Below are 111,588 nucleotides of genomic sequence, written 5' to 3'. Positions count from 1 at the left end.
CCCCAACCCATACCCGCCGCATCGTCTCGCTGGCGTGGCCGCTGCTGGTCGGCCAGTTGGCGGTCATCGCCAACGGCGTGATCGACACGGCGATGACTTCCCGCTACTCCTCGCTCGACCTGGCCGCGCTGGCCATCGGCGCCTCGGTCTATGTCAGCATCTTCGTCGGACTCAACGGCGTGCTGGCCGCGATTTCTCCGGTGATCGGCCAATTGTTCGGCGCCGGCCGCCACGATCGGATCGGCTTTGAAATGAAGCAGGGGGTGTGGCTGGCACTGTTCCTTGCCGCCGCCGGCTGCCTTGCCCTGCTCTTTCCGCAACCGCTGATGTCGGTGGCCCATGCCTCGCCAGAGCTGAACGACAAGGCGACGCTCTACCTCCAGGTCCTGGCATTCGCCCTGCCCGCCACCATGGGCTTCCGTCTCTATACATCACTCAATACCGCGATCGGGAGGCCGAAGATGGTCATGGCCCTGCAGGTGGCCGGTCTTGCGCTGAAGGTGCCGGCCAATGCGCTGTTCATCTTCGGCGGCTTCGGCATACCGGAAATGGGCGGCCCCGGCTGCGCCGTCGCCACCGCGACGGTGTCGTGGATGATATTCCTGTGCGGAGCCGTGATTGTCCGCACCGACAAATCCTACCGCAGCTACGGTCTGTTCGGCACCGGCTTCGTCCTGCCCCGCTGGACGGCGCAGCGCGAGCTGCTCAGGCTGGGCATTCCGATGGGCCTGAGCTACCTGATCGAAGTCACGGCCTTCACCTTCATGGCGCTGTTCATTGCGCGCCTCGGTGCGAATGCGGTGGCGGGGCATCAGATCACCGCCAATTTTGCCACCGTGCTCTACATGATTCCGCTGTCGATCGCCAATGCGACGGGCACGCTGGTGGCGCAGGCCATCGGCGCGCGCAACCTGGAACAGGCGCGCCGCATCGGCTACGCCGGCATCCGGCTGTCGGCTGTCCTGTCGGTGACGATCGGCGCCGTAGTCTGGATATTGCGCGACCTGATCGTGCGCGCCTATACGCCGGACGCGACGGTGATCGCCGCCGCGCTGCCGCTGTTTTTCTTCATCGCCTTCTATCAGCTTTTCGATTCGGTGCAAGTCACCACCGCCTTCGTGCTGCGCGCCTACAAGGTGGCCGTGGTGCCGACGCTGATTTATGCGGTGGCCTTGTGGGGCATCGGGCTAGGCGGCGGCTACCTGCTCGGCCTTGATCCCTTCGGCATCAGCCCGCCCTTCCTGCATGGCGCCGCCGGGTTTTGGCTCGGCAACAGCGCCAGCCTCGGGCTGGTTGCCGCCGGATTGCTTTGGTACTTGCGCGTCGTGCAACGGCAGGCCAGCCGATGATGCGCGCAGGCTTGCAACCATGACATCACATCCATAGCCGCAGGCCGGCATTACCGCTAACATGGCGATGTTTTGCGCCGGATTCTGCCGTCTTGCCAAGTAGTGCCTGCCCAAGTTGCGCCGCTCCGGCACCCAATTCCATGGAATGGATTCAATGAAGATTCACAGAATCATCGTCCTCGCCTTCCTTCCAGCCGTGCTTGCCGGCTGTGCCGTGCATGCGCCGCCGGCTCGGGTGGATGCCATGGGTCCGGCAGCCTGGAACGCTGCCCTGCCGGGGACTGCAAACCAGCCGGCCTCGGCCTCTGCCGCACCCGGATTGCCGCATGGCGGCACGCTGGCGGGTCTTGCCGACTGGTGGAAACAGACCGACGATCCTCTGCTGCCCTATCTCCTGGAAGCGGCGCAGCAGGCAAGCCCGACGATTTCAGCGGCGGCGTCACGCATCAGCCAGGCGCGCGCTTCCCGCGTTGCAGCCGGCGCCGCACTGCTGCCGACGCTGGATGGTGCGCTGAGCGCCACCCGGGCCCGCTCGCAGCCCCCGACTCCGACAGGTACTGCGCTGCAGGCGGGATTGCAGACCGCATGGGAAATCGACGTGTTCGGCGCCAATGCCGCCACCCGCGATGCAGCCACGGCTCGCCTCGAAGGCGCGCAGGCCGCCTGGCATGAAGCGCGGGTGTCGGTGGCGGCGGAAACCGCCAGCTTGTATTACCAGTTGCGCACCTGCGAATTCCTGCTGGCCATTACCCGCTCGGATGCGCAATCCCGCGCCGAGACGGCAAGACTGGCGCAGCTCGCCATGGACGCCGGCTTTCAGTCGCCGGCCAATGCCGCACTCGCCCGCGCCAGCGCGGCCGAAGGCAGCAACCGCGCGACCCAGCAGCAGGCGCAATGCGACATCGACATCAAGGCCCTGACGGCGCTGACCGCGCTGCCGGAAGCCGACCTGCGCCAGCGCCTGGCGACGCCTTCGACCCTGCCCGACAATCTGGCGCTGTCCATCGACCGCCTGCCGGCCGCCGTGCTGTCGCAGCGCCCGGATGTGTTCAATGCCGAACGCGAAGTCGCCGCCGCCAGTGCCGAGGCAGGTGCGGCATTGGCCCAGCGCTTTCCGCGCCTGAGCCTGAGCGGTTCGGTCAGCGCGATCCGCTTCCGCACCGGCGGCGTCGAGACCGATCTGAACACTTGGTCGGTGGGTCCGCTGTCATTGTCCGTTCCCCTGTTCGACGGCGGCCGGCGGACGGCCAACATCGAAGTGGCGCAAGCCCGCTATGACGATGTGGTCATCCGCTACCGCGCGCAAGTCAGGCAGGCGGTACGGGAAGTCGAGGAAGCGCTGGTGCGGCTGCAAAGCACCGCATCTCGCAGCGAAGATGCGCGCACCGCTGTCGAAGGCTACCGCGCTTCATTCAATGCCACGGAAGCCCGTTACAAGGGCGGCCTGGCCAGCCTGGTGGAGCTGGAAGAATCGAGGCGCACGCGCCTGGCCGCCGAGCTCGCGCTGGCGTCGCTGCAGCAGGAACGCATCGCCGCCTGGATCTCCCTCTATCGCGCCGCCGGCGGCGGCTGGAACGCGGACCCGGTCCAGGCGGCACGTGCCGCACCCTGATGGCCTATGGCCTGCTCAAGAACGACGAACGATCGCAAACGAAATCATTCCCGATGAAACGCCTGAAACTCAAACCCGTCACGCTTGCCCTGATCGCCGCAGCCACGCTCGCCGTCATTGCACTCACTGCCGCCTCTCTTCTTTCCGGCAAGCGCGGTGCTGCGGAAGACAAGAGCGCGGCCGCCCAGCCCAAGGCGGCGCTGACCGTCACCACGGTCAAGCCCGAAAACATCGATGCACCGCTGAAACTGGTCGCCAACGGCAACATCGCCGCCTGGCAAGAAGCCATCGTCGGCAGCGAATCCAACGGACTGCGGCTGACTGATGTGCGCGTAAACGTCGGCGACCGGGTCAAGGCAGGACAGATCCTTGCCACCTTTGCAGAGGAAACCGGCAAGGCCGACGTCGCCCAGGCGCGCGCGGCCCTGCTCGAAGCGCAGGCCAATGCAGCCGATGCCGCCGCCAATGCGGCAAGGGCGCGCACGCTGACCGAAACCGGCGCCCTGAGCACGCAGCAGATCAACCAGTACCTGACCACCGAGCAAACCGCGAAAGCCAGGGTGGAAGCCGCCAAGGCGACGCTCGCGGCGCAGGAACTGCGCCTGAAGCAGGCCCGCCTGCTGGCGCCCGACGACGGCGTGATTTCATCGCGCAGCGCTACGGTCGGCGCGGTGGTACCGGCAGGCACCGAACTGTTCCGCCTGATCCGCCAGGGGCGGCTGGAGTGGCGCGCCGAAGTCACCTCCTCCGAACTCGGCCGCCTCAAGACCGGCACCCGTGCGCTGATCACCGCCGCCAACGGCACCCAGATCAAGGGCAGCGTGCGCAAGTTTGCGCCGACCGTCGATCCCCAGACACGCATCGCGCTGGTCTATGTCGATCTGCCCCAGGTGTCCGACGACGCCGCGCCGCCCAAGGCCGGCATGTTTGCGCGCGGCGAATTCGATCTCGGCAGTTCGAAGGCGCTGACCGTGCCGCAGCAGTCGGTGGTGGTGCGGGACGGTTTCAGCTACGTGTTCCGCGTCAACCAGGACAACCGTGTCAGCCAGATCAAGGTGCAGACCGGCCGGCGCCTTTCGGGCCGCGTCGAGATCCTGGAAGGCCTTGCCGGCGATGCCGTGCTGGTGGGCAGCGGCGCCGGTTTCCTGAACGACGGCGATCTGGTCAAGGTCGTCAATCCGTCCTCGAAGTAAGGATCGCCAGTGAACTTTTCCGCTCTCTCCATCCGGAATCCGATCCCGGCAATCATGCTGTTCACCCTGCTGACGCTGGCCGGCCTGCTGGCCTATCGCAGCAACGCTGTCCAGGACTTTCCCGATATCGAACTGCCGATCGTGATCGTCAACGCCGCGCTGCCCGGCGCGGCCCCCGCCCAGCTCGAGACCGAAGTCGCACGAAAGATAGAGGATTCGGTCGCGTCGGTGCAGGGCATCAAGAACATCTACACCAAGGTGCTCGACGGCGAAGTGCAGCTGACCGTCGAGTTCATCCTGGAAAAGCAGATTTCGGACGCGGTCAATGACGTGCGCGATGCAGTCGCGCGTGTACGGGCCGATTTGCCGAGCGAGCTGCGCGATCCGACCATCGCCAAGAACCCGACCTCGGGCCGGGCGGTACTGACTTATGTGGTCAATGCCACGCCCGGTTCCGACAGCCAGCTCGACATGCAGGAATTGAGCTGGTTTGTCGACAATGCCGTTACCAAACGCGTGCTGTCGATACAGGGCGTCGGCGCGGTCAAGCGCATCGGCGGCGTCACGCGCGAAATCCGCGTCGAGCTCGATCCCGCCCGCATGAGCGCGCTCGGCGTGTCGGCCGTCGACGTCTCGCGCCAGATCCGGCTGGTGCAGCAGGAAGCGCCAGGCGGCCGCGGCGATGTCGGCGGCGCCGAACAGGCAGTGCGTACCATCGCCACGGTCAAGACCGCGCAGGAACTGGGAGCAATGGACATTCCACTGGCCGATGGCCGGCATGTGCGCCTGAGCGAAGTCGGCACCGTCACCGATACCATCGCCGAACAGCGTTCCGAGGCCACGCAGGACGGACGCAAGGTGGTGGCCTTCGAAATCTTCCGCACCAAGGGCGCCAGCGAACTGACGGTAGCCCGCAGCGCCCAGGCGGCCATCGCAGAATTGCAGCAGGCCCATCCCAACATCGCGCTCAAGCAGGTGATCGACAATGCGCAGCCGGTGGAAGAAAACTTCGACGGCTCGATGCACCTGCTCTATGAAGGCGCGCTGCTGGCAATCCTGGTGGTGTGGTGGTTCCTTCGCGACTGGCGCGCGACGCTGGTGGCCGCCGCCGCCCTGCCCCTGTCCGTCATTCCGACCTTCCTCGGGCTGTCCTATTTCGGCTATACGCTCAATACGGTGACGCTGCTGGCGCTGGCGCTGGTGGTGGGCGTGCTGGTCGACGATGCGATCGTGGAAATCGAAAACATTGCGCGCCATCTTCACATGGGCAAGACGCCGATGCAGGCGGCGCTGGAAGCGGCCGACGAGATCGGGATGGCGGTCATTGCGACGACCTTCGCACTGGTCGCGGTGTTCCTGCCGACGGCCTTCATGGGCGGCATTCCGGGACTGTTCTTCAAGCAGTTCGGCTGGACGGCGGTAATCGCCATTCTTGCTTCGCTGGTCGTCGCCCGACTGCTCACGCCCATGATGGCTGCCTACCTGCTCAAGCCGGCCAAGCACGTGGAACAGAAGGATGGCTGGATCATGCGCAGGTATCTCGCCACCATGCAATGGTGCCTGCGCCACCGGCTGTTCACCGCGATTGCATCCGGCGTGTTCTTCTTTGCGTCGCTCGCGCTGGTGCCGCTGCTGCCGACCGGCTTCGTGCCGCCGGCGGACCGCAGCCAGACGCAGATCAATATCGAGCTGCCGCCCGGCAGCGCCCTTGCCGAAACCCGTGTCGTCGCCGAACAGGCCAGGCTGGCGGCGATGCAGGTCAAGGGCATAGAAAGCGTGTTCAGTTCGATCGGCGGCGGCTCGAGCGGCGATGCCTTTGCCCCCGGCGCCACGGCCGAAGCCCGGCGCGCGGTGCTGACGCTGACCACCACGCACCGCACCGAGCGCGAGGAATCGCTGCAGGCCATTGAAACTCAGCTGCGCCAGCGGCTCGCCGATATTCCGGGCGCGCGCTTCAACGTCGGCCCGCCTGATACCGGGGTCAAGATGCAGCTGGTGCTGCGCAGCGAAGATCCGGTTGCCCTGCTGCAGTCGGCGCAAAAGGTGGAGCGCGAGCTGCGCACCCTGCAGGGCATCGGCAATGTCAGTTCCAGCGCTTCGCTGGTGCGGCCGGAAATCATCGTTCGCCCGGATTTCGCGAGAGCAGCCGACCTTGGCGTCACGGCGGCGAGCATCGGAGAGACCGTGCGCGTGGCCACCGCCGGCGACTATGACATCTCGCTCCCCAAGCTCAACCTGTCGGAACGTCAGGTGCCGATCCGCGTCAAGCTGCCGGATGCGGTGCGCGCCGATCTGGCGTCGATCGAACGCCTGACCGTGCCCGGCCGGAACGGACCGGTCATGCTCGACAACGTCGCCGACGTCGGCATCGACAGCGGCCCGGCGCAGATCGACCGTCTCAACCGCAGCCGCAACGTGATCCTGGAGGTCGAACTCGGCGGCCGCGCGCTCGGCGAACTCAATGCCGAAGCGCGCGCCCTGCCCTCGATGAAGAACCTGCCGCCTTCGGTGAGGATTGCCGAACTGGGCGACGCCCAGGAAATGCAGGCACTGTTCGCCAGCTTCGGCATTGCCATGCTGATCGGCGTGCTCTGCATCTATGGAGTTCTGGTGCTGCTGTTCAAGGACTTCATGCAGCCCGTCACTATCCTTGCAGCCCTGCCCCTGTCGATCGGCGGTGCCTTCGTCGCACTGCTGCTGACCGGCAAGGCGCTGTCGATGCCTTCGATGATCGGCCTGATCATGCTGATGGGGATCGTGACGAAAAACTCCATCCTGCTGGTGGACTATGCGATTTTGGCACGCTTTACCGGCATGAGCCGCTTCGAGGCACTGGTCGATGCCTGCCACAAGCGCAGCCGGCCCATCGTGATGACGACGATCGCCATGGGCGCCGGCATGCTGCCGCTTGCCATGGGATGGGGCGCCGATCCCAGCTTCCGCTCCCCGATGGCCACCGCCGTCATCGGCGGCCTGATCACCTCAACGCTGCTCAGCCTTCTGGTGGTACCGGCGGTGTATACCTATATCGACGACCTCGAGCATCTGCTCAAGCGCCTGTTCGGGAGGGAGAAAAAACCTGCGGCGACTCCTGCTCCTGCACCCGTTCGCGAGGAACTGCCGCAGGAGCATTGAAGAACGAAATGCAATCAGCGCGGCTGGCTGCAGATGGAACGGGACGGATCCTCTTCGCAGCGCTTGTCGATGACGTAACTGACCGCATAGGCGCCGATCAGGCCTGCAATCAGCAGAACGATCATTGTCTGGATGATGGTCCAGCCTTGCTGTTTCATGATGCTTTTCCTTGTTGGTGTTTCACATGGGCAAAGTACGCCTCGGCCACATTATAGGCGTTGGGCTTTTCGACTGCGGATTTGAACGCCGCCTCCCTCTGCCAATAGGAATAATCTATGCCTTGAACGGCTGGTCAGCCAGGAACTACTGTATTTATATACAGTCATTAAGAGACGGATGACCGCACGCCGCATGGCATTTCAATGCGGCATAACGCAGTCGCATCTTCCCGCGTCTTTTAATGGAGAAAGCAATGGACAAGCAGACTCAGGACAACGCTCAGGACAGCAACATGATCAAGGATCCGAAAAACTGGACCACAGGCGACGAACCGATGACCGGAGCGCAGAAGTCCTATCTGAAGACCTTGGCGGAACAGGCCAACGAAGACATCGATGATGATCTCACCAAGGCGCAAGCCTCGGAACGCATCGATGAACTGCAGCACAAGACGGGCCGCGGACTGGAAGACCAGCACGGCAACCAGCGCAAGTAATTTTTGCGAGCGCAAGTTAAAAGGCCATGTCCCGGAGCATATCCGGGACATGGCCTTTTACGTTTGAAGCCTGAGAATAGGAGACTCAAACCTTCATCGGCAGAATCACCATCTGCAAACTCTCGAAATGCAGCCTGCGCTGAATCGCAAGCGCCGCCTGGTTGTGCAGCAGGCGGATGAACCAGTTGTCATGCTCGAAGATCAGTTTGCTGGTGAAGAAAATCGAGCTGGGATAATCGGTGCTGATGGTTTCGCACAGCTTGGTCACTTCATCTACCACGTCGGTGCCGAAACCGAGATAGGCAGCCGACGCCATGCCGTGGCTGTGGCAGAAGTCGACGAAGAACTTCAGTGTCGCGTTGGCTTCGGCACGCATCTGTTCCACCGCACCTTCCCCGCCGTAGGCATGGGCATCAACGGTGCGCGCGTTGACGAAGATGAAGTTCTTGAAGTGGCCTGGAAACATGCGCTGCACCCACAGCAAGGCATGCAGGCCGCCGCCACGCGACGAGCCAACGATGAAGACCGCGGTCTGATCGTTGGGGTCGGGATCAATGGGGCCGGCTTGCGGACCGAAAGGCTGGTTGGCGAAGACCTGGTCTACCGAATGGATTGCGTTCTTGGTGTCGCGGTAGTGATTGCGGATGTAGATGCACAACCCGGCAATGGCGGCGATGATGAGCACGGCGGCCCATGCGCCTTCGGTGAACCGTTCGACCAGCAGCACGCCAAGGATGCTGGCGCAGATGACGAAGCCGAGCAGCGACAGGAACAGGCGCCGCATCCAGAACTTCTCGTTGCGGTGGCGCCACCAGTAAAGGCAAAGGCCGAACAGCGAAATGGCAAAGGTCAGGAATACCGAGACCGAATACAGGACGACCAGCAAGGTCACGCTGCCGCCGGTCCAGAGCAGGATGGCCAGCGCGGCGATGCCCATCACCAGGATGCCGTTCTGCGTGACCAAGCGCGTGGACAGATAGCGGAATTTATGAGGCACCCAGGAATCCGACGCCATGTTGGATAGCACCGCCGGCCCGCCGAGGAAGCCGGTATTGGCCGCGACGAACAGCAGCCCGGCTTCGAAGGCAAGCACGACGGTCAGCATGATCTGGTTGGCCCAGGCGCCCAGGCCGAAGCTTTCGATGATGGCGCGGAAGGTGGACGCATTGAGGGTCTGTCCCTCGATCGGCTTTGCGTCCCAGAGCAGGTACAAAAGGATGATGCCGCTGGCGGTGAAGGCGAGCGACAGCGCCATGTAGATCATGGTCATCTTGCCGGTATGCACGCGCGGCTCGGCCAGAATGTTCACGTTGTTGGACACCGCTTCCAGTCCAGTGTAGGTGCCGCCACCCTGCGAGTAGGCCAGCAGCAGCATGCCAGCAACGCTGATCCAGCCGATGTCGCTGGCGAGCGAGGTGGTTTCCGACAGGGTGCTGGGAACGAGATCCGGCAGGAAGGAAGCATGCGCGAAGATGCCGTAGACGATCAGCGCGAAATGCGTGACGACGAAACCGAGGAAGATCGGCAGCAGGATGCGGATGGCTTCCTTCATGCCGCGCAGATTGAGAATGATCAGCAGGCCGATGAAGAAGGCTTCCGCCGGCAGCTTGTACGCGTGGAAGCCGAGCGGAAGCAGCGAAGCCAGGGCTTCGACACCCGCGGCCACCGAGATGGCGATCGTCAGCACGTAGTCCAGTATCAGCGCGCATCCTGCGATCAGGCCCATGTAGGGACCGACGAGGATGGACGCCACCCGGTATCCGCCTCCGCCGGTCGGGAAGAGTTCGATCACCTGGTTATAGGCGAGCGCAATGATGAAGACGGTGATCGCGGTGGCCAGAGCCATGTACAGGCCGAGATGGCTGTGCTCACCGAGTGCGCGGAATGTTTCCTCGGGTCCATAGGCAGAGGATGACAAGCCGTCGGCACCGAGTCCGACCCAGGCCAGGAACGCGACCAGCGCGAGAGAATGCCGCGTCTCGGACTTCATCGGATCGAGTGCTTTGCCGAGAACGATCTCGCGGATTTTGGCGGACTTCATTATTGTTGTAGCGGATTGGATAACGGGAAGTAGGCGATGATACGCCTTTCAATTCCGATATGACAATGCGAACACGGTCGCCATGTGTTGCTCGATTGCTGCAAATCGGAGATAATACCCGGCGCGTTGCACTTCGCAGCACGCATCATTGAATCAAGGCGGGCAGCAACAGAATTGCCCGTTCAAGGTTTGCCCGGGTGGTGAAATTGGTAGACGCGCCGGACTCAAAATCCGGTTCCGCAAGGAGTGTCGGTTCGATTCCGACCCCGGGCACCAAAAAGAAAGAAGCAGAGTATATTGACAACGCACCCTACGAGGTGCGTTTTTCATTTGTGCGCCGCTGTTCATGTACGCCGGGTCCACGCGCGAAGTGCAAAGACCATCCCGGCGCGGTGCCTGCCCATTCACATTGCTCATCCAGACATTCAATGCCTGTCTCCCTTGATAACCTCCTCGTCGTCGGCATTTCCTCGCGCGCGCTGTTCGACCTCGAGGCCGAGGAAGCCATCTTCCGCACGCAGGGGCTGGAAGCCTACCGCAAGCACCAGATCGAACATGAGAATGAAATCCTGAAACTGGGCGCCGGCTTTGCGCTGGTGCGCGCGCTGCTGCGACTGAATCTCCTGGTTCATGACCAGCGCTTCGTCGAAGTCGTCATCATGTCCCGCAATTCGTCGGAGACATCGATGCGGATATTCAATTCGATCCGCCATTACGGCCTCGATATCACGCGCGCCGTCCTGTCCGGCGGCGCTTCGCTTGCGCCCTATCTGCGGGCGTTCAATGTCAGCCTGTTCCTGTCGCTGCACGAGGACGATGTGCAGGCCGCCATCGATTCCGGCGTGTCCGCCGCCCTGCTCTACCAGAAGCCGGAAAGCACCTTGGAGGAAGTGGAACAGATCCGCATTGCCTTCGATGGCGACGCCGTCATCTTTTCCGACGAATCGGAAAGGATCTTCCAGGAGCAAGGCATCGAAGCCTTTGAAAACCATGAACGGGAAAACGCGCTCAAGCCCCTGCCCGAAGGCCCATTCGCCCGGCTGCTGAAGGCGCTGTCCTATATACAGAACAACTTCAAATCCGCCGACGGCCGCTCCGCGCCGATCCGCACGGCGCTCGTCACCGCCCGTTCCTCGCCTGCGCATGAACGGGTCATTCGCACGCTGCGCGCCTGGGATGTCGCCATCGACGAAACCTTCTTCATGGGCGGCGTTGCCAAGTCCGAAGTGCTGGCAGCCTTCAAGCCGCATATCTTCTTCGACGATCAGCTTGGGCATTGCGATCGTGCCGCACCGCTGGTGCAGACCGGAAGGGTGCTGCTGAAATCGCTGCTCGACGACGGCTTGCCAATCAGATAATCCATGGCGCCGTCCATGAGCGCTTGCAGCCGAATCTGATGCAAAAACGCTGATTTCAGCGCCGAAGACCCGCATTGCGGTTCATAAACCCCGCCGACGGGGTAGAATTGCACTTATTTCCTCAAGGCAATTCGACGGTTATGAACGACGCAGGCTCCATGCTGAAGCAACTCAACCGCACCTTCATCGGCAGCGTGCTGTTCATCGACATCGTCGGCTATTCCACCCGGACCGTGCCCGATCAGCTGCAAATGAAGGAAGTCTTCAATGCCATGCTGGCCGATGCGGTGCAGAACGTGGCACCGAACGAGCGGATCATGGTCGACACCGGGGACGGTGCGGGAATTGCCTTCCTCGGCGACCCCGAAGACGCCCTCTTCACCGCCCTGTCGCTGCGCGATGCGATCGAAACCATGGGCGTCGAAGCCGGGGAACCGGGATTCGTGCGCATGGGCATCAATCTCGGCCCGCTGAAGATGGTGCGCGACATCAACGGCCATACCAACATGATCGGCGACGGCGTCAACGACGCGCAGCGCGTAATGAGCTTTTCCGAACCGGGACAGGTGATGGTCTCGCATTCCTATTACGACATCATCTCGCGCTTCTCCCGGGACTACACGCAGCTGTTCGTCTACGAAGGCACGCGTCATGACAAGCATGTGCGCGAACACGAGGTCTATCGCTTCGGGCCGGTCAAGGACAATGAAAACCTCGCGGAAAAGCTGCGCGACCGTTCGCGGGCGCGCAGCACAGGCATGCACGACGCCATTCCGGAAGCCGCCGCCAATACGGCGTTCGCCGCCCGCAAGCCGGCTGCCGCATCCCCGGCCTCCGCAGCGCCAACTGACGCTTCAACCGCAAACAAACGGCTGCCGCGCAACGGCCTGATTGCGGCCGGCGTCGGCGCCCTGGTTCTGATCGGCGCCGCCTGGTCGTGGACCAGCACGTCGAAGGAAGCCGGCGATGCCAACGAGAAGGCGGCGGCCATTGCGACGATCGCCGACATCGCTACGGAATCCTCCGCCGGCACGCCTTCCGCATCCGCTCCTGTAGCAGCGAGCACGAAGCCAGACACGACGGAGACCGCGCAAATCCAAGGCAATCGGATCGCAGTTTCGCCAGTCACGGCGCCGGCCGCCCCCGAGGCACCGGCAGCCGACAAGACATCCCGTCCGCCTGAGCCGGCAGCGCCGCCGCCCAAGCCCGGCACCGTCAATCTCGCGATCCAGCCCTGGGGCGAAATCTATGTCGACGGCGCCAAGCGCGGCATCAGCCCGCCGATCAAATCCATCAGTCTCACGCCCGGCAAGCATCGCATCGAGGTGCGCAACGGCGACTTCGCGCCGTACAAGGAAACCATCGATGTGAAGGCCGGTGGAGAATCTACCGTTCAGTTCGTATTTTGAAAACAAAGAGGAGCAAGAAGATGTCCCGCATGAAGTTTGCCGTCGCTTTGCTGGCCGCCGCCGTGGCCGGCTGCGCCCAGCTTCCTCAACAGGCCGGCAGCGGCAGCACCGCCGTGCTGTCGTCGACCGAAGCGCAAACGCGTTATCAGCAAGGCTTGAGCGACTACCGGGAAAACAGCCACGACACTGCGCTGATCGAACTCAACGCCGCGCTGGCAAGCACCCAGCTGACCGCGCAGGACGCAGCCAACGCCCACAAGCACATCGCCTTCATCCATTGCCTCAACGGCCGCGAGCTACAGTGCCGCGAACAATTCCAGGCACTGCTGAAGGTCGACCCGAAATTCGACCTCACGGCTGCGGAAAGCAGCCATCCGCAATGGGGCCCGGTGTGGCGCTCGACCAAGGGCGCCATGGAAGAGCGGCTTGCATTGACGCGGGCCAGCAGCGCCAATGCCACGCCGGCGCAGCAGAAGCTGGCCGAAGGCATCAAGGAGTATGACGCCGGGCGTTACAAGGAATCGCTGGCCGCGCTGCAGGCTGCATTGAAGACCGGCCTGCCGGCCAGGAACGATGAACTGCGCGCGCACAAGTATTCGGCCTTCGTCTACTGCGTCACCCAGCGCAGCAGGCAATGCCGCAATGAATTCAGGCAGATCTTTACCAAGGATGCCGATTTCGAACTGCTGCCTTCCGAATCCGGCCATCCGGCATGGGCTTCCATCTACCGCGGCGAAAAGGCCGCAGCTGCTGCGAAGAAGGTCGCGCCGGCGACAGTGAAGAAAGACGTCAAAAAGGGTTCCTGAAACGCGTTTGCCCGGCGGGCGCCGGGAACACTCGCATCAAACGTATCAAGCGCATCAAAAAAGCCGTTCTCCCTTTCGGAAGAACGGCTTTTTCATTTGAAGCAATACCAGGCTGGCCGATCAGCGTTCCGCCACCGCATCCATCACGCAAAGCGCCGTCATGTTCACGATGCGGCGCACCGTGGCCGACGGCGTCAGCACATGAACCGGCTTGGAGCAGCCGAGCAGCACCGGGCCGATCGCGATGCCGTTGCCGGCCGCGGTCTTGAGCAGGTTGTACGCGATGTTGGCTGCATCGATGTTGGGCAGCACCAGCAGGTTGGCATCGCGGGTGAGCGGCGAGTCCGGCATCATCCGCTTCAGCAGCGCCGGGTCGAGCGCGACGTCGCCGTGCATTTCGCCATCGACTTCCAGCTCGGGCGCGCGCTTGCGGATGATTTCCAGTGCCGCGCGCATCTTCAATGCCGATTCGCTGTTGGAAGTGCCGAAGTTGGAATGCGACAGCAGCGCGGCGCGCGGCAGCAGGCCGAAGCGGCGCATTTCTTCCGCTGCGAGGAGGGTGATTTCGGCGATCTGGTCGGCGCTCGGATTCTCGTTCACATGGGTGTCGACCAGCACGATCTGGCGGTCCGGCAGGACCAGCGCATTCATCGCCGCATACACGTTGACGCCTTCACGCTTGCCGAGCACCAGGTCGATGTACTGCAGGTGCATCGCCGTCGTGCCGTAGGTACCGCAGATCATGCCGTCGGCGGCGCCCTTGTGGATCATCATGGAGCCGATCAGGGTATGGCGGCGGCGCATTTCCAGCCTGGCGTACTGCTCGGTAATGCCCTTGCGGCGCGACATCGACAGGAATTCCTGCCAGAACTCGCGATAGCGCTCGTCGTATTCCGGATTGATGATTTCGAAATCGACCTCGGGACGCATGCGCAGGCCGAATTTCTCGATACGCTTGGCCAGCACCGCCGGACGGCCGACCAGGATGGGCTTGGCCAGCTTTTCGTCGATGACGACCTGGACCGCGCGCAATACGCGCTCTTCCTCGCCCTCGGCGAACACGATGCGCTTCTTGGCGGCCGGCGCCTTCTTGGCGATCTGGAAGATCGGCTTCATGAAGGTGCCGCTGCGGTAAACAAATTGCTCCAGCTTGCCGATGTAGGCCTGCATGTCCTGGATCGGACGCAGCGCCACGCCGGAATCTTCCGCCGCTTTTGCCACCGCAGGCGCGATCTTGATCATCAGGCGCGGGTCGAAAGGCTTGGGAATCAGGTATTCCGGTCCGAACGACAGGTTGCTGATGCCGTAGGCGGTGGCGACGATGTCGGACTGCTCGGCCTGCGCCAGTTCGGCGATCGCATGCACCACGGCGATTTCCATGTCGCGGGTAATCGTGGTGGCGCCGCAGTCGAGCGCGCCGCGGAAGATGTACGGGAAGCAGAGTACGTTGTTGACCTGGTTCGGATAGTCGGAACGGCCGGTGGCGATGACGGCGTCATTGCGCACTGCCTTGACTTCTTCCGGCAGGATTTCGGGAGTCGGATTGGCCAGCGCCAGAATCAGCGGCTTGGCCTTCATCTTGGCAACCATGTCGGCCTTGAGCACGCCGCCGGCGGACAGGCCGAGGAAGATGTCGGCATCGGGAATGACTTCGGCCAGGGTGCGCGCGCTGGTGTCCTGCGCGAAGCGCTCCTTGTCGGGGTCCATCAGTTCGGTACGGCCCTTGTACACCACGCCGGCCAGGTCGGTGACGAAAATGTTCTCGATCGGGAAGCCGAGGTCGACGATCAGGTCGAGGCAGGCCAGCGCCGCGGCGCCTGCGCCCGACACCACCAGCTTGCAATCCTTGATGTTCTTGCCGACGACCTTCAGGCCGTTCAGGATAGCCGCGCCGACGATGATCGCAGTGCCGTGCTGGTCGTCGTGGAAAACCGGGATTTTCATCCGGTCGCGCAGCTTGCGCTCGATGTAGAAGCATTCCGGCGCCTTGATGTCTTCAAGGTTGACGCCGCCGAAGGTCGGCTCCAGCGCGGCGATGATGTCGCACAGCTTGTCGGGGTCGGTTTCGTTGATTTCGATATCGAAGACGTCGATGCCGGCGAACTTTTTGAACAGCACGCCCTTGCCTTCCATCACGGGCTTCGAGGCAAGCGGACCGATGTTGCCGAGGCCGAGCACGGCGGTGCCGTTGGTGATGACGGCGACGAGATTGCCGCGCGCGGTATAGCGGAAGGCATTGGCCGGGTCGGTCACGATTTCTTCGCAGGCCGAGGCCACGCCGGGGGAGTAAGCCAAGGCCAGATCGCGCTGGTTGGTCAGCGTCTTGGTGGGGGTAACGCTGATTTTTCCGGGGGTAGGAAACTCATGGTATTCGAGCGCCGCCTGGCGAAGCTGCTGACGGAGTTCTTCTTTTTGATCGGACGACGATTCCATGATGTGGCCTTCCTTTTTAGCTTACGAAAAGCTTACGATTTTATCAGACGAAATTACTGCAAATCATACGTATTTGTCCTAGTTGGATTGACCTTTACTATGGGAATTGCGAACAACCAACATAGAATCTATCGAATTCATATCGATAATCAATTTCTACAATAAAAAGCTTTTAGCTATCATCCTGCTCATACCGATTGATTCGGCAAATAAACCAGACATGGGAGCAGATCATGGCCATACAAAACAATTCCGTCACCATCCAGAACCTTGAGGCCGCGTTTGCCGGCGAGGCGATGGCCCATATCAAATACCGTTACTTCGCCAAACTGGCGCGCGAAGCCGGTGCCGACGATGTCGCCAAGATCTTTGAAGATACCGCCGACCAGGAAGTCATGCATGCATTCGGCCATCTCGACCTGCTTTATCCGAAAGCCAAGCTGACGCCGGCCAAGTCGCTGGAGATCGCGATCGAAGGCGAGACTTATGAATACACCGAGATGTATCCGAAGTTCCGCCATCTCGCGGTGGAGGAAGGCAATGCTGCCGCCGTCGCCGAGTTCGACGAACAGATCGCCGAGTCGAAGGAGCATGCCGAGGCATTCCGCCGCACGCTGGAAATGGCGGCCAAGCGCTTTGCCGCACTGACCAAGGTGGAAGAGCGCCATGCCGACAATTACCGCAAGGCGCTGGCCGCAGCCAATGCGCAGCCGGCCTGAGCACTGCATCGCCACACAAACATCAACAATTCATACAGGGAAGCATCGCCATGAAAACATATCAATGCATCGTTTGCGGTTTCATCTATGACGAAGCGGCAGGACTGCCGGAAGACGGCATTGCGCCCGGCACCCGCTGGGAAGACATTCCGGCCGACTGGGAATGCCCGGACTGCGGCGTCGCCAAGGCCGACTTCGAGATGGTTGCCATCTGATTTTCAGGCATTGCGCCGGGCTCAGGCCCCGCCCGCAACCACTGCAACATCTGCTGCACCTGCCACACTCGCAACACTCGCAACACAAGGAAAACATGAAACCGATCATCATCGTCGGCACCGGGCTCGCCGGTTATACCGTGGCCCGGGAATTCAGGAAGCTGGACAAGACCACGCCGCTGTTCATACTGACCGCCGACGATGGCGGCTTCTATTCGAAGCCCATGCTGTCGAACGCGTTTGCGCAAGGCAAGCAGGCGGCGCAGCTGACCTCGTTCACCGCAGCGCAGATGGCCGGCCAGCTCGGTGCGACCATCATTACCGGCACGCGGGTCGTTGCCATTGACTCGGCGTCCAAGACCGTGGAAGCCGGCGCCGGCAAGTTCAGCTACGACAGGCTGGTGCTTGCGGTCGGCGCCCGTGCGGTAAGGCCGGCCCTGGGCGGCGACGCCGCCGACGATGTCCTCTCCGTCAACCATGTCGATGACTACGCAAACTTCCGACGTGCCATCGGCGCGCCCGGTTCGCGCATCGCGATCATGGGCGCCGGCCTGATCGGCTGCGAATTTGCGGACGACCTCGCGGGCAGTCATCGAATCACGCTGATCGACCCCAATCCTCTTCCTCTGGCCTCGCTTGCCGCGCCCGCATTGTCCCGCGGCCTGCTGGAAGCGCTGGAGAAGCGCGGCGTTGAATTCCGGCTCGGCGCCTCGGTGGGCCGCGTCGACCGGGACGCATCGGCCTATGCCGTGACCTTGACCGACGGCCGGCAGCTGCAGGCCGATGCGGTGCTTTCCGCAGTCGGTCTGCGGCCCGACTTGCGGCTGGCGCAGGCCGCCGGCCTGCAGACCGGGCGCGGCATCGCGGTCGACGCCTACGGGATGACGAGCGCGCCCGACATCTATGCCCTCGGAGACTGCGCCGAGTACGCCAGCGAATCCGGCGGCAGTGTGATGCCTTATATCGCGCCGCTCATGTCGGCGGCGCGGGCGATTGCCAGAACGCTTGCCGGCACGCCGACGGCGATCGAACTCAAGCCGGCGCCGATCATCGTCAAGACGCCTTCCTATCCGCTGGCGCTCGTGCCCGTGCCTGCGCCTACGCGGCAAGGCGCATGGCAGGAAGCGACGGTCGAAGGACGCACTGTCTGCCGCTACCATGATGCCGACGGCGTCATGACGGCCTTCGGCGTGGCACCTCAGGAAGCGGGCATACGGCAAGGCCTGATGGCCGAACTCGGCAGCAGGATCATGCAGGTTGCATAGCAAAGCTACCCAGGATTCGCCTGCCACGGATCACCTGCGGCAGGCAGCCTTCGCCGTTTCGGTACAATCGAGGGCATGCTGTCCGAATTCGATCTTATTGCCCGCTATTTCACCCGCCCGCCCCGGCGCCTCAGTCCTGTCGCCCTCGGCATCGGTGACGATTGCGCGCTGCTGGCGCCGCCTCACGGCAGCCAGATGGCCATCTCCTCAGACATGCTGGTTGAAGGCCGGCATTTCTTTCCCGGCGCCGATCCCTTCCAGCTCGGCCACAAATGCCTGGCCGTGAATCTGTCCGACCTGGCCGCAATGGGCGCGGCGCCGGTGGGCTTCACTCTTGCCTTGTCCTTGCCGGAAGCAAACGGGGCATGGCTGGAACCTTTCTCGAAGGGCCTGCTGGCGCTTGCCGACAGGCATGACTGCGAACTGATCGGCGGCGACACCACCAAGGGGCCGTTGAACATCTGCATCACCATCTTCGGTCAGGTTCCGCCGGATCAATCGCTGCAGCGCGACGCCGCACAGCCCGGCGACGATATCTGGATTTCAGGCACCCTCGGCGATGCGCGACTGGCCCTGGCCGGATACCGGAACGAACTGGCGCTCGACAACCTCGGCAAGGACGATCTCGCCGGCGCCAGATCCCGCATGCACGCGCCGACGCCGCGCGTGGGTCTGGGCGTGGCGCTGCGCGGCATTGCGCACGCTGCCATCGACATTTCCGACGGACTGGTCGGCGATCTCGGCCATATTCTTCATCGCTCCGGCGTGGGCGCCATCCTTGATGTCGACCTGCTGCCTGCCGGTCCCGCGCTGGCGATGCAAACGCTCGATCTGCGCCGCCGCTTCACCCTGGCCGGCGGCGACGATTATGAATTGTGCTTCACCGCGCCCGCGAGCCGCCGCAGCGATGTGCTGGCGGCAGGCGACCTCAGCTCCACACCGGTGACCCGTGTCGGCAGCATCGAAGCCGCGCCCGGCTTGCGGCTCAGGGATGCGGACGGAAAACCGCTGGACCTGCAACTGACTTCCTTCGACCACTTCGCCTCGCCATGACGACACTTGACTCCGGGCAGAACGCCTATGTCCCCAAGCCGAATGCCCGCTTCATGCTGTCGCATCCCGCGCACCTGATTGCCCAGGGCTTCGGCAGCGGCCTCTCGCCCATCGTGCCGGGCACCGTGGGCACCCTGCTGTCATGGCTCACCTTCAATGTGCTGACCTCCCGCTGGCCGGGTGTGTTTACGCCGCTGGCGTGGAGCATCATCATCATTGCCGGCTTCCTGATCGGCGTCTGGGCCTGCCGCAAGACTTCCGTCGACCTTGGCATGGAAGATCATGGCAGCCTGGTCTGGGATGAAATCATCGCCTTCTGGATCGTGATGGTGTTCGTGATGCCGGCCAGCTTCAAGACGCAGTTGTGGGCATTCTTCTGGTTCAGGCTCATCGACATGACCAAGCCAATGCCGATACGCCAGGTGGAAAAGCGCCTCAAGGGCGGTTTCGGCGTGATGGCGGACGACATCCTGGCGGCCTTCTACACCCTGCTGCTGTTTGCGATCTGGGAGAACCTGTAAGCGCACCGCCGCGGCTGCATAAATATGGCCGCACAAATGCGACCGCGCAAAAAAAATCGCGGCCCGAGGGCCGCGAAAGCTCGAATCTGCACACCGCTGCTCAAACACGCATTGCCTCGATCGCTCAATCAATGCAACGCCTGTTCACTGCTATTCTGCGATAACTGCCCGCCGGGACTGTTGAGAAAAATCACATCTAGCTGGGTCAGCACATATGGAGCAAAGCCAATTCCAAACCGGCAACGGATGGCAATTCTGGACCGGTTGCGGCGGAATGGTAAAGTCGGGCATGCCGGCACACCCGCCAGCGGATAACACAGCAAAGGACGAGACATGAGCAACATCATCGATCTGGCCATGCGCGCCGGGCATGCGCTGCAGGAAAGAGGCCTGATGCTGGCCACGGCGGAGTCGTGCACCGGCGGCGGCGTTGCGCAAGCCGTGACCGAGATTGCCGGTTCGTCGGCATGGTTCGAGCGCGGCTTCGTCACCTATTCCAATGCCGCGAAAACCGAAGTATTGAAAGTACCGGAAGCGCTCATCGCCCAGTTCGGCGCGGTCAGTGAAGAAGTCGCCGGCGCGATGGCCAAAGGCGCTGTCATGAACAGCCAAGCCTGCATCGCCCTGTCGACCACCGGCATCGCCGGTCCGGGCGGGGCAGTCCCGGGCAAACCGGTGGGCACCGTCTGCTTCGGCTGGGCCAACGAACACCGCAGCTTTACCGAGCGACTGGTCCTTGCAGGCGACCGCCAGGCGGTGCGGGAACAGGCCGTCGCCCATGCGCTGCAAGGCTTGCTGCGCTTTCTGAAGGAGGCATGATGCTGGAACGTTTTTCGAAAGACCAACGCGAAGTCAACGGCGTCACCATTCATTTCCGCCATGGCGGCAGCGGTCCGCCGCTGCTCCTGCTGCACGGTTTCCCGCAGACGCACGTGATCTGGCACCGCGTGGCCGATGCGCTCGCCGAGCGTTTCACGCTCGTGATGCCCGACCTGCGGGGTTACGGCGACTCGTCCAAGCCGCCCGGCGACAAGGATCATGCCAATTATTCGAAGCGGACCATGGCGCTGGACATGGTGGAACTGATGGCATCGCTCGGCTACCGCTGCTTCGACCTGTGCGGACACGACCGCGGCGGACGGGTCGCCCACAGGCTCGCGCTGGACCACCCGGATGCGGTGGGCAGGCTGATGGTGATCGACATCTCGCCCACGCGCACCATGTATGAAGCGACCGACATGCGCTTCGCTACCCTGTACTACCACTGGTTCTTGCTGATCCAGCCGCATCCGCTGCCGGAAACCCTGATCGGCAACAATGCGGCCTTCTATCTCAACTACACGCTGGGCGGCTGGGGATCGAGCGGCTCGCGCTATATCGACCCGGCGGCGATGGCGGAATATGAACGCTGCTTCTGCACGCCGGAAGCCATTCATGCGGCCTGCGAGGATTACCGGGCGGCGGCCGGCATTGATCTCGAACACGACCGCGACCACGATGAAAAAAAGCTGGCCTGCCCGACGCACGTGGTCTGGGGCGAGCACGGCGTGGTCGGCAAGCTGTTCAGGCCGCTGCAGGACTGGCAGGCGAAATGCGCGCTGCCGGTAACCGGCAAGGTTTTGCCGGCCGGCCATTTCATTCCGGACCAGGCGCCGGAACTGCTGCTGGCGGAAATGAACACCTTCTTCACCGGCGCCTGAAGCGCATCGGGCACCGGCGAGCGGAGCGCTCGGTACTACTTAGCGGTACTGATTGATGGCGTCCCGGGTTTCCAGCGCCACCCGCCGCGCCGCGCCGGCGAAGTCTTCTCCGGCAGCCGGCTTCGCATACAGAATCGCGCGCGAGGAGTTGATCATCATCCCGCTACCGGCGGCGGTGCGGCCGGCCTTGACGGTGGCTTGGATATCGCCGCCCTGCGCGCCGATGCCCGGCACCAGCAGCGGCATGTCGCCGACGATGCCGCGCACTTGTGCCAGCTCTTCCGGGAAGGTAGCACCGACCACGAGGCCGCACTGCCCGTTGGTATTCCATTTCTCAGCCACCAGGCGCGCCACATGCTGGTAGACCGGCTTGCCATCGGCGGTCAGGAACTGCAGGTCGGAGCCGCCGGGGTTGGAGGTGCGGCACAGGATGATCACGCCGCGGTCCTTCCATTCCAGGTAGGGCGCCACGGAATCGAACCCCATGTAGGGATTGACGGTGACTGCATCCGCGCCGTAGCGCTCGAAGGCTTCCCTTGCATACTGCTCGGCCGTGGCGCCGATGTCGCCGCGCTTGGCGTCGAGCACCACCGGAATCTGCGGATAGGTCTCCCGGATGTAGCGGCAGAGCGCTTCGAGCTGGTCTTCGGCGCGCAGGGCGGCAAAATAGGCGATCTGCGGCTTGAAGGAACAGGCCAGATCGGCGGTGGCGTCGACGATGGCCTTGCAGAAGGCGAAGATCGCATCGGGCTGCTGCTTCACCGAATCGGGGAACTTGCTGATGTCGGGATCGAGGCCGACGCACAGCAGGGACTGGTTCGCCGTCCATGCGGCGGATAGTTTTTCAAGGAAAGTCACGGCGATGAAGGATGAATTTCGAACAAAACGCATTGTAACTTGCCATGCTATTGTTTCGGGATGACATCGCTTTCGCGCAAGGACTGGATCCTTCTCATTCTGCTGACCCTGTTCTGGGGCATCAACTGGCCGATCATGAAGATCGGCGTGCGCGACTTTCCCCCTCTTACCTTCCGCGTCCTGAGCATGGCCGCGGCCTTGCCCCTGCTCTGGCTGGCCGCCCGGGCGCAGGGCGCGTCGCTGGCGATTCCGCGCGGCCGGGCCGGCGAAATCGTCCGCCTCGCCGTGCCCAACATGCTGATCTGGCATGTATTCATGATTCTGGGCGTCAAGATGCTGGCTTCCGGCCGGGCGGCGATCCTCGGCTACACGATGCCGGTATGGGCCGTCCTGTGCGGGCTGCTGTTCTTCGGCGAGCGGCCGGGCGCGCGTGCCTGGATAGGCATCGGCTGCGCTTTCGCGGGCGCCCTGCTCCTGCTCTCCAGCGAATTCGCCGCGCTGTCGGGCAACCCGCTGGGCAGCATCTTTGCGCTGATCGCCGCCGCGGGATGGGGCTATGGCACGGTAGCCATGAAGCGTTCTCACATCGACATGCCGACGATCGCGCTGACCTTCTGGATGCTCGCCCTGACCACCTCGGCCATGGTGCTGGCCTGCACGGTACTGGAAAGCAATGTCTGGCACCTGCCCAGCCCGGCAGCCTGGGGCGCGATCGCCTATAACGCGGTGATCATCTTCGGCTTCGCCCATGTGGTCTGGTTCGGGCTGGCGCGCAAGCTGCCGCCGGTGGCTTCCAGCCTGTCGGTCATGATGATCCCTGTGCTGGGCGTGTTTTCCGGCGCATGGTGGCTGGACGAACATCCGCACTGGCAGGACTATGCCGCCATGGCGCTCATTTTGGCTGCGATGAGCACTGTCCTGTTGAAACCCCGGCCTGCCGCCCATAATTGAATAGCAACTCCGTTTCGACCGCTTCCCCTGAAAAGCACAACAAGACACGATAAAGGACACGACGATGAAGACATGGATGAAACTGGCAGTCACGGTCTGGCTGATCTCGCTGCTGAGCGGCTGCGGCTACAACCAGTTCCAGGACAAGGATGAACAGGTCAAGGCCGCCTGGGGCGAAGTGGTCAACCAGTACCAGCGGCGCGCGGACCTGATTCCCAATCTGGTCAACACCGTCAAGGGTTATGCGTCGCATGAGCGCGAAACCCTGGAAGCCGTAACCCGCGCCCGCGCAGCGGCGACGAGCTTCCAGATCACGCCCGAGGTGCTGAACAATCCGGAAGCCTTCAAGAAATTCCAGCAGGTCCAGGGCGAGTTGTCTTCAGCCCTCTCCCGCCTCATGGCCGTGTCCGAGAATTACCCGCAGCTCAAGGCCGACACCAGTTTCCGTGACCTGCAGTCGCAGCTGGAAGGCACCGAGAACCGGATCACCGTCGCCCGCCAGCGCTACATACAGTCAGTGCGCGACTACAACGTGCTGGCCCGCAGCTTCCCGACCAATTTGACGGCCATGATCTTCAACTATGAAGTGAAGCCGTCGTTCACGGTCGAGAACGAGAAGGCCATCTCGAACGCCCCGGCTGTCAACTTCGGCAAGTAAGCCAGGCCATGGCGCTCCTCCGATCGCTTGCCGGATTGCTGCTGATGTTCGCGCTGCTGTCTGCGCGGGCGCAGGAATTCGTTCCCGTGCCCGCGCTCCAGACCCGGGTAACCGACCAGGCAGGCATGCTGACTCCAACACAGCGGGCGACGCTGGAGAATGTGCTGAAGGATTACGAAACCCGCACCGGCAGCCAGATCGCAATCCTGCTCGTCAACAAGACCGAACCGGAAGCCATCGAGCAGTACAGCATCCGGGTGTTCGACGCCTGGCAGCTCGGCCGCAAGGGGGTGGACGACGGCGTGCTGCTTCTGGTGGCAAAGGATAATCCTCCCGCGCTGCGCCGGCTTCGCATCGAGGCCGGACGCGGCGTCCAGGGGTCGCTGACCGATGCCCAGTCCAAGCGCATTCTCCAGGATGTGATCGCGCCGCATTTCCGGCAAAACGATTTCTACGGCGGCCTGGCCGCCGGCGTCTCGGCCATTACCAGCCTGCTCGACAAGGAAAGCTTCCCCGAGCCGGCCAGGGATGACCTCGAAGAGCAGGCCGCCGACGGCATTTCGCTCGGCATGTTCATTTTCTTCGTGATCCTGTTCCTGCTGCTGTCGCGCATGTCGTCGTCGCGCCGGCATGCGCGCTACCGGGACGGCTGGGGCCGTTCTTCGCCGGGCATCATCCTGGGCGGCGGGCTGGGCGGATTCGGCGGCGGCTATGGCAGAGGCGGCGGAGGTTTCGGCGGCGGGTTCGGCGGCTCCGGGGGCTTTTCCGGCGGAGGCGGCACGGCAGATGGCGGCGGCGCCTCGGGGAACTGGTAGATGAGCACTTTCTCTCGCATTTTTCGACACCTGTGCACGACTTCGGCGGCCGGCCGGCGGGCCTTCCCTCCTCAAACCCTGCAGGCGATCGAGGAAGCCATCGCCGAAGGCGAGACGCGGCACCGCGCCGAAGTCCGTGTCGTGGTCGAACCGGGTCTGGACCTGCAGGCGGTGCTGAACGGCGTGACGCCGCGCGAGCGGGCGCGCGAACTGTTCGCCCACTACGGCGTCTGGGACACGGAAGACAACTGCGGCGTCCTCGTCTACATCAATCTCGCCGATCACCAGGTGGAAATCGTTGCCGACCGCGGCGTCGGCAGGCTGGTGTCGGCTGAGGAATGGAACGCCGTTTGCAAGACGATGACGCAGGGATTTGCCCGAGGCGATTACCAGACAAGCGTCATGGCCGCCATCGGCGAACTGAACGGCATGCTGTGCCGGCTCTACCCCGACGACGGCTCCACGCGTAATCAGCTGCCGGACAAGCCTGTGATGCTTTGATGCGAACGCTGCCACCGGGCGAACGAACCACGCCTGCGGGAGAGAGTGCACCCTCTCCCGCAGGCGGAGCGAAGACAGGGTTTCGCAATCCAGCGGTTTGCGCTGCCGTAGCCGGTTCGGCTTGCAAGCCGAACCGTGGGGCGCAGAGCGGGGTTGGGGGTGAGGGCGGCAGCGCAATCACAAGCGACTCTGGAGACGAACGAAGCTGTTCCAACTCAATGCGATCATCCTCACTAAACAGGTCGTTCAACTCCTCTCCGGAATCCACATCAAATCAGCACGAATCCTCACCCATTCTCATACACCCACTGCAGCAGCGCATCCTGCGCCTCATAAGCTTTGTCCGCATTGAGATGATTGATCAGGCAGACCACCACGTAACGCCTGCCCGACGCCGCCAGTACATAGCCCGCCACATTGCGCACTTCATTGAGCGTCCCCGTCTTGATATGCGCCTTGCCGGCCACGGTCTGATTGACCAGACGCGAGCGCATGGTGCCGTCATAGGCCACCAGCGGCAGCGAGGCGATGAATTCCGGCATGGTCGGCGCCGCATAGGCTGCAGCCAGCATGCGCCCCAGGCTGACGGCGGAAATGCGCTCGGTGCGCGACAGGCCCGAACCGTTCTCGATACTCATCTCGGGCGCGTCGATCCCCTTGCCCGACATCCAGGTGCGCACTACTGCCGCCCCGTGCACGGTATTGGCCGGCGTCTTCGTCACCGACGCCGCCAGGGTGAGCAGCAGCTGCCGCGCCATGACGTTGTTGCTGTACTTGTTGATATCGCGAATGATCTCGGCCAGCGGCGCCGAATCCCAATCGGCCACCGGAGCGGCATTGGCCGGCACCGCGCCGTCCCTCACCTCCCCCGTCAGCGTCCCGCCCGTCTCGGCCCACAATTTGCGGAATACCAGGCCGAAGTATTGCGTATGCGTCATCTGGTAGGGATGCACGTACCATGTCTTTTCGCCGCACGCCGCCGGATAGTTTCCAGTGAAGCGCGCGCCAGCGGCATCGATCACCGGCTGCAGGCGGGTGCGCCAGTCGCCGCACTCCCCGCCGGTCAGCCGGGGCGGCGTGATGGGAAAGGAAGCCATCGGCGGGTCGCTCGCCACCTGCACCGCATGGCCTGGCGCATCCGGCGTGAAGCGGAATCCCACCGCCTTGTAGTTGAGCAGCAGCGCATCGGGTCCGACGTTGTAGGTCTTGGAGGGGTCCCCATCGAACTGCGAGGGATCATAGGGCACGCTTTCGAATGCGCTTCGGTCCAGGATCAGGTTGCCGCGGATTTCGCGGATGCCTTTCGAACGGATGCGCCTGAGGAAAAGCCAGAAGTTTTCCAGGATCAGCTTCGGGTCTCCGCCGCCCTTGATGTACAAGTCGCCATGGAGCACATCGCCTCGCAGCTTGCCGAGCGCAAACGCCCTGGTCTTCCAGGTAAAAGTCGGCCCAAGAATTTCCAATGCCGCATTGCTTGTCACCAGCTTCATGGTGGAGGCCGGATTGAACGGCTGCGCCGCATTCACCGCCAGCATGGGCGGCTGGCTGCCGACTTCCTGCACGTAGATGCCGACGGATTCGGGCGGGATCGCGGCCCGCTGGAGCGCATCGCCCACGGTAACCGGAAACTGTTGCGCGCAAGCAGCCGCGGCGAAGGCAAATAACAGCAATGCGGCTTGGAGACTTCGTTGAATTCGCATAGGATGACAAGGAATAGATCATACGCAATCGATTATCCCACGCCGTCCCCGCATATCATGTCGAAATCCGCCAACACGCCGCGCACGCCTCCTCTCGATCCGCTTGCGCTGGACAACCAGTTCTGCTTCGCCCTGTATTCCACGTCTCTGGCAATGACGAAGACCTACAAGCCGTTTCTCGACAAGCTGGGCCTTACCTATCCTCAATATCTGGTCATGCTGGTGCTCTGGCAACAGGATGACGTGCTGGTGAAAAGCATAGGCGAGAAACTCTTCCTCGATTCCGGCACGCTCACCCCGCTCCTGAAACGCCTCGAGGCATCGGCCCTGATCGAGCGCACGCGCGACGAAACGGACGAGCGGCAGGTCCGCATCACGCTTACCAAGGAAGGCCGTGCGCTGAAGAGAAAGGCGCAAACCATTCCGCAGCAGATCCTGTGCGCCAGCGGGCAGACGGTGGAAACACTGAACTCCCTGCGGAACCAGCTGTCTTCCATCCGTGAAGAACTTGCTAGGCCTGACGACGAATAAAATGGATCAGTCCGCCGCGGCGAACCTGCAATCCGCGGACGCTGCCCAATTAAATTGCACACAATTTAATTGAGTGCTATATTTGTCGCACTGACACGGAACTGACGTATCGAGAAGCCCGGGTTTCTGTCTTATTTGTTGCATTCCATTTCTTATCGAGGAGAACTTCATGCAAGTCCTGTACACCGCACAAGCTACAGCCACAGGCGGCCGCGATGGTCGCGCCGTTACCAACGACAAGAAATTCGAAGCCAAGCTCAGCACGCCCAAGGAACTCGGCGGCGCCGGCGGTGACGGCACCAATCCCGAACAGCTGTTTGCTGCAGGCTATTCCGCCTGCTTCCTGTCGGCGCTCAAGTTCGTTTCCATGGCAACCAAGACAACTCTGCCGGCGGACGCCTCCGTCACCGCCGATGTAGGCATCGGCCCGAACGACCGCGGCGGCTTCGGCCTCGATGTCGCCCTGCGGGTTTCCCTCCCCGGCATGGAGCAATCGGCCGCTCAGGCCCTGATCGACAAGGCTCACGAAGTCTGCCCGTATTCGAACGCAACCCGCGGCAACGTCGACGTCAAGGTCGGTCTGGCCTGATCCGCATCACCACGCTGCAAGCTCCGCATCCTTCACTTGATCCCCTGCCTGCATCCCGCAGCCAGGGGATTCTTGCATTCCGGTACGGCCGCCGCCTGCCCCCGAACGGCCTGTTGATCCGCCGAGGAGCTGGCCATCCGGCTCGCTTGCATGAACATAGATATACATCAAATGAAGCCGGATCTTGCCGGCGGCTATCCGCGAGGCCGCTAGAATGGCTGCCCAACCGCTCCGGCAGGCGGCGTCCTCTTGTCACTCTTGTCACAATTGTCACCGGCTCGCTCACACCGCTATTTCTGCGATCGCGGCAGAACATGGAAAACGCCGGGCGAGCGCAACGCTTTCTGCCCAACCCAGCTCGGCTGAAGCTTCAGGAGCACGATGCAATAAGCAAATAAGCACTCTTGAAAAATCAAAATCACGCCCATATACTTAGCACTCGTTAGGGGAGAGTGCTAACAACTTCCTCTGGCCCACTCATTTTTCCATGTAGCGGCGCTGCACGGTCAAATACGATTTGCAGCAAGCCTTGCCGCAAAAAACTATAACTTATTGATTTTTAAGGAGTTTGTATGAACCTTCGTCCATTGCACGATCGCGTCATCGTCAAGCGCCTCGACCAGGAAACAAAAACTGCGTCCGGCATCGTTCTCCCGGATGCAGCCGCCGAGAAGCCGGATCAGGGCAAGATCCTCGCAGTCGGCAACGGCAAGATCCTCGAAGATGGCAAAGTTCGCGCGCTGGAAGTGAAAGTCGGCGACATCGTGCTGTTCGGCAAGTACTCCGGCCAGACCGTCAAGGTCGAAGGCGAGGAACTGCTGGTCATGCGCGAAGAAGACATCATGGCAGTCGTGCAGAAGTAATTGCCGAGTCTTCCAACGTACCTACAAACGAATAAATTAAGGAGTATCGAACATGGCAGCTAAAGACGTAGTTTTCGGCGATGCCGCCCGTGCCAAGATGGTCGAAGGCGTCAACATTCTCGCCAACGCCGTTAAAGTCACTCTCGGCCCGAAAGGCCGCAATGTTGTTCTGGAGCGCTCCTTCGGCGCCCCGACCGTCACCAAGGACGGCGTTTCGGTCGCGAAAGAGATCGAACTCAAAGACAAGCTCATGAACATGGGCGCGCAGATGGTCAAGGAAGTCGCTTCCAAGACATCCGACAACGCTGGTGACGGTACTACGACCGCAACCGTTCTGGCCCAGGCCATCGTCCGCGAAGGCATGAAGTATGTTGCCGCCGGCATGAACCCGATGGATCTGAAGCGCGGCATCGACAAGGCAGTTGCTGCCACCGTCGAGCAGCTCAAGACAGTCGCTCGCCCCTGCACCACTTCCAAGGAAATCGCCCAGGTCGGCGCCATCTCCGCCAACTCCGATGCTTCCATCGGCGACCGCATCGCTGAAGCCATGGAAAAAGTCGGCAAGGAAGGCGTGATCACCGTTGAAGACGGCAAGTCCCTCAACGACGAACTCGACATCGTCGAAGGCATGCAGTTCGACCGCGGCTACCTGTCCCCGTACTTCATCAACAACCCGGAAAAGCAAGTTGCCGTTCTGGAGAACCCGTTCGTCCTGCTGTTCGACAAGAAGATCTCGAACATCCGCGACCTGCTGCCGGTTCTGGAACAAGTGGCAAAGGCTGGCCGTCCGCTGCTGATCATCGCTGAAGACATCGAAGGCGAAGCGCTGGCAACCCTGGTTGTCAACAACATCCGTGGCATCCTGAAGACTTGTGCAGTCAAGGCTCCGGGCTTCGGCGACCGCCGCAAGGCCATGCTGGAAGACATCGCCATCCTGACAGGCGGCCAGGTCATCGCTGAAGAAGTCGGCCTGACACTGGAAAAAGCAACCCTGAACGATCTCGGCCAGGCAAAGCGCGTCGAAATCGGCAAGGAAAACACTACCCTCATCGACGGCGCCGGCCAGGCATCCTCGATCGAAGCGCGCGTCAAGCAGATCCGCGTCCAGATCGAAGAAGCGACTTCCGACTACGACCGCGAGAAGCTGCAGGAGCGCGTTGCCAAGCTGGCAGGCGGTGTTGCAGTGATCAAGGTGGGTGCTGCTACCGAAGTCGAGATGAAAGAGAAGAAGGCACGTGTCGAAGACGCGCTGCACGCAACCCGTGCCGCCGTTGAAGAAGGCATCGTTCCCGGCGGCGGCGTTGCCCTGCTGCGCGCTCGCGCCAACATCAAGGACCTGAAAGGCGACAATGCCGACCAGGACGCAGGCATCAAGATCGTTCTGCGCGCCATGGAAGAGCCGCTGCGCATGATCGTGACCAACGCCGGCGAAGAAGCATCCGTCGTTGTCAACAAGGTCATGGAAGGCCAGGGCAACTTCGGCTACAACGCAGCCAACGGCACCTACGGCGACATGGTTGAAATGGGCGTGCTGGATCCGGCCAAGGTCACTCGCTCTGCCCTGCAGAACGCAGCTTCGATCGCCAGCCTGATGCTGACCACCGACTGCACAGTCTCCGAGCTGGTTGAAGACAAGCCGGCTGCTGCTGGCGGCATGGGCGGTATGGGTGGCATGGGCGGTATGGGTGGCATGGACGGCATGATGTAATTGCCGCTCCGAAGCGCTCCATCGCTTCGCTGCAAAAAAGCCCGCGGGATTCAGGTCCTGCGGGCTTTTTCATTTAACGTTCACGCGGCTCGGCGGCTTGATTCCATCGGACTGGGCCTCTGCGAGTTTCGTATTACTGTTGTTGCGCCTTCCAGGCGGGAGCACGCTTCTCGATGAAAGCCTGCACGCCTTCGAGCGCGGAATCATCCATCATGTTGCAGGCCATTGTCTGCCCGGCAAGCTGGTAGGCTGCGCCGATACCCATTTCCAGTTGCTTGTAGAAAAGCTGCTTGCCCATGGCCACTGCCGTGGCGGGTTTGGCAAGGATACTTGCCGTCAGCTTTGCGATTTCCGCATCCAGTGCCTCGGGGGCGGCGACCCGATTCACCAGGCCGCGTTCAAGCGCCGTTTCGGCATCGATGAAGTCGCCGGTCAGCAGCATTTCCATGGCCTGCTTGCGGGGAATGTTGCGGCTCAAGCCGACCGCCGGCGTCGAGCAGAACAGCCCGTAGTTCACGCCCGATACCGCGAACATGGCCTCAGTCGACGCCACCGCCAGGTCGCACATCGATACCAGCTGGCAGCCGGCCGCAGTGGCAATGCCCTGCACGCGCGCAATCACCGGCTGCGGCAACTGCTGAATGGTCAGCATCAGCTTCGAGCACTGGTTGAACAGCTTGCGGTAATAGTCTTCCGACGGCGACGCCCGCATCTGCTTGAGGTCATGGCCGGCGCAGAACGCCCTGCCCGCCGCCGCCAGCACAATGATGCGGACATTTGCATCTGCTTTCGCCTGGTCCAGCGCCGTCTGCAATTCCGTCAGCATCTCTTCCGACAAGGGGTTGAATTTCCCGGCGCGGTTGAGCGTCAGGGTCAGTACGCCGCCATTGAAATCACGCAGCACATAGGGTGCCTCGGTCAGGACATCACTCATCGTCATCCTCCACATCCGGCGCCGCCCGCTCACCCAGCGAAGGCGGCGGATTGTAGGTAGCCAGCAGATGCTCGCGGCTTTGCGGCGTCTCCAGGCTGATGCGTCCCAGCGCGCCGCTGCGGTAGTCCAGCAGCAGGGTATGCGCCGCCTTTTCAAAATCGAGATCGCCGCCCTTGAGCCGGTATGCCCGGCGCTTGGCAACGCCTTCGATGACACTGACGCCGTCGATGCCCTCGGTCGCAAACCCGTAGCGGGCCGAGAGCAGCTTCGGATAATGGATGAGCAGCTGGTCGGCAAGAAAGGTTGCCACTTCCTCTTCAATGACGGCATTGGTGCCGACCGCATGGCTGGCGGCCAGCATGAGGCCGTCGGTAGGATGCATGATCTTCGGCCAAAGCATGCCGGGCGTATCGATCAGCACCATGTTGTTGCCGAGATAGAGCCTCTGCTGCGCCTTGGTCACCGCCGGCTCATCGCCCACGGCGGCAACGCGCTTCTTCAGCAGCGCATTCATGAGCGTCGACTTGCCGACGTTGGGAATACCCATGATCATCATGCGCAGCGGCTTGAGGGCGGTGCCGCGGTGCGGCGCGATCTTGAGCGCGAGCCCGGGAACCTTGGCGACGTCGGCCGGCTTCTTGCAGCTGAGCGCTACCGCATGCACGTCTTTCTGTGCGCTGTAATAGTCGATCCAGGCCTTGGTCGCGGACGGATCTGCGAGGTCGCTTTTGTTGAGCAGCTTGAGGCAGGGGCGCTGCCGCTGCTTGCGGAGTTCCTCGATCATCGGGTTGGAGCTGGCCTGCGGCAGGCGCGCATCCAGCACTTCGATGACGAGGTCGGTCTTTTCCATGGATTCCGCCGCCTTCTTGCGGGCGGCGTTCATGTGACCGGGGAACCATTGTATGGACATGCGGGAATCGAATCTGAGGGGAAGCCGCTATTTTACCCGCTGCACGGCCACGCCCCCTGCTCCCCTTGAATGATGCGTCAATCGATCGACGCCAGCGCCTTCACATGGGCCACGACGCTGCGACCGAGCGCCGACAGGTTGTATCCGCCCTCGAGGCAGCTGACGATGCGCCCCTGCGCATGCTCCTGCGCGACTTCCATGATGCGCTGGGTCATCCAAGCATAGTCTGCTTCGACCAGCCCCATCTGCCCGAGGTCATCCTCGCGGTGCGCATCGAAGCCGGCCGAGATGAACACCATCTCGGGGCGGTGCGCATGCAGCGCCGGCAGCCACTTTTCATCCACCAGCTGGCGTATGTCATTGCCCTTGGTGTAGGCCGGCACCGGCAGGTTCAGCATGTTGGGCACGTCTTCCAGCACCGCGCTGTACGGATAGAAGGGATGCTGGAAGAAGCTGACCATCAGCACCCGCGGATCGTTGAGAAAGGCTTCCTCGGTGCCGTTGCCGTGATGCACGTCGAAATCGACGATGGCTACCCGTTCCAGCCCGCGCACTTCCAGCGCATGCTTGGCGGCGATCGCCACGTTGCCGAACAGGCAAAACCCCATCGCTTCCGTCGGCCGCGCATGATGTCCTGGCGGGCGGATTGCGCAGAAGGCATTTTCCACCTCGCCGTCGATGACCGCATCCGTCGCCGCAACGGCCGCGCCTGCCGCGCGCAGGGCCGCATCCCAGCTATGCCGGTTCAGCAGGGTGTCGGCATCCAGCGGATAGTAATCGCCGCCTGCGATCAGCAGCGACTGCACGTTGTTGCGGATGCGCTCCACGGCTGTCTGGCTGTGCACGCGGCGGATGTCGGCCAGATCGGCCTCGGGCGCCTCGCGGTATTCCAGCAGGCCGTCGATGCGGCTGGCAATCAGCTGATCCTCGATCGCCTGCAGGCGAGCCGGCGATTCGGGATGCCAGTGCCCCATTTCATGGCGCTTGCACTCGGGATGGGAAAAGATGGCGGTCGTCATTGTTATCTGCCCGCAGACGGAAGCGGTTCGGGAATGACATCCGGAATCGCGTCGAACATCACGCGTGCATTGCTCCTCGTCAACATAGTAGGTAAGGTCCAGCTACTTCTGCTAGTGTAGCGAAGAAAACAGTGCGCTACAGTCATTTTCTTGACAAAGATTCCAAGGGTGAATGCCGGCGGAAGCCTTGTCAAAAACGATATGCGCGAGCGCCGGCATTCCCCTGTTATTGACTCATTCGACATTCATGTTCGCAAAAATTCATGCCGTGGCCCGGCAGGTAGGTGAAGTGGTAGTGGGCAAGGACCATCAGATACGCCAGGCGCTGGTTTGCCTGCTGGCTGGCGGTCATCTGCTGATCGAAGACGTGCCCGGGGTCGGCAAGACCACCCTGTCGCATGCGCTGGCGATTTCGCTCGGCCTCAAGTTCAACCGCCTGCAGTTCACCAGCGATCTGCTGCCGGCCGATGTCGTCGGCATTTCCATCTTCAACCGCGAAAAGAACGGCTTCGTGTTTCATCCCGGCCCGGTATTCACCCAGGTGCTGCTGGCCGATGAAATCAACCGCGCCACGCCCAAGACCCAGTCTTCGCTGCTGGAAGCGATGGAGGAAAGACAGGTAACGGCGGATGGCGTCACCCGCGAACTGCCCCACCCCTACTTCGTGATCGCCACCCAGAATCCCACCCACCAGATCGGCACCTTCCAGTTGCCGGAGTCGCAGCTCGACCGTTTCCTGATGTGCCTGTCGCTCGGCTATCCCGATGCCGCCGCGGAACGCGCGCTGCTGATGGGCGAGGACCGCCGGGCCATGCTCAAGAATCTGCCGACGGCGATGCAGCCGGAAGAACTGGCGGCCGCACAGAAGGCGCTCAGGGATATTCATGTGTCGGGCGCCCTGGTCGATTATGTGCAGGCACTGGCGCAGGCCTCGCGGCAGAACGGCATGTTCGCCGAAGGCCTCAGCCCGCGCGCCTCCATCGCCCTGCTGCAGGCGGCGCGCGGCTGGGCGGCGCTGGAGGGACGCAATCATGTGATCCCGGAAGACGTGCAGGCGGTGCTGGTGCCGGTTGCCGCGCATCGGCTGCGTCCGCTCAAGTCGACCGGCAGCTCAGCGCTGGGCAGCCGCGACCTGGTGCTGCAGCTGATGAAGTCCGTGCCGGTGTGAACGCGTGGACAAGCGCCTTTCCCTGTATAGCCGGTTCGAACACGCGATACGCGGGCAGCTGAGCAAGCTGCTGCTGCGCAGCCGTCATGCGGAGAAAGGCGAAGTCTTCCTGAACCAGCGCAGGGTTTTCATCGTGCCGACGCATCCCGGCCTGCTGTTCTGCGTCATGCTGGTGACCCTGTTCATCGGCTCCATCAATTACAACCTCAGCCTGGGCTTCGGCTTCACGTTCCTGCTGGGCGGATGCGCGCTGATCGACATGCACCTCACCTTCCGCAACATGGCTCACCTGCACCTGCTCGCCGGCCGTGCCGCGCCGGTATTCGCCGGCGAAGAGGCGCAGTTCGAACTCAGCCTGATCAATCGCCGCAAGCATGACCGCTATGCGATCTGGCTCGACTTCGTCGCCGATGACCGTCCCGACCTGGCGCAGGCCGTCGATATCGGCGCCAACTCCACGCGCAGCGTCGTCCTCTCGACGCCAGCCCTGGAGCGCGGCTGGATGCAGGCGCCGCGCGTTCGCCTGCAGACGCGCTTTCCGCTCGGTCTGCTGCGCGCATGGAGCTACTGGCATCCTGATGCGCGGGCACTGGTCTATCCGCGCCCGGAAGATGACGCGCCTGAATTGCCGGCCTCCGGCAGCGACAAGGGCGACGGCCTGGGCAGCGACGGCCAGGATGACTTTGCGGGTATCCGCGGCTATCAGGCAGGCGATTCGCTCAAGCGCCTGGCCTGGCGCCAGATCGCCAGACTTGATCTGGAACACGGCGGCAGCCTGGTGACCAAGCATTTCGAAGGCGGCGCCGCCACCGAGATCATGATCGACTTTCATGCCCTGCCCTTGTCCATGGACACGGAACGCAAGCTGTCGCGCATGACGCGCTGGGTGATGGAAGCCGAAGCGCGCGGCGTGGCCTACGGCTTCCGTCTCGGCGACATCAGCTTTCCGGTTGCGATCGGACCGGCGCATCGCGAAGCGTGCCTGACCGCACTGGCCCTGCATCAGAAAACCGCATGAAAATTTTTGCAGATACCTTCAAGAACCTTACCGCACGCACCAAAGGCGCCAGAAGCGCCGGAGGGAGCGGAGGAACTGCAGGGACCGAGCGCAGCACGCGCCCGATGTCTCGCGAAAAGGCCGACACCCTGCTGCTGATCGGCACCTGCGTGCTGGTCCTGCTGCCGCATGCCGCCCACCTTCCCGCCTGGATCATGCCAAGCTGCCTGCTCCTGCTGTTCTGGCGCGGCTGGATCACCTTCCGCGGCAACCGCATGCCCCCGCGCTGGCTGCTGCTTCCGGTGGCCGTGGCAGCGATGGCCGGCGTCTACTGGAGTCATAAAACGTTCTTCGGGCGCGATGCCGGGGTCGCGATGCTGTCTCTGCTGCTGACGCTCAAGCTGCTCGAAATGCATGCCAAGCGCGATTTGTTCATCGTGCTGTTCCTGAGCTACTTTCTCATCCTGTCGAGTTTTTTCTATTCTCAGTCGATCGGCACCGCATTGATGACGGTTGCGGCGGTCGTCGCCATTCTCACCACGCAGGTCTCTTTCCAGTACACCGGCGCTGTTCCTTCGCTCGGCAAGCGGCTGCGCCTGGGCGCAAGCATTCTCGCGATGGCCGCACCGCTGACCCTCGTGCTGTTCCTGCTGTTCCCGAGGATTCAGGGACCGCTCTGGGGCATGCCCGGCGACGCCCAGGGCAGTGGCCGCACCGGCTTGTCCGACAGCATGGCGCCGGGGAATATCTCCAGGCTCGCGCTCTCCGACGATGTGGCATTCCGCGTGAAGTTCGAAGGACAGGCGCCTGCAAATCCACAGCTGTACTGGCGCGGCGTCGTGCTCAGCCAATTCGACGGCCGCACCTGGACGCCGCTGCGGGCCGCACGTGCCGGACGCCTCCAGACCGTGCTGGAAGGCGAACCGCTGCGCTACCAGATCACGCTCGAGCCGCATGGCCGCCGCTGGCTTTTCGCGCTCGAGATGCCGCAAGCCCTGCCCCAGCTTGCCGGCAACACCGCCGCGCTGACTGCGGACGCCCAGATGCTCGCCTCCCAGCCGATTACCGACCGCATCCGCTATGACCTTGCATCGCATATCGGCTATCGCCTGCAGTCGAATGCAAGCGCCGGCATCCTGCAGCAGTGGATCGACCTTCCCGCCGGCTTCAATCCGCGCACGCTGGCGTATGCGGCCGAGCTGAGCCGCAATGCCACGAGCCCGGAGCAGCTCGTCGAATCCGTGCTCAAGAAATTCAGGGCGGAACCCTATCGGTACACGCTCGAGCCGCCTGCACTGGGCAGGCATGCCGTCGATGAATTCCTGTTCGATACCAAGGCCGGCTTCTGCGAACACTATTCCGGCGCTTTTGTGGTGCTGATGCGCGCGCTCGGCATTCCCGCGCGCGTGGTGACCGGCTATCAGGGCGGCGAACTCAATCCGGTCGATGGCTTCATGACAGTCAGGCAATCCGATGCCCATGCGTGGGCCGAAGTCTGGCTGGCGCAGCGCGGCTGGGTACGCATCGATCCCACGGCAGCCGTCGCGCCGGCGCGCGTCCAGCAGAACCTGCGCAACTTCATGCCGCAGCCTGTGCTGGGCGGCCTGTTCAGCCTGGATGCTTCGCAAAATCCGCTGCTGAAAAGCTGGCTGTCGCTGCGCCAGCGCTTCGATGCCATCAACAATGGATGGAATCAGTGGGTATTGAATTACACGCCCGACAAGCAGCGGCGTTTCTTCGAGTCCCTCGGCTTTCCGGACGTGGACTGGCGGACCATGACCGCCGTCATGATGATCTGCGCCATCGCCGCCATGGCCGTGGTGGTTCTGCCATTGCTGCTGCATCAGCGCAAGCGCGATCCGATGACTGCCCTGTACGACGCATTCTGCCGCCGCATGGCGCAGCACGGCCTGGAGCGGCGGCCGCACGAGGGGCCTCGTGCCTATTCGACACGCCTTGTCGCGCCGGAGTCGCCTTTGCCGCAACAAACCAAGGCAGCGCTTGCGCGCTTCCTCGAAGTCTATGAAACTGTGCGCTACGGCGCGCCCGCACCCGATGCCAGGGCGCATGAATTGTCATCACTGAAATTATTGAAATCCCTGTTAGCTGAATGTCGATAAATTTTTTCAAGCCTCCCTTCCGCGCGGCCGCGGCGGTTGTTGCCGCAGCAAGTCTTGCCCTACCTATCACGGGTTGCGCGTCCGGAGCGGCCAATACCGCTGCCAATAGCAAGCCCGCAAACAGCAAGCCTGCGGCCAAGAAGCCCGCCGCCGAAAACCAGCGCAAGGCCGCGGCCAATCCCGACGACGTTGGTGAATTCGCCAACTTCAACCAGTGGAAGGAAGTGTCGGAATTCATCGACATGATGTCCGCGACTCATGGCTTCGACCGCACCGATCTGGAAAACCTGTTTCGCAAGGTGCGGTATGTCGATACCGCGATCCAGCTGATCAAGCCGGCGCCGCCGGGCAAGCCGAAGAACTGGCGCGCCTATCGTGCCCGCTTCGTCGAACCGGTGCGCATCAGGGCCGGCGTCAACTTCTGGGAAACGCATGCCGATGCGCTGGCGCGCGCGGAAGCACGTTATGGCGTCCCCGCCGAAATCATCGTCGGCATCATCGGCGTCGAAACCGTTTACGGACGCAATACCGGCAATTTCCGCGTCGTCGATGCACTGACTACGCTGGCGTTCGATTACCCGCCCACGCCGACGCGTGAAGCGCGCATGAAGTTCTTCCGCGGCGAACTGGAAAACACCCTGCTGCTGGCGCGCGATACACAGATCGATCCGTTCTCGCTGTTCGGCTCCTACGCCGGCGCGGTCGGCTGGCCGCAGTTCATGCCGGGCAGCATTCGCAGATATGCGGTCGACTTCGACAACGACGGCAAGATCGACCTTCGCAATTCGCCGGTCGATGCCATCGGCAGCGTCGCCAACTTCCTCGTTGAACATGGATGGAAACGCGGCGAACCGGTGGTCTTCCCGGCCACCGTATCCGCATCCGACGCGGGCCGCGGCTGGGACATGTTCATCGGTCAGGGCCTGGAAGCAAAATACAAGCTCGACGAAATCAAGGCAGCCGGCATCACCCCCGGCGTGGAACCGCCCGCCGACATGACCTTCGGACTGGTCGACCTGCAGAACGGCGGAGAGCCGACGGAATACTGGCTGGGCGCAGGCAATTTCTTTGCCATCACCCAGTACAACCGAAGCTTTTTCTACGCGATGTCGGTCATCGATCTGGGAAAGGCCGTGCGCAGCGCGCGGGGCGGTTGAATCCGCAGGAAATCAGACAGCCGTACTTCAGCTGCATGCATGGGGCGCCGTTGACGCCGCATGCGTGCGATCCGGCATTCGCAATTGGCTTATCGCTGATTTGCTGACGTGTCGACTGCTCAGACCTTGAGCGAGCCCGCCTCAAGCTGCACCGTTTCCTCGCCGGCACTGAACCAGATCTGGCCATCCTGGATCGTGCATTGCAGCTGCATGGAGCGCTGTGCAAGTTTCGCCAGCGACTGGCTGACCGACGAGGGTATATTGAATACGCGAAGATTCTTTGCCCGTTCCAGCTTCGAGCTCACCTGACTCCACCACACATTGCTGGCGCTGCTGTAGCTGTAGACCACCACCTGTTCCGCCCGGCCGCAGGCCTTGAGCAAACGCTTGTCATCGGGCTGGCCGACTTCGATCCAGAGCTCCACGGCGCCGGTCAAGTCCTTCTTCCACAGATCGGGTTCGTCGTCCGCGCTCAAGCCCTTGCCGAAGACCAGCGCCTCATCGGCGTGCAGGGCAAATGCCAGCAGCCGCATCATCATGCGCTCATCGGTTTCGGAAGGATGACGCGCGATCGTCAGGCCATGAGTCGCATAGTGGTTGCGGTCCATGTCGGAAACTTGAAGGTCGGCTTTGAAGATGGTTGCTTTGAGTGCCATGCGCGATACAGCGGACAATTGGAAGAGCGGCAAATGTACCGCAATCTTCCTGCCCGCGCCATGCGGATGCGAGATAATCGAGCCCCTGGAAAACCAACGACGGCTCAACCCATGGCCATATTGTCACCTGCCGCTGAACATGCGACGGCATTACATCCTTCATCGAAGCAAGTTACCGAAGAAATACAAGCGTGGCTGGTACGCGCGGTCATCGGCCTGAACCTCTGTCCGTTTGCCAAGGCGGTTCATGTAAAAGGCCAGATCCGCTATGCGGTCAGCGATGCCGCCGATCAGGAAACCTTGCTGAAAGACCTGATCGATGAACTGCATCATTTGCAGCAATCCTCCCCAGAGGAACTGGATACTACCCTGCTCATTCATCCCCGCGTGTTGTCGGACTTCCTGGACTATAACGACTTTCTGGAGGTGGCGGATGCAGCGCTGGAGGAAGCGGGATTAGCCGGCGAGATACAGATTGCCAGTTTTCATCCGGATTACCAGTTTGCCGATGCGGACAGTACGGCCATCGACAATTACACCAATCGATCCCCCTACCCCATTCTCCATCTGCTGCGCGAGGACAGCATAGAACGTGCTGTCGAGGCTTTCCCCGATGCCAGCGATATCTATGAGCGCAATATCGAGACGATGCGCAGCTTGGGCCTGGATGGCTGGCGGAAACTGATGGCGGATGCAGGCTCCGGTAACGATGCCTGATTCGGCGCTCTATGATCACTGCTAGATTCTTGCTGGGGTTTCATTGTGCGATGAACAAGAGACTTTTGATTTGTCTCTTGTACCTAGTGAAGAGATGCCCATGTAATAGGTCGGAATGGCATCAATATCGGCAATTACTCCAGAAAAAGCCTTGAATGTCATGAAAACATGAAAAATTTACCCAAGCCGCAAAACGTGGGAGATAAAAGATATTTGCTAATACACCAATAGACTTAAATAGGTACAATTCAATATTGCAAATTTGAAATATTCTTACTATATTGCGTGTATGGAATTGATGTCTTTAGGACATTGATTTTTCTGCACCATGTCCTGTGAACATTGTTGTGTTTCAAAGTTGAAACATTCCACGAGGACACAAGGGTTATTGTGTAGAATAAACTTGCAATTTGGGAATTATTGAGATTACGACTATTTAGCTAGGCACTGTTATGGATGACACCACTGAAAGCGGTAAGCGCGGCACCCGATTGGCCGATCAGGTAGCTTATGATCCCAACAACCTGTTGGACGCGTTGATTGAAAAACTGAATCTGAAAAACGATGCTGCTTTGTCCCGCGCTCTGGAAGTCGCTCCGCCGGTGATCAGCAAGATCCGTCACCGCCGCTTGCCGGTCGGCGCCTCGCTGCTGATCCGCATGCACGAAGTCAGCGATCTCAGCATCAAGGACCTGCGCGTCCTGATGGGCGACCGTCGCGACAAATTCCGTATCAGCGACAAGCAGTTCAAACCCAAGGACGCGCCTTCGTCGGCTGACGCCGAATAAGGCGTCCTCCGCGAGCTATCCGATCTTCCCCGCTCAGGCGGGGAACACTCCGGTTGAAAGATACCGGTCTCCGCGATCGCAGACGATAAAGACTATCGTCGCATTCTCCACGGTCTTCGAAAGCCGCAGCGCAACCTCGCATGCGCCTGCAGCCGAAATGCCGCAGAAAATTCCTTCCTCGATGGCCAGGCGCCGAGCCATCTGTTCCGCAGCTGCCTGGCTGACGTTCTCAACCTGATCAACCAGGGACCGATCGAAAATCCTGGGCAGATAGGCTTCCGGCCATTTGCGGATTCCCGGAATCTGCGAGCCTTCCTCGGGCTGCGCACCGACGATCCTGACAGCCGGATTCTGCTCCTTCAAATAGCGCGATACTCCCATGATGGTGCCGGTCGTTCCCATGGCGCTCACGAAGTGGGTAATGCGCCCTTCGGTATCGCGCCAGATTTCCGGCCCGGTACCCTCATAATGGGATCGTGGATTGTCAGGATTGGCGAACTGGTCGAGAATAATCCCCTGGCCTTCCTTCTGCATCTGCTCGGCCAGATCGCGTGCGTACTCCATGCCCCCGGTTTTCGGAGTGAGCACGATCTTCGCGCCGTAGGCGGCCATGCTCTGGCGTCTTTCCTCGCTGAGATTTTCGGGCATCAGCAAGACCATCTTGTAACCACGCATCGCCGCGGCCATTGCAAGTGCAATGCCGGTATTGCCGCTCGTCGCTTCAATCAGCGTATCGCCCGGCTTGATCTCGCCGCGTGCTTCGGCATGCTTGATCATGGACAGTGCCGGACGGTCCTTGACCGAGCCTGCAGGATTGTTTCCCTCCAGCTTTCCGAGAATGATGTTGTTGCGGCTCGCGGCATCGGCGCCGGGGAGTCGCTGGAGCTTTACCAGCGGCGTATTCCCGATGGTGTCTTCAATAGTCAGGTAAGGCATGGCCAGTTCAAATGCTTTGGTAAAAGTATCATTCTAATCTTAGATGCCATGACACGTACTGAGGGCTCACTTCGAGCATAACTAGGTCACGTCCCGACAAGACGCGCCTGCGAAAGCCTGCATCGTTCCGCAGGCTTTGCAGAGAGGAGTTTTACAGCATCAGATTACTGCGCCGACTCTTTCTTCGCCTCGGCCTTGGCTGCGGCCGGCTGTCCTGCGGCCTTGCCGGATGCCTTCTTGTCGCCGGCCTTGGCATCCTCACCTGCGCTTGCCGCGCGCGCCTGCCCGTTGACCGTCAGCCCGGCGTTGGACAGACGGACAGCGCTTTTGCCGCCGACTCCCTTGACGCGGTTTTCGAGATCGCGCCAGTCCTTGAAGTCGCCCTTCTTGCGCTCATCGAGAATGGCTGAGGAAAGCTTCGGCCCGACGCCGCGTATGCCGTCGAGCGCAGCCTGGTCCGCCTTGTTGACATCGACCTGCGCGAGCGCGAGGTGGAAATTCGTGAGCAGGAATGCGGCAAGTGCCAGTTTTTTGAACATATCGTTCTCCCTTGGATTAAGGCCGGAATGGCCAGAAAAAAGAAAGTTAACGATATATCAACATGGCAAATGTTGTGAAATTAATATTATTTTTTGCCGCCCGATGTTGTCATTCAGCCACCAAACAATTCCTCGTAAGTGACTGTTGCCGTGCCTAGCTTGCCGACCACGATGCCGCCGGCGCGGTTGGCAATGGAGACGGCTTCCGACAGTGATTTGCCCGCGCCCAGCATCGCGGCCAGCGTGGCAATGACGGTGTCGCCTGCGCCCGATACGTCATACACTTCCCGGGCGACGGTCGGGATATTGAGTACCGTGCCGTCCGTGTACAAGGACATGCCCTCCTCCGAGCGTGTGACCAGCAATGCTTCCAGCTCCAGAGATTCCCGCAGCTGATTCGCCTTGGCCGTCAGCTCTTCCTCGCTCTTCCATGCCCCCACGACCTGGCGCAGTTCCGACTTGTTCGGCGTGAGAATCGACGCCCCCTTGTAGCGGCTGAAGTCGTCGCCCTTTGGATCGACCAGGATGCGTTTGCCCAGGCGGCGGGCCGCTGCAATCATTTCACGCACATTGACGAGGCTTCCCTTCGCATAATCGGACAACACGATGACGTCGTACTCGGGCAGCAGTGCATTGAACTGCGTCAGCTTGTCGCGCAGCACGCTGTCGGTGGGCGGATGTTCGAAATCGATGCGCAGCAGCTGCTGCTGACGCCCGATGACGCGCAGCTTGATGATGGTGGAGATGGCCGGATCGCGGTTCAGGTAACTGTTCACCTTCAGATCCAGCAACAGCTGTTCCACGACGTCGCCTGCTTCATCCTTTCCCACCACGCCCAGCAGTCCGGCGCGTGCGCCCAGGGCCACGGCGTTGCGGGCGACGTTGGCCGCGCCGCCGAGGCGCTCATCGCGCCGCTCGACGCGGACGACCGGCACCGGCGCCTCGGGAGAAATGCGGCTGACGTCGCCGAACCAGTAGCGATCGAGCATGACATCGCCGACAACCAGGATGCTTGGGGATTTCAATGGATTGGTAATTTCATTCATGTGCGGTTGATTGCGGTTCTCCCGATGCCATGGTATTCGATACCGGCGTTCGCCATGGCCCAGGGTTCGAACAAATTGCGCCCGTCGAAAATGACGGGTTCTTTCAAAAGACTTTTGATCTGATTGAGATCAGGACTGCGGAAGGCTTTCCACTCGGTGACGATGGCCAGCGCATCCGCGTCCTGCAGCGCTTCTGCGGCGCTGTCGCAGAAGCGGATTTGCTCCAGCAAGCTCGGCATCTCGGCAAAATCGTCGGCCAGCGCCCGGCGCGCCTCATTCATCGCCACCGGATCATACACGGCCACGCTGGCGCCATGCTTGAGAAGCTGGCGCAGCAGGGCTCTCGACGGCGCATGGCGCATATCATCGGTATTGGGCTTGAACGCCAATCCCCAGATGGCGAAATGCCGCTTGCCGAGATCGTCGCCGAAGCGCTGGATGATCTTGCGGCCGAGCACATGCCTTTGCCGCTCATTGACTTCGGCCACTGCCTGCAGGATCTGCATCCTGTGATCGTATTGCGCGGCGGTATGACGCAGTGCCTGCACATCCTTGGGAAAGCAGGAGCCGCCGTATCCGCAGCCGGCATACAGGAAACTGTAGCCTATGCGCGGATCGGAGCCGATGCCATGACGCACGGCTTCGATGTCCACGCCGACCTTGTCCGCCAGGTTGGCCAGTTCGTTCATGAAGGAGATGCGCGTCGCCAGCATGGCGTTGGCTGCGTACTTGGTGAACTCCGCCGAGCGCACATCCATCCAGAACGTACGCTCGCGATTGCGGTTGAACGGCGAATACAGCTGCTTCATCATCGAACGGGCCCGCTGCCCCTCGGGCGTGTCGTCGCAGCCGATGACGATGCGGTCCGGCCGCATGAAATCCTCGACCGCCGCCCCCTCCTTCAGGAATTCCGGATTCGACACCACCGCAAAGTCAATTCGGGTGCCGCGCGCGGTCAATTGTTCGAGAATGACTTCCTGCACGCGGCTTGCGGTGCCGACAGGTACGGTCGATTTGTCGACCACGACCTTGAAATCGTGCATGTGCTGTCCGATGCTGCGGGCAGCGGCGAAAACATGCTGCAGATCCGCAGCGCCGTCCTGGTCCGGCGGGGTGCCGACGGCAATGAACTGGATATCGCCATGGTGAACGCTGGCGGCGATATCGGACGAGAAAATCAGCCGGCCGGATGCATGGTTGCGGACGACGAGTTCTTCGAGTCCTGCCTCATGGATCGGGATGACACCGTTGTTGAGAAGATCAACTTTATTCTGATCGAGGTCGAGACAGAATACTTCATTGCCGACCTCGGCAAGGCACGCTCCGGTAACAAGACCGACGTAACCCGTGCCGATGATGGTAACTTTCATGGTGTCCGATCAATGAGGGTTTATTGGCATCAATTCATGACGTTCAACTCTTCCGTACGACGAGGTGGATAGGATTCCCAGTGGCTGCAGCCCGGGCATTGCCAGTAATATTGGCGTGCCTTGAATCCGCAATGGCTACACTGGTAACGCGCAAGCTTCTGCGTATAGCCATGAACAAGATTCTTGACGAGTGACAGTTCGGGGCGGACCTCGGGTGGCGCCTCCATCAGACGGGCCTCGAGAAACTTGTCCAGCCCGAGCAGGGTTGGCGTGCGCCGCAATTCATCGCTGACGATATGGTTGGCCGCATCGACCCCATCCAGCTCGAGTACTGCTTTGAAAACAACCTCAAGCAAATCAATGGATGGTGCTTGTGCAAGATAGTTCTTCAGGAGATTGAGCCCTTCTTGCGCCCGCCCAACCGACTTATAACCATCCATGAGGCGCTGCGCCACCAGCGCGACATGCGGAACACTCTGCTGCTCGACCCTGCGCCACGCCAGGAGTGCAGCCTCCGTATCGCCCTTGGCAAGATACGCATCGCCGATGAGCATGGCTGCACGCACATTGCTGCGGTCGGTGGCAAGCGCCTTATCAAGCAGGGCGAGCGCTGCGTCAGGGTGGGTATGCACCAGTTCATCCTGTGCCAGTTCGCAATAGAACTGGGCAATTTCCTTCTGGCGTGCGCCGGCGCCGGAATCCTGCAATGCCTTGGCGGCATCAATGGCCCGCGTCCATTCCTTTTCGCGCTGATAGATTTCCAGGAGCGCCCGGCGTGCCTGCGCGCCGTACTGGGTATCGATAAGACTGTTGAAAGTTTCTTCGGCGCGGTCCAGCAGGCCGGCCTTCAGGTAATCCTGCCCGAGTTCATATTGGGACTGCATCTGGTATTCCTGAGGCAGGTCCGGCCTTGCGAGCAGGTTCTGGTGCACGCGGATCGCACGTTCGATCTCTCCGCGGCGGCGAAACAGATTACCCAAGGCAAAGTGAAGCTCTATCGTTTCCGGGTCGAGTTTCACGATTTCAATGAACGCGTCGATCGCCTTGTCTGGCTGCTCATTGAGAAGAAAATTCAATCCCTTGAAATAGCCCTTCGGCAAGCTGCGCGACTCGGAGACCAAGTGCTTGATGTCGACCCGCGCGGCTATCCAGCCCAAGCCGAAGAATACGGGAATAGCAAGTAGCCACCAGGTTTCAAATTCCATGCTTTTTCTTGTTGTAGGTGATCATCCGTTGATGACGCTGTCCGGCTGCGGAGGAAGCGTACGCTCCTTGAGCTGCTGGGCCTTTTCCTGCTCCATGCCGACAAGGATTTTCTTTTGGCGGCCAAGTTCACGGCGATAGCGAAACAGCGTCGGCAGCATGGCAAGAATGCCCAGCGATGCACCTCCCACGAAGAAGCCCAGCAGCAGCATGACGAGGGGGCCGCGGATTTCGTAATCGAAGAAGAAGCGCAGCGCAGCTTCCTGCGTGTTTTTCAGTGCAAAGCCGAAGAACAGAACAAACAGAATGACAGCAATGATACGGAAAAGAATTTTCATGCTGCCGAAGCTCCGTCGATGAGTGGATCCGGTTGTTTAACCATGGAGAGGAACAGGACGGTATGGTGTGGAAGAAATTGAAATTGTACGTGAAAACATCCGCATAAAAAAAACGGCATCCGAGGATGCCGTTTTTCATACTTCCATACTGCCTGACTGCAATGCCATGCCATCGCCGGACAATTGATGTCGCCGCGACGGCCTGGCCTGCACCAGCCAGCGACTCAGTCTTCCTTGATTGGCTGACCTACCATCGCATCGACGCGTTCCCGAAGTTCCTTGCCCGGCTTGAAGTGCGGCACCCGTTTTTCCGGAACCATCACTTTATCGCCCGACTTGGGATTGCGCCCGATGCGCGGCGGCCTGCTGTTCAATGCAAAACTGCCGAAGCCGCGAATCTCGATGCGCTGGCCGTTCGACAAGGCGTCGGCCATTGCATCAAGGATGGTTTTCACCGCGTAATCCGCATCTTTTGCAACCAGCTGCGGATAACGCTCGGCGAGACGGGCAATCAGCTCCGACTTAGTCATTTATTGCTCTCGATGCTTACTGCTTGTTGTCGAGTTTTGCCTTCAGCAGTGCGCCCAGGCTGGTTGTGCCCGAAGCTGCATTGGAGTCAGCCGACATCTTCTGCATGGCTTCCTGTGTATCGGCATTGTCCTTCGCCTTGATCGACAGCTGGATGCTGCGTGCCTTGCGATCGATATTGATCACGAGAGCTTCGACCTTGTCGCCGACCTTTAGGTGCGTACCGGCATCCTCCACGCGATCGCGGGAGATTTCGGAAGCGCGCAGATAGCCTTCGACTTCGTCGGACAACTGGATCACGGCGCCCTTCGGCTCAACCGACTTGACGGTACCGGACACGACTGCGCCCTTGTCATTCAGAGCAGCGAAGTTGTTGAACGGATCGCCTTCGAGCTGCTTGACGCCCAGCGAAACGCGCTCACGCTCGACGTCGATCGCCAGAACAACGGCTTCCAGCTCATCGCCTTTCTTGAACTTGCGAACGGCTTCTTCGCCAGCTTCGGTCCAGGACAGGTCGGACAGGTGAACCAGACCATCGATGTTGCCCGGCAGGCCAATGAACACGCCGAAGTCGGTGATCGACTTGATCGCGCCCTTGACCTTGTCGCCCTTCTTGTGCGACATCGCGAAATCGTCCCAGGGATTCGGCTTGCACTGCTTCATGCCGAGGGAGATACGACGACGCTCTTCGTCGATTTCCAGAACCATGACTTCGACTTCGTCGCCCAGTTGGACAACCTTGTTCGGCGCCACGTTCTTGTTGGTCCAGTCCATTTCGGAAACGTGGACCAGGCCTTCGATGCCCTGCTCGACTTCAACGAATGCACCGTAGTCGGTCAGGTTGGTAACCTTGCCGAACAGGCGTGTGCCTTGCGGGTAGCGGCGGGACAGACCAGTCCACGGGTCGTCGCCCAGCTGCTTGACACCCAGTGAAACGCGGTTCTTTTCCTGATCGTACTTGAGGACCTTGGCAGTGATTTCCTGGCCGACGGACAGCACTTCCGACGGATGACGCACACGGCGCCATGCGAGGTCGGTGATGTGCAGCAGGCCGTCGATGCCACCGAGGTCAACGAACGCACCGTAGTCGGTGATGTTCTTGACGATACCGGTAACGACAGTACCTTCCTTCAGGGTTTCCATCAGCTTCGCACGCTCTTCGCCCATCGATGCCTCGATGACGGCGCGGCGCGACAGCACAACGTTGTTGCGCTTGCGGTCGAGCTTGATGACCTTGAATTCCATGGTCTTGCCTTCGTACGGCGTGGTGTCCTTGACCGGACGGGTGTCGACCAGCGAACCCGGGAGGAATGCACGGATGCCGTTGGTCAGGACTGTCAGACCGCCCTTGACCTTGCCGTTGACGGTGCCTGTGACGATCTCGCCAGACTCCATCGCCTTTTCCAGCGAGAGCCACGATGCCAGACGCTTGGCCTTGTCGCGCGACAGGATAGTGTCGCCGAAACCGTTTTCCAGCGATTCGATCGCAACGGTGATGAAGTCGCCAACCTGGACTTCGAGTTCGCCGTTGTCGTTCTTGAATTCTTCGACGGGGATGAAAGCTTCGGATTTCAGGCCGGCGTTGACGATCACGAAGTTGTGGTCGAGACGAACGACTTCAGCCGAAATAACCTCACCGGAACGCATGTCCTGACGGGAAAGGGACTCCTCGAACAGGGCTGCAAAGCTTTCCATACCGGTTGATTCTTGTTGCGCTGTAGACATAGATAGAAATGGGTTAGCCAGCAATCGTCGACATGACGATCATCTGGGTTAAGTTAATCAACACCCGCCAAGGCCTTGCGCCAAGCCGGGCACCAATCGGACAACGACTTCGAACTTCGGGAAACCAGCGTACGACTTCTACGCGTGCTTCCTTACGGCAGCGTACCACCGGAGCACCTGCTCGACCGCCTGATCGGCCGTCATGTCTGAAGTGTCCAATATGTGCGCGCCTTCCGCCGGTTTCAATGGGGCGACGGCACGATTTGAATCACGCGCATCCCGCTCCCTCAAATCCTTGAGAAGGTCGTCCATATTAGCAGGAAAACCTTTGTCAATCAATTGCTTATAACGCCGTTCGGCGCGGGCCTCGACGCTTGCGGTCAGGAAAACCTTGAGGTTTGCATTCGGGAAAATAACCGTGCCCATGTCACGGCCGTCGGCGACCAGGCCGGGGGCCACCCGGAACCCGTGCTGCAGTCCCACGAGCGCACGGCGCAGCATCGGCAGGACAGCGATCCGAGATGCGGTATTGCCGACTTCCTCGGCACGTATCGCCGCCGTAACGTTTTCCTGGGACAGCCAGATCTGGTCGCCTTCGAAACGGCATTGCAGCCGTTCGGCGAGCTTGGACAAGGCATGCTCGTCGGTGAGGGATATCTTGTGACGCAGCGCCGACAGTGCGGTCAGCCGGTACAACGCGCCTGAATCGAGGTAATGGAAACGCAGCTGCAGCGCCACGCGATGGGCGACGGTGCCCTTGCCCGAGGCGGTCGGGCCGTCGATGGTAATGACTGGGATCGGTTGGGAATGCTGCATCGTAGATTGTCAGTCAAATCAGGTCGCCACGTGTCACCATGGCAAAGGCTTCGAAATAGTCCGGAAAGGTTTTGGCAACGCACTTCGGATCCATGATGCGAACCTGAGTGCCGCGCCGAGCCGCTCCATCCAGGGAAGCGAGCGAGAAGCACATCGCCATCCGGTGGTCGTCATAGGTATCGATGCTTGCGGGAGACATTTGTTCGGGCGGCGTGACGCGCAGATAGTCGCTTCCCTCTTCCACCGTCGCGCCGAGCTTGCGCAGTTCGGTCGCCATGGCGCTCAGGCGGTCGGTTTCCTTGACGCGCCAGCTTCCGATATTGCGCAGCGTGCTGACGCCGTCTGCATACAGGGCCGCAACGGCAATTGTCATTGCGGCATCCGGAATATGGTTGAAATCGGCGTCGATGGCCTTGAGCACGCCGTTCGAGCGGGCTTCGATCCAGTTGTCGCCCATCGTGATCGTCGCGCCCATCTGCTCCAGGGACTGCACGAAACGCACGTCGCCCTGGATGCTGTCGCGGCCGACGCCCTCCACCCGCACCGGTCCGCCGGCGATTGCGCCGGCAGCGAGGAAGTACGAGGCGGACGATGCATCGCCTTCCACATGAATGCTGCCCGGACTGGTGTAATGCTGGCCTGCGGCGACGGTGAACGACTGCCAGCCGTCACGCTCGACGGCGACGCCGAAACGCTTCATCAGGTTCAGCGTGATCTCGATATAGGGCTTGGAGATCAATTCGCCGACCACATCGATGACGACGGCCTCGTCGCGGGCCATGAGCGGCGCGGCCATCAGCAGCGCGGTCAGGAACTGGCTCGACACATTGCCCTTGACCGACATGCGGCGCGTCTGAATCTGCCCGCGCCGGATATGCAAAGGCGGATAGCCGGGCTGGCCGGTGTATTCGATGCGCATGCCGGCGGCGTTCAATGCATCGACGAGATCGCCGATCGGCCTTTCATGCATGCGCGACACGCCATGCAGGGTATAGTCGCCGCCGATGGCCGCCAGGGCAGCCGTCAAGGGACGGATTGCGGTGCCTGCGTTGCCCATGAACAAATCGGCCTGGTGCACGGGCAAAACCCCGTCCACGCCGTGAACGATGTACTCCTGCGATTCACCGACCTGCTCCCAGCGCACGCCCAGCTTTTGCAGCGCCATCAGCATGACGTGGGTATCGTCGGAGGCCAGCAGATCGTGAATGCGTGTCGTGCCGCCGGCGAGGGCCGCCAGCAGCAAGGTGCGGTTGGATATGCTTTTGGAGCCCGGCAGCCGCACGTTTCCCTGGGCACGCAATGCAGGCTTGAGATCGAGATGATGAGGATAGTGTTTCATTAGTCGCCGCCTTGTTTGTTTTGCTTCTCGGCCGCCTCGATCGTGGCAATCCATTGGTGGCGGGCACGTTGCGCATTGGCATAGACAGCCTCGATGGCGCTCCCGTTTCGCTCAGCAAGTAGAGCCCGCAGGCCGGCAAGTTGTTCCAGGTAGGAGTCCAGTTCGGACAGCAGCGCCGGCTGGTTGGCCAGCGTGATGTCGCGCCACATTTCCGGAGAGGAACCGGCGATGCGGGTGAAGTCGCGGAAACCGCTGGCGGCATACTGGAACAGCAAGTCGGCATGCGGCTTGCGCGCAATGTCGTCGACCAGAGCATACGCCAGCAGATGAGGCAGGTGGCTGACCGCTGCGAATACCTTGTCATGCTCTTCCGCGGTAAGCCGGTGGATGATCGCGCCGCATTGCTTCCACGCGCTCGCCACCCGTTCCACGTCATCGGCGCTGTTTTCCGGCAGCGTCGCCAACACCACTTTCTTGCCTGCGTACAGGTCGACGATGGCTGCGTCCGGCCCATTCTGCTCGCGGCCGGCGATCGGATGGCCAGGCACGAATTGCGCAATCTTTGGACCGAGCGCCTTGCGCGCCGCTTCGACCACGTCGCTCTTGGTACTGCCGGCATCAGTGACGACCGTAGCGGGCTGCAGATGCGGCGCGATGGAAGCAAGAATGGCTTCCGTCTGCGCCACGGGCGCAGCCACCAGGATCAGGTCGGCGCCGCTGACGGCTTCCTCGACGGAGATGCAGGCCTTGTCGATGATGCCGAGCTGCTTCGCGCGCTCCAGCGTTTCCAGACGCCTTCCGACGCCCACGATTTCAGTGACCACGCCAGCGCGCTTGAGCGCGAGAGCAAACGAGCCGCCGATCAGGCCGACGCCAAAAATAGAAATTTTCTTGAACACGACAGTTGCTAGAACGATGGATCGATGAAATCAGGCAAGCACTTCCTTGAGCGCGGCGATGAAAGCCGCATTCTCTTCCGGCAGGCCGATGGACACGCGCAGCCATTGCGGCATGCCGTAATTGCCGACCGGACGGACGATGATGCCGCGCTTGAGCAGTTCAAGATTGACACGGGCTCCGGCGCCATCGTCGCTGCCGGCACGGAACAGGACGAAGTTTCCGTACGACGACACATACTCGAGATCCATCTGCGCAAACGCCTGCGTCAGCTGCTTGTAGCCGTCGGCGTTGATCTGCGCGCTCCTGCTCAGGAACTCACTGTCGTTGAGCGCGGCGATGGCCGCCGCCTGCGCCATGGAATTCACGTTGAACGGCTGGCGGATGCGGTTGAGCAGATCGGTGATGCCCGGCTGCGCGATGCCGAAGCCGATGCGCAGCCCGGCAAGACCGTAGGCCTTGGACAGGGTACGCGAGACCAGCAGGTTCGGATATTGACGGACCCAGGCAATGGAATCGTATTGCAGCTCCGGCGCGAGGTATTCGTTGTAGGCCTCGTCGAGCACGACCACCACATGCGAGGGCACCTTGCTGAGAAAGGCTGCGATCTCGTCTGCGGGAATGAAGGTGCCGGTGGGGTTGTTGGGATTGGCGATGAATACCAGGCGGGTATCGGCAGTCACTGCCTGCAGCATGGCATCGAGGTCATGCCCGTAGTTCTTCGCAGGCACGACAGCCGCCCGGCCGCCGACCGCCTGGGTAGCAAGCGCATACACGGCGAATGAATACTGCGCATACACCACCGCCTGGCCGGGCTGGACGAAGGCATGGGCGGCGAGCTCCAGGATATCGTTGCTGCCGTTGCCGAGCGTGACCCATTCCGACGGCACGCCGTATTTCGCGGTGATGGTCTGCTTCAGCTCGAAACCGTTGGAATCCGGGTAACGCCCCAGCTCGCCCATGGCGGCAAGCATCGCCTGCCTTGCCGATTCCGGCATGCCGAGGGGATTCTCGTTGGAGGCAAGCTTGACGATTTTCGCTTCGTCGAGGCCGAATTCCCTCGCCACTTCCGCAATGGGCTTGCCGCCCTGGTAAGGAGCAATCGCGCGAACATAGTCAGGGCCGAATTGAATGGACATGGGCAGTTTCCAAAGTATTGCAGGAGGGACGAACCGAAGGCGGGGCTCAGGCATGACGCTGCCTGGGCCCCGGCAGAAAATCAGTCGAGCGTGAAGGGATAGGACCCGAGCACCTTGAAGAAGGCGGCGTTCTGGCGCAGCTCGGCCAGCGCGGCAGTCACCTTCGGCTCTTCCGCATGCCCTTCCACATCGACGTAAAAGTAATATTCCCAGGTACCGATGCGCGCAGGACGCGACTCGAACCGGGTCATCGACACGCTGTGCTTGGCCAGCGGCGCCAGCAGGTTGACCACGGCGCCGGCCTTGTTGGGCACGGCGAGCACCAGCGATGTCTGGTCCTTGCCGCTCGGGCCCGGCTGCAGACGGCCGATCACCGCAAAACGCGTGCGGTTGTGAGGATCGTCCTGAACATGCGCCTTGACGATGCCAAGGTTGTAGCGCTGCCCGGCGATCTCGCCGGCGATGGCCGCCATGGTCGGATCTTCGCTGGCCAGGCGCGCGGCTTCGCCGTTGGATGCCACCGCCTGCCGCTCGATGTTCGGATACTGCTGGTTCAGCCATGCCTGGCATTGCGCAAGCGCCTGCGAATGCGCGCAGATGCGGGTCACGCCTTCCATCGAGCCGGACTTGGTCATCAGGCTGTGGTGAATGGGAATGGACAGCTCGCCGCTGATGCTCAGGGTAGTCTGCAGCAGCAGGTCCAGCGTGCGGTTGATGGCGCCTTCGGAGGAATTTTCCACCGGCACGACGCCGAAATCCGCCGTGCCCGCTTCCGCTGCGCGGAAGACTTCATCGATGGTGGCGCAGGGCAGGCCTTCCACTGCGCGTCCGAACTGGCGGTAGACGGCCTGTTCGCTGAAGGTGCCGGCCGGCCCCAGGTAGGCGACTGTCACGCGCCTTTCCAGTGCGCGGCAGGACGACATGATTTCCCGGAAGATGGTCTGGACATCCTGGCTGGCCAGCGGCCCGGAATTGCTGTCGGCCACCTTGCGCAGCACCTGGGCCTCGCGTTCCGGGCGAAACACGGGCGCATTGGTTTCGGCCTTGACGTGGCCCACTTCCTGCGCGACGCGCGCGCGGCGATTCAGCAGGTCGAGCAATTGAGCATCGATCGCATCGATCTGCTCGCGAAGAGGTTTGAGTTTATCGTCCGTCATAGTCAATGAGGTCATGCCGGCAGGACCGGGCCCTGCGATGCCGCGCGCAGACAGCATGCAGGACGGCGGACCTTGCCGGAACGAGGTTAGCCGTGCTTCTTTTCGAAGTCCTTCAAATAATCGACTAGCGCCTGCACTCCCTCGACGGGCATCGCATTGTAGATCGATGCCCGCATGCCGCCGACCGACTTGTGGCCTTTCAGCTGCAGCAGGTTGCGTTCCTTCGCGCCGGCGAGGAACGCGTCATTCAACGACTCGTCTTTCAGGAAAAACGGTACGTTCATGCGTGACCGGCATTCTTTTGCAATGTTGTTGCCGTAGAAGCCGGTTGAATCAAGATAGTCGTACAGCAGCGCCGCCTTGGCGATATTGCGCTGCTCCATCGCCTTGATGCCGCCCTGCCGCTTCAGCCACTGGAACACCAGACCGGCGATATAGATGGCATAGGTCGGCGGCGTGTTGTACATCGAATTGTTGTCCGCGACGAGTTTCCAGTCGAAGGCTGAAGGACAGATCGGCAATGCATGTCCGATCAGGTCGTCGCGCACGATGACCAGCGTCAAGCCCGCCGGGCCGATGTTCTTCTGCGCCCCGCCGAAGATCACGCCATACCTGGACACATCGATTTCGCGCGACAGGATGTGCGACGACATGTCGGCCACCAGCGGCGCGCCGTCCGTGTCGGCGGCGACATCGGGCGTGTACTGGAATTCGACGCCGTCGATGGTCTCGTTCGTGCAGATGTGCACATAGGCGGCGTTTTTGGACAGCTTCCAGCTCTCGCGCGGCGGGATGCTGGTGAATTTCTGCGCCTCGGACGAAGCGGCGACGTTCACCTGGGCATATTTCCTTGCTTCCTTGATCGACTTGCTCGACCAGGAACCGGTGTTGATGAAATCCACCACCGCAGGCTGCGACTTCCTGCCCACCAGGTTCAGCGGCACGATGGCGTTTTCACCGATGCCGCCGCCCTGCAGGAACAGGATTTTGTAATTGCCCGGAACACCGAGAAGCTCGCGCAGATCGCGCTCTGCGGCTTCGTAGATGGAAATGAATTCCTTGCCGCGATGGCTCATTTCCATCACCGACATGCCGCTGCCGTGCCAGTCGAGCATTTCCTCGGCCGCCTGCTGCAGGACTTCCTGCGGCAGGACCGCAGGGCCGGCGGAGAAATTGAACACGCGCGTCATGCTTCCTCCGCCTCGCCGTTGCCGTTGTCTTCCTCGACATCCGATTCCACGATGCGCTGCAGGCCGGACAGCTTGGTGCCGTCTTCGACGGCAATCAGGGTCACCCCTTGCGTGGCGCGTCCCATTTCGCGGATTTCGGCAACGCGGGTGCGGATCAGCACGCCGCCGGTAGTGATCAGCATGATTTCATCATTCGGTTCCACCAGGGTGGCAGCCACGACCTTGCCGTTGCGCTCGCTGGTCTGGATGGCGATCATGCCCTTGGTGCCGCGTCCATGACGGGTGTACTCGGTGATCGGCGTACGCTTGCCGAAGCCGTTCTCGGTCGCGGTCAGCACCGACTGCTGCTCGTTTTCGGCCACCAGCAGCGCAATGACCTGCTGCCCTTCTTCCAGGCTCATGCCGCGCACGCCGCGGGCATTGCGGCCCATCGGACGGACATCGTTCTCGTCGAAGCGCACGGCCTTGCCGGAATCGGAGAACAGCATCACGTCATGCTTGCCGTCGGTCAATGCCGCGCCGATGAGGAAGTCGCCTTCATCCAGGTCCACGGCGATGATGCCTGCCTTGCGCGGATTGCTGAATTCGATCAGCGGCGTCTTCTTCACGGTGCCCAGGCTGGTCGACATGAATACGTAGCGGTCTTCCGGGAAAGTCCGGTTGTCGCCCGACAGCGGCAGCACCACCGTGATCTTCTCGCCGTCCTGCAGCGGGAACATGTTCACGATCGGCTTGCCGCGCGAATTGCGGGAGCCCTGCGGCACTTCCCAGACCTTCAGCCAGTACAGGCGGCCGCGGTTGGAGAAGCAGAGGATGTAATCATGCGTATTGGCGATGAAGATCTGGTCGATCCAGTCATCTTCCTTGGTCGCCATCGCCTGCTTGCCGCGTCCGCCGCGCTTCTGGGCGCGGTATTCGGACACCGGCTGGGATTTCATGTAGCCGGAGTGGGACAAGGTCACCACCATGTCCTGCGGCGTGATCAGGTCCTCGGTGCCGAGATCGGTCGCATTCAGCTCGATCTGCGAACGGCGCACATCCTTGCTGCCTTCGCCGTACTCGTTGCGGGCGGAAGTCAGCTCGTCGACGATGATGGCGGTCACGCGCTCGGGCTTGGCGAGGATGTCGAGCAGATCGGCGATCTGCGCCATGACTTCCTTGTATTCATTGACGATCTTGTCCTGCTCCAGGCCGGTGAGGCGCTGCAGGCGCATCTGCAGGATTTCCTGGGCCTGATCGTCGGACAGCTTGTACAGGCCGTCGGACTGGATGCCGTAATGCTTGGGCAGGTTTTCGGGCCGGAATGCGTCGATGCCGCCCGGATTCTCTCCGCTTGCGCGCGTGAGCATTTCGCGCACCAGCGAAGAATCCCAGGAACGCGCCATCAATTCGGACTTCGCGATCGGCGGCGTCGGTGCCGCCTTGATGATGGCGATGAAATCGTCGATGTTCGCCAGGGCGACCGCCAGGCCTTCCAGCACGTGGCCGCGCTCGCGCGCCTTGCGCAGTTCGAACACGGTGCGGCGCGTCACCACTTCGCGGCGGTGCGACAGGAAGCACTCCAGCATCTGCTTGAGATTCAGCAGCTTGGGCTGGCCGTCAACGAGCGCGACCATGTTCATGCCGAAGGTGTCCTGCAGCTGGGTCTGCTTGTAGAGGTTGTTCAGCACCACTTCCGGCACTTCGCCGCGCTTGAGTTCGATGACCACGCGCATGCCCGACTTGTCGGATTCATCCCGGATATCGGAGATGCCTTCCAGCTTCTTGTCGCGCACCAGCTCGGCGATACGCTCGAGCAGGGACTTCTTGTTGACCTGATACGGCAGCTCGTCGACGATGATGGCGGTGCGGCTGTCCTTGCCGAATTCCTCGAAATGCGTCTTGGCCCGCATGACGACGCGGCCGCGGCCGGTACGATAGCCGTCGCGCACGCCGGAGACGCCGTAGATGATGCCGGCGGTCGGGAAGTCGGGCGCGGGAATGACCTCGATCAGCTCATCGACGCTGCATTCCGGATTGCGCAGTACATGCAGGGCGCCGTCGATAACTTCGGTAATGTTGTGAGGCGGAATATTGGTCGCCATGCCCACCGCGATACCGGACGAGCCGTTGATCAGCAGGTTGGGAATGCGCGTCGGCAGAACGGAGGGTTCCTTTTCCTTGCCGTCGTAGTTGGGAACGAAATCGACTGTTTCCTTTTCGATGTCGGCCAACAGCTCGCTAGAAATCTTGTCTAGGCGGCACTCGGTGTATCGCATCGCCGCGGCATTGTCGCCGTCCACCGAGCCGAAATTGCCCTGCCCGTCGACCAAGGTATAACGCAGGGAGAAGTCCTGCGCCATGCGCACCAGCGTATCGTAGATCGCCTGGTCGCCGTGGGGATGGTATTTACCCATGACCTCGCCGACGACGCGGGCGCATTTCACATAGGGCCGATTCCAGACATTGTTCGTCTCGTGCATGGCATACAGCACGCGTCGGTGCACTGGCTTCAGGCCATCACGCACGTCGGGAAGCGCACGGCCCACGATCACGCTCATCGCGTAATCGAGATAGCTCTTGCGCATCTCTTCTTCGAGGGAAATCGGAATAGTCTCTTTGGCGAATTGATCCATTGGCGGGCAAGCCTGTCTATGCGTGATGAGCTGTTTATCTTGTCTTGGCATCCGAACGGAAAACACGATGCCAAACCCCGAATTTTACCATGCTGACAGCACCCACACCCGAAGCATGCTGCTTGCCAGGGAGTTTTCTGCCGGGGTTTGATCCTGTGCAGGACGAAGCAGAGAAAATGTGTTTAAATTGAATGTTGCAAATAGTTAATTTCTTGCTTGCAAACAGATTTGCAGGAACTCGTTACGTCTATGGTCAAGCGTCTTGCTCACATCGTCGCCCTCAGCATCGCCATGCCGCCTGCGCTCGCGCAGACCATGACCGATGTGCAGGCCAGACAGGGCGACGGCGCCTATCTGCAGGATAGCCGGGGGATCGTGGTGCGCAGTCCTTTCGGACTCTGCTGGCGCAGCGGCACATGGACGCCGGGCGACGCCCTCATCGGATGCGACGGCCAGCTGACGCCTCCGGTTGCCAATCCGACCGCTCCCGAGCCTCTGTTGCCCGCGCTGGTGCCGCCTCCAGTAACTCAGGCACCAGTAGCGCCTGTTCCATGCGACTTTACGGTGACGCTCGCCAATGACGAGATTTTCGGCTTCAACAAGGCTGTCCTCAGCCAATCCGCCCGCAGACGCCTCGATGAACAAGTTGTCGGCAGGCTGGCGGCATGCTCCAGAATTGACCAGCTGACCGTTTTTGGCCACGCTGACCGGCTGGGGACACCTCAATACAACCAGAAACTTTCCGAGAGACGCGCCGGCGCAGTGGCCGAGCATCTGAAAAACAAGGGGAATTTTGCAGAAATAGAAACAAGGGGGCTCGGCGAAACTCAGCCGACGGCATCGTGCGCGAACAGCTTGCCGCGCCGTGCCTTGGTCGAATGCCTGGCTCCCGACCGCCGTGTTGTCATTGAAATCCGAGGCATCGCCAAATAGCTACAAACGGCAACAAGTAGTGATTTTTTCGGTAAATCAATGAGAATACACCACCAAATTTTAATAGTCCGTTGCAAAAACCCAACGAGCCGTTAAAATCGCGAAGGCATTGATTTGGCAACAATCGATGTTTCGCTCGCCTATGGCAAAATGTAGTTAACTAAAGATCATTGCAGCTGAACAACCTTAGAAAAAAGATGATCTAATAGGGACCGGAAGTTTGTTTATAAGAAGTGGTACTTGTTGCGCAGTTAATCTGCGGATATCTCAACCAAGAGGAAAAATATGAATAAATTAGCACTCGTCTTTGCTGCGTCCGCAGTTGTTTCGTTCTCTGCATCGGCCCAGCAAGATATTCAGGCCCGCACACCGAACAGCGCCTATCTGCAGGACAGCCGCGGCGTCATCGCTCGTGACCCGTTTGGTCTGTGCTGGCGTACAGGCACCTGGACACCGGCTGATGCCGTTCCGGGTTGCGATGGCGAAATTGCAAAACCTGCTGCTGCTCCCGCACCGGCTCCTGCACCGGCTCCGGCTCCCGCACCGGCTCCGGCACCGGCACCCACTTCCGAAAAAGTCACCTTTGCTGCCGACACCTTCTTCGACTTCGACAAGGCAGTCCTGAAGCCGGACGGCAAGGCCAAGCTGGACGACCTCGCATCCAAGCTCCAGGGCATGAACCTCGAAGTCGTGATCGCCGTCGGCCACACTGACTCCGTCGGTACCGACAGCTACAACCAGAAACTGTCCGTCCGCCGCGCTGAAGCTGTGAAGGCATACCTGGTTTCCAAGGGCGTTGAAGCCAACCGCGTCTACACTGAAGGCAAAGGCGAGAAGCAGCCTGTTGCTGACAACAAGACCGCCGCCGGCCGCGCCAAGAACCGCCGCGTGGAAATCGAAGTGGTCGGCACACGCAACCGCTAATCGATTCACTTGCTGCACAACCCCGCCCCATGGCGGGGTTTTTTGTTTGTGCACGACTTGTGCTGCATCACCTGCGCTGACATTTCACCCGGCACGAACCTGTTTGGCCGGCAGCGCAGCACTGTGATTCCCGCTATCATTCAGCCATGAACGCCGACCCTTTAGAATTGCAAAAATTCAGCGATCTTGCGCATCGCTGGTGGGACCCTACTTCCGAATTCCGTCCGTTGCACGAAATCAATCCGCTGCGCCTGGAATGGATCAATGCCCGCGCCCCGCTCGCCGGCAAGGCAGTCGTCGATATCGGCTGCGGCGGCGGCATACTTGCCGAGTCCATGGCTCGCAAGGGTGCCAACGTTACCGGCATAGACCTGTCCGAAAAAGCGCTCAAGGTTGCCGACCTGCATAGCCTGGAATCCGGAGTGCAGGTTCGTTACGAACTCGTCTCGGCCGAAGATCTCGCTGCACGCGAAGCGGGGCGCTACGATGTCGTCACCTGCATGGAAATGCTTGAACATGTGCCCGACCCTGCTGCCGTCGTAAGAGCATGCGCGGCACTGGTCAAGCCGGGCGGCCATGTCTTTTTCTCGACGATCAATCGCAATCCCAAGAGCTATCTCTTTGCTGTGATCGGCGCTGAGTATGTGCTGCGCCTGCTGCCCAAGGGAACGCACGACTATGCCAAGTTCATCACGCCGGCCGAACTTGCCCAGTTCGCACGCAATGCCGGATTGACGGTCGATGGTCTGAAAGGCATGGGTTACAACCCCCTGACCAAGGTCTATTCCCTGAACCAGGACACCGATGTCAATTACCTGGTCGCCTGTTCCCGCCCTGCCTGAGATTCGCATCGACAAAGCCACCCGCATGCCGATTCCAACGCGGGCTCGGACATGCTTCAAGGGTTTGCCGAATAGCGTTGTCTGCAGTTCACATTGCAGGATGCAGGCCATCGAATGAAAGAAAGCTAGAGAATGTCATTACCGTTTCCCCGTGCTGTCCTTTTCGATCTTGACGGCACGCTTGCCGACACGGCCCCGGATCTGGCAGGAGCAATGAACCGCGTCAGAGCCGCGCGCGGTTTGCCGCCCACGCCTTATGAAACGCTGCGTCCGGTCGCCTCCGCCGGAGCGCGCGGATTGATCGGCGCCTCTTTCGGACTCAAGCCTGCAGACGAAGGGTTTGAAGAGCTTCGCATCGCCTTCCTCGACGCCTATGAAGCGGCGATCGCGGTTGAGTCCCGCCTTTTCGACGGCATGGATGCCTTGCTTGCCTCGCTGGCCGAACAGGACATCGCCTGGGGCATTGTCACCAACAAGGCTGGCAGGTTCACCCACAAGCTTGTCCCCGAACTCAAGCTTGAGCATGTCGGCTGCGTGATCGCGGGCGATACGACGCCGCATTCCAAGCCCCATCCCGAACCGCTGCTGGAAGCCGCCCGGCGCCTGGATATTCCGCCCGGGCAATGCTGGTATGTCGGTGACGACCTGCGCGACATACAGGCCGGGCGTGCCGCCGGCATGACTACCATTGCCGCCGCCTGGGGTTATTGCGGTCATCAGGAGCCGGTGGAATGGCTGGCCGATGCCATTGCTCAATCGCCGCAGGAACTGCTTGGGCTAATTCAAAAGAGCTCTTGAATTCATCCCTGCATTCCCCATCTTGTGAAGTACAATAGCAGTTCTGTTTTGGGGACGACCTGGTTTCGACAGGGGTTACAAAGCAGCGCAGGGCATACCGAGGGCTGGTCACCTCGTAAATCCAACCGGAAATGCTTAAATGCAAACGATGAAACTTACGCTCTCGCAGCGTAATCCTCTAGGAACTTAATAACTTTCTAGCTCTACACCGTCTTGTCCTTGGGGCGGGCTGGCAACAGCGGTAGAGTCATTCACAAGGAATCGCGTTGCGTCGGGTCACTTGGCGTAACGTTAAAAATAGGTGACTCGCCTTGTTGAAGCGCGTGCGTCCGCGTTGGCAGGGTCAAAACCAGTAGGCTGCACTAAGTATGTAGAACTGTCTGTAGAGGGCTTCTGGACGCGGGTTCGATTCCCGCCGTCTCCACCAAAATTACAAGCCAATCAAGGATGAGCGGTCCTTGTTTGTGACCTTTTGAAGGTATCGACCGCTCGCTCTTGTTCGCATTCTGTTTGTAACCTGTGCGGCGACCCTATTTCAATTCCAGCAAACAAACCGGCGAGCGCCGGTTTTTTCTTTTGCCGCGTCATCTCGGCGTAACTTTCCCCAACTACTATGATGTCACTCGGGCTTTTCCATATGAGCAGACCTCAGAGGAAGAAGCCGTTTGCACCCGAGCTGGGGGTTCTGAAACATTCCAGCACCAATTTCCTGCGTAGATGCGAAAGGGGTTTCCCATCTATGTAAAAAGCCGGCCAAGCGCCGGTTTTTCCTTTTGCAGGGTTATTCTGCGAATTTCGCTTCATCCAAACACGCACTACGGCATTGCTCTCTTCGAGCGGATGCAGGCGGCCTGATTTAAACCCCCGCATCGGAATTAATGATCCTGCTTCCTGCCGTACGACAGGGCCAATATGCACAAGGCCAGCAGCGTGCTGAGGACGGCCGTCAGCTCGCGCCCCATGCCTGCCGCGACGCCGATTGCCGCCGTCAGCCAGACGGTCGCGGCCGTCGTCAACCCGCGAATCTCGTGCTCATGCGAGAGCTTGATGATGGCGCCGGCACCAAGAAAGCCGATACCCGAAATCAGGCCCTGCAGCACGCGGCTGAGATCGGCGACTTCCATGCCGGCCTGCAGAGGAACGAGGACGAACAACGCTGCGCCCAGCGCAACCAGCATATGCGTGCGCAGCCCCGCCCCTGTTCCTCTCAGTTCCCGTTCCATGCCTATTGCCGCGCCAAGGAGAATGGCAACCAGCATCCGCGTGAGCACGCGCGTCACTTCCGCGATATCGGGCAGATCGGAGAATTCCGACCGGATTGTTTGCCAGACCTCTTCCATCAATCCTGGAGCATGCTGAAGTCTTTAACGTCGCAGGCGCTCGATGAGCAGGGAAGTCTGCAGCTGCGCGAGTTCCTGCATGGCCTGGTCCCATGTGGCGTGGAGTTCGTTGACCGAATCGCGCATCATGTGGAAGGCAATGCTTGCCGCTTCGATGGGACTGGCTGCGGAACTGCGTGCCGTTTCGATTCGTTCCAGCAGTTTTTCAAGTGCGGGACGATGGGCGGGCGGTGCGGAATCGACGGCCTCCCTCAGCAGATGACGGCGGAAGGTTTCAAGCGCTTCCGGGTCCTGTTTGTGAAGGGAAACCAGGGTATCAAAATCGGGCATGGTGACGCTCATTTCGGCTCCTGTGTGGTCCAGCGTTGTCTATATGACATGTATAACCCGCCATCACCTTCGGCCCTTGTGGTCAATCAATCAATAAAGCCGATATTGCTGTGTCTGCTCAAATGGCTCTGTGAAGTCAAAATCATTCTTCGTTTTTGCAGTCTTCGAGCTGCAGCAGTGCATCAAGACAGGCGGTAATGACAAGGGCGCCGCCTACCATTGCAATCAGGGAAACCAGTGCTGCCAGCATATGCTTCCTCCCGGGTCTTATTATCTGAATCATTCAAGCATCAAGGATGGCTGCTGTCGTTGCGCTTTCACATGCCGGCGATCAGGCGCTTTACAGAGCCGGACGCGAATGAGCAATCTCAACATTAATGAGTGATTACAGCGGTACGATGGTTCCCATTACACCTACCCACCAGAGATACCCATGTCCAGTCTTAACAACGACGTGTTGCCCAGCAATGGCGATGAAGAAAATCTCCCTGGCCAGAATCCGCTTGGCGAAGCGGATGGCAGCGACGAGTCGGTACAAGCCATGTCGGAAATGGCCATGCGAAGGAGCTTGCTGGGAAAACTGATTATTCCTCCGTCGCTTCCCTGAAGCGGATTCACTCGGCTGATACCAGGTCAGAACTCGACCGGCCGGCCATGCCGGGTAGAGGCAACCTGACTTGATTCGTTTGCCCACAGCCCTTGTGGCCAATCCTGTGGATAAGCATGGGATGGTCAGGCTATGTCCCTGATCTGCAAGAACTTTTCTCTACTGATTAAATTTCATGCAGACAATCGAAAGGCAAGTGCAATACTTGCCGCGGCAGGCTGCTGTCGACATTGCATGCCTGTTGCGGTGCTGCGCCTTTCATTTGATTTCGCAGGAAGTCCGCATAAAGGAGATCGCCATGCAATCGATCATGAAACGCATCGCAGGCTTGATGTTGATTGCCGGCAGCCTGCCATTCCTGCCGACACACGCCGCAACCGATGCAATGAGCCGCGCCGAGTCCAGGCAGCTCATTGAAGACAAGACTCCGCAGGCGCAATACCAGACTTCCAGGAAAGAGGCGAATGCGGCCTACCAGGAAGCGCTTGCCGAATGCAGGAAGATGCAAAGCGGCGAGCGCAGCGGATGCATGAAGGAAGCGCGCTCCAATCTGCAGAACGACCTGGCTGAAGCCAAGCGCTCAGTGAGCGGCGGACGCTGATTTCGCGGAGGCGGAGCCGCGCTCCGCCAGCCTCTGCCATTTGCCATTTGCCATTTGCCATTTGCCATTTGCCATTTGCCATTTGCCATTTGCCATTTGCCATTGATTGCCTATTCCGCGTCAGGCTGTTTTGCCGGAGCCGCATCGGCAAATGCATCGAGGGCCTGGCAAGCGTCATTGATGCGCATGATGGTCGGCATGTTGGACAGATCGCAGTCGAGCCGCTGCGCATTCGCGATCTGCGGCACGAGGCAGCAATCGGCGAGACCCGGCGTGTTGCCGAAGCAGAATCGTCCGGTACGCGCATCGTTTGCCAGGGTACGCTCCAATGCAGCGAGGCCCTGCTCGCACCAATGGCGATACCAGCCGTTCTTGTCTTCCTCGCCGACTTTCAGGTTGCGCACCAGATAACGCAGCACGCGCAGATTGTTCAGTGGATGAATATCGCAGGCGATCGACAGGGCAAGGCTGCGCACATGGGCCCGATCGCCCGGGTTGTCAGGCAAGAGTGCTGGCGAAGGATGCATTTCTTCCAGGTACTCGATGATGGCGAGCGACTGGGTGAGCGCAGCCGGCTGCTCGCCGTTATCGTCGATCAGCACCGGCACGAGTCCGTCGGCATTGAGCCTGCGGAATTCGGGCGTCAGCTGCTCTCCGCCGCTCCTGAGCAGATGCACCGGCACGGTCTCGAAGGCGAGACCTTTCAGGTTCAGTGCGATCCGCACCCGGTAGGATGCGGAACTGCGAAAGTAACTATAGAGCTGCATGCTGCCCTCCCGGCGCCCGTGCGCACAAAGCCGACCAAGCTCTCACGCGTTCAGACGACCTTGACCTTGAGCTCGCCGATGCCGTTGATCGCACCCTCGAGAAGATCGCCCTGCTTCACCGCGGCCACGCCTTCCGGCGTGCCGGTGAAGATGAGATCGCCGGGCTGCAGCACGAAGTATTTCGACAGGTGTTCGATCGTTTCGCCGATATTCCAGATCAGCTTCTCGATGCTGCTGTTCTGGCGCGCGGCGCCGTTGACCTGCAGACTGATCTTCGCCTTTTCGACATCGCCGGCCTGTGCGGCGGGAACGATGGGGCCGATCGGCGCGGAATGATCGAAGCCCTTGCCGGTCGACCATGGGCGGCCGGTCTTCTTGGCTTCGCCCTGCAGGTCGCGGCGAGTCATGTCGAGACCGACGGCATAGCCCCAGATGTGCTGCTTCGCATCGGCAGCGGCAATGTTCCTGCCGCCTTTACCGATCGCAACGACAAGCTCGATCTCATGATGCAGATCGCTGGTCATGCTGGGGTAAGGCATTTCACCGGTCGTGCCCGGCAGTACCGGCAATACCGCATCGGCCGGTTTCATGAAGAAGAAAGGCGCTTCCCTGCCTGTGCCGCCCATTTCCTTTGCATGCTCGACGTAGTTGCGGCCGACGCAATAGATGCGATGCACGGGAAAGACGGCATCGCTGCCTGCGACGGGTACGGCGGCAACGGCGGGTTGGGGAATCACGAACTGCATTATCGGTCTCCTAAGGGGTTTTTGGTCTCTTGTCCGGGCTTATGGGGCATGAACGGTTTCACCGCAGCCCGGCGCAGATTTTCCTGCAAACCTGCCTGCGCCATTGCGCCGAAAAGATAGCAATATGAAACGGCCTTAAATTATGCCACCTATGCCAATGATTGGCTTGGCAGGTATTTGCCTCGCCCGAAGCATGCCCCGCAAATGAAAACCGCCTTGCCGACAATGCCGGCAAGGCGGTTTTCGATATGCGAAATCCGAAAGGCTTTCGCTTGGCTCCGGCTCGGTCAGCCTTCGCCGAGATAGGCTGCCTTGACCTTGGGATCGTCGAGCATGTCGCCGGCATTGCCGCTCATGGTGATCAGGCCCGATTCCATCACATAGCCGCGGTGTGCAGCCTGCAATGCCAGTTTCGCGTTCTGCTCCACCAGGAGGATGGTCACGCCCTGCGCCGATACGTTGCGCACGACTTCAAAGATCTTCTCGACCATGATCGGCGACAGACCCATCGACGGCTCGTCCAGCAGCAGCAGCTTCGGATGGCTCATCAGCGCGCGCGCCATGGCCAGCATCTGCTGTTCGCCGCCGGACAATGTGCCCGCCAACTGGTTGGCACGCTCCTTCAGGCGGGGGAACACTCCGAACCACTTGTCGATATCCGCCTGGATGCCGTCCTTGTCATTGCGGATGTAGGCGCCCATGAGCAGATTCTCGAGAATCGTCATGCGGGTGAACACGCCGCGGCCTTCCGGCACCATGGCCAGGTTCTTCTTTACCAGCGAAAACGAGGTCGTGCCCTGGATCGGCTGGCCGGAATACTGGATCTGGCCTTCGACCCGGCAGCCCGGCAGGGTATTGGTAATGGCCTTGAGCGTGGTGGTCTTGCCGGCGCCGTTGGCGCCGATCAGCGTGACCAGTTCACCCTTGTTGACTTCGAGGTCAACGCCCTTGACTGCCTGGATGCCGCCGTAGGCAATCTTCAGGCCGCTGACCTTCAGGATGTTTTCGTTCATTAGTGCCCTCCTCCCAGATACGCCTCGATAACAGCCGGGTTGCTTTGCACCTCGGCCGGCAAGCCTTCTGCAATCGGCTTGCCGTAATCGAGCACCGTCAGGCGGTCGCAGAGACCCATCATCAGTTTCACATCATGTTCGATCAGCAGGATGGTCCTGCCTTCCGCCTTGATCTTGACCAGCAGTTCGCGCAGGGCCAGCTTTTCGGTGGCATTCATGCCGGCCGCCGGTTCATCGAGCGCCAGCAGCTGCGGGTCGGTCGCCAGTGCACGGGCAATTTCCAGGCGGCGCTGGTCACCGTACGACAGATGCCTTGCGGTGCGGTGCGCAAACTTGGCGATGCCGACGAAGTCGAGCAGTTCCATTGCGCGCTGGCGGATTCCGGCTTCCTCTTCGCGGGCTGCCTTGTGGTGGAACACCGCGCCGAACACGCCCTGCTTGGTGCGCACATGGCGCCCTACCATGACGTTCTCGAGCGCCGACATCTCGCCGAACAGGCGGATGTTCTGGAAGGTGCGCGCGATGCCCGCCTTCGCCACTTCATGCGGCGCGGAAGGCGAATACGGCTTGCCGTCCAGCTCGAACGTGCCGGTATCAGCCTGGTACAGACCGGTGATCACGTTGAAGAACGTGGTCTTGCCGGCGCCGTTGGGGCCGATCAGGCCGTAGATCTGGCCCTTCAGGATCTTGATGTTGACGTCCGACAGTGCCTGCAGGCCGCCAAAGCGCTTGTTGACGCCAGCAATCTTCAGAATGACTTGTTCGCTCATTGTTTTTCCTTATGCAGCCAGCGCAGTAGGTTCTTTTTCGTCCAGACGCTTCTTGGCATTGGCATCCATCCGGTCTTCATGCTTCGGCGACGGCCACAGGCCTTCCGGACGGTAGAGCATGATGACGACCATGGCCAGACCGTAGAGCAGCTGGCGCAGCACTTCGGCATCGATCAGCACGGTGCCGAACAGCTGGCGCTGCACCGGCTCGACCACATGGCGCAGCACTTCCGGCAACGCGGCGAGGATCACGCCGCCGAGCACGACGCCGGGGATGTGTCCGATACCGCCCAGCACCACCATGGCCAGCACGGCGATCGATTCGGTCAGGGAGAACGATTCGGGGGAGACGAAGCCCTGGAACGAGGCGAACATCGCGCCGGCGATTCCGCCGAAGGATGCGCCCATGCCGAACGCCAGCAGCTTGATGTTGCGGGTATTGATGCCCATTGCCTTGGCCGCGATTTCATCTTCGCGGATGGCAATCCAGGCACGGCCGAGACGCGAATGCTGCAGGCGAATCGAAATGAAGATGATGACCGCGCAGAGGAACAGGAACAGGAAGTAATAGGCATTGACCGACGGCATGCCCCACTCTCCGAAGAACACGGTGGCGCGCGAACCGGGTTCGCCGGCCAGCGAGACGCCGAAGATGCGGATCGGGTCGATCATGTTGATGCCCTGCGGACCGTTCGTGATATTGACCGGCGCATTCAGGTTGTTCATGAAAATGCGGATGATCTCGCCGAAACCCAGGGTCACGATGGCCAGGTAGTCGCCGCGCAGTTTCAGCGTCGGAGCGCCGAGCAGCGCGCCGAAGAAGGCTGCCAGAGCAGCGCCCAGCGGCACGATCAGCCATACCGACAGGTGGATGCCGTTCTGCGCCGCCTCCTCGCCGACTATCCATCGCAAGGCCTCGCCTACCGCCGGATAGTTGTTGACGAAGGATTCGAGCACGCTGGCAAACTGCGGCGATGCCAGGAGGCCGGTCATGTAGGCGCCGAGCGCGTAGAACGCGATGTAGCCCAAGTCGAGCAGGCCCGCCATCCCCACCACGATGTTGAGACCGAGCGCCAGCATGATGTAGAGCAGCGCCAGGTCCATGATGCGGACCCAGGAATTGCCGAAGTTCGATGCAATGAACGGGAAGGCGATCAGCGCGATGCCGAGGATGGCAAAGCTGGTGTAGGCCTTGCGCGGATTGTGTTTGACGTCAAATAGTGTCGACATGAATCTCTCCTTTACGCTTAGGCACGATCCGCAACGCGTTCACCCATGATGCCGGACGGACGCAGTGTGAGTACGATGATAAGCACGACGAATGCAAAGATGTCCTGGTAGTGGCTGCCGAGGAAACCGCCGGTCAGGTCGCCGATGTAACCGGCGCCGAGGCTCTCGATAATGCCGAGCAGAATGCCGCCCACCATCGCGCCGTAGATGTTGCCGATGCCGCCGAGAACCGCAGCCGAGAAGGCTTTCAGGCCGGGAACGAAGCCCATGGCGAACTGCGCCGACGCATAATTGGCGCCCCACATCACGCCGGCCACCGCGGCCAGTGCCGCGCCGATGGCGAAGGTCATCACGATGACCTTGTTGGAATCGACGCCCATCAGGCCGGCGACGCGCGGATTTTCCGCAGTTGCCCGCATCGCGCGGCCCATCCGGGTGCGTTCGACCAGGAGAACCAGGGCAAGCATTGCGGCGGTTGCCAGGACGAGCAGCATGACCTGAGTCGGCGAAATCAGCGCGCCGCCGATGGTGAACGGTTCGGCCGGCATCACTTGCGGGAACGGGATCGGGTTACGGCCCCAGATCATCATCGCGAAGGTCTGCAGGAGGATCGATACGCCGATCGCGGTGATCAGCGGCGCCAGGCGCGGCGCGTTGCGCAGGCGGCGGTAGGCCACCCGTTCGATGATCACGTTCACGAGTATGCAAACCGGGATGGCACCGATGATGGCGATGCCCAGTTTGACGATGCCCGGCAGGTCGGGGGCGACCGATTGCACGATCTTGAGAATCGTGATGCCGACCATCGCCCCGATCATCAGCACGTCGCCATGAGCGAAGTTGATCAGGTTGAGAACGCCGTACACCATCGTGTATCCAAGCGCGACCAGCGCATACATACTGCCCAGCACCAATCCATTGATGATTTGTTGGATAAAGGTATCCATAGTTTGCCTACTCTCTATAAGGAACGTTCAAATCGTTTTACAACATCACTGCCATATTTCATCTGCGATACGGCACGGCCTTTCAGATAACAAAAACGGCACCCGGATGAGATCCTCTCGGGTGCCGCTCGATATTCCCAGTGTTTATCGGATAAGGCATGCCGCGTTCTTGCGAGTGGCCGGGGCGTAAGTCTTGTGCATGATCGTGTCTCCTGTTCCTGTCTCTGGTAAAAACTTTTTGTAGTTGTATGCAGCCTTGTGAGCCCACCCGAATCGGGCGGCATTATACCCAACATGTTCCAGAAAGAAATGTCCGGATCGTGCCTGAATGTTTTTATTTAGCGACATCAGGCACAGAAATAGACTCTTTCTTCTACTAACTCCGGATTCCCGCAGTCCCTGATCGCCTCACCGGCGATCTCTCAAGGATTGCGCCGGTAAACCGCCGGGAGTATGGCAGGAATGTTTACGTTATATCCAAAAACGCGAAGACTTTTTGGATATTTTCAAGAGTGCGAAGAATGTAGGAGGTGCCGGGAAGGCGGCAGGCGTGTCGCTTTTGGCAGATTGCATCCTGCTATCCTCGCAGGCTGCAATAATAACTAGGAAAGTAGAAAACAATCGATGGAAAAAAAGTGGGTGGTCTGAATTAAATTCCGGACAGCGCGGAAGAAAAAGACCACGGCCGAAATGGTTACGGCCGCGCTCCCGTCAGACCCTTCGGCAGAGGGAACGTGACGTTTTCCTCGACGCCGTCCAATGCCTTGACACTCTTGGCGCCGAGCGCCTTGAGACGGTTGATGACTGCTTCCACCAGCACTTCCGGGGCCGAAGCGCCGGCGGTCACGCCGATGCGGCTCGCGCCTTCGAGCCATGCGGGATCGATTTGCGAGGCATTGTCGACCATGTAGGCATTCGCGCCCTTTTTCTGAGCAACTTCGCGCAGGCGGTTGGAGTTGGAGCTATTGGGGCTGCCGACCACGATGACGACGTCGACCTGGGGCGCCATGAACTTGACCGCTTCCTGACGGTTGGTCGTGGCGTAGCAGATATCGCCCTTCTTGGGCTCTGCGATCAGGGGAAACTTGCGCTTGAGGGCGGCAATGATGTCGGCCGTATCGTCGACGGACAGCGTCGTCTGGGAGACATAGGCCAGCATGTCGGGATGGCGCACCTGCAGGGACTCGACGTCGGCGACGGTTTCCACCAGATACATGCCTTCGTCGGCCTGCCCCATGGTGCCTTCGACCTCGGGATGGCCGTCATGGCCGATCATGATGATTTCGCGCCCTTCCCTGCGCATCTTGGCGACTTCGACATGAACCTTGGTCACGAGAGGACAGGTTGCATCGAAGATGCGCAAGCCGCGCGCCGCAGCCTCGGCTTGCACCGCCTTGGATACGCCATGGGCGGAAAAGATCACGGTATTGCCTTCCGGGACGGATTCCAGTTCTTCGATGAAGATGGCGCCCTTGCGGCGCAGATCGTCCACGACATAGGCATTGTGCACGATCTCGTGGCGGACATAGATCGGCGCTCCGAACTGCTCCAGCGCGCGTTCAACGATGTCGATGGCGCGATCAACGCCTGCGCAGAATCCGCGCGGCTGTGCAAGCAAGATTTCCTTGTCCATTTTCCCTAGCTCTGCATGCTCCGGAACCGGGTGTCCGAAGTGTCTGTATCCGTATGGTTGTTCTTATCCGTGATGCCGCAATAGCTGCAGCATCAAAGAATACCGATGATCCTGACTTCGAATTTTACCGACTGGCCGGCCAGGGGGTGGTTGAAATCGAACAAGGCGCTTTCGTCGTCGATCGATCGCAGGACGCCGGCAAAGCGGCCCCCGCTGGGCGCGGAAAACTCAACCAGATCACCCACCACGTATTCTTCGCCGAAGTTGGAATTCTCGGTCAGCGTCGCGCGCGATACATGCTGGACGAGCTCCGGATTGCGCGGGCCGAAGGCCTTTTCGGGCGGCAGTTCAAATGTCTGATGCGCGCCTTCCGGCAGCCCGATCAGGCAAGCTTCGAGGAAGGGTGCAAGCTGGCCGGTACCGAGCTGCAGGGTCGCAGGCTTTTCTTCGAATGTACTAACGATGTTAGTACCATCCATCGCTGCAAGACGGTAATGCAGAGTCAGGTAGGCGGATTCGGTGACGACTGGTGTGGTGGAGGTTTGCATGGGAATTCGAAAATCAGGTGTCAGCCCGCTATTGTAAGCGACGATTCTCTTTCGGCTGATGCCGGTGCTGTTGCACTCCTCGGGTCCATGATCCCCGAAATCGCAAGAAGTTGCATTTTATTCAACTTCAGCCACTATAATTGCCGTTTTTGTTTACAGAGCAAGGATGGCGACCACACCATGGCAATCAACCATTGGCCGGAAGAGCAGAGGCCGCGCGAACGGCTGATACGTCACGGGCCGCAGCAACTGTCGGATGCGGAACTGCTTGCCGTATTCCTCAGGGTCGGTGTCAGCGGGAAAAGCGCGGTTGACCTGGGACGCGACATGCTCAAGCATTTCGGCTCCCTGCATGCCTTGTTCACCGCTTCGCTGGACGAATTTTCCCTCGTCAACGGCTTGGGGCCAGCGAAATATGCGCAGCTCCAAGCCGTCCTGGAACTGGCGCGGCGCGCCATCGGCGAGGAGCTGAAACACGGGGAAGCTTTCGGATCGCCGCAGGCAGTGAAGCAGTACCTGCAGTTGACGCTGTCCAAGAAACCTCATGAGTCATTCGCCGCCCTCTTTCTGGATGTGAAGAACCGCCTCATTCACGCGGAAGAATTATTTCGCGGCAGCCTGACACAGGCCAGCGTGTATCCCCGCGAAGTCGTGAAGGCGGCTCTCTCCCATAATGCCGCCGCCATCATCGTTGCGCATAACCATCCCTCGGGAACGCCGGAACCTAGCCATGCCGACCGGGCTCTGACCCAGACCCTGAAGCAGGCGCTGAACCTGATCGATGTGCGCTTGCTGGACCACTTCGTTGTGGCCGGCAGTCAGGTGTACTCTTTTGCGGGAGCATGGCGAAATCTGAGCGAGCCTTGGAATTCTAAAAGCCGCACTTGTAGCCCGGAAAATGTTAAATCTCCGCGAAATTGCGAGACACAGTTAATTTTCGCAAGTCATTGAAAAAGAAGATATTTCTGGATATACTCTCGTTTTTCCAAATTTGGATAATTTTAAGGAGTAAGCCATGGCACGTGTTTGCCAAGTCACCGGGAAAGGGCCGATGGTCGGCAACAACGTTTCCCATGCCAACAACAAGACCAAGCGTCGCTTCCTGCCGAACCTGCAGCGTCGCCGCTTCTTCGTTGAATCCGAAAACCGCTGGGTTTCGCTTCGCCTCTCCAACGCCGGTCTGCGCATCATCGACAAGATCGGCATCGACGCTGTGCTGGCCGATCTTCGTGCCCGCGGCGAAAAAGTCTAAGCGGAAATTACTAGGAAACTATCATGGCAAAATCTAACCGTGACAAAATCAAGCTGGAGTCCACTGCTGGCACCGGCCACTTCTATACCACCACGAAGAACAAGCGCACCATGCCGGAAAAAATGTCGATCATGAAGTTCGACCCGAAGGCACGCAAGCACGTGGAATACAAAGAGACCAAGATCAAGTAATCTTGTCTCGGCACTTACAGCAAGTCTGTATCTGCACCAGCAAAAAGCCGTTCACTGAACGGCTTTTTTATTTTCATCTCCGGTTTCCCCGGCAGGCTGCTGACGCAGCCGCTTGGAATCGACCGTTCAAGCAGGCCGAATTAGAGCGCATTCGGCCTGACTGGCCTGTCGATCCCGGCTGATTTGCCAGCGGCACTGCGTTGTGTGGGGACGCCGAGTCCTCCTTGCCATGGCCCGCCATGTCGCGTCACCACGCCTTGTTCCGCTGGCAAATCACCTCGGCCTCGCCTAGTCCAGTCAGGCCGAATGCGCTCTAGAGGCTGAGGCAACCGACGCCGCTTCATGCCAAAACCTTCCTCTTCAATTCTGCCGCCGCCCTGTTGCAACTCCTGGTGCAACGACCGACAGGCAGCCAGGCAGGAGCCAATAAAAAAAGCGCAGCCTTTGTCGGGCTGCGCTTTTGTTTCTATTTGATTCAGGCGTTACCGAAACCTGAAGCCAGGTTCTGAATTACACGTAACTGCGCAGGCGAAGCGAAAACTCTTGCAGTGCACGGATGCCGGAGGCTTCCGCCCTTGCGCACCAATCCTGCAGTTGATGCAGCAGCTGCTCGCGGCTGGAATTCGACCGTTCCCAGATCGCGGCAAGTTCCACCCGCATTTCATGCATGGTCTGCAGTGCCTTGCTATGGGCAAACAATTCGCTCAGCTGCTGCTTCTGGGGCGCTTCCAGTTTCGCCGGTTCGCGCTGCAGCAGCTTCTTGGACGATTTCAGGAACTTCGACTCCAGCTCTGCCTTGCCGGTCAGGTGCTGCATTTCATCACGCCATGCGCGCTTGAGCGACTTGGCATACTTGGCCATAACGTCGTAGCGGTTCGAAATCACGGACTGCAGCGTATCGAAGTCGGCCACCCGTTTTTCGGGGTTGAACTTGGGTTCCGGCGCCACCTTCTTCACCTTCGCCAGGCCGAAGGTTTCAAGAATGCGGATATACATCCAGCCGATATCGAACTCATACCACTTGGACGAAAGCTTGGCCGACGTGCCGAACGTGTGATGGTTGTTGTGGAGTTCCTCGCCGCCGATGATGATGCCGAGCGGGAAAATGTTGGTGGCCGCGTCGGCGCACTCGTAATTGCGGTAGCCCCAGTAATGGCCGATGCCGTTGATGATGCCGGCCGCCGTGATCGGGATCCACAGCATCTGCACTGCCCATACGCTCAGGCCGATCACACCGAACAGGAGTACGTCGATGATGAGCATCAGGGCCACGCCCTGCCAGGAGTATTTGCTGTACAGATTGCGCTCGATCCAGTCGTCAGGCGTGCCATGTCCGTACTTCTCCATGGTTTCCTGGTTCTTCGACTCGGCGCGATAGAGTTCGGCGCCTTCGAGCAGCACCTTCTTGATGCCGCGCGTGACCGGGCTGTGCGGATCCTCTTCGGTTTCGCATTTTGCATGATGCTTGCGGTGAATCGCGGCCCATTCCTTGGTTACCATGCCCGTAGTCAGCCATAGCCAGAAACGGAAGAAGTGGCTGGGAATTGCATGCAGTTCCAGTGCCCGATGCGCCTGGCAGCGATGCAGATAGATTGTGACGGCTGCGATGGTGATATGCGTCAGGATCAGCGTACACGCAACGATCTCCCAGCCGCTTGCAGAAGCGAGTCCGTTTGACAAGAAATGAAGCACTGCGTCAAGCATGGTGGTTTCTATGATAAATACTCCTGGTTGATGACGGATTCCGGTAGACGCCTTTGTTTTTCTTGCAAAAACAAGAGCCTATCTGCAATCTGGGGCAGATTGTACGCTGTTATGGCGCTTCGGTGACCGGCATTTTCGCTGAAATCCTGTTGTCAATTCCAGGTGGTAGATCAAGGATTCGGATTTCATGTTGCGGATAGGGAATATGAATTTGGTGTTTTTGCAACGCCTTCCAGATGGCCCGGTTCAGATCAGACAGCACATTGCCCCGCCCGTTCTCCGGATCCGCGATCCAGAACCCGACTTCGAGCTCGAATCCTTCCGGATCGAAGCGCGCCAGCAAGGCTTGCGGCGCTGGCGTCTTGAGAATGCGCGGAACCTGCCCTGCCACACTTTCCAGAAGGCCAAGAACCTGCTCCACGTCGGTCTGATAGCTGATCCTGACACGTGTGGCCAAGCGCAGCGAACGGTCGGTCAGCGAATAATTCTGGACCGGCGTCGACAGCAGCATATCGTTCGGCACCACCGTTTCCACGCCGTCGAAGCCCCGCACGATCGTATAGCGGGTATTGATCTGAGTAACCTGGCCGAAATACTTGTCGACATTGACCACGTCGCCGATCGCAAGGCTGCGCTCGATCAGGATGACGAATCCTGATACGTAGCTGCTGACGATCTTCTGCAATCCCAGACCCAGACCGACGCCAAGCGCGCCGCCAAAGACGGACAGCACGGTCAGATCGATGCCGACCAGGGAAAGGCTGATCAGGACGGCGAGCAGAATCAGCACCGCCTTCCCCATGCGCGCGGTCACCACCCGCAGGGAGGAATGCACGCTGTCCATGCGCATCAGGCGCTCTTCCAGAGCGGCGCCGGCCCACATGGCAAACATCAGGGTGATGGCCACCGACGCCGCCGCCTGGAAAACGACCAGCAGCGAGGCCTTGTGCCGCCCGACGGGAATGGTGGTGATTTCCAAATAAGCGACAAGGTCGGGCCACAGTCCGGTGACATACAGGGTCACGCCCACCCCCACCACGGTGGCGAAGACCTTCTCGGCAAGCAGCACGATGGCGCCGGTCTCGCCGCCGCGCGCAAAGACACGGCGCAGCACGTAGAAGACCAGGCGAATCAATGCAAACGAACCCACCAGCGGCAGCGCCACCCGCAGCAGATTCACATGCATCCATCGTTCAAGCAGAAACTTGGAGAGAAGCAAAAGGCCCAGGGCCAGGAGCGGCCACAGGACAGGTCCGAAACTTTCGACACCAAGCCGCATGACACGGCGCTGAACGTCGCGCGCAGCGAGACGCTGCCGAACCAATCTTGCAAGCAGCCAGCCTATGCCCAGACTGCCGATCACGGCAACGATCTGCCAGAGCAGGTTCGGATCGTGCAGATCCGTCCATAAGTCGGACAACAGGCTGGAAAGCAGGTTTTGTCTCATTTCTTGTAAGGGCTTGCGTCGTTGCGGTGTCGTTCCCAGTTTTGCGCGTAGCGTGCGGCCAGCTTGGGATTGTCTCTTGCTATCAGCAGATTTTCCGCATTCTTGTGCTGCGCCGTCCAGGTGAAATTGAAGCTGCCGGTCATGACGATGGCTCGGGAAGTCCCGGCATCGATCACGATGACCTTGTTATGCGCATTCTGGTATTTGGTCTCGATCCAGACCGGTATGCCGGCCGATGCAAGCCGCGGCGCGGTTGATGATTCAACCCTGTCCAGCTGGTCGCCGTCGACCAGGACCCGCACATCGACGCCGCGGCGGTGGGCTGCGATCAGCGCCGCCGAAATCTTCTTGTTGGTCAGCAGATAAGCCTGAACAAGGATTTGCCGCCGTGCCGTACCGAGCGTATCGACGATGGCTTTCTCGATATCGTCCCACGGCGCAAACAGCGGTTGCAGCGTGCCTTCGGCGGCGACGGTGACGGGGACAGGAGCATCCGCTGCAGGACTCTTTGCACCGGCCGCTGTCGAAAAAACCAGCGCCAGCGCCGATACGGCAAGTGCGCCGAACTTCATTTGTTCCTGACGAATACCGCGGCGAAGAAACCGTCCGTCTGGTGAACTTGCGGTACGAGCTTCAGGTAATCCTGCATGTCCAGGGCAATCTTCTGTTCTGCGAGAACGTCGCGCATCGGTACCAGCGAAAAGCCTTCGTTGGATGCCAGGAACTGCTGCGCAATCGCCTCGTTTTCCTCGTCCAGCAGGCTGCAGGTTGCATAGACGAGCCTGCCGCCCGGCTTGACCAGGCGCGCGGCGCTGGCAAGGATGGACGCCTGCTTCACGGTGAGTTCGGCAACCGTCTCGGGAGTCTGCCTCCATTTCATGTCGGGATTGCGGCGCAGCGTGCCGAGGCCGCTGCATGGCGCATCGACAAGTACCCGGTCGATCTTGGCCACGAGGCGCTTGACCTTCGCATCGTTTTCATGCGCGATGACGACCGGATGCACATTGGACAAGCCACTGCGCGCCAGCCGCGGCTTGAGCTTGGCCAGCCTCTTCTCGGACACGTCGAACGCATAGAGGCGCCCGGTATTGCGCATGGCGGCGCCCAAGGCAAGCGTCTTGCCGCCTGCGCCGGCGCAGAAATCAACCACCATTTCGCCGCGCTTGGCGCCGAGGATCAGCGCAAGCAGCTGGCTTCCTTCATCCTGCACCTCAATGGCACCTTCCTTGAACAAGGGCAGATTCTGCAGCGCCGGCTTTTTCGGCACGCGGATGCCCAGCGGGGAATACGGCGTCGGCTCGCAGAGGATCGGCGCCTTGGCCAATTCTGCGATGATGTCTTCACGTTTCCAGTTCAATGCATTCACGCGCAGATCCAGCGGCGCCGGACGATTGAGCGCATCGGCAAGCGCGAGCGCGGCCGCTTCGCCGTCGCGGGCAATCAGCTTGTCGAGCAGCCACTGCGGGAAATTGGCGCGCAGGTTGACCGGCAGGCTACTGCGGTCGATCTGAGCAATCCGGTTCAGCCATGCCCCTTCCTCTTCCGACAGGCCCGCGAGCGCATCGGCGCCCACCGTTTCGCCCAGGCCCAGCAAGACAAGGCGGCGCATGGCCGGTCCATGGCCGGACTCGGAAAAGCTTGCATAGGCCAGCTTGTTGCGCAAGACCGCATAAACGCCCTCCGCAACGGCGTTCCGTTCGCGCGATCCAAGCTTGGGATGCTCGCGGAAGTAGCGGGACAAAATGACATCGGCAGGGCCGGTAAAGCGCATGACTTCACGCAGCACGTCTTCAGCGGCGCCGATAACGGCAGGATGCAATCTCATGGAAATTCTTTCAGTTCAAGCGAGCTGGGGCTCGTCGGCAATGCTTACCAGACCGTTATCGATGGACAGCCGGCCTTCGACAAACCATCGTACGGATTGCGGATAAATCTTGTGTTCTTCGACAAGGATGCGTTCGGCAAGCGCATCCTCGGTATCGCCCGGGAGGACCGGCACTGCGGCCTGCGCCACGATGGGACCGTGGTCGAGCTCGGCCGTCACGAAATGCACGGTCGCGCCATGCACCTTCACGCCGGCCGCCAAGGCCTGGCGATGGGTTGCGAGGCCAGGGAAGCTCGGCAGCAGCGAAGGATGGATATTGAGCATGCGCCCGGCGTAATGTTCCACGAACTTGGGGGTCAGGATGCGCATGAACCCTGCGAGCACGACCAGGTCGGGCGCGAACCGGTCGATCACTGCCTGCAAGGCCGCGTCGAACGCGTCGCGCGTCGCGAAATCCTTGCTGACCACGACTTCGGCCGGAATGCCGTGCTGCGCCGCGAACTGCAGGCCTTCGGCATCGGCGCGATTGCTGATGACGGCCGCGATCCGGCACGGCCACTGTTCATTCCGTGCGGCACGGACGATCGCCTGCATGTTGCTGCCGCGGCCGGAAATCAGGATGACGATATTTTTCATGGCGCGCATTTTACCGTACCCGCCTTAACCGACCGACATACCGGAAACAAAAAGGCCGGCATCGGGGCCGGCCTTGTTCATAGTTCAACAGGGAAGCTCAGAAGACAAGAAGGATAGCAATCCTCAAGGACCGAACCTTACTGGAAAGAGTAAAAGACCCGGAAAGCGACTTTCTTTTCCGCCCAGAAGTCCGCCGCATCGCGGAATACATCCAGCAGCGTTTCCCTCGCCTCCCTGTCGAATTTGGGCGTGTTCGGCAACTGCTCGATCACGACCAGAAAACCGGGCTGCGGACCAGCCTTGTAGGCAAGATCGGTCAGACAATCGCTCAGGGCATCGAAATTCTTGCCGAAATGCCTGGGAAAGTGGAATGCGGTGGCGATGCAGGACAGAACCTGCTGCTTGGTCGATGCATCCGCACAATACGCGTAGAGGAAATGCTGCCCCAGGCGAGCCGCCTCTTCCTGCAATTCGGTCACTCGGAACGCTCGAATGGACTGCACCACATTGGGAGGAACGGTCTTGAACATGTCCATATCTTCCTCAACGGGGACAATGAGGTTGAGAGACTCGCTGTCCGGAGAGTCGATTCGCATGTGGTTACTGTCTGATGCGTCGGAAGGTCGCATAGTGGTCATCGGTGTAATAGTATTCGCCAGAGGATGTCGGATCCCCGCCGGAAACAATGCGTCGTGCGCCGCGATTGCGGGCTCCCGGCGTCTTTACCGTGTATTCGTGATAATACCCGCGCTTTTGTTTGGGCAAAATCCCCTCGTAGTTGCCAAATACCCGTCCATCCTTGGCATAGGGGAAAGGCCCGCCCTGCTTGATGAGAATCAGGGTGTGCCGCGCCTCCCTGGGCAGTTCCGAGAGTCCGACCTCGCCGAGCGGCGCCGGACCTTTTGCGAACAGGCTGAAGGAAAGGAGCAGCGTGGCAAGGAAAAAGATCCACTTGCTCGCAAAATTCAGCCTCATGGCGCCATGACCCATATCGTGCAATTACCGTTAAAAAATCGACAAATTACTGAATACCGTAGGGTAACTGCTTGCGAAATGCGAATCAACCCTGTCCCGGAAAATTGGACGCGGTGCAACGCGCAAGCTTGCAAAACACGACCCATGGCGTCCCGTTAACACTTTGTTGCAGGTCTTACTTGCATTTGAACAAGATATGCTGGTGCGATGCCTGGCTGTCATTGTTAAATGAGCAGCAATGCACTTTAAGGAGAAAGCCATGACAACAAACCGCATTTCCGCGTTGCGGACCCTTGCCGGAGTCCTGCTCATTGCAGCCGCTCCGCTCTCGATGGCCGGCAATCCCAATGTAAACTGGTCGGTCACCGTCAACTCGGGTTATCCTTCAGTCGGCGTCTACAGCCCGCCGCCAGCAGTCTATTACCAGCCTCAACCGGTTTACGTGCGCCCGCAGCCGGTCTACGTTCAGCCAGCCGCTGTCGTCACCTATGGCGCGCCGTATTATGTTGAAGGACGCCCCGGGAAAAAGATGCACAAGCATCATTGGAAACACCATCATCACGGCTATCGCTACTGATCCCCAATCCTGAAAAGCGGGCCTCCCCCCTTCCCTCACGCCCCTTCAAGGGGGCACTTGCCACGCCGGGTGGCCATGGCACCCATACCACCCTTCTACCCGCCTTTCATGCAACTCCTGCCGCACTCACGGCGGGAGCTGCAACCGGTCCGGCTTCGGCAAAGAATGCCAGGATGTCCTCACGGCGCGCAAAAGCATCGCGCCGCCCAAGTGCAATCAGTTCATTCGTATAGCCTGCTTCGAACAGCAGATAAGACGCCAGCGCCGAGCCGCCGGCTTCGGTAGCGCCGATTCCGCCCAACAGCATCCGGATGGGACGCGGCAGGCTTTTCACATGCCGGCCGGCGATGTCATCCAAGCGCTCCGATGGGGCAATCACGAGCATGTGGATGGGGCGCAATGGCGTGCGTGCCAGCTGCTCGCTGGTCAACATGGACAGAGTCAGATTGATGCGGTTCATGCGCTCGATGTCGACTGCAAGGCTGTCGAGAAAAATGCTGGACAGCGCATGGCCTGCGATCTGCGCAAGGCTCGGATATTGTGCCGTCGGTGCGGTGCCATGCGCCTGATCGTTCAAACGCCCCGCTCCGACGACCAGCACCCTGTCGGCACCGAGATGGATGGCAGGAGAAATGGGGGCCAGCTGGCGCATCGAACCGTCGCCGAAATACTCCCTGCGCCCTTCGCAGTACAGCGGTACGGCCGGAAACAGCAAGGGTATCGCGGAGGATGCCAGCAAGTGCTCCACGCCTATCTGGCTGCGCAGCGCCAGCCGCTGGGACCGGACCCAAGGTGTGATATCGGCGTCGCTCTGGAAAAAGGTGACATGCCTGCCGGCCGAGTACGACGATGCCGTCACTGCAAGGGCGTGGAGCTTGCCGCTCATGAGGGCCGAGTCGAGCCGGGGAAAATCGAGCATCCGGTTCAGCAATGTGACGAGCGGCGTATTGTCCAGCAGCGAGTTGGGCGGATTGGACCGCCACTGGCGCAGCAGCCAGCCGAATGAAAGCAGCGACAGCCATTTGGCGCCGGAGCGGAGGACGCCGATGGAATCGGTGCGGTAGACTTGCTCGGCCGTGAAATGCTCCCAGACGTGAAGGACCTGGTGCAAGCCTTCTCCGAAATTGTCGGCATGACAGGCTAGCGCCGTGGCATTGATGGCGCCAGCCGATGTGCCGCAGATGATGTCGTAGGGATTGCGTTCCGGATTGCACCCTTCGTCGCGCAGGATGGCTGCCACGCCGTCGAGCACGCCGACCTGGTAGGCAGCCCGCGCGCCGCCGCCGGTCAGCACGAGTCCGGTTTTCTTTCTCGCATTCATGCAGAGAGATTAACAGGCGAATCCGGCTTTGGGGAAAAGGCCTGCATCAGGCCGCCGGGAAACAACGGCTTTGCGCACTGCAGACCGCTTACGCGCATCAGTCACCCTTGACGATACCTTCCCGGCGCGGATCGGCGCCGCCGAACCAAACTTCCTCGCCGCCAATACGCATGCGCATGATTCCCTGCAGGCCGGAAGTCTGCTCGATCATCCTTACCTGATGCCCCTTGGCCTTGAGCCGGTCGGCCAAGGCGGTATCGGTGCGGTCCAGTTCCAGTTCGGTCGGGCCGTTGCGGCTTCCGAAATTGGGCAGGCTGATTGCCTGCTGCACGTCGAGCCCCCAATCCAGCGTTCCGATCAGCACCTTCCCCACGTAGTTGATGATGGCGGAACCGCCGGGCGAGCCGGTCGACATGACCAGATTGTTGCTGCCTCGTTCGAACACCAGCGTCGGTGCCATGGAACTGCGCGGCCGCTTGCCGGGCTGTACCCGGTTGGCGATCGGACCGTTTGCATCGGCGGCATCGAAGGAGAAATCGGTCAGCTGGTTGTTGAGCAGGAAGCCGCGCACCATCTGGCGGGAACCGAAGGCATCTTCGATGGACGTCGTCATGGAAACGGCATTGCCGCTGGCATCGACGACGGAAATATGCGATGTCGAAGGGAATTCGGGCGAAGTATCGACGCCCAGCGCCAATGCCGTCGCCGGCGGCACGCCCGATTCGGCAACGCCCATCGATCTGTCGCCGATCAGCGCGGCGCGGCCGGCGAGATAAGTCTTGTCGAGCAGGGCTTTCGTGCTGTTTCCCGGCAGAGGAATGAAATCGGTATCCGCGACATAGCGGCTGCGGTCGGCATAGGCCAGCCGGCCGGCTTCGGAGAACAGGTGGACGGCTTCCGCATTCATCAGGCCATTCTTCGGCCCCAGTGCACGCATGTTCCGGTTTTCCAGAATGCCCAGCAATTGCGCAATCGCGATGCCGCCGGAAGACGGCGGCGGCATGCCGCAGACCGTCCACGCTCTGTAATCGGAACAGACCGGTTCACGTACTTTTGCCTGATACGCACCGATATCGGCTGCGGTGAGCAGGCCCGGATTGCGGGGGTGGCTCTTTACCTTGTTCTCGATGTCCTGGGCGATCTGGCCTTTGTAGAAGGCATCGCCCCCCTTGTCCGCGACTTCGCGCAGCACATTGGCCAGTTCAGGATTTTTCAGCACATGACCGACTGGCCACGGATTGCCGTCGCGGTCGTAAAAGTAGGACGCGGCGGCCGGGTCGGTCTTCAGATGCCGCTCCGTCTGGAGCATTGCGTGCAGGCGCGGGCTGACCGCGAAGCCGTCCTGCGCCAGCCTGATGGCGGGAGCAAACAGCGCGGCCCATGGCAGCCGGCCGTATTCCTTGTGCGCCAGTTCGAGCATGCGCAATACGCCGGGCGCACCGACCGAGCGGCCTCCAACCACGCCATCATGAAAACTCAACGCCTTGCCGTTCGCACCCTGAAACAGCATCTCGGTGGCGGCCATCGGAGCGGTTTCGCGGCCGTCGAAAGCTTTTACGGTCTTGCCGTCGAAATGCATCAGGAAGGCCCCGCCGCCGATGCCTGACGACTGCGGCTCAACCAGGGTCAAGACCATCTGCACCGCGATTGCCGCATCGACGGCGGAACCGCCCGAGCGCAGCATCTGGTAACCGGCGTCGGCAGCCAGCGGATTGGCCGCCGCCACCATGAATTTTCTTGCTGTCCAGCCGGGTTTTTCGGCAAAGCCGGTCGCCCGCTCGGGCGCCTGCATGCCTGGCGGCAGAGGCTGCGATTGAAGCTGCGGCTGCAACTGCGGCTCCACCGGCGCAATGCCGGCGCAGCCGCAGAGCAAGGCTACGGCTGCAGCTGCGAGCAAGGACAGTCTTGTTTTATTCACTGCAAGCTCCCGGCAGGCGGCGCACAGTACAACCTAGCCTGCCGACGGCCCGGGCCGTCCCTTACTTGGGCTGCATGCGGATGGCGCCGTCGAGACGGATGACCTCGCCGTTGAGCATCGTGTTCTCGATGATGGTCTTGGCCAGATGCGCATATTCGTCCGGCTTGCCCAGGCGAGGCGGGAACGGGACCATGCGGCCCAGCGCATCCTGCACTTCCTGCGGCATGCCCAGCAACATCGGGGTCTCGAAGATGCCGGGAGCGATGGTCATGACGCGGATGCCGTTGCGGGAGAGATCACGCGCCATCGGCAGCGTCAGTCCGACCACGCCGGCCTTGGATGCGCCGTAGGCGGCTTGGCCGATCTGGCCGTCATAGGCAGCGACCGATGCCGTATTGATGATCACGCCGCGCTCGCCCTGCTCGTTGCCTTCGGTCTTGGACATTGCATCGGCCGCGAGACGCGCCATGTTGAATGTGCCGATGAGATTGATGTTGACCACGCGCTGAAACACTTCCAGCGGATGCGGGCCGTCCTTGCCGACCGTCTTGACCGCCGGTGCCACGCCCGCGCAGTTGATCAGTCCGCGCAGGGTGCCCAGACCGGTTGCCGCGTCGACCACCGCCTTGCCGTCGGCCTCGGATGTCACGTCGCACTTCAGAAAGAGTCCGTTCAGTTCCGCTGCAAGCTTCTCGCCGGGTTCTACCTGGACATCCGCCAGCACCACCTTGCCGCCATTGGCCACGATCATCCGCGCCGTGGCCGCGCCCAGTCCGGAAGCCCCGCCCGTGATGATGAACACACTGTTCTGAATCTGCATCTTCGTCCCTTTTTCAAATTGGAAATTTCAATGACGCCCAACGATATTTCATGACGTTTACGTAAACGTAAGCCGAAGGCATTGTAGCCAATTTTTCGCCAGAAAAGCAAAAGGCGGCCGCAGCCGCCTTTTGCATGGAAACACCGCTCAGGGTTTCTGTCCCGCAGGGCGTTCAGGCGTCGGCACGGGGGCAGGAGCAGCCACAGGGGAACCTGCGGGCGACGACGCCTTCATGGACACCGGGTCGGGGAAGGAAAATTCCCTGGCCGCCGTCTGCGGCCCGACTGCCGGCAGCAGCGGGACCAGCAACAAGGCCACGATATTGATGATCTTGATCAGCGGATTGACCGCCGGACCCGCGGTGTCCTTGTAGGGGTCGCCAACGGTATCGCCGGTGACCGCCGCCTTGTGCGAGTCGGAACCCTTGCCGCCGTGATGTCCGTCCTCGATGTATTTCTTGGCGTTGTCCCAGGCGCCGCCGCCGGTGGTCATCGAGATCGCGACGAACAGGCCAGTGATGATCGTCCCCATCAACAAGCCGCCGAGCGCGGCCGGGCCGAGCAGCAGGCCGACCAGGATCGGCACCACCACCGGCAGCAGGGACGGCAGGATCATTTCCTTGATCGCCGAGGCGGTCAGCATGTCGACTGCCTTGTCGTATTCGGGCTTACCGCTGCCGTCCATGATGCCCTTGATGTCGCGGAACTGGCGCCGCACTTCGACCACCACCGCGCCGGCGGCGCGCCCTACCGCCTCCATCGCCATGGCGCCGAACAGATAAGGGATGAGGCCGCCGATGAAGAGGCCGACGATCACCATCGGATTGGACAGGTCGAAGGACGTGCTCTTGCCGACGGAATCGAGCGCATGGGTGTAGTCGGCGAACAGGACCAGCGCCGCCAGTCCGGCCGAGCCGATCGCATAGCCCTTGGTGACCGCCTTGGTGGTATTGCCGACCGCATCGAGCGGATCGGTGATCGCGCGCACCGATTCCGGCATGTCGGCCATTTCCGCGATACCGCCGGCGTTGTCCGTGATCGGACCGTAGGCATCCAGGGCGACGATGATGCCGGCCATCGACAGCATGGAAGTCGCCGCCACCGCAACGCCGTACAGGCCAGCCAGCCAGTAGGTGATGAGGATGGCCGCGCACACCGCAAGCACCGGATAGGCGGTGGCCTTCATCGACACGCCCAGGCCGGCGATGATGTTGGTGCCATGTCCGGTGGTGGAGGCTTCGGCGATATGACGCACCGGCTTGTAATCGGTGCCGGTGTAGTACTCGGTGATGTACACCATCAGCGCGGTGAGGACGATACCGACCACCGCGGCGCCCATCATCGGCATGCGCATCGGCTCGGGCATCAGCCACCATGTCACCAGGGCGAAGCCGATCAGCGACAGGCCTGCCGCCCACCACAGGCCGGTGTAGAGCGCCGACATGATTTTCTTGCCGGGCTTGGCCTTGACCATCATGCAGCCCACGATGGATGCAGGAATGGATACCGCCGCAAGCAGCATCGGATACAGCACCGCCTGGCTCTCCGCACCCTTGATCATCAGCGCGCCCAGCAGCATGGTGGCGATCAGCGTTACCACATAGGTTTCGAACAGGTCGGCAGCCATGCCGGCGCAGTCGCCGACATTGTCGCCGACGTTGTCGGCAATGACGGCGGGATTGCGCGGGTCATCTTCAGGAATGCCGGCTTCGACCTTGCCAACCAGGTCTGCCCCGACATCGGCGCCCTTGGTGAAGATGCCGCCGCCCAGGCGCGCGAAGATGGAAATCAGCGACGCGCCGAATGCAAGGCCGATCAATGGCTTGATCACGTCATGCGCATTGGCCGCCTCGCCCCCGGCGCTCGTCAGGAACCAATAGAAGAGCGCAACGCCGAGCAAGCCAAGTCCGGCGACCAGCATGCCGGTGATGGCCCCGCCGCGGAAGGCGACATCGAGCGCTTCATTCATTCCAGTGGAAGCAGCCTGGGCGGTTCGCACATTGGCGCGCACGGAAACGTTCATGCCGATGAAACCGCAGGCGCCGGACAATAAGGCGCCGACCAGGAAACCAAGGGCTGTCTTCAGGCCCAGTCCGGGAAGGATGGCAATCAGGATGAAGAGGATGACGCCGACAACGGCGATGGTGCGGTACTGCCGGCCAAGGTAAGCTGCGGCACCCTGTTGCACGGCAAGCGAGATTTCCTGCATTCGGGCATTGCCGGCATTCTGCTTGAGTATCCAGCTACGCGACACCAGACCGTAGACGACGGCGAGCACGCCGCATGCTACGGCAAACCATAAACCTGTTGCCATAACGACTCCTCCATGTTGTTGTCGACAAAGTTAAAACAACGACGATGTTCCGGAGGACGTAACGATACGCATGCTGCCGCATCGGTAATTGGGGATACCTGCTGCCTGTGTCCTTCGGCCACTAGGGCGTGTCACCAATTCCTGAACGGATCGATGACACGCCCAACGCACTGCAAAACTTTTTACACAACTGGTTGAAGCTCATTGCATCGGCAAACTGGATACGTTTGCCGCTCAGATTTTGTTCCGGTGTCGCTGGATATTTTTCCTTTGCGTCGAAGTCCGCATATTGACCATTGTCTGACTATCGTCTGCTTCCTGGCGCGGACATCGACATGCACTTCCTCAATTTGGTCCTGCGGCTTGAATTAGGTTCAGCCCCTAAAAGCAAAAAAGCGGACACGCGGTCCGCTTTTTCTTATTCAGCCAAGGCTGCGAAAGCCTTGTCCCGGATGGTTTCTACCGGTCCGACGCCTTCTATCTTCCGATACTTCGGCGCACCCGGTTGGCCGGAAGACGCCCACTTGTTGTAGTAGTCAACTAGCACTTCAGTCTGTTCATGGTACACAGCAAGACGCTTGCGCACCGTCTCTTCCTTGTCGTCATCGCGCTGGATCAGTTCTTCGCCGGTGACGTCGTCCTTGCCTTCCACCTTGGGCGGGTTGAACGTCACGTGATAGGTACGGCCGGAAGACTGATGCACGCGGCGGCCGCTCATGCGGTCGATGATCGCCGAATCCGGCACATCGATCTCCAGCACGTAGTCGATGGCAACGCCGGCTTCCTTCATCGCATCCGCCTGCGGAATGGTGCGGGGGAAGCCGTCGAACAGGTAGCCGTTGGCGCAATCCGGCTGCTTCAGGCGATCCTTGACCAGACCGATGATGATGTCGTCGGAGACCAGGCCGCCCGCATCCATGACCTTCTTGGCTTCGATTCCCAGCGGTGTGCCTGCCTTCACGGCAGCACGCAGCATGTCGCCGGTCGAGATTTGCGGGATGTTGAATTTTTCCTTGATGAAATTCGCTTGCGTGCCCTTACCGGCACCAGGCGCTCCTAGAAGGATGAGGCGCATGACATTTTCCTAGACTGGTTTTAAATTTTTTGCAATACGGGGCAGTTTTCCCGAATGGGCATGTTTGTATCACGCCAACTTTTCATGAAACTTACCACAGAATCTTGCCTGACCGGCAGCTCCATTGGGAATTCTTCTATTTTTCTTGACCAAAGTGAGTTCTGACCCGGACCAGGTCTTCCGGCGTATCCACGCCCGCCGCAGGAGCCCTGCCGGTCACATGGACCGCGATCGGGAAGCCATGCCAGAGCACCCGCAGCTGTTCGAGCGCTTCGATCTGTTCGAGCGGCGAAACTTCAAGGCGCGGATAGGCTTGAAGAAAGCTATTGCGATAGGCATAGAGGCCGATATGCCGCAGCGGCTGGTAACCGTTCGGCAGCAGATCCGTCGATTTTGCAAAGCCGTCGCGGTGCCAGGGTATCGTCGCGCGGGAAAAATAGAGCGCCCGGCCGGCGCGGTCGAGCACGACCTTCACGATATTCGGGTTGAAGGCATCGGCCGCCGAATGAATCGCATGCGCGGCAGTCGCCATCGGCGTGTCGGCTCCGATCAGCGCGGCGGTCGCCGCCACCAGGCCGGGGTCGATCAGCGGCTCGTCACCCTGCACGTTGACGATGACCGCCTCTTCCGGCAAGGCCAGAGCGGCGGCAACTTCGGCGATGCGGTCCGTCCCGGAAGGATGGTCGGCGCGGGTCATGTGAACGTCGATGCCGTGCTCCCGGCAGGCTGCCACGATGTCGGGGTGGTCGGTTGCAACGGCCACCTGCTCTGCGCCGGACAGGGCGGCCCGCTCGGCAACGCGCACGACCATGGGCTTGCCGCCAAGATCGGCAAGCGGCTTGTTCGGCAGGCGCGTCGATGCCAGGCGCGCGGGAATGATGACGGTAAACGGCATGGTGCGATTCCAGTGACGGGAAGAATCTGCGGCGGCTGCGGATTGTGCAATACGAATTCCGGATTGCGGATTGGCTGCCGTCGGCGATGCGAGGAGACGGAAGGCGGTTGCGCCTAGGCAGCGGAGGACGGTGCCGGTGCGTTGAGGTCGCGCGCTTCGTCGGCCCACATGATGGGGATGCCGTCACGGATCGGATAAGCAAGCTTGTCCGGTCTGCAAATCAGTTCCTGCGCGGTCTTGTCGTATTCGAGAGGCCCCTTGCACAGCGGGCAAACCAGGATATCAAGCAGTCGGGCGTCCACGACATTTCTCCACAATTCGTTCGGCCAGCACGCGGTCAATGCGTGCCGTCACGGGTACGACCCACAGGCGCGGGTCATTTTTCAACATATCGATTCGCGCACATTTTACTGCATCCTTCTCCGTGATCAGGATGATATCGGCCTCGATGCCAGCGAAAGGATTGTCGGCGAAGTCGTAATGGTCCGGCAAGGCAAGCGTGCTGGCCTGCACGCCGGCTTTCTCAAGCATGGAAAAAAATCTTGCCGGGTTGCCAATGCCCGCCGCGGCCCAGATCCGGGATGCGGGCATTGCGCACAATGAGGATAGCGGTATGGTCTGCATGCGGTCAGACAAGCGCTCCGCGAGGTCGCCGGCGAGCAGCATGTGATATGCGGGCTGAATTGCCGTCGCGGGAAGCGCCGGCGCATTGACGACCGTGAAGTCGCGCCGCCGGGAAGCCGGTTCGCGCAGCGGCCCCGCCGGAAGCATCCAGCCGTTGCCTTCGCCGCGTTCGTCGCACAGCACGATTTCGACATCCCGCTGAAGCGCGTAATGCTGCAGGCCGTCGTCGGAAACGATGACATCGATCTCGGGATTGCCTGCCAGCAGCGCCTTCGCCGCTTCCACCCGGTTGCGCCCGACCATGAGCGGACATTGTGTTCTCGCGGCAATCAGCACCGGTTCGTCGCCGACTTCGGCCGGCATCGAACCGGGCGTCACGGCCGTCGGGCGCTCCAGGCTGCTGCCGTAGCCGCGAGAAATGACGCCGGGAGTAAAGCCGGCGCGCCTGAGTTCCTGCACCAGCCAGATGGTCAGCGGCGTCTTGCCGGTGCCGCCGATGAAAATGTTGCCGACGATGATCACCGGCACCGGCAGACGACTGCTTTTCAGAATGCCGGTGCGGAACAGCAGGCGGCGCAGTCCGGCCAGCAAGCGAAACAGCAGCGCCACCGGCAGCAGCGCGCAGGCAAGCGGCCCACGGCGCTGCCATGCCTTCAGCAATACCGCTTCGGCATGCCTCATTTCTTGCCGCTGGACTGCGCGGCGAACGTGACCTTGGCGAAACCGGCCAGGCGCGCGGCTTCCAGCACATTGATCACGAGCTGGTGCGCGGCGGTGGCGTCGGCGTTGATGATGATGACCGGATCCTGCTTGGCCTGGCTTCCCGTGCCGGCCGCTGCCTTGAGTTCTTCGGCTAGGCCACCGGCATCACGCACCGAAATCTGCCGGTTGTCGATGGCATAACGGCCCTGCGCATCGATGCCGACGTTGATTTCCTGCGGCTGTTCCAGCGCCTTTTCGGCGTCCGCCGTCGGCAGCGTGATCTGCAGCGCGGTGAATTTGCTGTAGGTGGTGGTGACCATCAGGAAGATGAGGATCACTAGGAGAACGTCGATGAAGGGAATCAGGTTGATGTCCGGATCTTCCCTGCCCTTGCCCTTGCGAAAATTCATGGTGCCGCCTTATTTCCGGTTGCTGTGCACGCTGTCGACGAATTTCACCGCCTGCTGTTCCATGTCGACGATGAAGCTGTCGACCAGGGCGCGGAAATGGCGGTAGAACACCAGCGTGGGCATGGCGATCGCAAGGCCGAAGCCGGTGTTGTACAGGGCTACGGAAATCCCGTGCGCAAGCTGTGCGGGATTGGTGCCGGCCGCGTTCTGCGAACCGAAAATCTCGATCATGCCGACCACCGTGCCGAACAGGCCCATCAGCGGCGCCAGCGTCGCGATGGTGCCTAGCGTGGTCAGGAAGCGCTCGAGATCATGGGCCGTGCCGCGACCTGCCTCCTCGATCGATTCCTTCATAACTTCGCGCGGCGCGTTGACATTGCGCAGGCCGGCCGCCAGCACGCGGCCGAGCGGGGAATTCTGTTCCAGATTGGTGACGACGTCGGACCCGACCTTGCCGTTCTGGTAAACACGGATGACTTCGTTGAGCAGGTTGGGCGGGAGGATGCGATTGCGTCGCAGGTACAATAAGCGCTCGATGATCAGGGCCAGTCCGATGACGGACGCGATCAGCAGCGGCCAGATGGGCCAGCCGGCAGCTTGGATAATGGCGAGCAAAACAGGCTCCTTGGTTCATTTCAGACGGATGCAGAATGTATCGTGTTGGGGCGCTGCAATCAAGCGCGTTGATACCCCGAAAACGACAGGAAAAAGCCTGCAGATCCTGTGGATAACTTTGTGGGCAAATCTGTGGGAATCCGGGAAAGCACTTGATTCATAAGACTTTTCTTTTGCTCCAGAGTAACGCTGAAATGTAGTACTCACTTTTTAAATCAATGACTTATATCAAGCCAAAGTTGATTGTAACCAACTGTGACAGTGAGCGGACACTATCACCTATCTGTGGACAAATTGCCTGTAAATAGCGTCATGTCAATCGAAAATCCAAATGAAACCGTATTGATGTCGTCCGCCGGCCAGCCCTCGGTCATGACGGTCTCGGCCCTGAACCAGTCCGTCGCCCGCATGCTGGAGAGAAATTTTCCGCTGGCCTGGGTATCCGGGGAGATTTCCAATTTCACCCGGGCCGCATCGGGCCACTGGTATTTCACGCTCAAGGACGATGGCGCCCAGGTACGGGCGGTGATGTTTCGCGGGCGGGCGCAGTACGCCGGCTTCACGCCGCGCGAAGGCGACAAGGTCGAGGTCCGCGCGCTGGTGACGCTGTACGCGCCGCGCGGCGATTACCAGCTGAATGTGGAAGCAATCCGCCGCGCCGGCGTGGGAAATCTGTATGAGGCGTTCCTGCGCCTGAAGGAACAGCTGACCGCCGAGGGGCTGTTCGACCCGGCACGCAAGCGCCCACTGGCCCTGTTCGCCCGCACCGTCGGCATCGTCACCAGCCCGCAGGCGGCGGCGCTGCGCGATATCCTCACCACCCTGTGCCGCCGGGCGCCACACGTGCGGGTGATCCTCTATCCGACGCCGGTGCAGGGCGAAGGCGCGGGAGCAAAAATTGCACAGGCGATCGCCACAGCGTCCGCCCGCGCCGAGGTCGATACCCTCCTGGTCTGCCGCGGCGGAGGCAGCATCGAGGACCTGTGGTGCTTCAACGACGAAGCGGTGGCGCGGGCAATCGCTGCCTGCTCGATGCCCGTCGTCTCCGGCGTCGGCCACGAAACCGACTTCACCATCGCCGATTTCGCCGCCGATCTGCGCGCGCCGACGCCGACCGCAGCGGCCGAGATGGCGGCTGCCCCGCGCGCCGACTGGCTGGCATTGCTGGAATCCCATGCCGACGACCTGACGCGCGCATTGCGCAGGCAGTTGTCCGATGCCAACCAGACGCTCGACTGGCTGGCGCGGCGGCTGGTCAGCCCCGCATCCTACATCGCCCATGAGCGGCTCAAGCTCCAGTCCCTGCAATCCCGGCTTGCACATGCGACACGCACGCCCCTGAACCAGGCCAGGTTTGCGGTGAACCAGCTGCATCTGCGCCTTCAGGCCAAGCTGCCGCAAACCGCCCCGGCCCGGGCCAGACTGGCCGACGATGCGCGCCGCCTGACAACCAGGATGGCGACGGCCGCCGCGCAGCGCCGCCAGGCACTTGCCGCGCTATCGGCCCAGCTGGAATTGCTCAATCCGCAACGCACGCTGGAACGCGGCTATGCGATGGTCACCGACGGCAAGGGCAAGCTGATCCGGTCGCCGAAAGACCTGCGCCCGCGCGATCTGGTCACCGTCAGGCTGGCCGACGGTGCGGCGGAAGTCGGCATCGCCAGCGTACAGCCGACGCTGGACTGATCCGTCCGAACCGGGCGTTTATATCGACGGCGGCATAGTCGATATAAGCGTCTCTCGGGACATGCCGGTTCCCCGCATTTCTTGGCGCTAAATCAATGCGGGGTTCCATGCAGGCTTGACGCATCCGACATACAATTGAGCTCTTTCAAAAACAACATCAACCGCCCAAAAACAGAAAGGAAGCCAAATGGAACACACCCTGCCACCTTTGCCTTACGCGATGGACGCACTTCAGCCGCACATCTCCAAGGAGACGCTGGAGTACCACTATGGCAAGCATCACCAGGCCTACGTGACCAACCTGAACAACCTCATCAAGGGCACGGAATACGAAAACGCATCGCTGGAAGAGATCATCAAGAAATCCTCGGGCGGCGTGTTCAACAACTCCGCACAGGTCTGGAACCACACTTTCTTCTGGAACTGCATGGCACCCAATGCCGGCGGCGCACCGACCGGCGCACTGGCCGACGCCATCAATGCCAAGTACGGCTCCTACGACAAGTTCAAGGAAGAATTCACCAAGTCCTGCGTCTCCAACTTCGGTTCCGGCTGGACCTGGCTGGTCAAGAAGGGTGACGGCTCCGTGGACATCGTCAACACGTCCAACGCCGGCACGCCGCTGACCAGCGCCGACAAGCCGCTGCTGACCTGCGACGTGTGGGAGCACGCGTACTACATCGACTACCGCAATGCCCGTCCGAAGTTCGTCGAGGCATTCTGGAACGTCGTCAACTGGGATTTCGTCTCGAAGAATTTCGCCTGATCTCTCAAGCTGAACCTGCACCACAAGGCCCGCGAAAGCGGGCTTTGTTTTTGGCGGTGGAACAAATGTTGCAATACCGTTGAAGAATGCAACCGCCGCCGCGGTTGAACCGTTCTGTCGAGCCCGGCACGGCGAGCTTCGTACATGCATCAGTAAAAAATGCAGGCGCGCAGCCGTCACGGCAAGGACAGCGATAACGCAAAGCAAACATTTGACCGAGGAGTCATGCCATGTCTCAACAGGAACCGCACGAGAATCCGTCCCACTCTCCGCCCGAAGTACCCGTCACGCCGAATCCTGGCCCCGACATAGCGCCTGCCTCGCGGCCGGAACCGGAAGTTTCTCCGCCGCTGGACCCGGTCGTGCCGTCCGGGCCACAAGGACCGGAAATCCAGCCGGATGCCATCCCGCCGGAATTTCCCGGCACCATCGGACCGGTCACGACCTGACCTGGGAATAGCGGCTCGGGGCAGCTTGGGGCAGCGGCGACACGCTTTGCGTGCCGGCGCTACCATAGCGTCTTTACGTTTCGTCACTGCCCCTTAACGCCGAATGCATACACCTGAAAACACCTTCAAGCGCGCCCTCGCCCGCCGGCAAGCGCAAATTGGCCTGTGGGTCGGCCTCGCCAATGCCTACTCCGCTGAAATCTGCGCCGGCGCCGGTTTCGACTGGCTGCTCATCGACGGCGAACACGCACCCAACGACGTCCGCAGCATGCTCGCGCAGCTGCAGGCGGTCGCGCCCTATGCATCGCATCCGGTCGCGCGGCCGCCGATAGGCGACACGGCGCTGATCAAGCAGTACCTCGACCTCGGCGTGCAGAGCCTGCTCGTGCCCATGGTGGAAACCGCAGAACAGGCAGCCGAACTGGTGCGTGCCACGCGCTACCCGCCCGAGGGTGTACGCGGTGTCGGCAGCGCGCTCGCACGCGCATCGCGCTGGAACCGCATTCCAGGCTACGTGGATGAGAGCAACAATGAAATCTGCCTGCTGGTGCAGGCGGAGTCCACAACGGCTTTGAAGAACTTGGCCGCGATTGCGGCGGTCGATGGCGTGGACGGCGTATTCATCGGTCCCGCCGATCTTTCCGCCTCCATGGGCCACCGCGGCAATCCGTCCCATCCGGATGTGATGCAGGCCATCGACGACGCCATCGCCACCGTGATCGCCGCAGGCAAGGCTGCAGGCATACTCACCACCGACCGCAGCCTTGCGCAGCGCTACCTGGATCTCGGATGCAGCTTCGTTGCCGTCGGCGTGGATGCCATCATGCTGGCGCAGGCGACCAGCGCCTTGGCGGCGCATTTCAAGGGCGGCGTCCGGACGGAACCGGCCGCCCCGCGTCTCGGTTATTAATACCAATCCCAAGCCATTCCATGCCATGAGATCGCGTCTTTTTCCGCCTGCCGGCGTTGCGCTCGTCATCCATAGCCCGCTATGGACTCCTCCCGCGCCTTGCCAGTCGAAAAAATCCATCAATCTCATTCGGCATGTCATGACTTGTGATTGGTATAAGCTCCGATCGCAGCCACCTCAGCGCGGCTTACGCGTGCGCTGCAGCCTGGCCGCATCGCGATGGAATGCGCCAAGCTGCTTGTGCACCACCTGCTGGCCGTTCTCGATGACGAAGTCCTGAAAGGCGGCCGCGACCGTCGGGATCGGCTTGTCGGTCAGATGCATCACATACCAGTCCGCCTCCACCGGATTCTCGGCCATCGGTAGCAGACCGACCAGGCCGGCTTCAAATTCCAGCGTGCAGGCATGCACCGACAGGAAGGCCACGCCCAGCCCAGCCACCGCCATCCGCTTGATCGCTTCATTGCTCGACAATTCGGAGCCGATGCGCAGCGGCATGCCCGCTTCCTTGAACAGTCTCTCCACCGTAGTGCGCGTGCCCGAGCCGCGTTCGCGCACCAGCAGGTTGGCATCCATGATGTCGCCGAGGGCCACGCGCTTTCTTTTCATCAGCGGATGATCGGGACTGGCGATGAAGGCCATGGGATGCCGCGCGAAGCGCGACGCATTGGTCCTCAGCTCGCGCGGCGGCGTGCCCATGATGGCCAGGTCGATCTCATGCTTGGTCAGCATGCTCACGATCTCGTTGCGGTTGCCGGCCTGCAGCTTGATGCGCACGCCCGGCCGCTCGGTCGTGAACTGCACCAGCATCGGCGGCAGCAGGTACTCGGCCGTCGTGATGGCCCCAATACGCAGCGTGCCGCTGATGGCGCCCTTCAGCGCCGCGACCTCATCGGTCGCCTCTTCCCACAGGCGCAGTATGCGATCGGCGAAATCGACCATGACCTCGCCGGCGGCGGTCAGCTGTATGCCGCGTCCCACCTTGCGCGTCAGCGGCGTGCCGGCGGCTTCTTCCAGCATGCGCAGCTGCAGCGACACGGCAGGCTGGGTCACATGCAGTGCTTCCGCCGCACGCGACACGCTCTCGTGCCGCGCGACAAGAAGCAAGGCTTCGAGCTGTTTGAAGCTGGCGGGATTCATAAGGTATGCCTTATCAAATACACAGAAAAATTAATTTTTCTTTTCAATTGCTTGCCCTTATATTAACAGCCATCAGACGACGAAACATGAATCGGCATCGCCATGACGGCGGCCATTGAAACAAGGGGTATCCGAATGGGAATTGAATTGCTTGTTCTCACGCTCGACGGCGTGATGTTCGATACCGAAGACGCGCACCGGCGCGCATGCAATATCGCCTTCAAGGCCTGCGGCATCGACCGGCACTGGGGCGTCGCCGAGTTCCGCGCGGCGGCAAGCCGCAGCGCCGCGCTGGCGATCACTCACGCACAAGGCGTCTCCGCACGTGACATGAAGGCATTGCTTCGCCAGAAGCATGATGCCTTCCATGCCTTGGTGCTCGACGGCGCAGCCGGCGTGAACGGCGAATGCCTGTCGCTGGCGGAAGAAGCGCTTGCCGCCGGCTGCAAGCTGGCGATCGTGACCGACCTGCCTGCGCGCACCGCCACCGCCTTGCTGGAGCAAGCCTGCGGCGAAGCGGTGAACGACATGTTTGCCGTCGTTGCAAGCGGCGCCGAACTCGGGGATGCAAACGGCAACGGCCCCTACCAGCTTGCGCTGCGTACCGTCGGCGTCGAAGCCGAACATGGGGCGGCCATCGAGGCTTCCGCATCAGGCCTCGAAGCCGCGCGTGCTGCAGGAATTTGGACGTTCGCCGCGTCGATGATGCATGGCGTGCGGAATGCAGCGTCAGGCGACCGCGGCCGTTCCCATCTCAGGGAATGGCGCGACATCGCGGATGACGATGCTTCAGTACAGTCTCCCAAGCCGCGCGCGCTCGGCTTCGACATGCTGTGCATGCTCAAGCAGCAGCATCGGCAGCAGCGGCCCGATCCGCAGCCGCAGCGCATGCCTCGGCCGAAGCTTGTCCTGCCGGCACGGCGCTCGGCATAACGCGACATAGCGCAACCTCGGAATTCAAGGCGATGCTCGGTCCTTATCGATTCGGAATTTCAATCAGTCTGGAGGCAAGTCATGCAAACCATTGTCATTGCAGGAGGGGGAGCCGGCGGGCTTGAGCTCGCAACGCGGTTGGGGGACAGCCTGGGCAGGCGGGGCCGCGCCCGCATCATCCTGGTCGACCGCTCGCCCGCGCATTTCTGGAAGCCGCTGCTGCATACGGTCGCTTCCGGCATGCGCGATCCCCAAGTCCATGAAGTGCAATACGCGGCCCAGGCTGCAGAGCACGGCTTCGAATTCTCCTGCGGCGAAGTGCTCGGCGTGGACCGCCGGCGCAAGACCGTATCGCTGGCCCCCTACCGCGATGCAAACGGCACCGAGGTCCTGCCGCCCCGGACAATCTCCTACGACAAGCTGGTCCTGGCCTTCGGCGCAGTCACCAATTTCTACAATATTCCCGGCGCCGCCGAGCATTCGATGACCCTGGACAGCGTCTGGGAAGCGGAACAGTTCCGCAAGCGCTTCCTCGCCTGCTGCATGCAGGCCAGCAGCCGGGGCACGGCGGTCAAGCTCGTCATCGTCGGCGGCGGCGCCACCGGCGTCGAGCTTGCGGCGGAACTCAGCCATGCGGTGCGCGAACTGGCCCGCTACAACGTGCATGCGCTCGATCCGGAACGGGATGTACACATCAGCCTCGTCGAACGCGGCGAACTGCTGCTGCCGCATCTCAATCCGCGCCTGTCGCGCCGGGCGGCCCGCCACCTCGCTTCGCTGGGCATCGGGGTGCTCGCCTCCACCACCGTGGCGCGCGTCGAACGGGACGCCGTGGTGGATGCGGCCGGAACGCGCCATCCATCGGACATGACGCTCTGGGCCGCCGGCGTGGAAGGCCCGCAGGTCTGCGCGACGATGGGCCTGGCCCTGAACCGGCTGGGACAGATCATCGTGACGCCCTGCCTGCAGACGCTGGAAGACCGCGACATCTTCGCCATCGGCGACTGTTCCAGCTATGTTTGCCCGTCCAGCGGCGCCGCCGTGCCGCCGCGCGCGCAAGTGGCGCACCAGCAGGCGATGTACCTGGCGGAGATCCTGTCGTCAGACCGGGGAAGCGAGCGGCCGCCGTTCCGGTATCGCGACTACGGCTCGCTGGTCTCCCTCGGCCCGGTCGCCGCGGTCGGCAGCCTGCTGTGCAGCAATCCGGAACGGGAGATGCTCGTGGGCGGCATCGCGGCCCGCGTGCTGTACGGCCTGATGTATCAGAAGCATGTGATGGCCCTGCACGGCTTTTTGCGCATGGCTGCGCAAAGCTTGGCGCATTGGCTGCGCGGCAAGGTGACGCCGCCGGTCAAGCTGCATTGACATCAATGGCTTGACGGAACAGGCAAAAAAACACCGGCCTCGCGTGCCGGTGTTTTTTGTCATGCGGTGTTGCGGCCTTCATGCAGAGCGGGCCGCTACCTTGCTTCGATTCAGTCCTTCTCGCGCGCCAGCGACAAGAATTCGGTACGCAGGCCGAGATTGGTGCGCATCTCGCCCAGCAGGGCCGAGGTCACGGTTTCCTCGCCCGGCGTCTGGATGCCGCGGCTTTCCATGCACATGTGGCGGCAGCGGATCACGACGCCGACCGACAGCGGCTCGACATGGGTCATCAGCGCTTCCGCGACCTGGATGGTGAGGCGCTCCTGCACCTGTAGGCGCTTGGCGAAGCATTCGACCAGGCGCGTCAGTTTCGACAGGCCGACAATCTTGCCGTTCGGGGTATAGCCGACGGTAGCAGTGCCGAAGAACGGTGCCAGGTGATGCTCGCAATGACTGTACACCGGGATGCCGCGCACGACGATGAGCTCGTTGTATTTTTCGGCGCCGTCCTCAAAGACCTTCAGGATCTCGGCCGGGTCCTGATGGTAGCCGGATGTCCAGTGCCGCCACGCCTTGTCGACGCGCTTCGGTGTTTCATGCAAACCCTGGCGGTTCGGGTCTTCACCGATGTGGCGCAACAGCCGGCGCCAGTCTTTTTCGGAAAAGTCGTGGTCATCCATGTAAGGACTCCTTATTTCATGAAGCAGGCATTGTATCGAAGGCGCGCCGACGGTGCTTGCCGCCGTTCATCGAAAATGCCCCTCGGCGGGCGATTCCGTTGAATAACCGCTAACTGCGCGCTGCCGGAAATCCTTGGGCGGACATCCGGCGGCGCGCTTGAAAAAGCGCGTGAAATAGGCCGGATCGGAGAATCCGATGGCGTACGACACTTCGCTGACGGTCATCGAGGTATAGACGAGGTTGCGCTTGGCCTCCAGCAGCACGCGCTCATGGATGAGTTCCAGCGCCGACTTGCTGACCGTCTGGCGGCACAGCAGGTTGAGGTGGGCGGCCGTGATGCCGAGCCGCTTCGCATAGTAGCCGACCGGCCGGTGCTGCAGGTAATTCTCTTCCAGCAACTCGCAGAAGCGGGCGAAATGCCTGGTACCCCTGCCCGCCTCGCGCTGCATGCCGGAAGGCATCTGCATCGCATGACGGCTCAGCCAGGCCAGGATGGCGCCTAGCAGCGCTTCGATCAGGACGTCGCGGTGCGGCGCACTGCCCCGGTATTCCATGTCAAGCGCGCCGAAGGCCATCCGGATGCAGGCGCTTTCCTGGTCCTCGCCCAGCGCATGCAGGCTGGGGCTGGTCAGGCTGGCCAGCCCGTCCGGCATCTGGCGGGTCAGCTTGTTGATCAACGGATAAGCCAGCGTGACCACATGGCCCACCGTGTCCCGGGCGAACTCGAAACCGTGTATGCAGATCTGCGGCACCATCAGCACATGGCCGGCGTGCATCATTCTCTGCTGGTCGTCGAGCTGGATGCGGGCGCTGCCGCTCTCCAGATACAGGATCTGGAACAGGCCGGTGTGCTGATGCGGCTTGATGTGCCAATTGTGCAAACGGCTGCGAGCCGCAATCGACTCGCAGTGCACCATTTCCGGCGTCGGCCAGTTTTCATGCTCGCCGTACAGCTGATAGACGGGTACTGCGCCGACGCTGGTCATTTCCTCTCCTTACGCATTCCGTGCCCGATGCCCGGAAACCAGACGTGCGGACATCCGCAAATATGCGAAAAGTACAATTTATTCCCAAAAAAGTCCATTCTCAACCGGCGTTTCCGGAACGAAGATAGCGCATAGCCAACAAGATTTCCGGAGACGGTCATGAAAACCCAAGTCGCCATCATCGGCGCCGGCCCCTCGGGCCTGCTGCTGGGCCAGCTGCTGCAACGCCAAGGCATCGACACCGTGATCCTCGAAGCCAAGTCGCCCGAATACGTGCTGGGACGCATCCGCGCCGGCGTGCTGGAACAGGGCACTGCGGAACTGATCCGCGAAGCCGGCGCCGGGGAGCGCATGGACCGCGAAGGCCATGTCCATGAAGGGTTCAGCCTGTCTTTTTCCGGCCGGCGAGAGCGCATCGATTTGAAGGGACTGACCGGCGGCAAGACGGTGATGGTGTACGGCCAGACCGAAGTCACGCGCGACCTGATGGATGCAAGGAAGGCTGCTGGCGGCATCAGCATCTACGAGGCCCACGACGTGCAGCCGCATGACTTCGAGACCGACAGGCCGCGCGTCACCTTCGTCAAAGATGGCGAAACCGTCGAGCTGGAATGCGACTACATCGCCGGCTGCGACGGCTTCCACGGCATCTCCCGCAAGTCCGCGCCCAAGGACAAGCTCAAGACCTTCGAACGCGTCTATCCCTTCGGCTGGCTCGGCATCCTGTCGCGCACGCCGCCGGTAGCGCATGAACTGATCTATGCCAACCATGAGCGAGGCTTTGCGCTGTGCAGCATGCGTTCGGATGTCCTCAGCCGCTACTATGTGCAGTGCTCGCTCGACGACAAGGTGGAAGAGTGGTCGGACGAGCGATTCTGGAACGAACTCAAGGCCCGCCTGCCCGAAGACGTTGCCGCCTCGCTGGTGACCGGGCCGTCGATTGAAAAAAGCATCGCGCCGCTGCGCAGCTTCGTCGCCGAGCCGATGAAGTTCGGCCGCATGTTCCTGGTCGGCGATGCCGCGCATATCGTGCCGCCGACCGGGGCCAAGGGGCTGAACCTGGCTGCCAGCGACGTTTATACGCTGTACCACGTGCTGCGCAGAACTTACCATGAAGGCCGGACCGACCTTCTGGACAAGTATTCCGAGCTCTGCCTGCGCCGCATCTGGAAGGCCGAGCGCTTCTCCTGGTGGATGACCTCGGTGCTGCACAAGCTGGGCGACGATCCCTTCGGCCAGCGCATCCAGCTGGCGGACCTGGAGTACTACACCGGCTCGCTGGCCGGCCGCACGACCATTGCGGAGAATTACGTCGGCCTGCCCTACGAGAAGGTGGAGTAGAAAGTATTGAGCCGGCACTGCCGGCGCATCCGCCGAAAGCGTGCGTTAGGCGAACATGCGGCTGCTAAGCGCACAACGATTCAGTTATGATGACCCAAAGCAGTTCCCGGCCCTGTCGCCGCCTGCGGGCAAGCCGGCCCTGATTTGCAAAGACCAATAACCTTCAATGGCCCCGGGCCATCACAGGAGACAAGCATGAAGATCAGCAAGATACTGGCATCCATCGCCGCCATCGGCACCCTCGGGCTTACCGGCATCGCGGCCCATGCGCAGGAAACCATCAAGGTCGGCCTAGTGGCGCCCTTCTCCGGCCCCTTCGCCGACTACGGCAAGCAGATGGAAAGCGGCATCAAGGCCTACATGAAGCAGCACGGCGACAAGGTCGCGGGCAAGAAGGTCGAGATCATCATCAAGGACACCACCGGCCCGGTGCCGGAAGTGGCCAAGCGCCTGGCGCAGGAACTCGTGGTGCGCGACAAGGTGGACTTCCTTGCCGGCTTCGGCCTGACTCCGGAAGCGCTCGCGGTGGCGCCGATCGCCGAACAGGCGAAGAAGCCGATGATCATCATGAACGCCGCGACCTCGATCATCACCACCAAGTCGAATTACATCGCCCGCGTGTCGATGACGCTGCCGCAGGTCTCCGGCCCGATGGCGACCTGGGCGGTCAAGAACAACGTCAAGAAAGTCGTCACGCTGGTGGCCGACTACGGCCCCGGCATCGATGCGGAAACCGCCTTCAAGACCAACTTCATCGGCGGCGGCGGACAGGTGGTCGAGTCGATCCGCGTTCCGCTGCGCAATCCCGAGTTCGCTCCGTATATCCAGCGCATCAAGGATGCCAAGCCGGAAGCGGTGTTCATCTTCGTGCCGGCCGGCGAACAGGGCATCGCCTTCATGAAGGGCTATCGCGAGCGCGGACTGGCGGAAGCCGGCATCAAGGTCATCGCGACAGGCGACCTGACCGACGACCATGTGCTGCCGGCCATGGGCGATGCGGTGCTGGGCGTGATCACCAGCTTCCATTACTCGGCGGCCCACGATTCGCCGGAGAACAAGACCTTCCTCAAGAACTTCGCCGACGCCAACCCGGGCAGCGGCCGTCCTAACTTCATGGCCGTGGCCGCCTATGACGGCATCCACGCCATCTATGAGGTGTCGAGGAAGCTCAACGGCAAGATCGACGGCGACAAGGCCATGGCAGCCCTCAAGGGCATGAAGATCAACAGCCCGCGCGGCCCGATCACGATCGACCCCGCCACCCGCGACGTGGTGCAGACGGTCTATATCCGCAAGGTGGAAAAGGTGAACGGCGAAGTCTACAACGTGGAGTTCGACAAGTTTGCCGACATGAAGGACACCGGCAAGTAAGCCGAAACGAAAACCGCAAGCCACATCATGGAGGGGCCGCCGGCAGGGTGGCCCCTCTTCTTTTTCGGGCATGCTCGGCAAGCATGGCAAGTACGGCATGGTCCATCCGACATGCCGGATGGCAGCGAATCGGCAAGCCTGAAGACTTGCGCGTGAACCTTCTTCGCGCGGCACCGTCATTTAATCAGGAGACAAGACAAGTTCCGTACCGGCCGGCTTTGCCCAAGCCGATACGGTTTGTGCCGGCACGATGGCACGCTGACGGTGAGGATGAAACACATGCACGGTATCCCGATTTGGCTGCAGGCCGGTTTCTGGGGCACGGTTGCCGGGGGCGCCCTTCTGCTCGGTGCGGCCATCGGCTACTTCGTTCGCGTGCCGCAGCGCCTGATCGCCGGCATCATGGCTTTCGGCAGCGGGGTGCTGATCTCCGCGCTGTCCTTCGAACTGATGGAAGAAGCCTATGAAAAAGGCGGCTTCAGTTCGACCGCCATCGGATTTCTCGGCGGCGCGGCGGTGTACACGGCGGCAAACTGGCTGCTCGCGCGCCAGGGAGCCAAGCATCGCAAGCGCTCCGGGCACCAGCAGACCAAGGAAAGCGAAGACAGCGGCAGCGGACTGGCGATCGCCGTCGGCGCCCTGCTCGACGGGATTCCCGAGTCCATCGTGATCGGCCTCTCCATGGTCGGCGGCCATGCGGTCAGCGCGGTCGCAGTCGCGGCGATTTTCCTGTCCAACATTCCCGAAGGATTGTCGAGCGCATCCGGCATGAAGAAGGCCGGCCGCACCCCGGCTTACATCTTCGGCATATGGGGCGGCATCGCGCTGGCATCGGGCATTGCCGCGCTGGTCGGCTACAGCGTGTTCCAGCATTTTTCTGCGGGCGTGACATCCGCGACCACCGCGGTCGCCGCCGGCGCCATCCTGGCCATGATCGCCGACACCATGATTCCGGAAGCCTTCGAGCACACGCACGACCTGACCGGCCTGATTGCGGTCGGCGGCTTTCTCGCCGCATTCACGCTGAGCAAGATGGGCGGATGAGGCACCGGTTTGTCGCGTCTGGTCCCTACACTTCCAGCAGCCCGCTGCGCACGCCGAGCACGGCGGCGATCTGTTCGCGGTGTATGGCGTTGAGATGCAGCACCGTCTCGCGCGCCGCGTATTCGAGCTGCGATATGCCGAGGCGGGAAGCCATCTGCGCTTGTGAAATGCCGAGGTATTCCCGCCATGCCCGCACCGGCGTCCAGTGATGGCTCAGCACCAGGGAAACCACTTGCGCCGGCGTGCCTTCGCGCCGGTTCTGCTCGACCCAGGCGGTCATCTGGGCTTCGCGCTGGTCCGACTCGTCAAGCCATTCGAAGGCTTCGCTGGTTTCGTAGAACACCTTGATGCTGGCGCCGGTATCGAGCAGGGACAAGGCAGTATCGGTGGAAATCTGGGAGAAGCGGCTTGCGCTGTAGATCCAGGCGAAGCGCAGCATGCCGGCTTCGCGCATGCGGGGAAACCAGTCGGTGGCCACCCAGGAGGCTGCGCCCGACCAGATGCCGAGCACGCGGGTATTGTCGTTGAGGACCTTGAATGCCTGCTCCCCGACCATCAGCTCGAGCATGCGGTCGCACCCCTCCTGCACCGACCCGACCGTCTGGTACCCAATCCAGTCGCAATACAGCCAGCCACGCCCGGGGTCATGCGAGATATGCAGATGGCTCTGCGTGTCGAGCGGAATCAGTCTGGATAAGGGCATGGCGGCTGGCGGCTGTGGATGTTGCAGATTCTAGCATCTGTCAGTTACCTGACAGAAAGCCGGCACCGGTTCATGCCGGCCCATGTCCGCCTATGCCGCTTCCCGCACCGCCGCATTCACATACAGCTTCTGTCCGGCGCCGACGCCCGCGAGGGTGGCGGCGAGGCCGACGATCACGAAGAAAGCCGCAGGGACATTCCAGCCGTCGGTGGCATCCCTGAGCAGGCCGGTGATGAAAGGACCGGTCGCGGCCAGCAGATAGCCGACCAGCTGCGACATGCCCGACAGCGCCGCCACGACATGCGCGTTGGGCGAACGCAGCACCACCAGCATGGTGGCAACGCTGAAGCTGCCGCCCTGGCCGAAACCGAGCACGAGGGCCCACAGCCAGACTTGTTCAGGCGGCGCATACATGCAGGCCATCAGGCCGACCAGCGTCATGGACATCATGACGACGACGATTAGGCGCTGGTCCCGCCCGCGGGTGGCAAGCCAGGGTCCGGCCAGTGCCGTGACGAGCTGGGCCGCGATCGAGGTCGACAGCACCGCGCCGGCGCTCAGCGGCGTGAAGCCGTGGTCGATGAGGATGGTGGGCAGCCAGCCGAATACGCAATAGGCCAGCACCGACTGCAGCCCCATGAACAGGGAGACATACCAGGCCACCCTGCTCCTGCTCAGGCCGCTGACGCGGTAGCGGTTCTGCTGCGGCCCGGAAGCGCCGCGCATGCCCTGCGCGCGCCACGCCAGCGCGCCGAGCAGCGCCGGCAGCGCCCAGAAGGCAAGCGATACGCGCCACTCGCCGCCTGCCGCCTGCTGCAGGGGAACGGCAGCGCCCGCCGCCACCGCCGCGCCCAGGGACAGCGCCATCGTATAGAGGCCGGTGATGAAGCTGATGTTATGGGCGAAATCGCGCTTGATGATGCTGGGCAGGAGCACCATCGCCACGCCGATGCTCGCGCCCGCGAGGAAGGTACCGGCGAACAGGCCCGGCAGGCCGAAGAATCCGCGCAGCACAATGCCGGCGGCCAGCAGCAGCAAGGCGAACAGGATGGTGCGTTCGGCCGAATAGCGCCTGGCCAGCAGCGGACCCAGCGGCGCGATGATGCCGAAGCACAGCACGGGCAGCGTCGTCAGGCCGCCGGCACCGGTCGCCGACAGTCCAGTCGAGGCGCGGATCGCCGCCAGCACCGGTGCAACACCCGACAGCGCGGGACGCAGATTGATGCCGACCAGGAAGATGGTCAAGGCGAGAAGCGGCAGGGAGGCCGCCTTGACGCGGCCTGGGGTGGATTCGCGGGAAATTGTCATGCGCGTATTGTCCACCACATCCTGTTTGCGTGCTGGCCCCTCCCGCCGATGCAGACGGGCAGCACTAGGCCACTGCCACCAGACGGTTGAGCGTTTCGGGATCCTGCATCAGGCTGTCGCTGTCGGACTCGTGCACCACCCTTCCGCGGTCCAGCACCACGGCCTTCTTCGTCAGCGACAGCGCCAGCCGCGCATGCTGCTCCACCACGATCACCGACATGCCGCGCTCCACGACCAGGGCGCGAATCACCCGCGTCAGTTCCTGCACGATGATGGGCGCCAGGCCTTCCATCGGCTCGTCCAGCAGCAGGAGTTTCGGGTTGACCATCAGCGCCCGCGCGATCGCCAGCATCTGCTGTTCGCCGCCCGACAGCTGGTTGCCCATGTTGGCCCGGCGCTCCTGCAGGCGCGGGAAAATCTCGTAGATCTTCTTCACGTCCCATTCACCGGGGCGGGCCACCACCGTCAAATGCTCCTCCACCGTCAGCGAAGGAAACATGTAACGCTCCTGCGGTACCCATCCCAGCCCGGCATGCGCCCGTTCATGGGTTGACATCCGCATGATGTCCTTGCCCTGCCAGCGGATGCTGCCCCCGTGCAGGCGCGTGAGTCCCATCAGCGTGACCAGCAGGCTGGTCTTGCCGACACCGTTGCGGCCCAGCAGCGCCAGGCTGTCCCCCTCCTGCATGGCGAGCGAGATGCCTTCGAGCACCACCGATTCGCCGTAGCCGGCAGTGACCTTGTCGAGCGCGAGCAGTTCAGGCATGTTCGGCCTCCCCCAGATACACTTCCTTGACGCGCGGATCGGCCGCGATCTCTTCCGGCGTGCCCTCGGTAAGCACCTTGCCTCCCACCAGCACCGTGATGCGCTCGGCGAAACGGAACACCAGTCCCATGTCGTGCTCGATGAACAGGATCGTCACTTCGCGCGGCAGCTTCGCGATGACGTCGAACAATTCCTTGCTCTCGGCCTGCGGTATGCCGGCGGCCGGTTCGTCGAGCAGCAGCACTTTCGGTTTCGTTGCCAGCGCCAGCGCGATTTCCACGAGCCTCTGCTTGCCGTAAGGCAGGCTGCGCGTGACGGTCGAGGCATCGCGTTCGAGCTTGAGCATGGCCAGCAGCGCCATGGCCTCCTCGATCTGGGCATGCTGCTGCGCGACCGTCCTGGTCCAGACGAAGTGCTTGCCCTCGCGTTCGCAGATGGCCAGCATCACCGATTCGAGAACCGTGAGGCCGGCGAACAGCGTGTTGATCTGGAAGGTGCGCGTCATGCCGCGCTTGACGCGCTGGTGCTGGGGCAAGGACGTGATGTCGTCATCGCCGAAGAATACGCGGCCGGAAGTGGGCGAAAGGCTGCCGGTGAGCAGGTTGATGAAGGTGGTCTTGCCGGCGCCGTTTGGACCGATCAGCGCATGCCGCGCGCCCGGCGTGAAGCTCAGGCTGATGTCGCTGTTGGCTTTGAACGCCCCCCACTGCTTGGACAGGCCTTCGGTACGCAGCGTGGTATTCATTGCACTCCTCCCTTGCCTGCCTTGCTGCCCCTGATCATGTTCAGCAGCCGCTCGCCGCCGCCGAGTATGCCGCCGCGCGCGAACAGCACGATCACGATCAGAAGCAGGCCGATCCAGAACTGCCAGTAGGCCGGATTGAGCCCGGCGATATAGTCCTGCGCCAGCATGAACACCAGGGCGCCGATCAACGCGCCGTACAGGCGGCCGGTGCCGCCCAGCACCAGCATGATCATGAGCTCGGCCGAGCGGGCGAAGCTCAGCGAATCGAGACCGACGAACTGGGTGGTCTGCGCCAGCAGTGCGCCGGCGATGCCGGCGACGGTGGCGCCTATGGTGAAGGCGACGGTCAGCCGCCTGTTGACGTCGGCGCCGATGGCCGGCATACGGCGCGCGCCTTCGCGTATGCCTTTCAGCGACAGGCCGAACGGCGAATTGACCAGGCGGCGCAGCAATGCGAACACGATGAACAGCACGGCAAAGCTGTACCAGAACGCGGTCTTGCCGTAGAGGTCGAATTCGAACACGCCGAAGAGCTTGTTCATCGATACGCCCGACAGGCCGTCGACGCCGCCGGTGATGAAGGCTGCCTTGTTGGCCGCCTCGAACAGCATCAGGCCGACGCCCAAGGTGACCATCAGGCGCCTCAGATCCTGGCCGCGCACGACCAGGAAGCTGGCCAGGAAGCCGAGCAGGCCCGATACGGCGGCGGCGATCAGCAAGCCGCTGACCGGCTCGCTCCAGCCATGCACCGACAGCAGGCCGGCAGCATAGGCGCCAAGCCCGAAGAAGGCCGCATGGCCGAGCGAGACAATGCCGGCATATCCCAGGATCAGGTCGAGCGACACCGCGAACAGGCCGACGATCATGATCTGGCTGGCCAGCACCAGATAATCGGGAAAGAGGAAGTAGGCAGCAACCGGCAGCAGCCAGAACACGATTTCCAGCGGCTTCCAGCGGTCATTCGGCAAGGCATGCCTGAGCGGCTGGACCGGCTTGGCCGGCGCGCCTTTCGCGGCGTTGGACGGTGTGGACACGCTTGCGGATTTCATGAACGCCTCCCGAGCAGGCCGGTTGGAAACAGGAGCAGCAGGATCACCATCAATGCATAGATGACGAAGGCGCCGATCGCCGGCACGTAGTATTTTCCGGCTACGTCGAACACGCCAAGGATGAGCGCGGCCAAGAGCGGCCCCTTGATGGTGCCGGCGCCGCCCACGGCAACCACCAGCAGGAAGTACACCATGTACTTGATCGGGAAGGTCGGATCGAGCCCGAGCACGTCGATGCCGAGGCCGCCGCCCAGCCCCGCCAGGCCCGAACCGAGCGCGAAGGTCAGGCTGAAGACGCGATTGACGTTGATGCCCAGGCCAGCCGAGGCGACCTGGTTGTCGACCGAGGCGCGGATCTGCGCGCCGAAGCGGGTACGCTCGATCAAGTAGCCGAGCGCCAGCGTGATCACGATGACCACCGCGATCATGAAGAGCCGGTAGGCGCCGACATCCAGGCCAAGCACCGACACCTGTCCGCGCAGGAAATCAGGAAGGGCCACCGGCTGCTGCTGCGGCCCGAACACGTAGGTGGCGCTGGCGACCGCCATGAAGGTCAGGCCGATCGAGAACAGCACCTGGTCGAGGTGACTGGCCTTGTACAGGCGGCGGTAGAGGACGCGTTCGAGTACGAAGCCGACGGCGGCGCTGGCGATGAAGGCCACCGGCAGCGACAGCAGGAACGGCACGCCCATGCGCATCATCAGCGTGACGCTGACGTAGCCGCCGAGCATGGCGAAAGCGCCGTGGGCAAGGTTGACGAAGTTCATCAGACCCATCGTGACCGACAGGCCGACGCTGATGAGGAATAGCAGGCTGCCGTAGGCGATGCCATCGAAGAGCACGCCGATGAAATTGCCGATCATGACCGCCACCTGCGAAGCGCGGGATGCTGCATGGTTGTCTCCATCTATTTTATTTAAAGCATCTTAACTGCTTTGGTACGGGCATTTCTTGTTTTGATGCCTTGGGGTGAGCCGCAATCCTGTATCGGATGTTTAAAGTTTTTTAGCTCGGAGAACGGCTCCCCTCTCCCGCAGGCGGGAGAGGGGGTGGGGGTGAGGGCAGTTGCTGAAACCTCCGAGGGTTTTGCAAGCCCCCTCATCCCCGCCCCTTCTCCCGCCTGCGGGAGAAGGGAGATAACAGCCTAACTTGTAGTAGCGCCGCGCAACTCTCACCCCTTCGCCGCCTCGTCCACCTGCCGAAACACCTCCTGCGCCATATGAAACGCAGAATTCGCCGCCGGCACGCCGCAGTAGATCGCCGCCTGCAGCAGCACTTCCTTGATCTCGTCCCGCGTGACGCCGTTGTTGGCGGCAGCGCGCAGATGCAGCTTCAGTTCTTCCTCGCGGTTCAGCGCCACCATGGCCATGATGGTCAGCAGGCTGCGCGTATGGCGCGGCAAGCCCGGACGCGTCCAGATTTCGCCCCAGGCATAGCGCGTGATGAGGTCCTGGAACTCGCCGTTCAATTCATTGATATTGGCCTGCGCGCGGTCGACATGGGCGCTGCCCAGTACCGCGCGGCGCACTTCCAGCCCCTTGGCGTGGCGTTCGCGTTCATCCATCTCAGACTCCCTTCCCTTCCAGAAAATCGACCAGCGTGCGGGTGAACTCTTCCGCCTGCTCCCAGTTCGACAGGTGCGCCGCATCGAGCTCCGCATAGCGCGCGCCGGGAATGCTGTCGGCAACTGCCTTGCCGTCTTTCGCGGGCGTCGCCAGGTCATGCGTGCCGGCGATCACCAGCGTCGGCGCCTTGATCTTCGCCACATCGGCGCGCTGGTCCATGTCGCGCACCGCCGCGCAGTTGGCGGTATAGCCCGCGGGCGGTGTCCGCTGCAGCATGTCGCGCACCACCGCCACTTCCTGCGGCGCGCGCTGCTGGTAAGCCGGAGTGAACCAGCGGTCGATCACCGCCGGCACGATGGAGGCCATGCCCTCGGCATCGACCTTGGCGATGCGCGTATTCCAAACTTCCGCCGGACCGATCAGTGCCGAGGTATTGCACAGGACCAGGCGATCGAAGCGCTGCGGCGCGTTCACGCCCAGCCACATGCCGGTCATGCCGCCCATGGAGAGGCCGCAGAAATGGGCGCGTTCGATCTTCAGCGCATCGAGCAGCGCGATCACGTCGCCGCCCAGCTGGCCGACGGTGTACGGCCCTGCCGGCACGCCCGACTCGCCGTGTCCGCGCGTGTCGTAGCGCAGCACGCGAAAACGCTTCGCGAGCGTTCCCATCTGCGGCCGCCACATATCCAGCGTGGTGCCCAGCGAGTTCGACAGCACCAGCCAAGGTGCGCCTTCCGCGCCTTCCACCTGGTAATGCAGGCGGGTTCCGTTGTGATCGAGTGTCGGCATCTGATGTGTTCTCCTTAACGGCGGCCGCGGCGGCGGCGCCAGGTTTGCAATACCCGCTCGCCGAATACCCTGGATTGCCCCAAGTAGTTGGCGGGATCGAGCAGCTTGTCGATGTGTTCGGGGTTCAGTTCGGCAGTGATGGCAGCATCCTGCGTCAGTACTTCGCGCAGATGCTGGCCGGAAGCCACCGCGCGGCGGCAGGCATCCTCCACGAGATGATGCGCCTGCATGCGGCCCAGTTTGGCGCCGAGCGCCAGCATGACCGCTTCGGCCATGATCAGGCCGTGCGTGGCGTCGACGTTGGCGCGCATGCGCTCCGAGTCGACATTCAGTCCGGCGACGACCTGCCGCATCTGCTGCAGGGCGCCGGCGGCGAGTTGAGCGATTTCCGGCAGCGTGTCCCATTCGGCCTGCCAGCCGCCGAGCGCGCGCTCATGTTCCTGCACCATGCCCGTGAGCATGGTCGAGACCAGCGCCGGCACCCGCACGGCGCAGGCCAGCACTGCCGCGCAGCCCACTGGATTGCGCTTGTGCGGCATGGTGGAGGAACCGCCCCGCCCTTCTCCGGCGGGCTCGCTGAGCTCTGCCGCTTCGGTCTGCATCTGCAGCGACAGGTCGCGTGCGACCTTCCCTAGCGTGCCGGTCAGCATGCCGAGTGCGGATGCAACTTCAGCCATGCGGTCGCGCCCGGTATGCCAGGGCGTATCGGGCAGCTCGAGC

General features: G+C 61.3%; 111 protein-coding genes, 1 tRNA gene, 1 other RNA gene and 1 pseudogene (2 of these 114 running past the window's edge). 51 read left to right on the top strand and 63 right to left on the bottom strand.

Translation table 11 applies throughout. The features are described 5' to 3' along the window. The 4 genes from IGW03_RS14705 to IGW03_RS14690 all read left to right on the top strand — a co-directional run. Positions 1-1,349: the 3' portion of an MATE family efflux transporter gene (locus IGW03_RS14705; RefSeq protein ID WP_194723311.1), read on the top strand. The gene continues 16 nt to the left of window position 1, outside the view; the window shows 1,349 of its 1,365 coding nt (coding positions 17-1,365); its start codon lies beyond the left edge, outside the window; the stop codon is at positions 1,347-1,349. Between the two features lie 154 nt (positions 1,350-1,503). Further along, the gene (locus tag IGW03_RS14700; protein WP_194723310.1) at positions 1,504-2,961 is read left to right on the top strand and encodes an efflux transporter outer membrane subunit; all 1,458 of its coding nucleotides are present in this window, start codon (positions 1,504-1,506) and stop codon (positions 2,959-2,961) included. 53 nt (positions 2,962-3,014) lie between these two features. Continuing rightward, positions 3,015-4,154: an efflux RND transporter periplasmic adaptor subunit gene (locus IGW03_RS14695; protein WP_194723309.1), complete on the top strand. Its 1,140-nt coding sequence runs from the start codon at positions 3,015-3,017 to the stop codon at positions 4,152-4,154. Between the two features lie 9 nt (positions 4,155-4,163). Next, the gene (locus IGW03_RS14690) at positions 4,164-7,289 is read left to right on the top strand and encodes an efflux RND transporter permease subunit (RefSeq protein WP_194723308.1); all 3,126 of its coding nucleotides are present in this window, start codon (positions 4,164-4,166) and stop codon (positions 7,287-7,289) included. Between the two features lie 14 nt (positions 7,290-7,303). Here IGW03_RS14690 and IGW03_RS14685 read toward each other — a convergent pair whose 3' ends face one another. Then, positions 7,304-7,447: a type II secretion system protein gene (locus tag IGW03_RS14685; RefSeq protein ID WP_194723307.1), complete on the bottom strand. Its 144-nt coding sequence runs from the start codon at positions 7,445-7,447 to the stop codon at positions 7,304-7,306. 254 nt (positions 7,448-7,701) lie between these two features. Here IGW03_RS14685 and IGW03_RS14680 point away from each other — a divergent pair, with 254 nt between their 5' ends. After that, positions 7,702-7,944, top strand: coding sequence for a DUF3072 domain-containing protein (locus IGW03_RS14680; RefSeq protein WP_194723306.1), 243 nt, complete (start codon positions 7,702-7,704; stop codon positions 7,942-7,944). Positions 7,945-8,029: 85 nt separating this feature from the next. Here the strand turns inward: IGW03_RS14680 and IGW03_RS14675 are convergent, their stop codons facing one another. Continuing rightward, the gene (locus tag IGW03_RS14675) at positions 8,030-9,985 is read right to left on the bottom strand and encodes an APC family permease (RefSeq protein ID WP_194723305.1); all 1,956 of its coding nucleotides are present in this window, start codon (positions 9,983-9,985) and stop codon (positions 8,030-8,032) included. 191 nt (positions 9,986-10,176) lie between these two features. Between IGW03_RS14675 and IGW03_RS14670 the strand changes: the two genes are divergently transcribed. From IGW03_RS14670 to IGW03_RS14655, 4 genes are all read left to right on the top strand, one after another. After that, a tRNA-Leu gene (locus tag IGW03_RS14670) sits at positions 10,177-10,261 on the top strand. Positions 10,262-10,413: 152 nt separating this feature from the next. Further along, positions 10,414-11,343: a 5'-nucleotidase gene (locus tag IGW03_RS14665; protein ID WP_194723304.1), complete on the top strand. Its 930-nt coding sequence runs from the start codon at positions 10,414-10,416 to the stop codon at positions 11,341-11,343. A 158-nt stretch (positions 11,344-11,501) separates the two neighbouring features. Next, positions 11,502-12,752 carry an adenylate/guanylate cyclase domain-containing protein gene (locus IGW03_RS14660; RefSeq protein ID WP_194723303.1) on the top strand — a complete coding sequence of 417 codons (1,251 nt, stop codon included), beginning with the start codon at positions 11,502-11,504 and terminating at the stop codon, positions 12,750-12,752. A gap of 20 nt (positions 12,753-12,772) precedes the next feature. Next, complete coding sequence (locus tag IGW03_RS14655) at positions 12,773-13,558, top strand: TssQ family T6SS-associated lipoprotein (protein WP_194723302.1); 786 nt, start codon at positions 12,773-12,775, stop codon at positions 13,556-13,558. A gap of 120 nt (positions 13,559-13,678) precedes the next feature. Here the strand turns inward: IGW03_RS14655 and IGW03_RS14650 are convergent, their stop codons facing one another. Then, complete coding sequence (locus IGW03_RS14650) at positions 13,679-15,991, bottom strand: NADP-dependent malic enzyme (protein WP_194723301.1); 2,313 nt, start codon at positions 15,989-15,991, stop codon at positions 13,679-13,681. A 233-nt stretch (positions 15,992-16,224) separates the two neighbouring features. On the opposite strand from IGW03_RS14650, the gene IGW03_RS14645 reads away from it, so the two are divergent. The 7 genes from IGW03_RS14645 (at position 16,225) to IGW03_RS14615 (ending at position 21,464) form a co-directional block, all read left to right on the top strand. After that, entirely contained in the window at positions 16,225-16,710 is a 486-nt protein-coding gene (locus IGW03_RS14645; protein ID WP_194723300.1) for a rubrerythrin family protein, read from the top strand. Between the two features lie 50 nt (positions 16,711-16,760). After that, positions 16,761-16,925 carry a rubredoxin gene (locus IGW03_RS14640; protein WP_194723299.1) on the top strand — a complete coding sequence of 55 codons (165 nt, stop codon included), beginning with the start codon at positions 16,761-16,763 and terminating at the stop codon, positions 16,923-16,925. A 95-nt stretch (positions 16,926-17,020) separates the two neighbouring features. Continuing rightward, on the top strand, positions 17,021-18,190 hold the full coding sequence (locus IGW03_RS14635) for an FAD-dependent oxidoreductase (protein WP_194723298.1): 1,170 nt from the start codon (positions 17,021-17,023) through the stop codon (positions 18,188-18,190). A gap of 75 nt (positions 18,191-18,265) precedes the next feature. Beyond that, positions 18,266-19,243, top strand: coding sequence for a thiamine-phosphate kinase (gene thiL, locus IGW03_RS14630; protein ID WP_194723297.1), 978 nt, complete (start codon positions 18,266-18,268; stop codon positions 19,241-19,243). Continuing rightward, complete coding sequence (locus tag IGW03_RS14625; RefSeq protein ID WP_194723296.1) at positions 19,240-19,764, top strand: phosphatidylglycerophosphatase A family protein; 525 nt, start codon at positions 19,240-19,242, stop codon at positions 19,762-19,764. The genes thiL and IGW03_RS14625 overlap by 4 nt, the downstream gene beginning before the upstream one ends. A gap of 333 nt (positions 19,765-20,097) precedes the next feature. After that, on the top strand, positions 20,098-20,583 hold the full coding sequence (locus IGW03_RS14620) for a CinA family protein (RefSeq protein WP_194723295.1): 486 nt from the start codon (positions 20,098-20,100) through the stop codon (positions 20,581-20,583). Continuing rightward, positions 20,583-21,464: an alpha/beta fold hydrolase gene (locus IGW03_RS14615; protein ID WP_194723345.1), complete on the top strand. Its 882-nt coding sequence runs from the start codon at positions 20,583-20,585 to the stop codon at positions 21,462-21,464. The genes IGW03_RS14620 and IGW03_RS14615 overlap by 1 nt, the downstream gene beginning before the upstream one ends. Positions 21,465-21,503: 39 nt before the next feature. Here IGW03_RS14615 and pyrF read toward each other — a convergent pair whose 3' ends face one another. Then, positions 21,504-22,322 (bottom strand): orotidine-5'-phosphate decarboxylase, encoded by an 819-nt coding sequence (gene pyrF, locus IGW03_RS14610; RefSeq protein WP_194723344.1) that lies wholly within the window; start codon positions 22,320-22,322, stop codon positions 21,504-21,506. A gap of 60 nt (positions 22,323-22,382) precedes the next feature. On the opposite strand from pyrF, the gene IGW03_RS14605 reads away from it, so the two are divergent. The 4 genes from IGW03_RS14605 (at position 22,383) to IGW03_RS14590 (ending at position 25,247) form a co-directional block, all read left to right on the top strand. Continuing rightward, positions 22,383-23,273 carry a DMT family transporter gene (locus IGW03_RS14605; RefSeq protein ID WP_194723294.1) on the top strand — a complete coding sequence of 297 codons (891 nt, stop codon included), beginning with the start codon at positions 22,383-22,385 and terminating at the stop codon, positions 23,271-23,273. 64 nt (positions 23,274-23,337) lie between these two features. Further along, complete coding sequence (locus tag IGW03_RS14600) at positions 23,338-23,931, top strand: LemA family protein (RefSeq protein WP_438943647.1); 594 nt, start codon at positions 23,338-23,340, stop codon at positions 23,929-23,931. Between the two features lie 8 nt (positions 23,932-23,939). Further along, entirely contained in the window at positions 23,940-24,746 is an 807-nt protein-coding gene (locus IGW03_RS14595; RefSeq protein WP_194723292.1) for a TPM domain-containing protein, read from the top strand. Beyond that, complete coding sequence (locus IGW03_RS14590) at positions 24,747-25,247, top strand: TPM domain-containing protein (protein ID WP_194723291.1); 501 nt, start codon at positions 24,747-24,749, stop codon at positions 25,245-25,247. Between the two features lie 287 nt (positions 25,248-25,534). Here the strand turns inward: IGW03_RS14590 and dacB are convergent, their stop codons facing one another. Further along, entirely contained in the window at positions 25,535-26,917 is a 1,383-nt protein-coding gene (gene dacB, locus IGW03_RS14585) for a D-alanyl-D-alanine carboxypeptidase/D-alanyl-D-alanine endopeptidase (RefSeq protein ID WP_228535531.1), read from the bottom strand. 87 nt (positions 26,918-27,004) lie between these two features. Between dacB and IGW03_RS14580 the strand changes: the two genes are divergently transcribed. The 4 genes from IGW03_RS14580 (at position 27,005) to groL (ending at position 30,638) form a co-directional block, all read left to right on the top strand. Then, the gene (locus IGW03_RS14580) at positions 27,005-27,478 is read left to right on the top strand and encodes a MarR family winged helix-turn-helix transcriptional regulator (RefSeq protein ID WP_194723289.1); all 474 of its coding nucleotides are present in this window, start codon (positions 27,005-27,007) and stop codon (positions 27,476-27,478) included. Positions 27,479-27,647: 169 nt separating this feature from the next. Further along, entirely contained in the window at positions 27,648-28,067 is a 420-nt protein-coding gene (locus IGW03_RS14575; RefSeq protein ID WP_194723288.1) for an organic hydroperoxide resistance protein, read from the top strand. Positions 28,068-28,639: 572 nt separating this feature from the next. Continuing rightward, the gene (gene groES / locus IGW03_RS14570) at positions 28,640-28,930 is read left to right on the top strand and encodes a co-chaperone GroES (RefSeq protein ID WP_151637024.1); all 291 of its coding nucleotides are present in this window, start codon (positions 28,640-28,642) and stop codon (positions 28,928-28,930) included. A 52-nt stretch (positions 28,931-28,982) separates the two neighbouring features. After that, complete coding sequence (gene groL / locus IGW03_RS14565) at positions 28,983-30,638, top strand: chaperonin GroEL (protein ID WP_194723287.1); 1,656 nt, start codon at positions 28,983-28,985, stop codon at positions 30,636-30,638. 133 nt (positions 30,639-30,771) lie between these two features. On the opposite strand, the gene IGW03_RS14560 is transcribed toward groL, so the two are convergent. The 3 genes from IGW03_RS14560 to IGW03_RS14550 all read right to left on the bottom strand — a co-directional run bounded on the left by IGW03_RS14560 (position 30,772) and on the right by IGW03_RS14550 (position 33,501). Continuing rightward, positions 30,772-31,578 (bottom strand): enoyl-CoA hydratase, encoded by an 807-nt coding sequence (locus IGW03_RS14560; protein ID WP_194723286.1) that lies wholly within the window; start codon positions 31,576-31,578, stop codon positions 30,772-30,774. Further along, entirely contained in the window at positions 31,565-32,482 is a 918-nt protein-coding gene (ylqF, locus tag IGW03_RS14555; RefSeq protein WP_194723285.1) for a ribosome biogenesis GTPase YlqF, read from the bottom strand. The genes IGW03_RS14560 and ylqF overlap by 14 nt, the downstream gene beginning before the upstream one ends. A 77-nt stretch (positions 32,483-32,559) precedes the next feature. Further along, a complete protein-coding gene (locus tag IGW03_RS14550; protein ID WP_194723284.1) occupies positions 32,560-33,501 on the bottom strand; it encodes a histone deacetylase family protein in 942 nt (313 codons plus the stop codon). Positions 33,502-33,748: 247 nt separating this feature from the next. On the opposite strand from IGW03_RS14550, the gene IGW03_RS14545 reads away from it, so the two are divergent. Genes IGW03_RS14545 through mltB form a run of 4 tightly spaced genes read left to right on the top strand, consistent with a single transcriptional unit; the run spans position 33,749 to position 38,943 of the window. Next, entirely contained in the window at positions 33,749-34,669 is a 921-nt protein-coding gene (locus tag IGW03_RS14545; protein ID WP_194723283.1) for an AAA family ATPase, read from the top strand. A 4-nt stretch (positions 34,670-34,673) separates the two neighbouring features. Next, positions 34,674-35,687, top strand: a complete 1,014-nt coding sequence (locus IGW03_RS14540) for a DUF58 domain-containing protein (RefSeq protein ID WP_323744974.1) — start codon at positions 34,674-34,676, stop codon at positions 35,685-35,687. Then, positions 35,684-37,786, top strand: a complete 2,103-nt coding sequence (locus tag IGW03_RS14535; protein ID WP_194723282.1) for a transglutaminase TgpA family protein — start codon at positions 35,684-35,686, stop codon at positions 37,784-37,786. Before IGW03_RS14540 ends, IGW03_RS14535 begins: the two co-directional genes overlap by 4 nt. Further along, the gene (gene mltB / locus IGW03_RS14530; protein ID WP_194723281.1) at positions 37,777-38,943 is read left to right on the top strand and encodes a lytic murein transglycosylase B; all 1,167 of its coding nucleotides are present in this window, start codon (positions 37,777-37,779) and stop codon (positions 38,941-38,943) included. Before IGW03_RS14535 ends, mltB begins: the two co-directional genes overlap by 10 nt. Positions 38,944-39,062: 119 nt before the next feature. On the opposite strand, the gene IGW03_RS14525 is transcribed toward mltB, so the two are convergent. Next, complete coding sequence (locus IGW03_RS14525; RefSeq protein WP_194723280.1) at positions 39,063-39,599, bottom strand: YaeQ family protein; 537 nt, start codon at positions 39,597-39,599, stop codon at positions 39,063-39,065. Between the two features lie 111 nt (positions 39,600-39,710). Here IGW03_RS14525 and IGW03_RS14520 point away from each other — a divergent pair, with 111 nt between their 5' ends. Together IGW03_RS14520 and IGW03_RS14515 are read left to right on the top strand one after the other, a co-directional pair. Further along, a complete protein-coding gene (locus IGW03_RS14520) occupies positions 39,711-40,316 on the top strand; it encodes a DUF1415 domain-containing protein (protein ID WP_194723342.1) in 606 nt (201 codons plus the stop codon). Between the two features lie 452 nt (positions 40,317-40,768). Further along, positions 40,769-41,104, top strand: coding sequence for a hypothetical protein (locus tag IGW03_RS14515; protein ID WP_194723279.1), 336 nt, complete (start codon positions 40,769-40,771; stop codon positions 41,102-41,104). Between the two features lie 33 nt (positions 41,105-41,137). Here the strand turns inward: IGW03_RS14515 and cysM are convergent, their stop codons facing one another. From cysM to gyrA, 15 genes are all read right to left on the bottom strand, one after another. Then, on the bottom strand, positions 41,138-42,040 hold the full coding sequence (gene cysM, locus IGW03_RS14510; RefSeq protein WP_194723278.1) for a cysteine synthase CysM: 903 nt from the start codon (positions 42,038-42,040) through the stop codon (positions 41,138-41,140). 164 nt (positions 42,041-42,204) lie between these two features. Continuing rightward, on the bottom strand, positions 42,205-42,579 hold the full coding sequence (locus IGW03_RS14505) for a ComEA family DNA-binding protein (protein ID WP_194723277.1): 375 nt from the start codon (positions 42,577-42,579) through the stop codon (positions 42,205-42,207). A gap of 113 nt (positions 42,580-42,692) precedes the next feature. Further along, positions 42,693-43,625 (bottom strand): D-glycero-beta-D-manno-heptose-7-phosphate kinase, encoded by a 933-nt coding sequence (gene rfaE1, locus IGW03_RS14500; RefSeq protein WP_194723276.1) that lies wholly within the window; start codon positions 43,623-43,625, stop codon positions 42,693-42,695. Further along, positions 43,622-44,995 (bottom strand): UDP-glucose dehydrogenase family protein, encoded by a 1,374-nt coding sequence (locus tag IGW03_RS14495; RefSeq protein WP_194723275.1) that lies wholly within the window; start codon positions 44,993-44,995, stop codon positions 43,622-43,624. Before IGW03_RS14495 ends, rfaE1 begins: the two co-directional genes overlap by 4 nt. Positions 44,996-45,024: 29 nt before the next feature. Next, positions 45,025-46,200, bottom strand: a complete 1,176-nt coding sequence (gene lapB, locus IGW03_RS14490; RefSeq protein ID WP_194723274.1) for a lipopolysaccharide assembly protein LapB — start codon at positions 46,198-46,200, stop codon at positions 45,025-45,027. Between the two features lie 21 nt (positions 46,201-46,221). Further along, on the bottom strand, positions 46,222-46,536 hold the full coding sequence (locus IGW03_RS14485; RefSeq protein WP_194723273.1) for a LapA family protein: 315 nt from the start codon (positions 46,534-46,536) through the stop codon (positions 46,222-46,224). A 224-nt stretch (positions 46,537-46,760) separates the two neighbouring features. After that, positions 46,761-47,066, bottom strand: a complete 306-nt coding sequence (locus IGW03_RS14480) for an integration host factor subunit beta (protein WP_057289648.1) — start codon at positions 47,064-47,066, stop codon at positions 46,761-46,763. A 16-nt stretch (positions 47,067-47,082) separates the two neighbouring features. Beyond that, positions 47,083-48,789, bottom strand: a complete 1,707-nt coding sequence (gene rpsA / locus IGW03_RS14475; protein ID WP_194723272.1) for a 30S ribosomal protein S1 — start codon at positions 48,787-48,789, stop codon at positions 47,083-47,085. Between the two features lie 138 nt (positions 48,790-48,927). Beyond that, the gene (gene cmk, locus IGW03_RS14470; protein WP_194723271.1) at positions 48,928-49,605 is read right to left on the bottom strand and encodes a (d)CMP kinase; all 678 of its coding nucleotides are present in this window, start codon (positions 49,603-49,605) and stop codon (positions 48,928-48,930) included. A gap of 13 nt (positions 49,606-49,618) precedes the next feature. After that, a complete protein-coding gene (aroA, locus tag IGW03_RS14465; protein ID WP_194723270.1) occupies positions 49,619-50,944 on the bottom strand; it encodes a 3-phosphoshikimate 1-carboxyvinyltransferase in 1,326 nt (441 codons plus the stop codon). Next, a complete protein-coding gene (locus IGW03_RS14460) occupies positions 50,944-51,843 on the bottom strand; it encodes a prephenate dehydrogenase (protein WP_194723269.1) in 900 nt (299 codons plus the stop codon). Before IGW03_RS14460 ends, aroA begins: the two co-directional genes overlap by 1 nt. 30 nt (positions 51,844-51,873) lie before the next feature. Next, positions 51,874-52,980: a histidinol-phosphate transaminase gene (gene hisC, locus IGW03_RS14455; RefSeq protein WP_194723268.1), complete on the bottom strand. Its 1,107-nt coding sequence runs from the start codon at positions 52,978-52,980 to the stop codon at positions 51,874-51,876. Between the two features lie 80 nt (positions 52,981-53,060). Then, a complete protein-coding gene (gene pheA / locus IGW03_RS14450; RefSeq protein ID WP_194723267.1) occupies positions 53,061-54,137 on the bottom strand; it encodes a prephenate dehydratase in 1,077 nt (358 codons plus the stop codon). Positions 54,138-54,223: 86 nt separating this feature from the next. Then, positions 54,224-55,327 carry a 3-phosphoserine/phosphohydroxythreonine transaminase gene (gene serC, locus IGW03_RS14445; RefSeq protein WP_194723266.1) on the bottom strand — a complete coding sequence of 368 codons (1,104 nt, stop codon included), beginning with the start codon at positions 55,325-55,327 and terminating at the stop codon, positions 54,224-54,226. Beyond that, positions 55,324-57,942 carry a DNA gyrase subunit A gene (gene gyrA, locus IGW03_RS14440; protein ID WP_194723265.1) on the bottom strand — a complete coding sequence of 873 codons (2,619 nt, stop codon included), beginning with the start codon at positions 57,940-57,942 and terminating at the stop codon, positions 55,324-55,326. Before gyrA ends, serC begins: the two co-directional genes overlap by 4 nt. 249 nt (positions 57,943-58,191) lie before the next feature. Here gyrA and IGW03_RS14435 point away from each other — a divergent pair, with 249 nt between their 5' ends. The 5 genes from IGW03_RS14435 (at position 58,192) to ssrA (ending at position 61,866) form a co-directional block, all read left to right on the top strand. Next, a complete protein-coding gene (locus IGW03_RS14435) occupies positions 58,192-58,875 on the top strand; it encodes an OmpA family protein (protein WP_194723264.1) in 684 nt (227 codons plus the stop codon). Positions 58,876-59,160: 285 nt separating this feature from the next. Continuing rightward, positions 59,161-59,799 (top strand): outer membrane protein OmpA, encoded by a 639-nt coding sequence (gene ompA / locus IGW03_RS14430; RefSeq protein ID WP_194723263.1) that lies wholly within the window; start codon positions 59,161-59,163, stop codon positions 59,797-59,799. A gap of 146 nt (positions 59,800-59,945) precedes the next feature. Continuing rightward, on the top strand, positions 59,946-60,641 hold the full coding sequence (gene ubiG / locus IGW03_RS14425; protein ID WP_194723262.1) for a bifunctional 2-polyprenyl-6-hydroxyphenol methylase/3-demethylubiquinol 3-O-methyltransferase UbiG: 696 nt from the start codon (positions 59,946-59,948) through the stop codon (positions 60,639-60,641). A gap of 132 nt (positions 60,642-60,773) precedes the next feature. After that, positions 60,774-61,439 (top strand): HAD family hydrolase, encoded by a 666-nt coding sequence (locus IGW03_RS14420; protein ID WP_194723261.1) that lies wholly within the window; start codon positions 60,774-60,776, stop codon positions 61,437-61,439. A 50-nt stretch (positions 61,440-61,489) separates the two neighbouring features. Further along, positions 61,490-61,866, top strand: a transfer-messenger RNA (tmRNA) gene (ssrA, locus tag IGW03_RS14415). 448 nt (positions 61,867-62,314) lie between these two features. Here ssrA and IGW03_RS14410 read toward each other — a convergent pair. Beyond that, positions 62,315-62,779, bottom strand: coding sequence for an MgtC/SapB family protein (locus IGW03_RS14410; RefSeq protein WP_194723260.1), 465 nt, complete (start codon positions 62,777-62,779; stop codon positions 62,315-62,317). A gap of 24 nt (positions 62,780-62,803) precedes the next feature. Continuing rightward, on the bottom strand, positions 62,804-63,121 hold the full coding sequence (locus tag IGW03_RS14405; protein WP_194723259.1) for a DUF3135 domain-containing protein: 318 nt from the start codon (positions 63,119-63,121) through the stop codon (positions 62,804-62,806). Positions 63,122-63,542: 421 nt separating this feature from the next. Here IGW03_RS14405 and IGW03_RS14400 point away from each other — a divergent pair, with 421 nt between their 5' ends. Both IGW03_RS14400 and IGW03_RS14395 read left to right on the top strand, forming a co-directional pair. Beyond that, a complete protein-coding gene (locus IGW03_RS14400; protein ID WP_194723258.1) occupies positions 63,543-63,716 on the top strand; it encodes a hypothetical protein in 174 nt (57 codons plus the stop codon). Positions 63,717-64,014: 298 nt separating this feature from the next. Continuing rightward, positions 64,015-64,317 carry a hypothetical protein gene (locus tag IGW03_RS14395; RefSeq protein ID WP_194723257.1) on the top strand — a complete coding sequence of 101 codons (303 nt, stop codon included), beginning with the start codon at positions 64,015-64,017 and terminating at the stop codon, positions 64,315-64,317. Positions 64,318-64,427: 110 nt separating this feature from the next. Here IGW03_RS14395 and maiA read toward each other — a convergent pair whose 3' ends face one another. From maiA to IGW03_RS14355, 8 genes are all read right to left on the bottom strand, one after another. Then, the gene (gene maiA / locus IGW03_RS14390; RefSeq protein ID WP_194723256.1) at positions 64,428-65,084 is read right to left on the bottom strand and encodes a maleylacetoacetate isomerase; all 657 of its coding nucleotides are present in this window, start codon (positions 65,082-65,084) and stop codon (positions 64,428-64,430) included. 50 nt (positions 65,085-65,134) lie between these two features. Beyond that, entirely contained in the window at positions 65,135-65,830 is a 696-nt protein-coding gene (locus tag IGW03_RS14385; RefSeq protein ID WP_194723255.1) for a fumarylacetoacetate hydrolase family protein, read from the bottom strand. A gap of 287 nt (positions 65,831-66,117) precedes the next feature. Further along, a complete protein-coding gene (locus IGW03_RS14380; protein WP_194723254.1) occupies positions 66,118-66,843 on the bottom strand; it encodes an ABC transporter ATP-binding protein in 726 nt (241 codons plus the stop codon). Beyond that, the gene (locus IGW03_RS14375) at positions 66,843-67,613 is read right to left on the bottom strand and encodes an ABC transporter ATP-binding protein (protein ID WP_194723253.1); all 771 of its coding nucleotides are present in this window, start codon (positions 67,611-67,613) and stop codon (positions 66,843-66,845) included. Before IGW03_RS14375 ends, IGW03_RS14380 begins: the two co-directional genes overlap by 1 nt. A 9-nt stretch (positions 67,614-67,622) precedes the next feature. Further along, a complete protein-coding gene (locus tag IGW03_RS14370; protein WP_194723252.1) occupies positions 67,623-68,843 on the bottom strand; it encodes an ABC transporter permease subunit in 1,221 nt (406 codons plus the stop codon). A gap of 17 nt (positions 68,844-68,860) precedes the next feature. Continuing rightward, complete coding sequence (locus IGW03_RS14365) at positions 68,861-69,790, bottom strand: branched-chain amino acid ABC transporter permease (protein ID WP_194723251.1); 930 nt, start codon at positions 69,788-69,790, stop codon at positions 68,861-68,863. A gap of 694 nt (positions 69,791-70,484) precedes the next feature. Continuing rightward, on the bottom strand, positions 70,485-71,423 hold the full coding sequence (gene ispH / locus IGW03_RS14360; RefSeq protein ID WP_194723250.1) for a 4-hydroxy-3-methylbut-2-enyl diphosphate reductase: 939 nt from the start codon (positions 71,421-71,423) through the stop codon (positions 70,485-70,487). 92 nt (positions 71,424-71,515) lie between these two features. Beyond that, the gene (locus tag IGW03_RS14355) at positions 71,516-71,971 is read right to left on the bottom strand and encodes an FKBP-type peptidyl-prolyl cis-trans isomerase (protein ID WP_194723249.1); all 456 of its coding nucleotides are present in this window, start codon (positions 71,969-71,971) and stop codon (positions 71,516-71,518) included. Positions 71,972-72,151: 180 nt separating this feature from the next. Here IGW03_RS14355 and radC point away from each other — a divergent pair. From radC to rpmG, 3 genes and pseudogenes are all read left to right on the top strand, one after another. Then, positions 72,152-72,827, top strand: a pseudogene (radC, locus tag IGW03_RS14350) (RadC family protein). Between the two features lie 159 nt (positions 72,828-72,986). After that, entirely contained in the window at positions 72,987-73,223 is a 237-nt protein-coding gene (gene rpmB, locus IGW03_RS14345; RefSeq protein ID WP_194723248.1) for a 50S ribosomal protein L28, read from the top strand. A 23-nt stretch (positions 73,224-73,246) separates the two neighbouring features. Next, complete coding sequence (gene rpmG, locus IGW03_RS14340; RefSeq protein ID WP_088708878.1) at positions 73,247-73,414, top strand: 50S ribosomal protein L33; 168 nt, start codon at positions 73,247-73,249, stop codon at positions 73,412-73,414. Between the two features lie 510 nt (positions 73,415-73,924). Here the strand turns inward: rpmG and IGW03_RS14335 are convergent. Next, the gene (locus tag IGW03_RS14335) at positions 73,925-75,118 is read right to left on the bottom strand and encodes a DesA family fatty acid desaturase (RefSeq protein WP_194723247.1); all 1,194 of its coding nucleotides are present in this window, start codon (positions 75,116-75,118) and stop codon (positions 73,925-73,927) included. 109 nt (positions 75,119-75,227) lie between these two features. Continuing rightward, positions 75,228-76,304 carry a mechanosensitive ion channel family protein gene (locus IGW03_RS14330; protein ID WP_228535527.1) on the bottom strand — a complete coding sequence of 359 codons (1,077 nt, stop codon included), beginning with the start codon at positions 76,302-76,304 and terminating at the stop codon, positions 75,228-75,230. Here IGW03_RS14330 and IGW03_RS38055 point away from each other — a divergent pair. Continuing rightward, the gene (locus IGW03_RS38055) at positions 76,299-76,529 is read left to right on the top strand and encodes a hypothetical protein (RefSeq protein WP_228535525.1); all 231 of its coding nucleotides are present in this window, start codon (positions 76,299-76,301) and stop codon (positions 76,527-76,529) included. The two genes, IGW03_RS14330 and IGW03_RS38055, sit on opposite strands and share 6 nt — an antisense overlap. 32 nt (positions 76,530-76,561) lie before the next feature. Here IGW03_RS38055 and IGW03_RS14325 read toward each other — a convergent pair whose 3' ends face one another. From IGW03_RS14325 to IGW03_RS14305, 5 genes are all read right to left on the bottom strand, one after another. After that, positions 76,562-77,137 carry a phospholipase D family nuclease gene (locus IGW03_RS14325; protein ID WP_194723245.1) on the bottom strand — a complete coding sequence of 192 codons (576 nt, stop codon included), beginning with the start codon at positions 77,135-77,137 and terminating at the stop codon, positions 76,562-76,564. Continuing rightward, positions 77,134-78,390, bottom strand: a complete 1,257-nt coding sequence (locus tag IGW03_RS14320; RefSeq protein ID WP_194723244.1) for an RsmB/NOP family class I SAM-dependent RNA methyltransferase — start codon at positions 78,388-78,390, stop codon at positions 77,134-77,136. The genes IGW03_RS14325 and IGW03_RS14320 overlap by 4 nt, the downstream gene beginning before the upstream one ends. A gap of 15 nt (positions 78,391-78,405) precedes the next feature. Next, entirely contained in the window at positions 78,406-79,026 is a 621-nt protein-coding gene (gene purN, locus IGW03_RS14315; protein WP_194723243.1) for a phosphoribosylglycinamide formyltransferase, read from the bottom strand. Positions 79,027-79,163: 137 nt separating this feature from the next. After that, positions 79,164-79,622 carry a barstar family protein gene (locus tag IGW03_RS14310; RefSeq protein ID WP_438943646.1) on the bottom strand — a complete coding sequence of 153 codons (459 nt, stop codon included), beginning with the start codon at positions 79,620-79,622 and terminating at the stop codon, positions 79,164-79,166. A gap of 4 nt (positions 79,623-79,626) precedes the next feature. After that, on the bottom strand, positions 79,627-80,016 hold the full coding sequence (locus IGW03_RS14305) for a guanyl-specific ribonuclease (protein WP_228535523.1): 390 nt from the start codon (positions 80,014-80,016) through the stop codon (positions 79,627-79,629). Between the two features lie 244 nt (positions 80,017-80,260). On the opposite strand from IGW03_RS14305, the gene IGW03_RS14300 reads away from it, so the two are divergent. Beyond that, positions 80,261-80,578: a hypothetical protein gene (locus IGW03_RS14300; protein ID WP_228535521.1), complete on the top strand. Its 318-nt coding sequence runs from the start codon at positions 80,261-80,263 to the stop codon at positions 80,576-80,578. Positions 80,579-80,684: 106 nt separating this feature from the next. Here the strand turns inward: IGW03_RS14300 and IGW03_RS14295 are convergent, their stop codons facing one another. The 10 genes from IGW03_RS14295 to IGW03_RS14250 form a co-directional block, all read right to left on the bottom strand. Further along, a complete protein-coding gene (locus IGW03_RS14295) occupies positions 80,685-81,899 on the bottom strand; it encodes a patatin-like phospholipase family protein (protein ID WP_194723242.1) in 1,215 nt (404 codons plus the stop codon). Between the two features lie 97 nt (positions 81,900-81,996). After that, positions 81,997-83,817, bottom strand: a complete 1,821-nt coding sequence (ggt, locus tag IGW03_RS14290) for a gamma-glutamyltransferase (RefSeq protein ID WP_438943645.1) — start codon at positions 83,815-83,817, stop codon at positions 81,997-81,999. Between the two features lie 61 nt (positions 83,818-83,878). After that, positions 83,879-84,637, bottom strand: coding sequence for a 3-hydroxyacyl-CoA dehydrogenase (locus IGW03_RS14285; RefSeq protein WP_194723241.1), 759 nt, complete (start codon positions 84,635-84,637; stop codon positions 83,879-83,881). A gap of 147 nt (positions 84,638-84,784) precedes the next feature. Further along, positions 84,785-86,950 (bottom strand): sodium-translocating pyrophosphatase, encoded by a 2,166-nt coding sequence (locus IGW03_RS14280; protein ID WP_194723240.1) that lies wholly within the window; start codon positions 86,948-86,950, stop codon positions 84,785-84,787. A 418-nt stretch (positions 86,951-87,368) separates the two neighbouring features. Next, positions 87,369-88,025, bottom strand: coding sequence for an adenylate kinase (adk, locus tag IGW03_RS14275; protein WP_194723239.1), 657 nt, complete (start codon positions 88,023-88,025; stop codon positions 87,369-87,371). Positions 88,026-88,161: 136 nt separating this feature from the next. Beyond that, positions 88,162-88,920 (bottom strand): 3-deoxy-manno-octulosonate cytidylyltransferase, encoded by a 759-nt coding sequence (gene kdsB, locus IGW03_RS14270; protein ID WP_194723238.1) that lies wholly within the window; start codon positions 88,918-88,920, stop codon positions 88,162-88,164. Positions 88,921-89,033: 113 nt separating this feature from the next. After that, positions 89,034-89,222 (bottom strand): Trm112 family protein, encoded by a 189-nt coding sequence (locus tag IGW03_RS14265; protein ID WP_194723237.1) that lies wholly within the window; start codon positions 89,220-89,222, stop codon positions 89,034-89,036. After that, positions 89,203-90,225, bottom strand: a complete 1,023-nt coding sequence (lpxK, locus tag IGW03_RS14260; protein ID WP_194723236.1) for a tetraacyldisaccharide 4'-kinase — start codon at positions 90,223-90,225, stop codon at positions 89,203-89,205. The genes IGW03_RS14265 and lpxK overlap by 20 nt, the downstream gene beginning before the upstream one ends. Continuing rightward, positions 90,222-90,656, bottom strand: coding sequence for an ExbD/TolR family protein (locus IGW03_RS14255; protein ID WP_194723235.1), 435 nt, complete (start codon positions 90,654-90,656; stop codon positions 90,222-90,224). The genes lpxK and IGW03_RS14255 overlap by 4 nt, the downstream gene beginning before the upstream one ends. 9 nt (positions 90,657-90,665) lie before the next feature. After that, the gene (locus tag IGW03_RS14250; RefSeq protein WP_194723234.1) at positions 90,666-91,271 is read right to left on the bottom strand and encodes a MotA/TolQ/ExbB proton channel family protein; all 606 of its coding nucleotides are present in this window, start codon (positions 91,269-91,271) and stop codon (positions 90,666-90,668) included. A 312-nt stretch (positions 91,272-91,583) separates the two neighbouring features. On the opposite strand from IGW03_RS14250, the gene xseA reads away from it, so the two are divergent. The 4 genes from xseA to hpaI all read left to right on the top strand — a co-directional run bounded on the left by xseA (position 91,584) and on the right by hpaI (position 95,082). Continuing rightward, entirely contained in the window at positions 91,584-92,957 is a 1,374-nt protein-coding gene (gene xseA / locus IGW03_RS14245; RefSeq protein WP_194723233.1) for an exodeoxyribonuclease VII large subunit, read from the top strand. Between the two features lie 187 nt (positions 92,958-93,144). Further along, positions 93,145-93,723, top strand: coding sequence for a superoxide dismutase [Fe] (gene sodB, locus IGW03_RS14240; RefSeq protein WP_194723232.1), 579 nt, complete (start codon positions 93,145-93,147; stop codon positions 93,721-93,723). A gap of 230 nt (positions 93,724-93,953) precedes the next feature. Beyond that, positions 93,954-94,172 (top strand): hypothetical protein, encoded by a 219-nt coding sequence (locus IGW03_RS14235; RefSeq protein WP_194723231.1) that lies wholly within the window; start codon positions 93,954-93,956, stop codon positions 94,170-94,172. Between the two features lie 103 nt (positions 94,173-94,275). After that, entirely contained in the window at positions 94,276-95,082 is an 807-nt protein-coding gene (hpaI, locus tag IGW03_RS14230; protein ID WP_194723230.1) for a 4-hydroxy-2-oxoheptanedioate aldolase, read from the top strand. A 177-nt stretch (positions 95,083-95,259) separates the two neighbouring features. On the opposite strand, the gene IGW03_RS14225 is transcribed toward hpaI, so the two are convergent. Beyond that, a complete protein-coding gene (locus tag IGW03_RS14225; RefSeq protein ID WP_194723229.1) occupies positions 95,260-96,222 on the bottom strand; it encodes a LysR family transcriptional regulator in 963 nt (320 codons plus the stop codon). 135 nt (positions 96,223-96,357) lie between these two features. Between IGW03_RS14225 and IGW03_RS14220 the strand changes: the two genes are divergently transcribed. Both IGW03_RS14220 and IGW03_RS14215 read left to right on the top strand, forming a co-directional pair. Continuing rightward, positions 96,358-97,155, top strand: a complete 798-nt coding sequence (locus IGW03_RS14220) for an HAD family hydrolase (RefSeq protein ID WP_194723228.1) — start codon at positions 96,358-96,360, stop codon at positions 97,153-97,155. Between the two features lie 81 nt (positions 97,156-97,236). Further along, the gene (locus IGW03_RS14215) at positions 97,237-98,520 is read left to right on the top strand and encodes an NAD(P)/FAD-dependent oxidoreductase (protein ID WP_194723227.1); all 1,284 of its coding nucleotides are present in this window, start codon (positions 97,237-97,239) and stop codon (positions 98,518-98,520) included. Positions 98,521-98,630: 110 nt separating this feature from the next. On the opposite strand, the gene folE is transcribed toward IGW03_RS14215, so the two are convergent. Both folE and IGW03_RS14205 read right to left on the bottom strand, forming a co-directional pair. Then, on the bottom strand, positions 98,631-99,200 hold the full coding sequence (gene folE, locus IGW03_RS14210; RefSeq protein ID WP_194723226.1) for a GTP cyclohydrolase I FolE: 570 nt from the start codon (positions 99,198-99,200) through the stop codon (positions 98,631-98,633). A 66-nt stretch (positions 99,201-99,266) separates the two neighbouring features. Next, positions 99,267-100,187: a helix-turn-helix domain-containing protein gene (locus tag IGW03_RS14205; protein ID WP_194723225.1), complete on the bottom strand. Its 921-nt coding sequence runs from the start codon at positions 100,185-100,187 to the stop codon at positions 99,267-99,269. Positions 100,188-100,346: 159 nt separating this feature from the next. Between IGW03_RS14205 and pobA the strand changes: the two genes are divergently transcribed. From pobA to IGW03_RS14190, 3 genes are all read left to right on the top strand, one after another. Next, positions 100,347-101,528, top strand: a complete 1,182-nt coding sequence (pobA, locus tag IGW03_RS14200) for a 4-hydroxybenzoate 3-monooxygenase (protein ID WP_194723224.1) — start codon at positions 100,347-100,349, stop codon at positions 101,526-101,528. A gap of 195 nt (positions 101,529-101,723) precedes the next feature. Continuing rightward, complete coding sequence (locus IGW03_RS14195; protein WP_194723223.1) at positions 101,724-102,899, top strand: ABC transporter substrate-binding protein; 1,176 nt, start codon at positions 101,724-101,726, stop codon at positions 102,897-102,899. Between the two features lie 279 nt (positions 102,900-103,178). Continuing rightward, on the top strand, positions 103,179-103,943 hold the full coding sequence (locus IGW03_RS14190) for a ZIP family metal transporter (protein WP_194723222.1): 765 nt from the start codon (positions 103,179-103,181) through the stop codon (positions 103,941-103,943). Positions 103,944-103,968: 25 nt separating this feature from the next. Here the strand turns inward: IGW03_RS14190 and IGW03_RS14185 are convergent, their stop codons facing one another. From IGW03_RS14185 to IGW03_RS14145, 9 genes are all read right to left on the bottom strand, one after another. Continuing rightward, positions 103,969-104,646, bottom strand: a complete 678-nt coding sequence (locus tag IGW03_RS14185) for a helix-turn-helix domain-containing protein (protein WP_194723221.1) — start codon at positions 104,644-104,646, stop codon at positions 103,969-103,971. Between the two features lie 90 nt (positions 104,647-104,736). Next, positions 104,737-105,954 (bottom strand): CynX/NimT family MFS transporter, encoded by a 1,218-nt coding sequence (locus tag IGW03_RS14180; RefSeq protein ID WP_194723220.1) that lies wholly within the window; start codon positions 105,952-105,954, stop codon positions 104,737-104,739. Positions 105,955-106,018: 64 nt separating this feature from the next. Continuing rightward, on the bottom strand, positions 106,019-106,720 hold the full coding sequence (locus tag IGW03_RS14175) for an ABC transporter ATP-binding protein (RefSeq protein WP_194723219.1): 702 nt from the start codon (positions 106,718-106,720) through the stop codon (positions 106,019-106,021). Further along, a complete protein-coding gene (locus IGW03_RS14170) occupies positions 106,713-107,465 on the bottom strand; it encodes an ABC transporter ATP-binding protein (protein ID WP_194723218.1) in 753 nt (250 codons plus the stop codon). The genes IGW03_RS14175 and IGW03_RS14170 overlap by 8 nt, the downstream gene beginning before the upstream one ends. Then, positions 107,462-108,514, bottom strand: coding sequence for a branched-chain amino acid ABC transporter permease (locus IGW03_RS14165; protein ID WP_194723217.1), 1,053 nt, complete (start codon positions 108,512-108,514; stop codon positions 107,462-107,464). The genes IGW03_RS14170 and IGW03_RS14165 overlap by 4 nt, the downstream gene beginning before the upstream one ends. After that, entirely contained in the window at positions 108,511-109,377 is an 867-nt protein-coding gene (locus IGW03_RS14160; protein ID WP_194723216.1) for a branched-chain amino acid ABC transporter permease, read from the bottom strand. The genes IGW03_RS14165 and IGW03_RS14160 overlap by 4 nt, the downstream gene beginning before the upstream one ends. A 308-nt stretch (positions 109,378-109,685) precedes the next feature. After that, positions 109,686-110,078, bottom strand: a complete 393-nt coding sequence (gene pcaC, locus IGW03_RS14155) for a 4-carboxymuconolactone decarboxylase (protein WP_194723215.1) — start codon at positions 110,076-110,078, stop codon at positions 109,686-109,688. Between the two features lies 1 nt (position 110,079). Continuing rightward, on the bottom strand, positions 110,080-110,868 hold the full coding sequence (gene pcaD, locus IGW03_RS14150; RefSeq protein ID WP_194723214.1) for a 3-oxoadipate enol-lactonase: 789 nt from the start codon (positions 110,866-110,868) through the stop codon (positions 110,080-110,082). A 14-nt stretch (positions 110,869-110,882) separates the two neighbouring features. Then, a protein-coding gene (locus IGW03_RS14145; RefSeq protein ID WP_194723213.1) for a 3-carboxy-cis,cis-muconate cycloisomerase crosses the window boundary here: on the bottom strand, positions 110,883-111,588 show its 3' portion. It continues 665 nt past the right edge of the window; only the last 706 of its 1,371 coding nucleotides appear in the window; the start codon falls outside the window, past its right edge — the gene reads right to left on this strand; its stop codon occupies positions 110,883-110,885.

This window comes from Noviherbaspirillum malthae, assembly GCF_015352985.1.
Lineage (GTDB): Bacteria > Pseudomonadota > Gammaproteobacteria > Burkholderiales > Burkholderiaceae_D > Noviherbaspirillum > Noviherbaspirillum malthae.
The sequence above is the reverse complement of the archived record's forward strand: the minus strand, read 5'-3'. Positions and strand labels throughout refer to the sequence as shown.

Excerpts from the sequence above, each read along its gene's own strand:
- IGW03_RS14700 (WP_194723310.1), top strand. The coding sequence starts at position 1,504 with ATGAAGATTCACAGAATCATCGTCCTCGCCTTCCTTCCAGCCGTGCTT.
- IGW03_RS14695 (WP_194723309.1), top strand. The coding sequence starts at position 3,015 with ATGAAACGCCTGAAACTCAAACCCGTCACGCTTGCCCTGATCGCCGCA.
- IGW03_RS14685 (WP_194723307.1), bottom strand. The coding sequence starts at position 7,447 with ATGAAACAGCAAGGCTGGACCATCATCCAGACAATGATCGTTCTGCTG.
- IGW03_RS14680 (WP_194723306.1), top strand. The coding sequence starts at position 7,702 with ATGGACAAGCAGACTCAGGACAACGCTCAGGACAGCAACATGATCAAG.
- IGW03_RS14675 (WP_194723305.1), bottom strand. The coding sequence starts at position 9,985 with ATGAAGTCCGCCAAAATCCGCGAGATCGTTCTCGGCAAAGCACTCGAT.
- IGW03_RS14665 (WP_194723304.1), top strand. The coding sequence starts at position 10,414 with ATGCCTGTCTCCCTTGATAACCTCCTCGTCGTCGGCATTTCCTCGCGC.
- IGW03_RS14660 (WP_194723303.1), top strand. The coding sequence starts at position 11,502 with ATGCTGAAGCAACTCAACCGCACCTTCATCGGCAGCGTGCTGTTCATC.
- IGW03_RS14655 (WP_194723302.1), top strand. The coding sequence starts at position 12,773 with ATGTCCCGCATGAAGTTTGCCGTCGCTTTGCTGGCCGCCGCCGTGGCC.
- IGW03_RS14650 (WP_194723301.1), bottom strand. The coding sequence starts at position 15,991 with ATGGAATCGTCGTCCGATCAAAAAGAAGAACTCCGTCAGCAGCTTCGC.
- IGW03_RS14645 (WP_194723300.1), top strand. The coding sequence starts at position 16,225 with ATGGCCATACAAAACAATTCCGTCACCATCCAGAACCTTGAGGCCGCG.
- IGW03_RS14640 (WP_194723299.1), top strand. The coding sequence starts at position 16,761 with ATGAAAACATATCAATGCATCGTTTGCGGTTTCATCTATGACGAAGCG.
- IGW03_RS14635 (WP_194723298.1), top strand. The coding sequence starts at position 17,021 with ATGAAACCGATCATCATCGTCGGCACCGGGCTCGCCGGTTATACCGTG.
- thiL (WP_194723297.1), top strand. The coding sequence starts at position 18,266 with ATGCTGTCCGAATTCGATCTTATTGCCCGCTATTTCACCCGCCCGCCC.
- IGW03_RS14625 (WP_194723296.1), top strand. The coding sequence starts at position 19,240 with ATGACGACACTTGACTCCGGGCAGAACGCCTATGTCCCCAAGCCGAAT.
- IGW03_RS14620 (WP_194723295.1), top strand. The coding sequence starts at position 20,098 with ATGAGCAACATCATCGATCTGGCCATGCGCGCCGGGCATGCGCTGCAG.
- IGW03_RS14615 (WP_194723345.1), top strand. The coding sequence starts at position 20,583 with ATGCTGGAACGTTTTTCGAAAGACCAACGCGAAGTCAACGGCGTCACC.
- IGW03_RS14605 (WP_194723294.1), top strand. The coding sequence starts at position 22,383 with ATGACATCGCTTTCGCGCAAGGACTGGATCCTTCTCATTCTGCTGACC.
- IGW03_RS14600 (WP_438943647.1), top strand. The coding sequence starts at position 23,338 with ATGAAGACATGGATGAAACTGGCAGTCACGGTCTGGCTGATCTCGCTG.
- IGW03_RS14595 (WP_194723292.1), top strand. The coding sequence starts at position 23,940 with ATGGCGCTCCTCCGATCGCTTGCCGGATTGCTGCTGATGTTCGCGCTG.
- IGW03_RS14590 (WP_194723291.1), top strand. The coding sequence starts at position 24,747 with ATGAGCACTTTCTCTCGCATTTTTCGACACCTGTGCACGACTTCGGCG.
- IGW03_RS14580 (WP_194723289.1), top strand. The coding sequence starts at position 27,005 with ATGTCGAAATCCGCCAACACGCCGCGCACGCCTCCTCTCGATCCGCTT.
- IGW03_RS14575 (WP_194723288.1), top strand. The coding sequence starts at position 27,648 with ATGCAAGTCCTGTACACCGCACAAGCTACAGCCACAGGCGGCCGCGAT.
- groES (WP_151637024.1), top strand. The coding sequence starts at position 28,640 with ATGAACCTTCGTCCATTGCACGATCGCGTCATCGTCAAGCGCCTCGAC.
- groL (WP_194723287.1), top strand. The coding sequence starts at position 28,983 with ATGGCAGCTAAAGACGTAGTTTTCGGCGATGCCGCCCGTGCCAAGATG.
- IGW03_RS14560 (WP_194723286.1), bottom strand. The coding sequence starts at position 31,578 with ATGACGATGAGTGATGTCCTGACCGAGGCACCCTATGTGCTGCGTGAT.
- ylqF (WP_194723285.1), bottom strand. The coding sequence starts at position 32,482 with ATGTCCATACAATGGTTCCCCGGTCACATGAACGCCGCCCGCAAGAAG.
- IGW03_RS14550 (WP_194723284.1), bottom strand. The coding sequence starts at position 33,501 with ATGACGACCGCCATCTTTTCCCATCCCGAGTGCAAGCGCCATGAAATG.
- IGW03_RS14545 (WP_194723283.1), top strand. The coding sequence starts at position 33,749 with ATGTTCGCAAAAATTCATGCCGTGGCCCGGCAGGTAGGTGAAGTGGTA.
- IGW03_RS14535 (WP_194723282.1), top strand. The coding sequence starts at position 35,684 with ATGAAAATTTTTGCAGATACCTTCAAGAACCTTACCGCACGCACCAAA.
- mltB (WP_194723281.1), top strand. The coding sequence starts at position 37,777 with ATGTCGATAAATTTTTTCAAGCCTCCCTTCCGCGCGGCCGCGGCGGTT.
- IGW03_RS14525 (WP_194723280.1), bottom strand. The coding sequence starts at position 39,599 with ATGGCACTCAAAGCAACCATCTTCAAAGCCGACCTTCAAGTTTCCGAC.
- IGW03_RS14520 (WP_194723342.1), top strand. The coding sequence starts at position 39,711 with ATGGCCATATTGTCACCTGCCGCTGAACATGCGACGGCATTACATCCT.
- IGW03_RS14515 (WP_194723279.1), top strand. The coding sequence starts at position 40,769 with ATGGATGACACCACTGAAAGCGGTAAGCGCGGCACCCGATTGGCCGAT.
- cysM (WP_194723278.1), bottom strand. The coding sequence starts at position 42,040 with ATGCCTTACCTGACTATTGAAGACACCATCGGGAATACGCCGCTGGTA.
- IGW03_RS14505 (WP_194723277.1), bottom strand. The coding sequence starts at position 42,579 with ATGTTCAAAAAACTGGCACTTGCCGCATTCCTGCTCACGAATTTCCAC.
- rfaE1 (WP_194723276.1), bottom strand. The coding sequence starts at position 43,625 with ATGAATGAAATTACCAATCCATTGAAATCCCCAAGCATCCTGGTTGTC.
- IGW03_RS14495 (WP_194723275.1), bottom strand. The coding sequence starts at position 44,995 with ATGAAAGTTACCATCATCGGCACGGGTTACGTCGGTCTTGTTACCGGA.
- lapB (WP_194723274.1), bottom strand. The coding sequence starts at position 46,200 with ATGGAATTTGAAACCTGGTGGCTACTTGCTATTCCCGTATTCTTCGGC.
- IGW03_RS14485 (WP_194723273.1), bottom strand. The coding sequence starts at position 46,536 with ATGAAAATTCTTTTCCGTATCATTGCTGTCATTCTGTTTGTTCTGTTC.
- IGW03_RS14480 (WP_057289648.1), bottom strand. The coding sequence starts at position 47,066 with ATGACTAAGTCGGAGCTGATTGCCCGTCTCGCCGAGCGTTATCCGCAG.
- rpsA (WP_194723272.1), bottom strand. The coding sequence starts at position 48,789 with ATGTCTACAGCGCAACAAGAATCAACCGGTATGGAAAGCTTTGCAGCC.
- cmk (WP_194723271.1), bottom strand. The coding sequence starts at position 49,605 with ATGCAGCATTCCCAACCGATCCCAGTCATTACCATCGACGGCCCGACC.
- aroA (WP_194723270.1), bottom strand. The coding sequence starts at position 50,944 with ATGAAACACTATCCTCATCATCTCGATCTCAAGCCTGCATTGCGTGCC.
- hisC (WP_194723268.1), bottom strand. The coding sequence starts at position 52,980 with ATGTCCATTCAATTCGGCCCTGACTATGTTCGCGCGATTGCTCCTTAC.
- pheA (WP_194723267.1), bottom strand. The coding sequence starts at position 54,137 with ATGACGGACGATAAACTCAAACCTCTTCGCGAGCAGATCGATGCGATC.
- serC (WP_194723266.1), bottom strand. The coding sequence starts at position 55,327 with ATGACGCGCGTGTTCAATTTCTCCGCCGGCCCTGCGGTCCTGCCGCAG.
- gyrA (WP_194723265.1), bottom strand. The coding sequence starts at position 57,942 with ATGGATCAATTCGCCAAAGAGACTATTCCGATTTCCCTCGAAGAAGAG.
- IGW03_RS14435 (WP_194723264.1), top strand. The coding sequence starts at position 58,192 with ATGGTCAAGCGTCTTGCTCACATCGTCGCCCTCAGCATCGCCATGCCG.
- ompA (WP_194723263.1), top strand. The coding sequence starts at position 59,161 with ATGAATAAATTAGCACTCGTCTTTGCTGCGTCCGCAGTTGTTTCGTTC.
- ubiG (WP_194723262.1), top strand. The coding sequence starts at position 59,946 with ATGAACGCCGACCCTTTAGAATTGCAAAAATTCAGCGATCTTGCGCAT.
- IGW03_RS14420 (WP_194723261.1), top strand. The coding sequence starts at position 60,774 with ATGTCATTACCGTTTCCCCGTGCTGTCCTTTTCGATCTTGACGGCACG.
- IGW03_RS14410 (WP_194723260.1), bottom strand. The coding sequence starts at position 62,779 with ATGGAAGAGGTCTGGCAAACAATCCGGTCGGAATTCTCCGATCTGCCC.
- IGW03_RS14405 (WP_194723259.1), bottom strand. The coding sequence starts at position 63,121 with ATGAGCGTCACCATGCCCGATTTTGATACCCTGGTTTCCCTTCACAAA.
- IGW03_RS14400 (WP_194723258.1), top strand. The coding sequence starts at position 63,543 with ATGTCCAGTCTTAACAACGACGTGTTGCCCAGCAATGGCGATGAAGAA.
- IGW03_RS14395 (WP_194723257.1), top strand. The coding sequence starts at position 64,015 with ATGCAATCGATCATGAAACGCATCGCAGGCTTGATGTTGATTGCCGGC.
- maiA (WP_194723256.1), bottom strand. The coding sequence starts at position 65,084 with ATGCAGCTCTATAGTTACTTTCGCAGTTCCGCATCCTACCGGGTGCGG.
- IGW03_RS14385 (WP_194723255.1), bottom strand. The coding sequence starts at position 65,830 with ATGCAGTTCGTGATTCCCCAACCCGCCGTTGCCGCCGTACCCGTCGCA.
- IGW03_RS14380 (WP_194723254.1), bottom strand. The coding sequence starts at position 66,843 with ATGAACGAAAACATCCTGAAGGTCAGCGGCCTGAAGATTGCCTACGGC.
- IGW03_RS14375 (WP_194723253.1), bottom strand. The coding sequence starts at position 67,613 with ATGAGCGAACAAGTCATTCTGAAGATTGCTGGCGTCAACAAGCGCTTT.
- IGW03_RS14370 (WP_194723252.1), bottom strand. The coding sequence starts at position 68,843 with ATGTCGACACTATTTGACGTCAAACACAATCCGCGCAAGGCCTACACC.
- IGW03_RS14365 (WP_194723251.1), bottom strand. The coding sequence starts at position 69,790 with ATGGATACCTTTATCCAACAAATCATCAATGGATTGGTGCTGGGCAGT.
- ispH (WP_194723250.1), bottom strand. The coding sequence starts at position 71,423 with ATGGACAAGGAAATCTTGCTTGCACAGCCGCGCGGATTCTGCGCAGGC.
- IGW03_RS14355 (WP_194723249.1), bottom strand. The coding sequence starts at position 71,971 with ATGCAAACCTCCACCACACCAGTCGTCACCGAATCCGCCTACCTGACT.
- rpmB (WP_194723248.1), top strand. The coding sequence starts at position 72,987 with ATGGCACGTGTTTGCCAAGTCACCGGGAAAGGGCCGATGGTCGGCAAC.
- rpmG (WP_088708878.1), top strand. The coding sequence starts at position 73,247 with ATGGCAAAATCTAACCGTGACAAAATCAAGCTGGAGTCCACTGCTGGC.
- IGW03_RS14335 (WP_194723247.1), bottom strand. The coding sequence starts at position 75,118 with ATGCTTGACGCAGTGCTTCATTTCTTGTCAAACGGACTCGCTTCTGCA.
- IGW03_RS38055 (WP_228535525.1), top strand. The coding sequence starts at position 76,299 with ATGCATCCATCGTTCAAGCAGAAACTTGGAGAGAAGCAAAAGGCCCAG.
- IGW03_RS14330 (WP_228535527.1), bottom strand. The coding sequence starts at position 76,304 with ATGCATGTGAATCTGCTGCGGGTGGCGCTGCCGCTGGTGGGTTCGTTT.
- IGW03_RS14325 (WP_194723245.1), bottom strand. The coding sequence starts at position 77,137 with ATGAAGTTCGGCGCACTTGCCGTATCGGCGCTGGCGCTGGTTTTTTCG.
- IGW03_RS14320 (WP_194723244.1), bottom strand. The coding sequence starts at position 78,390 with ATGAGATTGCATCCTGCCGTTATCGGCGCCGCTGAAGACGTGCTGCGT.
- purN (WP_194723243.1), bottom strand. The coding sequence starts at position 79,026 with ATGAAAAATATCGTCATCCTGATTTCCGGCCGCGGCAGCAACATGCAG.
- IGW03_RS14310 (WP_438943646.1), bottom strand. The coding sequence starts at position 79,622 with ATGCGAATCGACTCTCCGGACAGCGAGTCTCTCAACCTCATTGTCCCC.
- IGW03_RS14305 (WP_228535523.1), bottom strand. The coding sequence starts at position 80,016 with ATGGGTCATGGCGCCATGAGGCTGAATTTTGCGAGCAAGTGGATCTTT.
- IGW03_RS14300 (WP_228535521.1), top strand. The coding sequence starts at position 80,261 with ATGACAACAAACCGCATTTCCGCGTTGCGGACCCTTGCCGGAGTCCTG.
- IGW03_RS14295 (WP_194723242.1), bottom strand. The coding sequence starts at position 81,899 with ATGAATGCGAGAAAGAAAACCGGACTCGTGCTGACCGGCGGCGGCGCG.
- IGW03_RS14285 (WP_194723241.1), bottom strand. The coding sequence starts at position 84,637 with ATGCAGATTCAGAACAGTGTGTTCATCATCACGGGCGGGGCTTCCGGA.
- IGW03_RS14280 (WP_194723240.1), bottom strand. The coding sequence starts at position 86,950 with ATGGCAACAGGTTTATGGTTTGCCGTAGCATGCGGCGTGCTCGCCGTC.
- adk (WP_194723239.1), bottom strand. The coding sequence starts at position 88,025 with ATGCGCCTCATCCTTCTAGGAGCGCCTGGTGCCGGTAAGGGCACGCAA.
- kdsB (WP_194723238.1), bottom strand. The coding sequence starts at position 88,920 with ATGCCGTTTACCGTCATCATTCCCGCGCGCCTGGCATCGACGCGCCTG.
- lpxK (WP_194723236.1), bottom strand. The coding sequence starts at position 90,225 with ATGAGGCATGCCGAAGCGGTATTGCTGAAGGCATGGCAGCGCCGTGGG.
- IGW03_RS14255 (WP_194723235.1), bottom strand. The coding sequence starts at position 90,656 with ATGAATTTTCGCAAGGGCAAGGGCAGGGAAGATCCGGACATCAACCTG.
- xseA (WP_194723233.1), top strand. The coding sequence starts at position 91,584 with ATGTCAATCGAAAATCCAAATGAAACCGTATTGATGTCGTCCGCCGGC.
- sodB (WP_194723232.1), top strand. The coding sequence starts at position 93,145 with ATGGAACACACCCTGCCACCTTTGCCTTACGCGATGGACGCACTTCAG.
- IGW03_RS14235 (WP_194723231.1), top strand. The coding sequence starts at position 93,954 with ATGTCTCAACAGGAACCGCACGAGAATCCGTCCCACTCTCCGCCCGAA.
- hpaI (WP_194723230.1), top strand. The coding sequence starts at position 94,276 with ATGCATACACCTGAAAACACCTTCAAGCGCGCCCTCGCCCGCCGGCAA.
- IGW03_RS14225 (WP_194723229.1), bottom strand. The coding sequence starts at position 96,222 with ATGAATCCCGCCAGCTTCAAACAGCTCGAAGCCTTGCTTCTTGTCGCG.
- IGW03_RS14220 (WP_194723228.1), top strand. The coding sequence starts at position 96,358 with ATGGGAATTGAATTGCTTGTTCTCACGCTCGACGGCGTGATGTTCGAT.
- IGW03_RS14215 (WP_194723227.1), top strand. The coding sequence starts at position 97,237 with ATGCAAACCATTGTCATTGCAGGAGGGGGAGCCGGCGGGCTTGAGCTC.
- folE (WP_194723226.1), bottom strand. The coding sequence starts at position 99,200 with ATGGATGACCACGACTTTTCCGAAAAAGACTGGCGCCGGCTGTTGCGC.
- IGW03_RS14205 (WP_194723225.1), bottom strand. The coding sequence starts at position 100,187 with ATGACCAGCGTCGGCGCAGTACCCGTCTATCAGCTGTACGGCGAGCAT.
- pobA (WP_194723224.1), top strand. The coding sequence starts at position 100,347 with ATGAAAACCCAAGTCGCCATCATCGGCGCCGGCCCCTCGGGCCTGCTG.
- IGW03_RS14195 (WP_194723223.1), top strand. The coding sequence starts at position 101,724 with ATGAAGATCAGCAAGATACTGGCATCCATCGCCGCCATCGGCACCCTC.
- IGW03_RS14190 (WP_194723222.1), top strand. The coding sequence starts at position 103,179 with ATGCACGGTATCCCGATTTGGCTGCAGGCCGGTTTCTGGGGCACGGTT.
- IGW03_RS14185 (WP_194723221.1), bottom strand. The coding sequence starts at position 104,646 with ATGCCCTTATCCAGACTGATTCCGCTCGACACGCAGAGCCATCTGCAT.
- IGW03_RS14180 (WP_194723220.1), bottom strand. The coding sequence starts at position 105,954 with ATGACAATTTCCCGCGAATCCACCCCAGGCCGCGTCAAGGCGGCCTCC.
- IGW03_RS14175 (WP_194723219.1), bottom strand. The coding sequence starts at position 106,720 with ATGCCTGAACTGCTCGCGCTCGACAAGGTCACTGCCGGCTACGGCGAA.
- IGW03_RS14170 (WP_194723218.1), bottom strand. The coding sequence starts at position 107,465 with ATGAATACCACGCTGCGTACCGAAGGCCTGTCCAAGCAGTGGGGGGCG.
- IGW03_RS14165 (WP_194723217.1), bottom strand. The coding sequence starts at position 108,514 with ATGAAATCCGCAAGCGTGTCCACACCGTCCAACGCCGCGAAAGGCGCG.
- IGW03_RS14160 (WP_194723216.1), bottom strand. The coding sequence starts at position 109,377 with ATGATCGGCAATTTCATCGGCGTGCTCTTCGATGGCATCGCCTACGGC.
- pcaC (WP_194723215.1), bottom strand. The coding sequence starts at position 110,078 with ATGGATGAACGCGAACGCCACGCCAAGGGGCTGGAAGTGCGCCGCGCG.
- pcaD (WP_194723214.1), bottom strand. The coding sequence starts at position 110,868 with ATGCCGACACTCGATCACAACGGAACCCGCCTGCATTACCAGGTGGAA.